Genomic DNA, 115343 nt, shown 5'->3' with positions numbered 1-115343 from the left:
AGGAACGTGCGGTGGGGTTGCGTGAGGTATTGGAACAGCGTGGCTATAAGCGCTCCGTTCTGGAAGAGCATCGCAGCAAAGTGGAGAGCATCGATTTTGATGAGCTGCGGTTGCGGGCAGAGCAGGGCGATGTGAATGCGCAGTACCAGCTGGGGGAGTCGTTTTGGCTGGGAGACGGCGTAGCGCTGGACTATGAGCAAGCGCATTACTGGCTGACGAAAGCGGTTGAACAGCAGCACGTCGATGCCAGTGTCCTGCTGGCGATCATCTATGAGCGCGGACACTTCGTGGTGCCGGATCCTGAGCGGGCGGCAGAGCTTTACTTTGAAGCCGCACAATTGGGGGATGACTGGGCACAGGCTCAGTTGGGGCGGCTGTATGTGGATGGTGAAGGCGTTCGTAAGGATGTTGCCTATGGACTGAAGATCCTGAAACAGCTTGCAGCTCTTGAGTATTATGTGGCGCTGGATTTTCTTGGTGACTTTGCCAAGGAGGGGATTCTGGATGGCTCTCCTAACTATGAAAAGGCTGCGGAGTATTACGAGCGTGGCCGGGAGGCCGGAAGTGATGTGGCAGCCTCCCGACTGGCTGAGTTAATCTATGACGGGCATCTGGGCGAGGTTGATATTGAGCGGGTGCTCAGCCTGCTGGAGGAAGAGCTCGGACATTCCTCTCCCGGCGCTGCGTCGGATTTGGCGGATATCTATCTGGAAGGGCGCGACGTTCCCAAGGATGTTGCCAAAGCCCTTGAGTATTTTGAGCTGGCAGCCGAGTGGGGCTCCTCTTACTCGCTGGTGAGGATTGGTGAGCTTTACGAGGAAGGCGCGCTCGGGGAGCCCGATTATGGAAAGGCCGCGGAGTACTATCAGTTGGCCCGTAAGCGGGGGAATGGAACGGCTTCTGGCTATCTTGCCTATCTCAAGAGGTATTTGACGCCTGAGGACAGCACACCTGAGGAAGTGATTGCGCTCTATGAGGAAAGCGTCCTGCGAGGTGCCCGGTCTGGTATGGTTGGGCTGGGGGATTGCTTCCGCGATGGTTACGGCGTTGAGACCGATCATGCCAAGGCGCGGGAGTATTATCTGCAAGCGGTGGAGGTGGGGTCTTCACTGGCGCTGGTGCGGCTGGGGAATGTTTATGATGAGGGCCTTGGCGTTGAGAAAGATTATCTGAAGGCTCGGCAGTACTATGAGGATGCGATTGCGGAGGGGTATACTAACGCGAATGCGGATCTGGCGTTTCTTTATCAGCAAGGGCTGGGTGTTGAGAAAGATGATCAGAAAGCTACAGAGCTTTATGAGTTGGCGCGAGAAGGAGGAAGCACCTTTGCTGCGTTCCGCCTTGGGCTGATCTCCTATTATGGGGATGGCGCAGAGCAGGATTACTCCCGCTCGCTAAAGATGTTCCACGAAGCAACGCGTGGTGGCAGCAAAAGCGCCTACGATTATCTTGGCTACCACTATCATTATGCGCTGGGCGTGAGGGCGGATTATATCGAGGCGCGCTATTGGTACGATGCAGCGCTTGCCGCCGGTATTGATGATGTGAAGATCGATCTGGCGTTTCTGGAAGAGGATGGTCTTGGTGGACCTCGGAACAAAGCCCGCGCCAAGCGTCTCTACAAAGAAAGTATCGAGATCAACTCAGAAGCACGCTTCCATCTTGTTCGAATGGAAGATGAAGCTGACATTCTGGACTTGAAACAGGATGAGCATGTTGCGGCCTATAAAGCTGCGATGGAAAAAGGCAGTCAAGCAGCCAAGCTTGAACTTGCGAGCATTTACTTGTTCTCATCGGACAAACACAAGGATGTTGAGGCGGCAAAGCAGTTGCTGCAGGAACTCGTGAAGGATGGCTACTCAGATGCCTACGTCTACATGGGGGCGTACTACGACGAGGTGAGCCCTGACCAGGACAATGCAGTGGAGCACGCCGTTAAGTGGTTTAGCAAAGCGGCGGACCTTGGGAGCCACTATGCTGCAAAGCGGCTGGTCTGGATCTTCGAGAACAATCCTCCTGATGGTGAGCGGCCAGATAAGTTGGCTCATTGGCGTCAGGTGCAAGGGCTGAATGGTGATGCTGTTGTGGCGCTGGAGGCTGCGAAGGATCTGGAGTACAGCCGGATTGATCAGGACTTAAAACTGCAGGAACGCCTATACACTGTTGCGGCAAATGCTGGTCTTTTACAGGCGCAACTGGACCTTGCCAGAAAGTACATCTATGGCTCTGAGTTCCCCGGCAACTATGAAAGAGGCGTTGAGATATTGCGGGAGGCAGTTGGCCTTCATGGTCCTGCGCAAGCCTACGAGATTACCCATCGGCTTTCCGGTGGGATGACGGTTGATGAGATGCTGAAGACGGATGGCATCAGCAGAGACTGGGACAGGAAACATCTGACTGCAGTGAACCTGCTTTATGGTCTAACAGTGCCGAAGAACGTTGATCTAGCAGAGAAACTGGTTCGCTCTAATCCGGATCGCTGGGTGTATTCTCCAGAAGCGCGGTATACCCTTGCCAATATTGTTTTTTCCAAACAAACACCTTCTCAGGCTGAAGTTGAGGAAGCCCTGCAGGCTTTGGAGATCTCCGCAAACAGTGGTTACATCAGTGCGCAAAGAAAGCTGGCGGAGCTTTATGAAGAAGGGCGCCATGTTGAGCAGAACTACCGCAAAGCGGGTATGTGGTATCGCATTGCTTCCTCCAAAATCCCGTCCCTTAAGATCCATGTAGCACGGCTGATCCTCAACGGAAAAGTGGACGCCAACTATGGTGAAGATGCCTTGGAGATTTTGACGAATGCGGCTGAGCAGCAAGACTTGCTGGCGATTGAATTGCTGATTGAGTATTGGGCAGACAAAGAGCCTGATGGCTATGAGCACAAGCGATGGATGCGCCGATATAAAGTGCTATTCAAGCCATTTTCCTAGCCTCGTTTAATAATGCCTTTTAATAGCTCCGTTAGATTGCTTCATTGTAGCACTCCCATCGATAGATTATTTAAATGGTCTCTGTATTCTAGAGCTCGCGTTCCAAAAACACTTCTTGGGTAGATAGGGTATAGAACTATTATTTCATTTTTGTAGAAGTACAGCTTGAGATGTAATCAGTCAGAGATATGTACATCGCGTTTGCTAAGTCATTTCTCACCAAAAATGATCTATCCGGTGATAGAAGCCATTCTGCGCCTTCGCATGTACTTATCATTCGATATGAACGTAAAGGTGGGTAAAATTCAGATAGTATTTTCTCGTTTGATTTTTTTAGTTCGTATATTTGCTTGTCGTCGAATTCTTTTCTTGAAACTTCTTCTTTAAGTTTATCGAAAAGAAAAATCTGCTTCTCAGTTATATGCGCAAATAATGAGGTAGTCTCAGGTGCACTATTAAAGCTAATTCTTGTATAATCGTATAGTTTAGGCCTATTAATTTGCACTGACTCAACCCCTAAAAAATCACGAAGATCAATACGATTTTCTTCCAGACTGAATTGGCGGGTAGTGTCACATTTTTTCAATACTTTCTGTATGTTAATTGTACACGATTTTACTTCGACTTTCACATTATCGAACCTTGTAGGTTCGTAACTACTGCGTAGGGCGCGTTCGATTAATTGAGTATTTGCGCCTCTTGCTCCTGAACTATTGCTGCTAAGAAAAACAGATACTAAATCAAACTGAACGGGGCTTGATAACAATAGCAATGTACTAAGGGGTATGGCTGCTAATAATACGAATAGGAGCTTTTTGATCACACTTATTATCCCACGAGTCGAAACCACTCGATTAGATTAGGTGCTCGATGATATTGCAACTTTTAGTTTTAAATTGCCTTTTGGTAATATCTATCTGATCACGATCTTTAGCTCGTCGTCGCTCTTTAAGCCGTATCTCCATACAAAGTGGATCAAAGCTCTCGCCTTTCTGATTGAATACAAAAACGATGAGCTCATGAGCCTTTGTCCCTCATAGGAAAGATACAATTCTGCCGGCCTTCTATATGGTGCATATACAAAATGCACAGTCAGGCAATGATGTTAGCGATACAGAGAGATTAGAGCCTAGATACTGTTTCCAGTCCCATCAGCTCTTTGCCGGGTGGTTAGTATCCGGCAAGCAAAGACTGATTAATCGTGCGGACTGGTGCTTCTAGGAGGTCTGGTAGACCGTTTTGTTGTGGCGCTCCATCATTCGATCTGGTGTGCTCAATGATGTGAAGCCAAACTGTTTGTAAAGCTCATGTGCATCTGCTGTGGCCAACATGAAACGGCGTAGGCCTTGCAGGTCCGGGTGTGCGTCGATCGCTTTCATGAGCTTTTTGGAAATGCCTTTGCCACGCTGGGCCGGGGTGACGAAAACGTCCGCCAGATATGCAAAGGTGGCTTGATCAGTCACCACGCGGGCGAAGGCCACCTGTTCTCCGTTTTCCAGATAGACGCCAAAGCAGATGGAGTTGGGAATAGCTTTGTCAAACGTCTTTCTCGGCAGACCTTTGCTCCAATAGGCTTCCTCTGAAAGAAACTGGTAGATCTTATTCAGCTGTAGTTTGCTCTTATCGGTTGAGATTTCAATTTCAAGAATTTCATTCATTTCAATTACTTAGTTAGGAGGAAGTTTGCAGGCTGGTTTCCGGTTTGGGTGCACGGATCATCAGGAGGATGCCTGCAGAGAGGAGGGTGAGGAGAGCGGAAAACTGGATCGTGTTTCCGAAGGAGGTGATGCTGGCCACCGTTCCTGTGGTCATGTTGCCAATCAAGCCTCCGGCAAAGAGGGCATTGGTGTAGTAAGCCGTGGCGATGCCGGGTCTGTGCGGTGCGTAAGACTGGATGAAGGTGAGGCCAAGCCCAACGTTGATGCCATAATAGAGACCCTCCAGTGCACAGAGTAGATAGACCTGTGTTGGGTCAGTTGCCCGAACGATTAGCAGGAAGAAGAGTGTGCCGAGCATTGCTGAAAACAGCATGGCATTTCTCTGCCCGATCTTTTGAGCAGGTTTGACCACGAAGAAGATCGCAATCACCTCCACAAAGCACTTTACTGAAAAAGCCAGGCCTGGCGTTGCGGTTGGGAAGCCCATTTCCTCAATGAAGAAAACAGGTCCTGCCGACACAAAGGTGGTGTTGGCAGCGGTGAGCGCAAAGATTGGCAAACATGCAAAGATGAGCGCAAACGGCACGGGTTCGATACCACCGCCATTGCTGGCTTTTATCGGATGGTGTGTGGTGAAGCTTTTCGGAACGATCATGGCGCCCATGGCCAGCCACAGAATGCTGAGCACGCCAGCGGTTGGGAAAATGGAACTGACACCAAAGATGCCATAGAGCGTGAAGGCCAGCGGTGTGCCGATCATCCAACCTAAAGACATGGAAATGCGCAGATGGGAGTTGAACTTGGCAGGCTCCCGATTGGTTTGCTCTGCAAACAGGCGACCAAAAGAGAACATGGTGGAGAGCACTCCGCCGGAAACACCCATAAGCGGCACACCAAGCAGCAGTATCCAGTAGGACGGAATAGCGGACTGCAGGCCCATGTTGAGCATGTAAAGCGTGGTGCACAGGATCAGAATTGGCTTCAGGCGGGCGCCCGCATCAATGCGCGCGCCGAAGTAACGGTTCGAAAACAAGGTCACAATGGTGGAGCTGGCGATGTAAATGGCGAGCTTCCAGGCAGGTTCGCCCAGCTCTGTGACTACGTAGGAACTGTAAAGCGGAATAAGGCAGGCCACGGCCAGCGAGCCGATGAGCATGTACGCATGAATCAAAAAGGGAAAGCGATCCAGCATTGCCAGAGCAGCGGGAATAGAGCGCATGGGAAATCCACGGGTGATGGGAAAAGATTAACGAGAAACGAGGGGATGTACGTATTGATACATCTCCTTGCAGGAAATGCAAGCAGGGAGATGTTGGAGAGCTCTTTTGCGTGCGTGTTGGGTGCGGGTGTGAGCTTAAGAGGTTTGTGCGAGCTGCTCGCTTTGTGGTGGCTTGATCACCAGCAGGATCAGGGTGGCTAAGGCTGCGAGGACTACGCTGCTCAGGATCGTGTTCTGGAAGCTGGTGTAAGACGCGACGATACCGGTGAGGATGTTGCCGGCCAGCCCGCCAACGAAGATGGCGTTGACGAAGTACGAGGTTGCAATGCCGGGTTTGTGGCGAGCGTAGTTCTGGATGAACGTGATGCCAACGCTGGCACAAATGCCATAGTACATGCCCTCGATGATGCAAAGCATCAGAACCTGATTGATGGAGGTGGCGCTGGTGATGGTGGCGAAGAAGAGCAAGGCGCCCAAACCGGAAAGCAGCATCATGTTGCGCTCGCCAATGCGCTCTGTTGGTTTGATGGCGAAGTAGATGATGACGACTTCGAACAGGCTTTTGGTGGCAACTGCCCATCCGGGAACAGAGGCTGGCAAACCCATCTCTTTGATGAAATAGACTGGTCCGGCTGAGAAGAAGATGCTGTTGGCTGCTGATAAGGCAAACACAGGAACACAGGCGATCAGCAGCATGGCTGGGACTGTATCAGCAGTGTTGCTTTGCTGGGTTTGCTTTTTGATGTGTGTTTTGAGCGTTGCCGGAATGAACAGAAGACAGAGAGTGAGCCAGATGAAAGCAGAGGCAGCTGCAGCAAGGTGGATTTCTCTGAAGCCATAGGTGCCGTAGAGCAGGAAGGCTACTGGTGGACCGAACACCCAGCCCAATGACAGGCAGATGCGCATGTGGAGGTTGAAGGTGCCCGGATGGCGCCCGGTCTGTTCTGCAAACAAGCGGCCCGTGGAGTACATGGTCGACAATGCGCCAGCGCTGATACCGATGAGTGGGATGCCGAGAATGACGAGGGTTACATAAGACGGGGCTGCGATCTGGATGAGCGCATGGAGCGTGAAGGCGCAGATGTTGATGAGGAGCAGCGGCTTGACCCGATTGCCGGCATCAATGAGCCCACCAAAGATGCGGTTGGTGACGAGAGACACCAAAGAAAAGCCGCCGATGACCAGCGCAAGGTTGAACGCTGGTTCTTCCAATTCCTCAATGATGTAAGTGCTCAGCAACGGGATTACGAAGGCAATCGAAAATGCGCCAAAGAACATCACTGCAAAGAATAAAATCGGAAACTTATCAAGTCTTTGTAAGGGACCGCTAATAGGATTCAAGAAAAACTCCACGCCCTGACCTTGCAAATATTGGTTTCGGGCTAATTGCTCTAATACTACGTAAATTACCTGATGGGCTATGCGTGTAAAGTGAGCAATTTTAAGCACAAAAAAACCCGGTTCTGGACCGGGTTTTTCTGGATATCGCGTATATCTAAGCCTCTGGAAGATTATTGATTATTGCTGACTTAGTATAGCTGAGCTGGATTAAGGTTGCATTCCGTAGGGTTGACTTGGAAGGCCGCCTTTGGGCCAGCTCAACCTCGAAGCAGCTTGATTTGCTTGTGCATTCAGACCGCTTCGAGTTTTGCTTTTCGCGTTGTCTTATCCGGGAACTGCTGAGCAGTTCTGTCGGATAGTGCTTAGTTCTTGGACTTGTCGACCAGCTGACCAGCGGAGATCCAAGGCATCATGCCGCGGAGCTTTGCGCCAACTTCTTCGATTGGGTGCTCGTCGTTCAGGCGGCGGGTTGCTTTGAACTTCGCGCCACCAGCCTTGTATTCCTGGATCCACTCAGAGGTGAAGGTACCGTTCTGGATTTCTTCCAGGACGCGCTTCATTTCTGCTTTGGTCTCGGAGGTCACGATGCGTGGACCGGTCTGGTACTCACCCCACTCAGCGGTGTTGGAGATGGAGTAGTTCATGTTCGCGATGCCACCTTCGTAGATCAGGTCTACGATGAGCTTCACTTCGTGCAGACACTCGAAGTATGCCATTTCTGGTGCGTAACCAGCTTCGGTCAGGGTCTCAAAGCCTGCGCGGATCAGCTCAACCAGACCACCGCAGAGAACTGCCTGCTCACCGAACAGATCGGTTTCACACTCTTCACGGAAGGAAGTTTCGATGATGCCGGAGCGACCGCCGCCAACGCCGGAAGCATATGCCAGACCGAGGTCTTTTGCATTGCCGGTTGCGTCCTGATGAACAGCGATCAGGCAAGGTACGCCGCCGCCCTTCTGGTATTCACCACGTACGGTGTGGCCTGGGCCTTTTGGTGCAACCATCAGAACGTCGATGGAAGCTTTTGGCTCGATTAGACCGAAGTGTACGTTCAGGCCGTGTGCGAATGCGATTGCAGCGCCGTCACGGATGTTGCCAGCGATTTCGTCTTTCCAGATGTCTGCCTGAAGCTCATCAGGAGTTGCCATCATCATCAGGTCAGCGTCTTTTGCAGCTTCTGCAACGGTCTTACAGGTGAAGCCGTCTGCTTCTGCTTTCAGACGCGTGGTGGAACCTTCGCGCAGAGCGATGGTGATGTCGGTCAGGCCACTGTCTTTCAGGTTCATTGCGTGTGCACGGCCCTGGGAACCGTAGCCAATGATGGTGACTTTCTTGTTTTTGATCAGGTTCAGATCGCAATCGCGGTCGTAATAAACGCGCATGGTATTACCCCTTGTTTCTCACATGCCTTTCCCAAAGCATGTGTCATCAGTTTTTAATTCCGTGCTCCGTAGAGCTGTATGAACTGTTTGACTGCTGTTTGGGCAGCCAATTCCAAGTCTTTTGCTAATGCCTGAGCTGTACCGCCCAGAAGCATGCGAATGTGCTGGTCGCGAACAACCAGCCCGTAAAGTGTGCTGTAGGCTTCCTGCGGGTCTTCGCAGTGCAGGTAGCCAAGTGTGCATCCCTTTTCCAGCAAAGCTGTGGTCTGTCTGCCAATGCGGGCGCGGCCACTCTTTTCGAGGATGGCGCCGAGACCGGTTTCAGATTTGCTGGCTTGCCCGATGGCAAGTCTGTTCAGGGCCAGAGAAACGTCACCGGAGATTGTCTCCAGCAGGTTTCTGGCAAATTCTTCTAATGCGGCGCGCAGGCCGTCTTCGCTCATGTTGGCTGCGGGGTCAGCACCCGGAATAACCTTGGAGGCTTGACGGGTGACGATTGCGGCCAGCAATCCATCGCGATCTCCAAACCACTTGTAGAGGCTCTCTTTGGAGCATCCCGCAGCACGGGCGATAGCAGCTGTTGTCAGCGCTTTTTCGCCACCTTCCACGAGCAGCTCCAAAGCTTTGTCCAGCACCGCGCGCTGGCGGTCTGTAAAGTCTGGTTGTTCTGGCTCAGTGGACATATGCGGTTCTAATTCCAGCGGTTTGGCTTGTTTGATTTTCTGTACCGTACGGTACGGTTCGGTTATGGCGCAGAATCGAAATGGATGCAACAGGAAAGTGAGGGGAAATGCAGAGTTGACGCAATAAAATTAGGTGTCTTTAGGTGAGCTTGGTTTGATCCTTTCAAAACCGCGCAAAAAAATGCCCCGAAGGTCTGTGCTCCTTCGGGGCATTGCTGATCTGAACCAAAGTCAGTTCAGTTGGGGGCTCTTAAGTTAAGCATGCGCCGCGTTTGAGTTGACGGATGCCTCCTTGTTCTGATCCATGCCGCGAGCCACTTTCCATGGGCGATACATTTCCAGTGCGATCATGACGACGACGAGGGCTGCTGCGGTGATGAGGCCAAGCATCCAGAAGGGCAGGGATGGGAACAGATCAGCGTAGGTGATCTTGCCGAAGCTGCCCATGTCCAGCACGCCGTCGATGAGGGATTTGTTGTAGCCATAAAACGCTGCGCCCATGATGCCGCCGACGACGGTGAGCCATGCGTCTTTGTAGCCGCGGCCAATCTGGGCGAAGACTGTGCCCGGGCAAGCACCAGCGATGGCGATGCCAACGCCTAGGATGGTGCCGCCGACGATGATGTTTCCGACAACGAAGCTCTTTGGATGCAGCTCAGCAAGGCCGAGTGCCGTCAGGCCAGAGAGGGCGACAAGGCCGGTGGCTGTGGCTGCGAGGAACATCTTGAGCATGGTGTAGTCTTTAAAGAGGAACTGGCCAATGAGAACGCCGGGTTCCATGACACGAGACTTTTCCAGTGCGACGCCGAAGATGATGCCCATGGTGAGGCCGAGGATAACAAGCCAGAAGATTTCCATGTGACCTCTCCTTAGGATGCGCGTTTGTAAAGAAGGTTGGCTGCGACGATGCCGCCGGCGAACATGGCTGCGACAGCGACACTTGAGCCGACGCCAAGCTGTGCGAGGCCGGAGATGCCGTGACCTGATGTGCAGCCGCCTGCGATGCGGGCACCGACCAGCAGAACGAAGCCGCCGATGAAGCCTTGCAGAAGCCGGATGACTGGTGCTGAACTTGCGCCGATGGTCTTCCAGCTTGGAGAAGAGAAGCTGGCTTTCCGACCGCTGGCTTTATAAGAAATCAGCGCTCCCAGAGCGATGCCGATGACCAGTGCGCTTTGCCAGAAGTATTTGTCCTTGGACATGTACTTGGCGAAGTACTTGATCTCCGTGATGCTGGAATCGAAGAGTGAAAAGATGAAACCGGTGCCGGTGATGAAAGACGATGAAGCGCCCAGTGCGGTATCAACCAGCAGGAAAGCCGGGATTTGCAGGAGCCCAATAATTATGCCCGCCAGATAGGGGGACCAAACGTTTTGCCTGAGAAGATCCAATTGATTGCCCTCCGATCTCTCTTTAATTTAGAATATTAATATATACTAATAAACTAAAATACAAGAGGAGTTTGCAAGAAATTGTGGCTTCGCTCGGACAGCTGAACTTATCGTTTTCGCAAGATTTTCCAGCCTTTGCTCAATGCAATCAAATGCGTTGGTTAGGTTGTTTGATGTGCAGGTGATGAAGTTCTCTAGTGATTTTAAATATTGGAAATATGAAATTCATACTCCGAGTATTGGTTATTGTGGGACCTGCGTTTTCCTTCAGGATGTAGCTGCTTTGCATTTGGGAGGGATAATGTCTTTATTTGAGTATAAGGGAAATGATGCTCGGCAACTTATGTCTGATGCTTTGGACTTGATGCTTTATAGCTATCATGGGTTGGATGATGCGCTTGGGAGTGCGTATCAGGCCAATGGCTTTTCGCTGGCAACGTTGGTTGGAACCCTTTGGGGGACTGAAGATCAGGCAGGCTTGCTGAGCGGGGAGAGTGAGCAAGCGGCACGTGACCGGATTGAGGAGAAGGGGTGGACGGTCCTTTCTGCTGAAGATCTTGGTTACGAGAGTGCTCTCGTTGATCACAATGGGACGTTTCAGGGTGAGACGTTCAAGTTCAAGGATGCGCAGGCCGACGTGCTGGCCAAGTATGATGAGCATGGCAATATTACTCAGGTGGCCTTGGCGTTTCGTGGAACGACGGGAACTTTGGACAACATTGTTACCGACACCATTGGCGATGTGATTGACTATCTGGAGTTCTTCAAGGATGAGCCGCATTACGTGGAAGAGGCGTTTGGTGGGCTGCTTGCTGCGCTTAAAGACTTCATGGTGGGACACGGTCTGGATGGCAGTGACCTGATCGTCACCGGGCATTCTCTGGGGGGCGGTGCTGTTGCCAACATGGCAGAGCGTAGCAACGACTGGCTGGATGGGTTTTTCGTGAATGCCAATTACATGGCGTTTGCCAGCCATTATGCGCCAGAGGATGGTGCTGCGGTGTTGAGCAGCGGAGCTGAGCTCTTCAGTTTCGATCTGGAGAATGATCCGGTGCCTTCGGTGATTTCCTCGGATGGTCTGGATCTGACCGGAAACGACACAGACTATGGCTATGACACCAGCAATATCGTCATTTTCAATGATTGGTATGATACGCCGCTGTTCTGGGATGGTGGCGGTTTGCTCAATCTGCCAAGCTGGTCAGCGCATTTGCCGTTCAACTACAGCACAGCGTTTAACGCCATCAATGCCTCTGAGTTTTACAGCGAGATGAACCGGGACAGTGTGGTGATCATCTCCGGACTTTCTGATCAGGAGCGCGATGATACGTGGGTTGAGGATATTCAGATCCCGCTGGATCCAACCGGACACCATGGGCAGGACGCCTATATTCTTGGGTCTGCCTCCAGCGACTTGTTGCGTGGCAATGATGGTGATGATGCGCTGGAAGGTTTTGCCGGGAATGATCATCTGCGCGGCGAGGATGGCAACGATCGTTTGCTGGGTGGTGCTGGTGATGATGTTCTGGAAGGCGGGGACGGTAATGACGTCCTCCATGATGGAGCTGGCCTTGACTTCCTTGTTGGGGGGGATGGTGCAGATACATTCTGCTTTGCGGATGATGGTGTGAAGGATGTGATTGACGACTTCAAGGTTGGCGAAGATACCATCGATCTTTCCGCAGCCGGGGTAAGCTCGTTCTCACAGCTCGACATCGATGAGAGTCTGCTCGGTGGCTGGATCACGATCTCCTACGGCAATGATGTGCTTGAGGTGGATACGGGGTGGCTGTTCACCTACAGTCTGAGTGCTGAAGACTTTGTGTTTGTCTGATCAACAACAGGCTTCTCTCGCTGTTTGGTGAGGGGAGCCTAACTGACGGTCGCAGAGGCGCGTGTCTGAGCGCGATAGGCTCGTTCGTTCTTCAGTAACTGAGGAGCGTCGAGGGTGCTGATGGGGACGGATTTGTCCTTCGGGATGTCATCGGTCACCTGCAATGAGAGATAGCGAAGGCAGCACACGCGCAGGAAGCTGGTGAAGTTGCCGAGGTCATGTCCGGCTTCAATGGACTCATTGTGCAAGCGCGTCAGGAGCTGGCCGACGGACATGTCATCTCGCCGGGCGATTTCTTCCAGAATGGTCCAGAAGTAGGTTTCAAGTCGCACACTGGTGACCATACGGTCTATGCGAAGGGAGCGTGTGGTGCTCTCCCACAGATCAGAATCTGCCTTGATGAACAGCTCGCACATGGTCCCCTCCGCTTTATCCCGTGCTATGCCTCAAGCATAGGCAGGCTGGTTGAGCAGGGCAAGGAACTGCTTGAGCCATGCTGGGTGAGCTGGCCATGCAGGGGCTGTCACCAGATTGCCGTCTGTGACTGCATCGGCCACATCGATATCGGCAAACTTGCCGCCGGACATGGTGACCTCAGGTGCGCAGGCTGGGTAAGCGGAGCAGGTTCTGCCTTCCAGAACGCCAGCCGCAGACAGAAGCTGTGCGCCATGGCAGATAGCGGCGACTGGTTTGTTTTCAGAGAAGAAGTGGCGGACCATGTCCAGCACTGCCGGGTTCAGGCGCAGGTACTCAGGGGCACGGCCGCCCGGAATGACGAGGGCGTCATAGTCTGCTGGATTGATGTCGCTGAAGGTGGCGTTGAGAGTGAAGTTGTGACCGCGTTTTTCGGTGTAGGTCTGGTCACCTTCAAAATCATGGATGGATGTTGCGACGGTGTCGCCTGCGCTTTTGCCCGGGCAGACGGCGTGAACATCATGACCAACGGCGCCTAGTGTTTGAAATGGCACCATGGTTTCGTAATCCTCGGTGAAGTCACCGGTGATCATAAGAACTTTCTTTGTGGACATGTTTCCCTCCCAGATGTCGCTGTGAGGGAAACCTAGCAAGGGATGGGACTGAGCGGGTAATAGCGTATTACTACATAGCTCAGTCACATTTTGAGGTCTTAGTCGACTTCGTTGGTGGAGAGTGAATTCCAGCGCTTCAGCTCTGGCAGATCAGAGCCAGCAGCGGTGCGGTCGTTTTCCTGCAAGGTGGATGTGCCGAACTGGAAGAACGCGCCAAAGCGGAACTCATGGACGACTGGTTCGTCGGACTCATCCCCTTTGATCTGGAAGTCATGACCGTTGTAGGACGCGCTGAGGCCAACAGGTAGTGCGGTGAAGTTCTGCTTGAACTCGGCACCCCAGCTGAAGATGTTGACTTCACCGTCACGTGCATCGCTCGGGTTTGGACGGTTGTAACGATCACCATTGACGTAAGACAAAGAGCCGGTCAGCTTGGTGTTTGGCGTGAAGTAGTAGCTTGCGCCACCGCGTGCGAACAGGCCGTTGTCGATGGTTTCGTACTGATCATCGTCGCCATCGAGGAAGCCAGCCTGACTGAACAGGGTGATGTCCTGAATGTAGTATTGACCTTCAAGACCGATGAACTGGAAGGTTTTGTTGGAGTCGTCGTCGCCACCGTCAACAGTTGCACCGCCACCTGCGAAGACGCCAAACAGGCCTTGCTGTGGGTCTTTGTAGGAAAAGTGAACTGCTCCCAGACCGTCACGCAGGGTGTTGTCGCCGTCTTTGGTGTCGAACTGATAAAATTCGATATCACCATCTACCTGCAGGCTGAAATGCTGGAAGAGTGGGATGGCGTAGGAGCCGTAAAACCCGAGGGTTTCTGGCTGGTGATCCTTGGTGTCAACCTGATCAGCCTCAAGATATGTGCGGCCAACATTGATGCCGACGAAGCCTCCAGCCTGCAACTCTGTTGGTGCTGAGGTCTGTGGAGCGGCTTCCTGCGCACTGAGGGGATGTGCGGCGAGGGCAAATGGCAAAGCTACGAGATACAAATGACGCATGGTTCTATTATTCTTGATGGGGGTATCCTTAGGGAATGTCTAACTTAGCAGAAATCCCTTCCTCGGCAATTTGAGGGCAATAAACTATTAGTTATCGTTACGGAGTGTTGCCAATTTGCACGGCGTGTTCAGGCGCCATTATTTTCATTGTTTCATAGGGTTGATGTGGTTTTGGTCGATAATCTCTGATTTTCTGTCTGTGTATGAAAGTTACTGTCTAGGTAGTCTTGGTGTGTTCTTTGCAACCTATGCGGAGCGGGTGATTTAGTTCAAAGGTCGCTGATTTCCTCTACGGTTTGCACTCTGCGTTGGCTTTAAGGTGCTTGGTACATCTTGGAGTAGATCAGACATGACGCAGTTTTCTCAGATGCAGTCTGCCTCAAAAGACGCGCTGGCCAAGCAGATCGGGCAGCTGAAGCAGCGGGGCGTACATTCGGTCATCACGCAGGTGCCGGATATGAATGGACTGCTTCGGTGTCGGCTTCAACCGCTGGATGGGCTGGAGAAGGGCTGCTCCACCAACTCCTCGCTCTATCTCATCCCTCATGGTGACGGGCAGCCCGCGGGGGAGTTGATCTACGAGTCTCCGCATGTCTGGTATCACACCGGCTTTGGCAATCTGCACAGTCTGGCGGACAGCAACACGCTGTTCCAGTTGGGCTGGCGTCCCGGGATCAGTGAGGTCTTGCTCAATTGCTTTAACCGGGATGGGACGCGCTTTGTGCTGGATGTGCGTCGGCCTCTGGAAATGCTGGAGGAGCGGCTTGCTGAGATGAAGCTGACCATGAAGGTTGGTCTGGAGTTTGAACTTGGGATTTTCCATTTTGACCGCGCGCTGGTAGAGGCTGGAGAACATCACAAGCTGAAGCCATTCGGGCATTCCTTGCAGTATGATTCAGTAAATCGTGATCCCGACTACATGGACCTGATGGACGCCTTCCGGGAGCGGATGGAAGGGCTTGGGATTGGTGTATCCTCCATGGAGAGTGAGATTGGCTGGGGGATGTATGAGGTGGCTCTTGAACCCGTTACTCCGTTGCAAGCCGCTGACAATGCAGTGCGGGCGCGGCATCACCTGAAGGAGCTGTGCCGGGAGCGGGGGCTGATTGCCACCTTCATGGCGCGCTATCAGCCGATGGGGCAGGATTCTGCGTGTGGAACTCACGTGCACATCAGCCTCTACGATGAGATGGGGCACAACATCTTTTATGACAAAGACGCTGTGTTGAGTCAGCAGGGCCGGCATTTCGTGGCGGGTCTTCTGGCGCAGATGAAGGCGTCGCATCTGGCATTTCGGCCAACCATCAACTCCTACCGACGGCTCTCGCGGTTCACAGGATGCCCTGAAGAAGTGTGTTGGGGGGAAGAGCACCGGGTGAGTGCGGTGCGGGTGATCTCCAGTCCTGATCCTCAGGCGATCCGGTTGGAACATCGATGCTCAGGTGCTGATACGCATCCCTACATCATTCTTTCACTGATCGGCGCGGCTGGGCTGGATGGCCTGCAGCAGCGGGAAGAACCGCCAGCGATGCTGATTGGGGATCCGGGCAAAGATGAGGATCTTGAGAAACTGCCGCGATCTTTGGAGGAGTCGCTTGAGCTCTTCCGGGAAAGTGAATTTGTACAACAGGCGCTTGGGGTGGCCTTGGCAGATCAGTACGCGCGGAGCCGGGAGAATGAGCTGAAGGCGTTCCGGGCGTGGATTGAGAAGGACATCACCAGCTTTGAGTTCCTGCGATATTTCGAAGGTGTTTGAGGCTGGGTTCCAGGTACAAAAAAAGCCTGCGATGCGGGGCACGGCAGGCTTCTTTTGAAACGTGATAGGCTCTTATAGCTCGACTGGCTCACCAAGCGCTTTGCGGAAGCGGCGGACGCTTTGGGTGAAGCCGTGTTCCAGGGCATCGGCGGTGAAACCGTGGCCGATGGAAACCTCTGAGATGTATGGCACGCGCTCGATCAGGGCTGGCAGGTTTTCAACGGTGAGGTCGTGGCCTGCGTTGACCATGAGGCCAGCGGCTTTTGCTGCTTCTGCGGTTGCGACCACTTTCTCCAGCTCAACCTTTTCAGCTTCTTTGTCAGAATGGCAAGCGCCGTAAGGGCCGGTGTAGATTTCAATCCGCTCTGCACCTGCTTCAGCTGCGAGCGGTGGCTGGCTTGGCTCTGGGTCAACGAAGAGAGATGTGCGTACACCCCAGGATTTCGCAGTGCTGATGACGTCTTTCAGGAGATCCATGTTCTCGGAAAAGTCCCAACCATGGTCTGAGGTCTGCTGGGATGGATCGTCCGGTACGAACAGAACTTGTGTTGGGCGGACTTCTTTCACCAGTTCCATGAAGCGCTCATCCGGATAGCCTTCGAGGCACAGCTCCTTGCCGTGCAGTTCCTCGCGCAGCATCTTGGAGATGTCTTCAACATCCGTGCGGCGGATGTGGCGCTCGTCCGGGCGTGGGTGCACGGTGATGCCTTTGGCTCCTGCGTTGAGGGCGAGGGCTGCCAGATGCGTCACGCTTGGCCACGGAACGTCGCGGCGATTTCGCAGAACAGCTACAGCGTTTACGTTGACGGATAAGCGACTTGGCGTCTTCATGGGGGCTACTCTTTATTGAGTTTGTATTTTAAAATAAAACGGCGTCTTCACAGACTTGCAAAAGACGCCGCTTAATATCAATAGGACAAAATTGTCCTCTAACTGTTAAATTTCGTCGTGAAGATCTTTGAGACCCTGACCACCACGTGCAAGTGCGGCAACACCCGTACGCGAAACCTCTACGAGGCCCAGTGGAGTGAGGATTTCAATGAACTGATCGATTTTATTTGTACGGCCAGTGATCTCGAAAACGAAGTGATCAATGGTTGCGTCAATAACAGTTGCCTTGAATGCTTCTGATAGGCGCAGTGCTTCCAGACGCTTTTCACCTTCACCGCGAACCTTAATTAAGGCCAGCTCACGTTCAAGCGGCTTTTCCTGATTGGAGTTCTTTGCAGCCACTGTCAGGTCGCGCACGATGTGAACCGGTACCAGGCGGTCCAGCTGGTGGCGGATCTGCTCAATCACCTGCGGGGTACCTGTGGTGACGATGGTGATGCGGGACACGTGCTTTTCGTGTTCTGTTTCAGACACGCTGAGGCTGTCAATGTTGTAGCCACGGCCAGAAAACAGGCCGATCACACGGGCAAGAACGCCCGGCTCGTTATCTACAATGATTGATAGAGTATGTGTTTCCAAAACATCGCTGGTCTCAGCTAGGAAGTAAGCTGATAGTGCGTCAGTTTTTTGTGCGTTCATAATGAATCTCCCAGCTTTATCCTATACCAATGACTTGCCTGCGGTGTCGATGGCATTTGCAACGGCTTCATCAGTTGCTTCGTCCGGCAACAACATTTCGTTGTGGGCTTTGCCTGACGGGATCATTGGGAAGCAGTTGGTCAGCTGAGCGACGCAGCAATCGAAGAGGACTGGTTCAGGAGATTCAATCATTTCCTGAATAGCATCATCCAGTTCACCCGGCTTAGTTACGCGGATGCCTTTTGCACCATAGGCTTCTGCCAGTTTTACAAAGTCAGGCAGACTGTCGGTGTAGGAGTGGGAGAGGCGGTTGCCATGCAGCAGCTGCTGCCACTGACGAACCATTCCCATGTAAGAGTTGTTCAGGATGAACGTTTTAGGCGCCAGACCGTGCTGAACAGCGGTCGACATTTCCTGAATGTTCATCAGGATGGAAGCATCCCCTGCAACGTTGATGCACAATGCGCCCGGATGAGCGACCTGAGCACCGATGGCTGCTGGCAGGCCGTAGCCCATGGTGCCAAAGCCACCAGAGGTCAGCCAATGGTTTGGAGATTCAAAGCCCAGGTACTGAGCAGCCCACATCTGGTGCTGTCCAACCTCAGTTGAGATGTAAACGTCTTTGCGGCCTTTGATGGCTTCGTTCAGGCGCTGCAAAGCGTACTGAGGCATGATGACGTCATCGCTGTGGCGATAGGACAGACAATCCCGGGCGCGCCATTTGGCAATCTGCGTCTGCCATCCCTTCAGCTCTGGCTGGGAATGGAAGCTGGACGCGCGCCAGATGCGAACCATGTCTTCCAGAACGTGAGCAACATCGCCAACGATTGGCAGATCAACGTGCACGATTTTGTTGATGGACGATGGGTCGATGTCCACGTGGATCTTGGTTGAATTCGGAGAGAAGGCGTCCAGACGGCCTGTAATACGGTCATCAAAGCGGGCACCGATACAGATCATCAGATCACAGTCGTGCATCGCCATGTTGGCTTCGTAGGTGCCGTGCATGCCCAGCATGCCAAGCCACTGTTCGCCAGATGCCGGATAAGCACCCAGACCCATCAGGGTTGAGGTGATCGGGAAGCCAGTCAGATCTACCAGTTCACGCAGCAGCTGGCTTGCGGCCGCGCCGGAGTTGATGACGCCGCCGCCGGTGTAGAACACCGGGCGTTTGGCTTTGGACATCAGCTCAACAGCCGCGCGAATGGCGTTCATGTCGCCTTTCAGCTGTGGGCGGTAGCTCTTGTGGTTGCTTGGGTTTGCCTGAGGGCCTTCATAGGTGCCGGTTGCAAACTGAACATCCTTTGGAATGTCAACAACAACAGGGCCCGGACGACCGGACTGAGCAACGTAGAAGGCTTCATGCAGAATGCGTGGCAGATCATTAACGTCCTTCACCAGCCAGTTGTGCTTGGTGCAAGGGCGGGTGATGCCAACGGTGTCACATTCCTGAAAGGCGTCGGAGCCAACCAGATTGGTTGGAACCTGACCGGTGATGCAAACCATCGGGATGGAGTCGAGCATCGCGTCTGTCAGCGCGGTGACCATGTTGGTTGCGCCCGGACCAGAGGTTACCAGAGCAACACCGGCTTTACCGGTGGAGCGTGCATAGCCTTCAGCAGCGTGGCCTGCACCTTGCTCATGACGGACGAGGATGTGCTGGATCGAGTCCTGCTGGATCAGCTCATCATAAATGGGTAGGACTGCACCACCAGGGTATCCAAATACATGTTCCACCCCGTTGTCCTTCAGCGCCTGGAGAACCATTTCAGCGCCTGTCATCTCCCGTTGCATCATCAAGTCCTTGTTGCCTGTATCTGCTCGTTTCGCCCGATTGAAGGGTGTGCAATCAATCCAGCTGTTTGTTTTGCAGAGCTGCTCTTTTAAACATCTCTGCGAATTAGCCATAAAAAAAGGAGCCGTTTGGCTCCTTGTGCGCGTCTAACCGTTCCGAGTGAGCTAGCTCACTCCGGCGACGCGCTTCCCACCACGATAAGAAGAATTGAAGTTTGCATTCTGGTATTGGGAGCCTCAGGGCTCCACTCTCCCTTAACATAATTCCAACCGTGTAAGAGATTACCGCGCTTCACCATTGAATCGCTCAGGTAAACTCTAAAATTCGGGGTGAGATTAGGCTTAGATACGTAAAAGCGTCAAGTGGCTTCTTCTTAATGTTGCGCCGCAATGACCTCTTGTTTTCTTGAGTTATCTGCAAGTGTCGGGGTACTTTGCGAAAGTTGCGCAACGTCAGAACATGCTCGTCGTGTTTGCATCAGGTTCTGCCGGTGCATTTGGTGCGCTTTGGAGAACCCGCAGAATTGTGCGATTTTGCAGTGCGGTGGCGTCTTATGTCTTTCGGTTGCAGTGCGATGTTCTACCTCTCCTGTTTGCAGGTGTAGGAGGGAGCAGCACAATTTTGGCGTGGAGTGGGTGTTGGACTAATTACTAACAGGGCTAACAACCTCAAATTGGATTGTTTTTTCGCGTTTCACACTCTGGAATTGTATTTGTGCTGCCAAAATTCGTAGATTTGCATAGGTTAGTCTGGGATAAGTTTACTTTACACAAGACATTTTTGAAAAGTTGCAGTTAGGCCCTTGCGCTCTCGCAAAAGGCTTTATATACACCCGCCATCGCTTCGGCGGGAAACGTTTGGGTGTATAGCTCAGTTGGTAGAGCATCTGACTCTTAATCAGACGGTCCCGGGTTCGAATCCCTGTGCACCCACCAAGCGTATCACGTCATGTGAGCCCGTAGCTCAGCTGGTAGAGCAACTGACTTTTAATCAGTAGGTCCACGGTTCGAACCCGTGCGGGCTCACCATTTTCTCCCCGAAAATTGGTGACTGTTTCACAAAGGCTTATAAGCCTGTGATGCTTGTGCGTAGCTTGTTTCCGATGCTCGCTTCTTTCTCTTAGATTTCCTTGTTTGAATTTTGCTGATTGTGTCTTAGCGAGGTCTCATGCCGCGTTTTGTCATCACCGGTGCGTCTGGTGCCGGAAAATCTACATTGCTGAGCTCATTAAAGCTGCTTGGGTACGACTGCCGGGAGGAGGTTGGACGGCAGGTGGTGCGTGAGCAGCTTGCATCAGGTGGGTTAGCTCTTCCTGATAGGGATGCGATTGCTTTTCGGGATTTGCTGTTTGAGCGATCAATCGCTGCTTTTGATGTTGCTCCAAGTTCGCCAGATGCTGTGGTGTTTCATGATCGCAGCTTTCTTGAAGCCATCGCGTATAGCAGGATCATCGGAGCTCCTGTCTCAGAGGAGATGATTGCAGCTGCGCGAGCGAGGCGGTTTGCGGATCCGGTGTTTGTTTGTGCACCATGGGAACAGATCTTTGAGAGTGACGCAGAGCGGACGCATGATTTTGAGTTCGCTTGTCGTGACTATGAAGCGAATGTTGCAGTCTATCGGGCGTTTGGATACGAGCTGACTGAAGTGCCGCAGATGACAGTTGAAGAGCGCGCCCGGTTTGTGATTGAGCAGGCCGAAAGGTCGCTCCAGATTTAATTTCCAGAATCGGCCATGTCACAAAAAGAGAGTTGGGCTGTCTATTAAGGGCAGGGTGAAACTCGGTCTATGAGATTGGCCTTATGCCTTTTCCGGGTTGTGTGAGGTTTGGAATTACACCCTATAGGTTGTTAACAGGCGAGCATCGTGTTTCAGGTTGTGTTGTAAATCTGCAAAGTGTGTAGGGCGAAGTGGCGTAAGTATCTGGATCATATCAAACTTTTTTAGTTGCTTTGAGTGTATTTACTGAAGGTTGTAAGCATCAAATTATACAACCCATAAAATTGCGATGGTTTTCCAAAAACAAGAATATCCGTAGCGTCAATCGTATCGAAACGGACAATTTCTCTCGAATTAAAGTTGATATCAGAGCGCTGGGGCGATGTTGCTGTTCCTGCTGTGATGTCCTGCTGAAATTATCTGGAGGTTTGTCTGTAATACATTGAGGTGTGGCGGATGTATTACAAGAATACACGACTTGAACATCTTGATGGGCGTCAGGATCTAACGCCTGTTTGGAAATACTGGAACGAGCATAGAAAAAAGATTTTTGGCAGGGCGTTTCACCTTACGGGTGGTGACATGGATGCTGCCGAGGAGTTGATGTCAGCAACCATCATCAAGGTGGCGTCTCATTTTGAACAGCGCCCCCTGAATATGCGGGAGCCGATTGCGTTCTTCATGTATGCGCTCAAGAACGAGTTCATCAGCCAGTATCGCAAGAAGCGCTATGAGTACCAGTTCAGGGATGGCGAAAAGGATGTTTACGATGAGCATCTTGCCAACGCTGAGGTGGAAGCGGCGCCGCAAGAAGTTCTTTTGGCGCAAAAGGAAGAGCTTGCATTGATTGGCAAAACGCTGGAGCGGTTGCCTGTCATCTACCAGCAGATTTTTTCTCTCAAGTTTGCCGAGGATCGCAGCTACAGCGACATCTCGGAGGAGCTGAACATCTCCCAGGCACTGGCGCGTAAGCGGGTGCAGTTCCTGCGTGAAAAGCTGCGGGATGCGCGCAAGAAGAAGCGCAGACGGTTCAGTTGATCAGATTGTGTTCACAGGAGGGATGTGAGTGCGTCTTTCCGAATAGTTAACGATTTCAGACTGCGAGGGCACTAGCATGGCGGAAGAGACTGTAAATGCTCAGGTGACGGATGCCGTTACCCAGACAAATGTGAAGGTGGTGGGCGAGGCGCCCTCTCAGGCAATCGCTAATTTGTATCAGGTGGTTAGCAATGCAACGGGGCTCTCGGTGCAGAATGCGACCCATGCTCAGCAATCCATGAACCAGATCTCGACAGCCGTAGTTTCCAAGGGCGTGCAGCTCATTATGGAGATCGGTCCGACGTCTGGCTCTGAATCTACCCCATCAGGTGGCTAGTTTGAGGGAATTTGATGGTGAGGGAGAGAGGTGAGAGTACAGCTTCTCAAGAGTATGAGAATGCGATCACGCGTCGTCGGCGCATGATCTCTCTGCTCCAAGGGCCTGTGAGTGATAATAGTTTGCGTTCCTCAGCTCAGGCCACTGCTGCATCCAGAACACAGGATGTGAAGCAATCCTCCCCGGCAGTCAAAATGTCCTCACAGGCGGAACAGCAAGCCGTCAACCCAGCAAGTGAGAGCAATAGTCAATCCGGAGCGCAACAAACCATGATCATGGATAGTGAAAAGGGACCTGCTGGCGGTGCTGGCTTTGAGGCTGCCATTGGTTCTGGCGGTACAGGCGGTCAGTCTCAAGGCGTAGAAGCCAGCAAGGGATCGGAAAAATCGTCAGGCCCGTCCTATCCTCCGTTGCCAACCTCAGCGCCCGCGACACCTGCTTTGAATGATCAGATCACTCAGGCTGTCCAGTTCACGAACTTCCAGAACTTTCAGGGTCTGGAGACCATGATCTCGGTGCCTGAAGACGTGATGACCAAGCAATCCAGCGGGCATGCCTCGCAGGATGCAGAGACCTACATGAATGGGGTGATGCAGATCTCCATGGCAGCGCAGGCAATTGTGGCGGCGAAGATTGCGCAGGATCCGGCACTTGCGGCAACGCCGGCGCTGACTGAGCTCAACACCATGGTGACCAACGCGATCTCTGCCTTTCAAGAGGTGAGTGAGTGATCTGCCGGGAGAAGGATGGATGAGCGCTCGTGCTGAACGGCCCCGTTATGGCTTTGAAGCTGCTGCAGATGTTCGGTCTGAACCGGATGATGTGGAGGTGGATGAACTGGCGGAGTTGGTTCGGGAGGTCACACGGTTGTTTCAACGAGACTACATTTTGCTTGCGACTTTTCTTCGGGCTCTGACGCGATAGACAGACCCCTGTCAGCTCAAAAGGTGAGATATGGAACGGGACGTTACATACATTCGAGAGGAATTGGAGGAGGTGATCCTCAATCAGTTGCGCCGCTGGGAAGGAGTTATCGAGCAGGAAGAAGTGCGAACATTGTCCCGGTCTGGCGTTGAGGGGTTACCGGGGATGCTGTGCCACCTGAGCCTGGCGCGGGATGCTTTGGTGAAGGCTGAAGGGATGCTTGGCAGTGAGGGTGAGATTTCGGCGGCGGATCTGGTGCTTGGGTTCCGGGATGAGCGGCTTCAGGAAGAGGCAGATCGGTATGACGACCGGGATGATGAAGAGCGGTTGGTGCAGGACGGGGTTGAAGAGGAACTCCTTGCCCGGTTTACCTCGACTGGTGACATCGAGTTTGAAGAGCGGAGCGAGGAGCGCAGGCCGGACCGGAACTCTGACTACAACTGGTAAGACAGGACGTGAGGAGTGGGGCGATGAGTACAGCCGTGAATGGAACGCAAGACGCTGGTCCGCAGAAGGTGACGGCGACACCGGGGCCGGAGCTCAACTCTGCGCTGGATGATGCTGTGGTGCAGCTCACCAAGGTGAAGGAGAATGTGGATCAGGCCGCCAGCGAGTTCGCGCAGCTGCGCCAGGGTATTCCCAACTACAACGAGGTGGTGGCGGAGATCCGGCAGCAGCAGGCGCAGATCAACAGGGCCTGTGAGGATGCCACTACATCTGCTCAGAGCATTGTGTCAGAGGTGGAGCAGGCAGCGGCCAAGTTGTGTACCTCCATTGATGAAGAGATCAATACAATTAAGAGCGTGATTGGGACCGGGAGTGACCAGGCGGAGGTGCAAACACCGCAGACGCCTCCGGTCCAGCCGCCACCGCAACTGGCGCCGGGGCAGGGTGTGCCTCCGCCTCAGGCTGGGGCCGGGATGGCTCAGTTTCCGATGACTGGGCAGCCGGTTCAGGGCGGTGTTGCTAATCAGGAAATGATGGCCGTGCAGGTGGCGGAAGCCTTGAGGGATTATCTAAAGAAGGAGATCAACTCGGAGATTTCCAAGCAGATTGGGCCGCTTAACGACAAGCTCTCAGAGCTTCTGATCGGATATCTGCAGCAGCGGTCTCGTGATCGTTGAGGGATGTGTGAAAGAAACCTTAGCGAAGGCTGAGGCTCTTAGGGAAGAGTTCACAAATGAGAAGGAGCGGCGTCAATAGTCTGTAAATGGCAATAATAACAAGCATATTGGAGAAAAAATGCCAAAGACTATTGAGGAACAATGTGGCTCAACAAAACCCTCCGATGGCGGAGCCGTTGATGCTGATATCATTGCCCTTCTGGGAGTTGCGCCAGCGTTTGCTCTGGGGCTGACCTTTCTGACAGCGGCGCAATCAACAGGGGTGCTTTTTGAGAATTCTGTCGCGAATGCACAGCGCCAGAACATCATTGCACAGACGGCGTTGAGCCAGGGAATTTTGCATACTTATTCTGTTGGTTCCATGGCTGCTGCAAACAGCATTTCGCATATGGATCCGCAAGAGATCGAGCAGGTGAATGAGAGTTTGCTTGAAACATTGCGTCGGTACTTTTCGCGTTAAGGCGTATTGAGAGGTCTCTCCCACATTTCGGGAAGGCTTTTCCAGTTTTCTAAATCATTGAGAGTTTGCCTCTGGTCAGAGCACTGCCTGTGCCTGATCAGGGGTGAAGCAGGGCTGCGTTTTACCGAACTGCTCTTGAGTTCGGCTGTTTAGAGCATGTCGCGTTCATTCGCATTCACGCATCATGCTCAAACATTGTTAGTTGAGCGAATTCTTGTCGTTTGATTGAACTCAATCAAACGGAACGCGCTCTAGGTGGGAGTGACTTTATGGCGGATCTACCCGGGATTGGTCCCGTAATACCAGAGGATGGCATGGTGACGGATGCTGTGACGCAAACCAATGTGTCTGTGATTGGGGCTGCGCCCGCTATTGCAATGGGGAACCTTTACACATCTCTCGCTCATTCGACGGGCATACTCTTTCAAAACTCCGTTGCGGCGGCTTCTCAATTTTCAACTCTTGCGCAGGCGACGACCAATCAGGGCGTCATGCAAATCTACTCAGTCAATACAATGGCCGGAGCATCGGCCACGGAAAAGGTTGCTCAGATCGGGACATCTGATCAGCTGACCACGCTGCTGACTACCTTGCGTAGTTTCAATCAATAACCGGAACTTTCGAGCTTCGCTTTCTGGTGCAAGGCCAGAGCGATGAGAATGGTTCTGATGCATCCTTTCAGTTGTAGTAGTGCGTACTCCTTTGGAGCCAGTTCAAGGAAAAGCAGAACCGGATTTTGACCAGAACTGTATGAAAGAGGACTATTAGAATGCCAACTACTGTTAGCCCAATGATCACTGACGCTGTTACCCAGTCCAACGTAAAGGTGGTTGGTGAAGCCCCTGCAATGGCAATGGGCAGCGTCTATCAGACAATGGCTCATTCCACCGGAATTCTCTTTGAGAACTATGTTTCTGCAGCACAGCAGCAGAACATTCTTTCTCAGGCTGCAGCTAACCAGGGAGTTATGCAGATCTACTCCATGGATACGATGGCTGGTGCTGGTGCTACCGAAAAAGTTGCTCAGAGCGGCACACCAGATCAGCTGAACACGCTGCTGACAATTCTGCGCGTATTCAACCCGACCTAATAGGTTCTGGCGTCGCCGTCCGGCGGCGTTTTCTCAAACTGCTGTTTAATGGTGTCCGGTTGGTTTTCAGTTGGGCATGCCCTTGGTGGTTCTCTGCAAGGCCACCGGACACGACCTCTCTCTTTTGTATTGAAGGATGATGACTATGCCAGATACGGTTAGTCCAATGATCACAGACGCTGTGACCCAGGCGAATGTGAAGGTGGTTGCAGAAGCACCTGCCATGGCAATGGGGTCGCTGTTTCAGACTATGGCGCATTCCACCGGTATTCTCTTTGAGAATAACGTAGCTGCCTCTCAGCAGCAGAATACGCTGGCACAGGCTGCAACCAACCAGGGTGTCATGCAGATCTACTCCATGGACACCATGGCTGCAGCTGGGGCAACGGAAAAGGTTGCTCAGTCTGGTACGCCAGATCAGTTGCAAACTCTGCTCACGATCCTGGAAGCTTTCCGTCCGCGGTAATCTCCGCATTTCGGAAATTCCGGAGTTCGATGACACACTGGGCGGTTTGTCCCGGAACCTTCCCTGCCTCGGTAGGGGAGGTTTTGTCGTTTTGGGAGAGTCTCTCTTGCTGACAGACAGGGGGGAAATGAGTATAGGTATTCTCACGAATAATGCCAAAAGGCTGAGAATGACACCTACACTGACCCCCATTTTGGTCTGTGCGCTCTATAAGTTTGTTGAGTTTGCAGACTACGAAGACATGCGCGAACCGCTGCTTGCTTTCTGTAAGGAGCGAGGCATTCGCGGCAGTCTTCTTATTGCCCGTGAGGGCATCAACGGCACCATCGCTGGTGAAGAGCAGCAGATGCGTGAAGTGATTGCGTACTTGCGCAATGATCCACGTTTTGACGATATCATCGTCAAGGAAAGCTGGGCGAAGAAGCTTCCGTTCAAGCGCATGAAGGTGCGGTTGAAGAAAGCCATCGTGAACATGGGCCTCAATCATATTGATCCGAATGATCTTGTTGGCACCTATGTGAAGCCAGAGGACTGGAATGCGCTGATCTCCGACCCAGAGACGGTCGTGATTGACACGCGCAATGATTATGAGTTTGCGCTGGGCACGTTTGAGGGTGCTCTTGATCCTGAAACGGAAACGTTCAACGAGTTTCCTGAATGGGTCAAACGCAATGACAACTCTCTGCGCGCCAAGAAGAAAGTTGCCATGTTCTGTACTGGCGGCATTCGCTGTGAGCGGGCAACAGGCCTGATGCTGGAGCAGGGGTTTGATGAGGTTTATCACCTTGAAGGTGGCATTCTGAACTATCTGGAGAAAGTGCCTGAAGAGGACAGTCTCTGGAAAGGTGAGTGCTTTGTGTTTGATGACCGCGTGTCTGTCGATCACAAACTGGATGCAGGCTGGGGGAAGAACCTGCCTGAAAAGACCAAGAAGGTTCTTGCGCCTTATCAGATTGACGATAAGTCGTCTGAGCCAAGTGAAGGCTGAAGCTGAGAGTTTTGAGGGGCAGTTTGACTGCCCCTTTTTCTTTCCGGCTGCAGAAAAACTTATCCCCGCTGCCAGCGCATGGTCCATACTTAACTCATGTCCACGTAAACGGGCAGCTGGCGGACCGACCGTCAGTGCGGCGTGGGCTGGGCGGGGCTACCGGGTGAAGTAACGCATCCTCCGGCGGGTCCGTTGAAACACCCCTTGAAAGTCTTTAGTGCAGGGACCAAGCGGAAGCTGGTCACCTGATGGGCGTCTACACTGGCAGCTGCAGCTGTCACGGACAGGTCAAACTGTTCCGGATAGCAACTGCTCAGAGGGAGAGGTTCTGATTAAAGCCTTGTGCTTTGTGAGGGCTGATCCTGATGGGTAGGCACCTGCTCCCAATGCCTTTCGGTGGAGATCTTGTTTCATACAAAAACGCCCGGGCGAGGCGAGCAGCCAATGCCGAAGAAACTTATTTAATTACAATGCGCAGGCACTGCCTGCTCGCCTTGCTCACCCCGTAGCTGGGACCAAACGAAAACACCGCCAGCCATGAGCCAGCGGTGCTAAAAGTGTTTGTATCTTCGTGCCAATCTGCCTTTCGGCAGGATGCTTTATCCAAAGCGGTAGGTTGGCAGGCCTTTGTGTTCCACGTCCATTGCGAAGATGCCGCCGGACTTAGGGAACTCTTTGAGGAGTTCGTCATCGCCATGCGGGCGCAGGCTGGCAACAACAAGCGTATTGAGGTTTGGACCTGCAAAGCACGGGATTGTTGGGCGCGGCACTGGCATTGCGATGGACTGCAGCAGTTGGCCATCTGGTGCAAAGCAGTTGACGTTGCCTGCGGAAACGCCTGCAGACCAGTAGTTGCCATCTGTGTCAGTGGTTGCGCCGTCCGGTCTGCCAACGGTGTTGTCCAGCTGGGCGAACTTGCGCTGGTTGGTGACTGCACCGAAATCGCGGTCAAAGTCATAAGCGAAGACTTCACCAGAGCCGGTGTCGGAGTGGTACATAGTCTTGGTATCCGGGGACCATGCCAGACCGTTGGATGTGCGGATCTCTGTGGCGATCTGGGTGACGTTGCCATCTGGTGCGACGCGGTAAAGGCTGGCGATTGGGGTTCTTGGGCTGATGTCATCCATAGTGCCCACCCAGAACGCACCGTCTGGTCCAACCTTGCCGTCGTTGAGACGGGTACGTGGATTGTCCGGCTCAATCTTTGCGATGACCTCGTAGATTTTGGTCACGGTGTTGAACAGGATGATCTCGTCCTTCATTGCCACAATGAGGCGGCCATCCTTGCAGAGGCCGAAGGAGCCGACGACTTTCGGGAAGTCCCATGTGGTGACTTCTTTGGTATCCCAATGCATTGCGTGGATCTGTTTTCCAAGGATGTCGCAGAAGAACAGGTGTTTTGTCAGTTCATCCCAGAGGAGACCTTCGGCCAGCTCGTAGCGACCGTCCAGCAAGCAAGTGATAATTGGGGTCAAAGTCGTGCTCCATACTCATGCAGCCCGGGAGAGCCGCAGGCAATATACAATTGAGCGTTGTTATAGTGTGGTTTGGCAGAAGCGTCGAGTATGCCTGTGAGAAAAACGCAAGGTTTATGAAGGCGGTTTAGCCTTCCGAGATAGGCAGAGCGCTGCCTTGTTTGGTGGAGCGAATTGCGAAGGAGGAACGCATGCGAACAACGCCGGGCAGGCGGGTAAGGTGGTCACGGTGGATGCGCTCAAAATCGACCGGATCATCTGCCATGACACGCAGGATGTAATCTGCATCGCCGCCCATCAGATGGCACTCCATGATCTCGGCGGAGCGGTCCACGGCCTTCTCAAATGTGGAGAGGGCTTCTTCTGATTGGGAACCAAGGGAGATCTCGACAAAGACACTCATACGCTTGCCGAGCTTCTTGGGATTGAGCAGAGCGACGTACTTCTCGATAACGCCTTCTGACTCCAGTGTGCGGACACGGCGCAGGCAGGCAGAGGCGGAAAGGCCCACATGATCTGCCAGGTCAGAATTGGAAATACGGCCATTGTCCTGCAGAGCGCGAAGGATCTTTTTATCAAGCTTGTCGAGTTTCATAGCTTTGCCGTTTTCGCAGATTATTGTGTCTAGATGATGTTTATTCGTAGAAGTTTGCTAAAATGTACCGTTTAGAGCGCACATTGCAAGCATCTGCCGCAGAGATTTCCATAAGCTATGTAGAAACACAGGTCCGAAGCTGATTGGGAGAAAAACATGCTTGTAGGTGTTCCTAAGGAGATTAAGAACCACGAATACCGCGTTGGTCTGACACCAGACAGCGTGCGTGAAGTTGTTGCTCACGGCCACGAAGTGGTTGTTGAAACCAATGCTGGCGTTGGCATTGGCGCGAGCGATGCTGACTATGAAGCAGCAGGTGCATCCATCCTGCCAACCGCTGCTGATGTCTTCGCAAAAGCAGAAATGATTGTGAAGGTGAAAGAGCCTCAGGCTGTTGAGCGCAAGATGCTCCGTCCTGACCACCTGCTGTTCACCTACCTGCACCTGGCTCCGGACCCAGAACAAACTGCTGACCTTGTTGCATCCGGCGCGGTCTGCATCGCTTATGAAACAGTGACTGACCAAAAAGGTCGCCTTCCCCTTCTTGCGCCTATGTCTCAGGTTGCTGGTCGTCTTTCCATTCAGGCTGGTGCAACTGCTCTGCAGAAAGCAAATGGCGGTGCTGGCGTTCTTCTCGGCGGCGTACCAGGTGTAGCGCCTGCGAAAACCGTTGTGATCGGCGGCGGCGTTGTTGGTGCCCACGCAATTGAAATGGCAATCGGCCTTGGTTCCGACGTGACCGTTCTGGACAGAAACGTTGATGTGCTCGACGCTCTTTCCGCTCGCTTCGGTTCCCGTCTGAAGACAGTGTTCTCCAACCGTGCAGCGCTTGAAAAAGAAGTTCTGGCAGCTGATCTGGTTGTTGGTGCTGTTCTGGTTGCGGGTGCAGCTGCACCGAAGCTGGTGACCAAAGAACACATCAAGGCTATGAAGCCGGGTTCTGTAGTGGTTGACGTTGCAATCGATCAGGGCGGTTGTTTTGAGACTTCCCGCGCAACAACTCACCAGGATCCAACTTACATCGTTGATGAAGTGGTTCACTACTGCGTGGCTAATATGCCAGGTGCTGTTGCACGCACTTCAACCTACGCCCTGAACAACGCAACACTGCCTTACGTTCTGGCGCTGGCTGACAAAGGCTATGCCGCTGCTCTGCGCGACATTCCAGGCTTCATGCCAGGTCTGAACGTGTACAAAGGTCAAGTGACTGTTGCTGAAGTGGCTGAAAACCTGGGTTACACCTACGTGTCTCCAGAAGCAGCGCTGGCTCAGGAAACTGAAGCTGCCTGAAAGTCCAACTGGACGTGATGAGTTTTGAGAGCGGGGGCCTTCGGGCTCCCGTTTTTCGTCGGTAAAGGTTCTGTTTACCCTGTCTCGGGTTTGCCGCAGTGTTAATGAGTTTGCAGGCCTGACTTCGATATACTGGTCAAAATTTACTAGTATTTTTCGGGTTGGGCGGCGTCATGTATCATGATTTGGAATTGGTTCTTCAGCATGATTTGATTGTTGAATGGAAAGAGCACTACAAAGAGGTGTTCGGCAAGCATACGCTGCTGCTGAAAAACCGATTGCACGAATTACCAGTCTTTTTGCCGGAAAATCTGTCGCGTTTGATTGAGGCAACTCCCTCTGAGCATTATGACTTTGTGCGTCCCGGTGCGATTGGCACCAAGAAATCGCAATGGCTTCAGGGCAGCATTGAAGGTGCTAAAGGCGAGGATGTACTTCGTGCTGTAGAAGAGGGACGCTTCTGGCTTTCCCTGCGTGCATTGCAGGAATGGGATGAAGGTTTCCGGCAGATTACCTCGAAAATCTTTGATGAGCTTGAGGTGAAGGTACCGGGCTTTGAAACCTTCAAGCACAAAACAGGGATGCTAATCTCTTCCCCCGGTGCTCAGGTGTACTATCATGCTGATGTACCCGGTCAGTCTCTTTGGCAAGTGAAGGGCCATAAGGACGTTTACATCTACGAGAACACTGGCCCATTTCTTTCTGATGAGCAGCTGGAAGGGATCTTCCTTGGAACGACTGAAGAAGAGATCCGTTTTGAGCCCTGGTATGATGAGTTCGCAACAAAGGTGACGCTGAGCCCGGGCGAGATGGCTCACTGGCCGCTCAACAATCCGCACCGGGTGGAGAACCATGATGAGGTGAACATCTCGGTGACGACTGAGCACTTCACCAAGGAGATCCGGGACTTTTATGCGATCGTTTATGCCAATGGTTTGCTGAGAGCTGCCGGGATCTCGGGTAGTCGGCACAGCCTCGGGGCTATGAAGTACGCCAAGATGGCTTTGGCGGCTGCGCATAAGATGATCTACAAGAAGATGGTGCGACAGAGTTCAAGCGCCAAGAGTCCGCGCAGCTTCAAACTGGATATGGCTGCACCGGACTTTATGTCTGATCTTTAGAGCCGATTGCCGTCAGCAGCGATAGTAATAGGGGCGACCATACGCATCGTATCCAACACAGCGGCGCGGTGTGGTTGCTACGCCGATCAAACCGCCTGCCAGAGCACCGATACCAGCGCCTGCAAATGCGGCCCCAACATCACCCGTTGCTGCGCCGATGGCAGCACCAGTTGCAGCGCCCAGGCCACCACCAACGAGGGCGCGGTCAGTTCTGTTGTACTCACTGCAAGCACCGAGTGTGAGCAGGGTGGCTGTTATTATTATTGTTTTTCTCACGGTCCTACCCATGGTCTGATTGTTTGAAACCCACGGTAGTACCGGATCTGTTGCGGATGAATGAATGCAGCTGATGAGATGGGAGCGTGGTTAAGCGGAAGCTTTTTGTCTGTTGCAACTTGTAGGTATGCAACAAAAAAGGCCCTGCGGGTGCAGGGCCTTTGGAATGGTAGAACCAAATCTTTTTGCGAGGCTTATGGGCACTTCACGCGGTAAGGACGGCCATACTGATCGTAGGCTGTACAGTTCTTCGGTGTGGTGACGTTACCGATGATACCGCCAGCAACGCCGCCGATTGCAGCGCCTGCGAGTGCATCTCCTACACCACCGCCTGTGGCAGCACCGATAGCTGCGCCTGTTGCGGCACCAAGGCCACCGCCTACGAGCGTACGGTCTGTGCTTGAAGTTGAGTTACAGCCAGCCAGAGCCAGTAGACCTACACTTACGCCCACGAGAGCAAGTTTCTTCATTTTCCAGTCTCCTTTTGCTGCCAATCCCAATTTGACCGGACCCCGATACCTCCTGGCAGCTCGTGTTTTGTGAGAACGAGCTAACAAAAAGAACATGGTTAAAGTTTGTTAAAAATTAGAGGTTCCGTGCCTTCTTTAGGTATTTCAACAAACCTTGGGTCGAACTGTCCTTGTTCGCTGCGGATTGACTGCCTTCAACCATTGGTAAAAGTTGAGTCGCGAGTTCTTTTCCTAGTTCAACACCCCACTGGTCGTAGGAGTTGATGTTCCAAATTGCGCCTTCAACAAAGACGCGATGCTCATAGGACGCGATCAATCTACCCAGTGTGAATGGATCGAGACGATCATAGATGAGGGTGGTTGAAGGCCGGTTACCCGGGAACACCTTTTGTGGAGCTAGTTTGGCAATCTCTTCTTCAGACTTGCCATCTTTACGAAACTTGTCTTCAACCTCTTCCAAAGAGCGACCGCGGAGCAGGGCTTCACTCTGGGCAAGGCAGTTGGCAAGCAGGAGGTTGTGGTGGTTCTGCAGGTCGTCTTCGTGACTGTTGGCAGCAACGAGGAACTCGCAGGGGATGATGCTCGTTCCCTGGTGGATCAGCTGGTAAAATGCGTGCTGACCGTTGGTGCCAGGCTCGCCCCAGACGATTGGACCGGTTTCAGTTTCAACAGCAGTGCCGTCTTTGGTGACGCTCTTGCCGTTGGATTCCATATCCAGCTGCTGCAGGTAAGCAGGGAAGCGGGAGAGGCGCTGATCGTATGGCAGTACTGCGCGGGTGTCGTGACCCAACACGTTGCGATGCCAAACGCCGACAAGGCCCATCAGGAACGGGATGTTGTCTTCGATCGGTGCGGTGCGGAAGTGATTGTCCATGGCATGTGCACCGCCGAGGAAGTCGGAGAATGCATCCGGACCAATGGCGATCATGAGTGGCAGGCCGATGGCTGACCAGATGGAGTAGCGACCGCCAACCCAGTCCCAGAATCCGAAGACGCGTTCTTCGGAGATGCCGAAAGCTGCGACTTTGTCCAGAGCGGTGGAGACTGCTGCAAAGTGTGCACCAACTGCTTCTTCACCGCAGTGCTTTGCGATCCATTTGCGTGCGGTTGCCGCATTGGTCATGGTCTCAATCGTGGTGAAGGTCTTGCTGGCGATGATGAACAGCGTGGTTGCCGGGTTCAGCTTCGCCAGTGTGTCAGCGATATGAGCGCCATCGACGTTGGAGACGTAATGCAGGTTCGGACCGTCGTGATAAGGAGCCAGAGCCAATGTGGTCATAACAGGACCGAGGTCGGAACCGCCGATGCCGATGTTGACCACATCGGTGAACTTCTCGCCGGAATAGCTGGTGATCTCGCCAGAGCGAATGCCTTCTGCGAAGTCACCCATGTTGACGAGCACTTCGTTGATGTCCGGCATGACGTCTTTGCCGTCGACCAGAACAGGGTTCTCGGACTGATTGCGCAAAGCAGTGTGCAGAACAGCGCGGTCTTCAGTGGTGTTGATGTGCTCACCTGCGAACATGGCATCGCGCTTTGCTTCCACGTTGGCAGCGCGTGCAAGCTCAAGCAGGAGCTCGAGGGTTTCTTCGGTTAGCTTGTTCTTGGAGAAATCGAAGAGCAGGTCATCAGCAGAACGGGAGAACTTGTCGAAACGAGAAGGATCTGCAGCGAAGAGATCAGTAATCTTGGTGGAATGAATGGCCTGAGCGTGCTCTTCAAGGCGCTTAAAGATATCTTTTGGATTTGCGGTCGGCATCAAAGCCTCCATTTATTCTTGTAATAGCTTCTGGCTGGCAGCGAGTATCGCGCCTTGCCAATTTACCCAAAAGCAGCCTGCGCGCTTAGTAAGGCGTGCAAACTGCTTTAAAGCTTTGTTTTTATGCGTACTCTTACCCGATAGCCGGTGTCTGCTTATCGAGAATGTCGGCAGGTCTTTGATGTAAGACCCCGGGTAAGATATTCAATGCAATCAATCGTGATGGTTCGCGATCAAACAGTCAATGCAGCTGCTTCGCGTGCCCGCTTTTCAATGCCTGCCCAGTCTTCAGATTCAATTGCTTTTGCATCTGCAATCCAGGAGCCACCAACGCAGAGAACGTTTGGCAGCGCGAGGAAGTCACGTGCATTGCCAAGGTTGATACCACCAGTTGGGCAGAATTTAGCCGCTGCCAGTGGAGAAGACAGACCTTTCAACATGGGAGTGCCACCGGCTGGTACTGCTGGGAAGAACTTGAGGCGCTCGTAGCCAGCTTCCAGAAGCTTCATCACTTCGGAAGCTGTCCCCGCGCCCGGCAGAAGAGGTGCCTGCGGGAAGTCTTCTGCTGCCGCGATCAGATTGTCTGTTGCGCCCGGTGAAACAACAAAGGTGGAGCCCGCTTTGACTGAGGCTTCGTACTGCTGATGATTGAGGACAGTGCCTGCACCAACGAGTGCGCCTTCCACATTGTCAGCCACTGCTTTGATGCAATCCAGTGCGTTTGGAGTGCGAAGCGTGATCTCAATGCCCGGAATACCGCCACGAACGAGCGCTTCTGCCATTGGAACTGCTTTTTTAGGGTCATTCACAATGAGAACTGCGATCACCGGGGCGGCGGTCATGATTGCTTCTACACGCTCGATATTCTGAGCCATTACACTGTCTCCATTGCGCTGACCACGTCAGCATTCCTTTGGGTTTTGATAGTCTGCTCCAGATTGAAAACGCGTGCGCCAGTATCGGCAGAGCTCACGTTTGCTCTGAAGCTTGCGAATAATTCTCGTCCCGTTCCACTCTGGCAGCTTTGCAGGTCTGCCAGGGTGATTTCACGTAGGGCTAATTCTTCAGCTGGAACAAGCAGTTCCAGAGTGCCGTTAACTGCATCGAGGCGTAGCAGGTCGCCGTCTTTCACTTTGGCAATCAGGCCTCCGTCTTTTGCTTCGGGAGTAACATGGATTGCAGCTGGAATCTTGCCACTTGCGCCGGACATGCGGCCATCGGTTACAAGTGCGACTTTATAGCCTCGGTTCTGCACAACACTGAGTGGTGGTGTCAGTTTATGAGCCTCTGGCATGCCGCAGGCTTGCGGGCCCATGTAGCGCAGCACAACAACCACATCTTTGTTGAGCTCGCCTGCTTTGAAAGCTGCTTCAACACCTTCCTGCGTATGGAAGACCTGAGCGGGAGCTTCGATGATGTGTCTGTCTGGAGCAACGGCGGAGCTTTTGATGATGGCCGCGCCAAGGTTGCCTTTGAGGACTTTAAGGCCACCGTCCTTATTAAATGGAGCGGACATTGGTGCGAGGATTGTCTCGTCCAGAGCTTTTGCTGGTGCAGGTTTGCGAAGAATACTGCCGTCATCATTCAGGAAGACGTTGACTGTGTAACCATCCAGCCCTGTGCCGTTGACGGTTTTGACGTCTTCATGCAGCAAGCCTGCGCTGAGCAGTTCGCGGATGAGGAAGCCCATACCGCCAGCAGCTTCAAAGTGGTTTACATCGCTCTTGCCGTTTGGATAGACGCGTGCCAGCAGCGGGATGATTTCTGAGAGGTCTGAAATATCCTGCCAAGTGAGCTGAATGCCAGCTGCTGCAGCTACCGCAACGAGGTGCATGGTGTGATTGGTTGAGCCGCCTGTTGCGTGCAGGCCGACAACACCGTTTACGATCGCACGCTCATCGATGATCTCATAGAGCGGCGTAGGGGTGCTGCGCTGTGCTGTAAGCTCAACAACCTGCGCAACGGCTTCTTCGACCAGTGCTTTGCGCAGTGGTGTCAGCGGATTGATGAAGGAGCTGCCTGGCATGTGCAGGCCCATTATCTCCATGAGCATCTGGTTGGAGTTTGCTGTGCCGTAGAAGGTACATGTGCCCGGAGAGTGGTAGGATGCACTCTCTGATGCCAACAGTTCTTCGCGCGTGGCTTTGCCTTCGGCAAACAGCTGGCGGATACGGGCTTTCTCATCATTGGCGATGCCGGAGGTCATTGGGCCAGCAGGGAGGAAAATTGCTGGCAGGTGACCGAAGGACAGTGCGCCGATCAGCAGACCGGGAACGATCTTATCGCAAACACCGAGGAATACGGCGGCGTCGAACATACCGTGGGACAGGCCAACAGCGACGGACATGGCGATCAGGTCACGAGAGAACAAGGACAAGTCCATGGCGGGCTGGCCTTGTGTGACGCCATCGCACATGGCTGGCACTCCACCTGCGACCTGGGCGGTTGCCTGAATTTTGCGGACTGTTTCGCGGATGATTTCCGGGTAGCTCTCGTAGGGCTGATGTGCTGAGAGCATGTCGTTGTAAGCGGTGATAATGCCGAGGTTTGGCTGCTTGTCTGTGGCGAGGTGCTGCTTATCTGCTGTCGGGCAGGCTGCAAAGCCGTGCGCGAGGTTGGTGCAGCCAAGGTTTGTGCGTTGTGGTGCGTTGGTGTGCTGCGCCTTCATGCGACGAAGATAGTCTTGTCTGCTTGTAGCGCTGCGCTCGATTATGCGATCTGTAATCTCTTTGAGGCGAGGATGAACCATGTCTTGTGCTCTGCCTTTTGTTCTTTGACTTTTCATCAGCCAAACCGAACGGCCCTTGGTGGGATTGGGAGGAGGAGAATCCCTGTATTTAGCCGTTTTAATCGATTTAAATTCTGAGCCTAATTTTTATTCTGACAACTCTGCCCATAGGCAACTTTGATTGTTTCGGGGATTGGCGCAAGTGGGAGAAATACTTGCTTGGGTGAAGAGGTGCCGGTGGACCGGCACCTGATGCTTAATCAGTAGGTTTCATCATGCCATGTACGGCCATCACGCTCGATGAGGGCGATGGAGGCTGATGGGCCCCAGGTGCCTGATGTGTAAGGCTTTGGAGCTTCTTTGACCTGGGACCAGTGCTCAAGGATCGGGTCAATCCACTTCCATGCAGCTTCCACTTCGTCGCGGCGCATGAACAAGGTCTGGTTGCCACGGATCATATCCATGATGAGACGCTCATATGCATCTGGATGACGGGAGCTGAAGGCTTCCGCAAAAGTCATGTCCAGCGGCACTTCACGCAAGCGCATGGAGCCTGGGCCCGGGTCTTTAATCATGACCTGCATCTTCACGCCTTCATCAGGCTGTAGACGGATGACCAGTTTGTTTGCTGCGATCCGGCCTGCGTCTGGCAGGAAGATGGAGTGCGGCAGGTCTTTGAACTGGATGGTGATTTCAGAAACACGAGCAGCAAGACGCTTACCGGTGCGCAGGTAGAATGGAACGTTGGCCCAACGCCAGTTCTCTATATCCACCTTTGCTGCTACGAACGTTTCGGTGCTTGAATCGTCGCGGCCCAGCTCTTCCAGATAGCCCTTTACAGCACCACCTGCGGAAGCGCCAGCTCGGTACTGACCGCGCACGGTGTTGCGTTCCACCATTTCAGCGCTCATTGGGCGCAGGGCTTTGAGAACCTTCAGTTTTTCATCGCGAACACTGTCTGGTGCCATGGACTCAGGTGGTTCCATTGCAACGAGACAGAGGAGCTGGAGCAGGTGGTTCTGCACCATATCGCGCAGAGCGCCCGCGGTGTCGTAATAGCCAGCGCGGCTTTCGACACCCAGCGTTTCAGCCACGGTGATCTGAACGTGATCGATGTGAGCTGCATTCCAGAGCGGTTCGAACAGTACGTTGGCGAAGCGCAGAGCCATGAGGTTCTGTACGGTTTCTTTGCCGAGGTAGTGGTCGATACGGAAGATCTGGTGTTCTTTGAAGACAGAACCGATGGTTTCGTTGACTTCGTGTGCAGACTTGCCGTTTTTGCCGATTGGCTTTTCGATGGTCACGCGGGACTTTTCTGTCACCAGATCGTGCTCACCGAGAGCGGAACAGATTGGGCCAAAGAAATCAGGAGAAACAGAGAGGTAGAAGGCACGGACAACGTCTTCGCGGCCAGAGAGCTTTTCTTCCAGCGCTTCCCAACCGGTGTTCTGTGCAACGTCTACTGCAACGTACTGGATACGAGCGAGGAAGCGTTCCAGTGCTTCCTGATCTACTTCAGCCACATGCTCGCAAATGGCTTTGCGGGCCCAGTCGCGGTATTCGGTGTCGCTGAGCTGACGGCGGGAGACGGCGATGATGCGGGCGTCCTCACCCAGATGACCGACTGGTTCGCGGTGATAGAGAGCCGGGAGTAGCTTGCGGTGTGCAAGGTCGCCGGTGCCTCCAAATACAACGAGATCAAATGGGTCTGATTGAGTTGGACGGTTCGCCATGGAGTTCCCTTAGTCGTGAGCCGGTATCGGATATCCGACTTCAATTGCTTGGCATGCGTTTTTCAGTTGGAGAAATTGCAGGAGCAAGCCCGCAGGCCAACTGAATTAAATTTGATTGTAGAGTTGCGAGAGGCGCGGATCTGAGGCCGCAAGCTCGGCAGCTGGGCTGCTCTTATGTGCGTCAAAACTCATACAAAGGTTGCATTTATGAAATTGCACCTCTGTTTGATGCGGGTTTCATCAAATTGCAAGCAAAAATACGAATGTGCCTAGAAAGTAGGCAAATCAGACTGCCGAAAGGAGATCTGGAGACCAAAAAAATCTTGTTTCTGTGGGTTTTGTTTTCTCACTGACATGATTTGTACAATTCCAACAAGCATTTGTATTGGCGGCATTGGGGAGCTCGCAATCTTTTGCTAGGCTTGCCCCTAGGGAAATAGAAATGAGGGAGCAACCCAAGTGCTTCCTCTGGGAGGACATCACATGGGATCTCGCCAGCAGAAGATTGCCGGTTTAAAAACACTCATCGATCAAGGGCAAGGCAATGCGCCTGCTGATCTTGTGCTGAAAAATGTTGAGCTGTTCAGTGTAATCGATGGCAGTCTGACGAAGACCGATATTGCAATCTCAGGCGAGAAGATTGTTGGCACCTATGACACGTATGAGGGTGTCGAAGAGATAGATTGCAGCGGTAAGATCGCTGTTCCCGGCTTCATCGATACTCATCTGCACGTGGAATCATCTTTGGTCACTCCTTTTGAATTTGACCGGTGTGTGCTGCCCCATGGTGTGACGACAGCGATTTGTGACCCGCATGAGATTGCGAATGTGACTGGTGCGGCAGGTATCAAGTATTTCCTCGATAGCTCGTTGGAAACCATTCTGGATTTGCGGGTAAACCTTTCTTCCTGTGTGCCTGCGACCCAGTTTGAAACAGCAGGCGCACGGCTGGAGATTGATGACCTAATGCCGTTCAAAGATCACCCGAGTGTCATTGGTCTTGCAGAGTTCATGAACTTTCCGGGTGTTCTGGCAGGTGATCCTGATGCCTTGGCAAAGATTGCGGAGTTTGAAGGCGAGCACATTGATGGCCATGCTCCGCTGGTGCGCGGCAAGGCGCTGAATGGGTATCTTGCTGCGGGTATTCGTACAGATCATGAGGCGACGACAGCAGAAGAGGCGCTAGAGAAAATCTCCAAGGGGATGACAATCCTAATCCGTGAAGGGTCTGTTTCCAAGGATCTGGATGCGCTGGCTCCGGTGCTTACCCCTGAACGGGCAAGCTTTGTGGCACTGTGTACGGATGACCGGAACCCGCTGGATATTGCGGAAGAGGGACATCTGGACAGTCTCATCAAGCGTTTGATTGCGCATGGATGTGCGCCGCGTGATGTCTATCGGGCTGCGAGTTGGTCTGCGGCCAATGCGTTTGGGCTTCGTGATCGTGGCTTGCTCGCGCCGGGATGGCGTGCAGATATCGTGCTGCTGAATGATCTGGAAAGCTGCGATGTCAATCAGGTGATTAGTGGTGGCCGCGTTGTCACCAACGCGTTGTTTGCAGGCCGTAAGCTGGTTGAACCGGAAGGATTGCTGGATAGCTGCCATGCTGAACCGGTGCATGCTGAGAGCTTCCGCGTACCTGCGCAACGGGAAACCTCTGTGATTGGGGTGAAGCCAGGGCTCATCATCACTGAGCACTTAAAGATGGATCTGCCGGTTGAGCATAACTTCTCCCAGATCGATCTGGGACAGGATGCTATCAAAGTGGCGGTTGTGGAGCGTCACGGCAAGACAGGCAACATCGCGACCGGTTTCGTGAATGGCTTTGGCATGACAGCCGGGGCAATTGCATCTTCTGTTGGGCATGATAGTCACAACATCTGTGTGGTGGGTGCTGACGAAGAAGCGATGGCGACGGCGGTGAACCGATGCATTGCACTGCGTGGTGGCTTTGTTGTTGCAGATGGTGATCAGGTGCTGGCGGAGATGGAATTGCCGCTTGCAGGGTTGATGAGTCTGGAGCGATTTGAGGTGGTCAAAGAGCGTTTGGAAGAGCTGCGTGCTGCCGCAAAATCGCTCAATTGTGTGCTGCCGGAGCCGTTTTTGCAGGTCGCATTCTTGCCTCTTCCGGTTATTCCCCACCTTAAAATTACAGATTTTGGCTTGTTTGATGTGTCGAGTTTTCAGCTCATACAATAGAGCAGGGCGTTGATATCTCTGAGTTTCTCTAGAAAAAATCAGTGGAATGGAAGAAAGTGTCGCATTGAAGTTCAATCGTATGTCTGGGTTGACGTAATGGTCAGCCTGTCCCAAATTCCACGCAAAGCATGATGAAATAAGGTTTTTCTGATATGTTGCGCACATGAACCTTGGCGCTCAGCTTCGGTTTCCTGTCAACTTCGTCTGAAGAACTATAATAATTCGGGGAGGAGATCTGCGCATGGCGACAGGTCGTGAGGGACAAGTGGAATTTCCAATTCGTACTATCGATAGCTATCTGGATGATACCGTAAAGAACTATGCGCATCGTCCTGCTATCTACTTCATGGGCAAAACAACAAGCTACGGCGAATTGGGAGATTTCGTTGAGCGTGCTGCGGGTGCCCTGCAAGCGATGGGCGTAAAGAAGGGCGACAAGGTTGGCCTTTGTCTGCCAAACACGCCGTACTACACCATCTTCTATTTCGCGATTATGAAAGTTGGCGGCGTCGTCGTGAACTTCAACCCGCTTTATGTTGAGCGTGAAATTGCGTTCCAGGCGCGGGATTCTGGTGCACGCATCATGGTGACTATGGATCTTTCCGTGATCTATGACCGTGTTGAAGCTGTTCGTCAGGAAGGCGCGCTGGACAACATCATCGTCTGTCCAATGGCTGACATCTTGCCTCAGCCTAAGAAGCTGCTGTTCCAACTGTTTAGACGTAAAGACGTTTCCAACATTCCTGCTGACAGTGCTCATATCCGCTTCAAGGATTTCCTTGCGAAGTCCAAAGGCGTAACGCCGGTTGCGATTGAGCCTAAGGAAGATGTTGCGATCCTGCAGTACACCGGTGGTACGACCGGTGTGCCGAAGGGTGCGATGCTGACGCATTACAACATCACCTCAAACATGGAGATGTTGGAGAGCCACTACGGTGGCTTGAAGCGCGGTTACGAGAAAACGCTCTGCGTGCTGCCGTTCTTCCATGTGTTTGCGATGACCGTGCTGCAGAACCTTTCTATCCTTGGTGCTGCAGAAATGCTGCTGATGCCGCGGTTTGATCTGAAAGATCTGCTGGATCTGGCTGCCAAGAAGAAGCCGACACTGTTTGCTGCGGTGCCAACGCTCTACACTGCGATCAACAACAGTGAGCTGACCAAGAACTACGATCTGACTTCAATCCGCTATTGTATGTCTGGTGGTGCGCCGCTTCCTGTGGAAGTGAAGCAGAAGTTTGAAGCGCTGACCGGCTGTGTTCTGGTGGAAGGCTATGGCCTGACCGAGAGTTCTCCTGTGGCCTCTGCGAACCCGATGGACGGAACAGGTAAAGACGGCTCTATCGGCGTTGTGATGCCGGGTACAACTGTTGAGTTCCGCGATCTGGATGAGCCTGAAAAGGTTGTTGCTCCGGGTGAGAAGGGTGAGCTTTGCATTATTGGCCCCCAAGTGATGAAGGGCTACTGGAACCGTCCTGATGAGACTGCCAAGACGCTGGAAGGCGGCCGTGTGCTGCATACCGGTGATGTTGGTTACATGGATGAGGACGGGTTCATCTTCCTCGTGGACCGCATCAAAGACCTGATCATCTGCTCCGGTTACAACGTGTATCCGCGAGTGATTGAGGAAGCGCTTTATCAGCATGCGGCTGTGGCTGAAGTGATCGTGATTGCGATCCCTGATGGATATCGCGGTCAGGCGCCGAAGGCCTTTGTGAAGCTGAAGGATGGTCAGAGCGCGACTGAAGATGAACTCAAAGAGTTCCTGAAGGGGCATATCTCCAAGATCGAGATGCCTAAAGCGATTGAGTTCCGTGATGAGCTGCCAAAGACCATGGTTGGCAAACTCTCCAAGAAAGAGCTGGTTGAAGAAGAAGCTGCCAAGACGCGTGCAGCTGAAACGGCGACCTGATGTTCTGCTAATAGACAAAGAAAAAGCCCTCGCAGTTTGCGAGGGCTTTTTTGTTGGAGAGGTAGATCTGCTCTAGTGCGTTTTAGACGGGGCTGTTCCGGTTGCCACTTTCTTGCCCAGCACTGTTTCACGGTGCAGGGTGTATAGGGAGGCTGCAACGATGATTGCGCCGCCGAGGTAAGTGGTCCAGAGCGGCCAGACACCAAAGATCACGACCGAGATAATCGCTGCGTAGACGAGGCGAATATAGTCGAATGGTGCAATTGCCGAAGCTTCGCCAAACTTGAGGGCCTGAATGTTGCTCATCTGAGCACCCCAGCTGACGCCAGCCAGACAGAGCAGCAGGATTGCGTCGTTCAGGTCAATGGAAACCCAGTTGTAGATGCCGAACGGAGCCATGATCAGGCCGACGAAGGTTGCCTGAAAGGTCAGGATCGTGATGGGCTGGTCTACCTGAGTGACCTTGCGCAGGATGATGCCGACCAGTGCAGCACATGCTGAGGCGAGGATCGCCATGAAGCTGTAGATGCTCATTTCCGCGCCGGTACCGGGCTGAACGATGATCATCACACCTAGGAACCCTAGGATAGTTGCGGATATACGGTGAACGCCGATGACTTCTTTCAGAAAGAAGACGGCGAAGATCGTGATGAAAAATGTGCGCGCAAACCCAATCACTGTGCTTTCAGCAAGTGGCAGGTGAATGACGGCTGTGAACCCGAAGTACATTGCTGAGGAAGCAAGCAGGATGCGTCCCAGATGAAGCAGTGGAGCCTGTGTTTTGAGTGAGCCCGGAAAACCTCTGATGATGACCGGTGCTGAGATCACCAGCATGAAAAACTGGCGAAGCATAAGGATTTGAGTAACGTGTAGACGGTCGCCGAGCAGCTTAATGATTGTGCTCATAACGGCCATAAGAAATGTTGCCAGAAGGGCCCAGCAGATGCCGCGTGTATTGTTAGACAGGCTTTGCCATTTTTCGGAAAACCTTGTTTTTAACGCAGCAGGTGATGAGCTGCCTTCAGGCTCTGCTGAAGGAACAGGCATGTAACTGCTTTCGAAGCTGCCTTGTTACCGGCAAAAGGACCAGACCCGATGTCCGGTGCAAAATGGTGCGCACCTGTGCGGCGTGCAAATGTAACAAGGATCAGATGGGTGTATGACTTAAATAACCTAATGTTCGCGGTTTGGTCAAATTCTAAAACAAATTTTAGATTGAGAGTTTCGACAGAGAGCGCGAAGCTCCTGACAACTTAGAGCTACAAATATCTCTCCGCATTTTGCTCCAGATGATGTGTTAGTGACGTTAAGTTACTCTGGAAACAACACCTCTGTGGTGCACCAGAAAACACTTGCAGGTTGAGAAAACCACTGTACGTTCTCTGCTGATACGTAAAAAGCTGTATTGGGAGGTGCGGTGTTGGGTCGCTCTCCAGATTTTTGAGGTTTTCATGAATCAGGTTGCTACACCGAAGTTTGGAGTTGGTGCTCCCGTTCGCCGTAAAGAAGATGCCGCTTTTATCTCCGGGAAGGGTCATTATACGGATGACCTGAAAGTGGAAGGTGCGGCGCATGCCGTTGTTTTGCGGTCTTCTTTGGCGTTTGCAAAGTTCACTCTGGGAGGATTGGATGATGCGCGGGCGATGGATGGTGTGCAGCTGGTTCTGACTGCGGCGGACATTGAGGGGACGAACTCTATTCCGTGTAAAGCAGTGCTTCGGCAGCTGGATGGCACGAAGCACTGGGTGCCTCATCGTGAAGTTCTTTGTTCTGATACAGCTCGGTTTGTTGGTGATGCGCTGGCCTTTGTTGTGGCCGATACGGTGGAACAGGCGCGTGCGGCCATGGAGATGATTGAGGTAGACTATGAAGATGTCGATCCTGCAATCGGAACCGAGGCTGCGCTAGAGGATGGTGCGCCGCTGGTGTGGCCAGAGCATGGGTCCAATGAAGCCTTCAATATTGGGATGGGTAACAAGGATGCGATGGAAGAGGCCTTCCAGAATGCGCACCATGTTACCAAGATCAAGGTGGTCAATAACCGTCTGGTCTCCAATGCGGTGGAGCCGCGGGCCTGTATTGGTGAGTTTGATGGCGACAGTGGACGTTACACACTGACCACCGGAACGCAGGGCGGACATGCCATGCGTGACCTGATTGCCAAGAACATACTCAACGTTGACCCAAAAGATATCCGCGTTGTGACGCCGGATGTGGGCGGTGGCTTTGGAACCAAGATGTTCACCTATCTTGAGTATCCGCTGTGTCTGATCGCTGCGAAACGTCTTGGCCGTCCGGTGAAGTGGCTTCAGGAACGGACTGAGCACTTCATGTCTGATGCGCATGGCCGGGATAATGTATCCACGGCTGAGCTTGCGCTCGACGAGAACGGCAAGATGATTGGCCTCAAGGTGCATGTGCTTGCAAACATGGGTGCTTATCTGCACGAGTTTGGTCCGGGCATCCCTCAAGTCGGCATCACGATGACCTCTGGTCTTTATGATATCCCCGCCACATGGGTGGAAGCGACTGGTGTTTACACCAACACGGTGCCAGTGGATGCTTTCCGCGGAGCAGGGCGTCCTGAGGCGCTTTATCTGATGGAGCGGCTCGCTGATAAGGCTGCGCATGAGATGGGTATGGATCCGGCTGAGTTCCGTCGTAAGAGCTTTATCCCCGATGAGGCCTTACCTTATACAACAGCGCTCGGACGCATGTATGATACTGGTTCCTTCGGTGCTCATCTGACAAAGGCGTTGGACGAGATCCATTACGGCACTTTTGCGGAACGAGAAGCAGAGAGCAAAGCCAAGGGTTTGTACCGTGGTATCGGTCTGTCAACCTATGTGGAGGCCTGTGCCTTTGCGGGTGGTGAAGAGGCCAAGCTCGAGCTGAACAAGAACGGCAGTGTGACATTGCTGATCGGTACGCAGAGTAACGGTCAGGGCCATGCGACAGCTTATGGTCAGGTGATTACTGAGTATCTTGGTTTGCAGCTTGATCAGGTTGAGATGGTGCAGGGGGATACGGACCGTGTGGCGACCGGTGGTGGCACTGGCGGATCCCGATCGATCCCGATTGGATTGCCTTCTGTGAAAGCAGCCTCTGAGACGCTGGTTAAAAAGATCAAGGAGATCGCCAGTGAAAAGCTGGAGGTTGGTGCAGTGGATCTGACGCTTGAAGATGGGCAGGTGCGTGTGGTTGGAACCGACCAGCAGATCAGCCTTGCTGATGTGGCGGGATCTCAGCCAGATACCTTGAGCGCTGCGGAAAAAGTCATGCAGGATGAGTGTACTTATCCGAATGGCACGCATGTGTGTGAGGTGGAGATTGATCCGGAAACTGGGAAGACGGACGTGGTCAACTATGTGATCGTGGACGACTTCGGTGTGACGGTGAACCCAATGCTTCTTGCTGGTCAGGTACATGGCGGTGCCGGGCAGGCGATCTCTCAGGCGCTGTGTGAGAACACGGTTTATGATGAAACCGGACAGCTGCTTTCAGCATCCTTCATGGACTATCATGTTGCGCGTGCTGATGATTTGCCGAGTTTCGACTTCTCGACAAGCAACGTTCCTTCCACGACAAATGCGATGGGCATTAAAGGGGCTGGTGAGGCTGGTTCTATTGGGGCGGCGCCGGCGGTGATGAATGCTGTGCAGTATGCGCTGCGCAAGAATGCTGGGGTTGAGCATATAGATATGCCCGCGACGCCGGTTGCTGTGTGGAGCGCTATTCAGGACGCTCAGGGCTGAGCGAAGCAGCTCGCAGACATTGACGTGAGATTGTGCAGGCGGGCTGGTGTCCCGCCTGTTTTCGTAGGTATCAGAATGCTTTGAAGGTAATGATAGTTCTGGTGTCCTGGATGCCTTCGAAGACCTGTACCTTGTTGGCAACGAAGTGTCCGATGTCTTCATCGTCGTTGATATAGAACTTGGCCAGCAGATCGAAATCCCCGGAAGTGGAGTAGATCTCGGAGGCGACTTCCGCGTCTGCGATGGCGTTGGCAACCTGATAGGTTTTTCCGAGCTGGCATTTGATCTGTACAAAGAACGGAATCATTAATCTGCTATCCTTCTGTCCCGTAAGCCTGTTTTGTCTTTCCGGGTGCGCTCAAAATTGAGTTTGCGTTGTTTTGTGAGCATTTTGCGTTGAAGCTGCGTTTTTTTGCAAGCTTTTGCGTTTTTTAAGCGAAATCTACCCCCAGTTGCCTATTGTCGCGGCCTCTCGTTTCCCCTTGCAGTTCGCCCGTGGGTTTGCTAGCAAAAAATTCTAACCAATGGGGGTGCTCGGTAGTGACTGCCGGGCTGAGAGGCAGAAGGCCAACTCCTAGAACCTGATCCGGGTCGTGCCGGCGGAGGGAATTGGGATGAGTACCAAGGTAATCGTTCCCGCCGTAATCAATAGGGGAGCGAAAAAAATGTCCTACAAAGCTGAAGATCTCTGGCAAGTGTTTGAGAACCTGCGTGAGCGTGGTGTGCGGGTTCATTGCCTGACGAACTCTGTTGCGCAGAGCATTACCGCGAACATTATGTTGGCCTGTAACATTGTACCGTCCATGACAGCCGCTCATGATGAAATTCCTGCATTCGTTCAGGGTGTCGATGGGTTGCTGGTCAACCTTGGGACGTTGGATGGTAAGCGCCGGCATGGGATCCGGTTGGGGCTGGAGAATGCTGCAAAGAAATCTATCCCCGTGGTGCTGGACCCGGTTAAAGTGGATCGTACTGACATTCGCATGGAGTTTGCGAAGGACATTTTGCAGGACAACATCTCCATCCTGAAAGCGAACATGACTGAGAGCGCCGGGCTGAGCGGTGCGGTTCGTGAGGATACGCTGCTTGTGCGCACCGGAAATGAAGATGCCGTGTTTGGCCGGGAGGCAACCTACACCATCGGCAACGGTCATGCCTATATGGACAAGGTGACCGGTATCGGCTGTGCATTGGGGGGAGTACTGGCGGGTTTTGCTGCTGTTGAGCCGGATCAGGAACTTGCCGTGGTTGCGGCGCTGGCTGTCTATGGTGTATGCGGCGAGATTGCCGCAGAGCAGGCAAATGGGCCGGGAAGCTTCACTCCAGCTTTCATCGATACCCTCTATGGCTTGAAGGCTGACCAATTCAACGAGCGCCTCAAGCTCGAAACAATGAATAATAAAGGTGGGGTATTGGCCTAATGAGTGCGATTGCAGTCACAATTGCGGGCTCGGATTCAGGCGGTGGTGCTGGCGTTCAGGCAGACCTGAAAGCCTTTTCGGCTCGCGGTGTTTATGGGGCCAGTGTGATCACTGCACTGACGGCCCAAAATACCAAAGGTGTGACAGCCATTCATGATGTGCCGCCAGCATTCGTGGCGGACCAGATGGATGCTGTTTTCTCTGACCTGAAGGTGGATGCCGTGAAAATCGGCATGCTTTCACAGCCAGAGATTATCGATGTTATTGCCACAAAGCTGGCGGAATATGATGTTAAGCGCGTCATCCTTGACCCGGTGATGGTTGCAACTTCTGGTGATGTTTTGTTGCAAACCTCAGCCGTTGCGGTCCTGAAGCAGAAGCTGTTTCCCATGGCGGCGTTGATTACGCCGAATATGCAGGAAGCGGCCTTTTTGCTGGACCAGCCGGTGGCCGGATCCCGTGAAGACATGCACAGCCAAGCTTCGCTTCTGCTGGACATGGGTGCGAATGGGGTTCTGCTGAAAGGCGGACACGGATCTGATGATACCTGTGATGACCTCTTCCTCTCCCGCGATGTGGAGAGGTGGTTCACGGCGCCAAGACATAAAACGCAGAACACACATGGGACTGGCTGTACCCTGTCTTCTGCGATTGCGGCGGAACTGGCCAAGGGGCTGGCGCTGCAAGACGCCATTGGCGAAGCGAAAGAATATATTAGTCAGGCGATTAAAGCTGCAGATACGCTTGACGTAGGCGAGGGACATGGGCCTGTGCACCATTTCCACGAATTCTGGTCTGAATAAAAGGCGGAGATAATGACCAAGAACAAAGATAATAATCTGACCCGCCGACAGGCGCTGGGGCTAACTGCTGGGGCAGTTGCCGGTAGCGCTGCACTTGCTGCACCTGCTCTGGCTCAGGATGCTGAACCGGTGATCGAATGGCGCATGGTGACCAGCTGGCCGAAGAACCTGCCGGGCCCAGGAATGTCTGCGCAACGCATTTGTGATCGCATCAACATCATGAGTAATGGTCGGATGCGTGTGCGCCTGTTTGCTGCAGGTGAGCTGGTTCCGGCTTTTGAGGTGTTTGACGCTGTTTCAAGCAGCACTGCACAGATGGGCCATTCCGTTGCTTTGTACTGGGCTGGCAAGATGCCGGGCTCAGTGTTTTTTACGACCGTTCCTTTCGGTCTGCTGCCTCAGGAGCATACTGCCTGGGTGGATCAGATGGGTGGTCAGGAACTTTGGGATGAGCTTTACGCGCCGTTTGGCGTGAAGCCGTTTATGGCCGGTAATGCCGGTCCTACCATGGCGGGCTGGTATCGTGAGCCTGTTGAGACACTTGATGACCTGAAAGGTCGCAAACTGCGCATGGTTGGCCTCGGTGGTGAGATCCTGCGCAAACTTGGTGTTACCCCGGTCAACATTCCAGCTGCCGAAATCTTCACCAGCTTGCAGACCCATGTGGTGGATGGCGTTGAGTTTCTCGGACCCTGGACTGACAGTGCGCTGGGCTTCCATAAACTGGTCAAGTACTACTACGGTCCGGGCTTTAACAAGCCAAACGGTACTGGCGAAGCGATTGTGAATGCGGTTGCGCTGGAAGGTCTTTCTCCTGAGCTTCAGGCGGTGGTTGAAGAGGCTTGCCGTGTGGAGGCTGACTTGGCGCTTTCTGAAGCCAATGCACAGAATGCAGCGAGCCTGAAGGTGCTGCAGGAAGAGCATGGTGTGGAGGTGCGCGAATTCCCTGAAGAGGTTCTTACTGCCTTGAAGGAGACCAGCATTGAGGTGCTGGATATCTATACCCAGAAAGACAAAATGGCTCGCAAGATTTATGAGAGTTACATAGAAGCGCAGGGGCTTCTTGCGGATTGGAGTGCCCTTTCGCTGGGCAAAAACATCGCTGCAAGAAGCTAACCGGCTCATCAAACTACGTTTAAAAGACCCTCCACTCGGAGGGTCTTTTGTTATGTGGAAGTTTTGCCACAGAAAATGTTTCAGTTTACTTGCACGAAATACGCATAACTAAATGCATGGAGCATCTACTGCCATTGATGTTTTGTGAAGGTGGGCGGGTAAACCTTTAAAACTACCAGTGCAAGAATTTGATAATATTTGGAATTCTAGTTGTAAGAGCCGAATCAATAAGTAACTCGTAACTTGATCATGGCGCTGCTTGATTGTTTTCTTGAGAACAGAAAGTACCGTGCATGTCCAGATATCTGCCCATTACGATCGCCAGTCTCTCCACGCTGCTGATTGCCTCTGATGCCTTCGCCGGTGCTTTTGCTGTTCGTGAGCAATCTGCCTGGTTCCAAGGCCTTTCCTTTGCCGGAAATGCGACAGTCTCAAAAAGCCTTTCCAGTATGTACTGGAACCCAGCAACGATGACAGGACATGACGGCATACAGGTGGAAACCTCCCAGACCGTTGTGTTTCCTCGTGCCACGATTGATCTGGATACGGCGACCATTGATGCGCTGAATATTCCAGTCAGTGGAGTGCCTTACTCCTCAGGTGATATTGGCGTGGATGCTTGGGTGCCTGCAGGATATGGCACCTGGAAAGTGGATGAGCGCCTCACCCTTGGTGTCAGTTCCAATGCACCTTATGGTTTTGAAACCAAACCTCAAATTGAGTGGGCGGGGCAGGTCTATGCGCGGTCCTCCCGTGTGCTTTCTGTCAATATTACGCCGATGGCAGCTTATGAGCTTACCGAGAAGTTCTCCGTTGGGGTTGGTTGGCAGCTTCAATATTTGCAGGTGAGGCTGAAGTCAGCGACGGGTGTTCCACCAATTGCTGCTAACTCCCCTACAGCGGAACTGCGGGGTGAAGACTACAACCTCGGATTTGGTGCAACTGTTGGGGCTCTTTTCAAGCCGTGGGAAGGTACACAGCTTGGTATTGGCTATCGCTCGCCCATTGAACACAACCTCAAAGGTCGGCTTGTGGTCGGCGGTAATGCGCCAACACCCATTCGCGCAAACATCATCATGCCGGAGACGGTGACGGTTTCCTTCCAGCAAGAGCTGAATGAGCGCTGGCGTGGGATGGGTACGTTTGAGTGGACGCACTGGTCACGGTTTGGCACCTTCCCGGTGTTCAACCTGCAGGATCAGGTGGTTTCTGAGCTGCCGTTCCAATACAACGACGGTTACTTCATCTCGCTTGGCACGGAGTATGATTTTACCGAGAACTTCACGGGTCGGTTTGGATTGGCTTACGAGTGGTCACCGATTGATGAAGCCAACCGGACGCCTCGTCTGCCGGATGCGAACCGGTTCTGGATCAGTGCCGGGCTGAGTTATTTCTATGAGGACTGGCTGGAAGTGGATATTGGTTACTCGCACCTGTTCCCGGAAAGCGAGAGTATCAACATCAACCCGGATCATCCATTCTATGAAGGGATTACCATTCAGGGGCCGGTGAATGACACCAACGTGGATATTGTTAGTCTGGGTGCTCGTCTGAAGTTCTAAGAGCTTTGTTCGCTCATCTGGCCGCCTCCCCAGAGTGATACTTTGGGGAGGCGGTTTTGTTTTAGAATGCGCTTGGGTAGAGGCCGCCGTCGAGCAGCAGGTTCTGGCCGGTGATGTAACCAGCATGGGCGGAACACATGAAGGCGCAGGCTTTGCCGAACTCTTCAGGATTGCCGAGGCGCTTGGCTGGGATCTCTTCTGAAGACAGGCGCTTTGCTTCCTCAATGGAGATGCCGGTCTGTTCTGCCTGACGTTCAAAGCCCCCTTTCAGGCGGTCGGTGTCGAATTTGCCGGGCAGGACGTTGTTGATGGTGACGTTGTGCTGTGCGTATTGACGGCAGACGCCTGCCAGGAATGCGGTGAGGCCAGCGCGGGCGCCACTGGAAAGATCGAGGCCCTCAATCGGCATCTTCACAGACATGGAGGTGATGTTGACGATGCGGCCAAATTTGCGCTCTGCCATGCCATCAATGACGGCTTTGATCAGCTCAATCGGGGTGATCATGTTCTGGATAACACCATCCTGAATGGACTGGCGATCCAGTTCCTTGAAGTCTCGGCGCGGTGGGCCACCGTTGTTGTTGACGAGGATATCCGGGTTTGGGCAGGCGTTGAGGACGGCTTGCTGGCCTGCTGGAGAGGAGATGTCAGCAGCAACCGGAGTGACAGAGATGGAGTGCTTTGCAGACAGATCCTTGGAGATCTGATCGAGTAGTTGCTCGTTGCGTGCATTGATCACCAGATCACATCCGGCTTCTGCCAGCGCTTTTGCTGTACCCAATCCCAGGCCACGGCTGGATGCGCAGACGATGGCTTTGCGCCCCTCAATTCCCAAGTTCATTTGAATATCCCACTGAATCAATGCGTTCTGGCAGGCAGCTTACTGGCTCTGAGGAATTTGAGCCAGTGACCTTCAAGCTTAGCAAGCGAATAGAATAATCACTTGAATTGCATGGACTTGCTTTTCTATCCCCTAATAAACGGGGAGTAATGTTGCTTGAGGTTCAAGCAAGAAACTGCAAAGTTCGAGTAAATGTATCCTGTCATATTTGTTTCTTGTGAATCAATTTAAAGGAAAGAAGGTTTTCTTATTCCGGAGGCTTTGTGGTGACCGGGGATTCTACTAGCAAAAAGTACAGAAGCTTGTTTCTGTCTGATGTACATCTGGGCACGCGCGGATGTCAGGCAGATTTACTGCTGGACTTTTTAAAGCATAACGATGCTGACACGGTTTATCTTGTTGGAGATATCATCGACGGGTGGCGTCTGAAACGGTCTTGGTACTGGCCTCAACTTCACAATGACGTGGTGCAGAAGCTGTTGCGCAAAGGGCGCAAGGGCGCACGCATTGTCTACATTCCCGGCAATCATGATGAGTTCCTGCGGGACTTCTTTGGCATCCACTTTGGCGGGGTGGAGGTCGTGGATCAGTTCATCCACGAAGGAGCCAACGGCAAGAAATATTTGGTTATTCATGGCGATCAGTTTGACGTGGTGGTGCGTCACGCCAAGTGGCTCGCATTCCTTGGGGACTGGGCCTATGTGACAGCGTTGAACCTGAACACGGTGCTGAATTACTGTCGCCGCAAGCTGGGGCTGACATATTGGAGTTTGTCTGCCTGGGCGAAGCTGAAGGTGAAGAATGCGGTCAACTTCATCGGCAAGTTTGAGGAGACGCTGGTTTCCGAAGCACAGCGGCAGAAGGTGGATGGGGTGATCTGTGGTCACATTCACCATGCGGCGGATCACGAGACCAACGGCATTCATTACATCAATACGGGTGACTGGGTGGAAAGCTGCACCGCTGTTGCCGAGAACTTTGACGGAACCTTTGAGTTGATCCGTTGGGGGGATGGCAAGCGGGCTGCTACTGAGCCTTCGAGGGAGAGTTCCGGCAGTCGGGTGGCGGCATGAGTTCGATCCTGATTGTCACCGATGCGTGGAAGCCTCAGATCAACGGTGTTGTGCGGACGCTGGAGCGGTTGGCTGTTGAGTTGCGGCGCATGGGAATTCGCGTTGAGTTTCTGACACCGCAGTCGTTTCACAGTGTGCCGATGCCATCTTACGGCGAGATCCGGCTGAGCCTGACGCTGCCTCATATCGTGCGTGGGTTTATCGAGAAGTACGACTGCGATCATCTGCATATCGCGACTGAGGGGCCGCTTGGGTTGATGGCACGGCAGGTGGCGAAGCGGGATGGGCGGGTTTTTACCACGAGCTATCACACGCGTTTTCCTGAGTATTTGCAGGCGCGCTATCCGGTGCCGTTGTCCTTCAGCTACTCGTGGCTGCGCCGGTTCCACAACAGTGGGCAGGGATGCATGGTGGCGACGGGGACGTTGGAAGCAGATTTGCGGATGCGGGGATTTGAGAACCTGCTGCGGTGGTCGCGTGGGGTGGATCATCAGCGGTTCCGGCCTTTACGGACCGCGCGGCTGGATCATCTGCCAGGGCCGCGGTTTCTTTATGTGGGACGTGTGGCGGTTGAGAAGAATATTGAGGCGTTTCTTCAACTGGCTTTGCCGGGCACCAAGGTGGTTGTTGGTGGCGGGCCGCAGCTGGAGGAGTTGAGGCTGGCGTATCCTGAGGTGCTGTTTACAGGGCCTGTTGAGGGGGATGAGCTGGTTGAGTATTACGCCAATGCGGATGTGTTTGTGTTCCCCAGCCTGACGGATACGTTTGGCAATGTGTTGCTGGAGGCGATTGCCTGTGGGACGCCGGTTGCGGCGTTTCCTGTGATGGGGCCGATTGACGTGATCGGGAACAGCGGGGCCGGGGTGCTGAAGAATGATCTTCAGGCAGCGGCATTAGAGGCGCTGGAGATTTCCCGTGACCACTGCCGGGATGTTGCTCTGCGGTTTACATGGCGAGCGAGTGCTGAGCAGTTTCTCGCCAATGCTGAGCATGCGTATGATCCGGCGATGCCTGCCGGGTTTCGGCAGGGTGCTGGAGCAGGTCAGGGATCTGTCGGAAATCACCTGAATGGTTGAGCGGATCTCCTTGGGGGTGTTTCAGATTAAGATCAGCCTGCGTAATTTTGCGTGTTATAGATAGCCTCATATTGCAGTTATCGAGGTTCTTATGGTTTTAGATGTTTCCAGTCCCGTTGAACTCACCGTTTCCGAAATTGAAAAAGCTAAAACACGGCTGCAGGGCTATGCCAGTCTGACACCGCTTTTGAACTTTCCGGTGTTGGATGAGCGGGTGAATGGCCGCGTTTTCATCAAAGCGGAAAACCTGCAAAGAACCGGAAGCTTCAAGTTTCGTGGAGCGTTCAATCGGCTTTCTCTTATTCCGGAGGATAAGCGGCCTGCGGGTGTTGTGGCCTGTTCTTCCGGCAACCATGCACAAGGTGTGGCTGCTGCGGCCAAGATCCTGGGTTTCCCGGCCACTATCGTGATGCCGAAAGATGCGCCGGAACTGAAGATCCAGCGCACCAAGGCGCTTGGGGCTGAGGTGGTGCTTTATGATCGGGAAATGGAAGATCGTGAGGCGATTGCCCAAGGCATTTGTGAGGAGCGTGGTGCGACGTTCATTCATCCTTACAACGACAGCGGCGTGATTGTTGGGCAAGGGACCACGGGTCTTGAGATTGCCGAGCAGTGTGAAGTGCTGGGCGTGACGCCTGATCTGGTGATCAGCTGTACGGGTGGCGGTGGCCTCACCAGCGGTATTGCGTTGGCGTTGGAGGAGAAGCTGCCTGAGGTTCAGATCTATACAGCGGAGCCAGACGGGTTTGATGATTACGCACGCTCTTTAGAGGCTGGTGAGCGGGTGAGTAATCCGGCGCTGGGTGGCTCTGTATGTGATGCGGTGCTGACTGAAACGCCGGGTGATAAAGGCTTTTCCGTTTTGAGCCGACGTCATGCCAAAGGTTTGAGCGTGAGCGATGAGGAAGCGCTGAATGCGGTTGCCTTTGCTTACTTTGAGCTGAAGCTGGTTGTGGAGCCGGGTGCTGCTGTTGCGCTTGCCTCTGTGCTTTCCAAGAAGATTGATATTACCGGGAAGACCGCGGTCATCACCATTTCCGGCGGTAATGTAGACCCTGCTGTTTTTGCAACTGCACTGAAGCAGTATTCTGCTGAGACAGTTCCGGCCTAAGAAAAAAGCCGTTTGCGCGGGATAAGGCGCAAACGGCTTTTAAAAACTTCGGTGTCTCGTTTCTGATCAGGAGAACAGGGCGAGGCGCTCACCTGTTGAGAGGTGGTGCAGCGGGTCTGAGTTGCTGCTGCGCGGTGCTGTCAGAGGCGGAGACTCTCCCTCGATCTCAATCGGGTTCTCTTCCTCTTCCACCTTTGCTTCTGCTGCCAGTGGTGCACTGTCATTTGCTGGCACTGTGCTTTCAGTCGCGATCAGATCATCTTCTTCTTCATCATCAAGAACCGCGACTTCAGAAGTTTCGACCACTTCCGGCTCGTCTGCCATATCGTCGAGCTCAACAACTTCAGCCGCTTCCTCTTCCAGCTCAGCTTTGGCTTCCTGAAAGGGGGCTTCTGCGCGTGCCTCGGTGGCAAACTGGACGACATTCTCATTGAGAGATTCTTCAGAGGAGGCCGGTGTTGTGTCGAACATGGCATCGATGTCTGCCTGATCCACGCCTTCGCCATCCATCTGAGGGCCGTTGAGCAGGTGCGCATCCGGGCGTTTGTCGATGTGACGGTCGTCTTCGTCATGCGGATCATCAAGGTTGATGTTCGGACGCTCTTCGTCTGTCAGGTCTACACCCCAGATGCGGATCATCTTGCTGATGCGGCCTTCAAGGTAATGAAGGGCTTTGACCACTTTGTTGATGCGCTGGCCGGTGAGGTCCTGGAAGGAACAGGCCATGAGAATTTCCATGGCCATTTCTTCAATGGCATCGCATGGCGCATCTTCAGCGCCGGATGCGCGCAGTTTGTCCACCAGATCCTGAATCGCTTCAGATGATTCCAGAATGACCTGGGTTGCGCTTTCCGTGGATGTGACGATTGCATCCAGCTCGTCAGAGGCTGCTGAAAAGCGGTTATTGTCGGCGTTCTCAAGCTTGATCTTGGAGATCTCGTCTTTGGTCCGCTCGATCGCCTCATACATTTCATAGGTGTGCAGGCGATAGCTTTCCATCTCTGATGGAAGTTCGCGCTCAACCAATGTTTTCTCAAGTCTTCTCACAGCTTCCAGAAGGTCTGCTGTCTCGACTGATCTGTTTAAGGTGAGGTGATCGTGAAGGAAAGCGCGACCTCTTTCTGTCTCAGAGAGTGCGCTTTTGATGGCATCAAATTCCTCGGGGCTCAAAAGGACCTTTCGGTTGTTGCCAGCCATAAGTGGCTCCTTCATAACTAACTAAGAATATACTACAAGTTTATATAACAGATCCTACGGCTAATAATTGGTTTACATTGATTTGGATAGTCCCTATTAGCACAAGTAATAGGAGTATCCCTTCCCATCCTTATTTGTGGGTACTCTCCACCCCCATTTGTAGTGTTTTCCAATGACTATGCCCAGAAGCAGTTCCCCTTTAGGGAAAGCCCATAATCTATTCTGGATCGCCACAGGCGTTAGTGGTCTGTTTGCGGCGTTCAATTTTGCGAACGCATTCTTTCTTGCGTACTTTCCTCTTTTTCTCGAGGATATTAACTTCACTCCTGTGCAGATCGCATTTGCGATTGCCTTGCCGAACATCGTCCGGATTTTTGCAACTCCGGTGATGACGAGCATCTCTGACCGGGCGGGCCGCAGACGTCATTCCATGGCGCTGTTCAGCGTGATTGCGCTGATCTCGTTCTGGGTCATGATCTACTCCAGTGACTACTGGGTGGTCATCGGCCTCGTAATTTTCCTTTCCATTTTCTACACGCCTATTCAGCCGTTGCAGGATGCATACGCATATGAAACCGTGCACACGCTTGGCCTCAATTACGGGCCGATGCGGTCGTGGGGCTCCATTGCGTTTGTGGTCGCCACGCTGATTGGTGGTTGGTATCTGTCCTTTGGTGAGCCTGCAGAGCTGTTGTTCCTGACTGTCGGCGCGCTTGGCGTGCTGGCGTTGACATCTGTTTTGCTGCCGGGCATGCCATCTGAAAGCCGCAGCTCCACCAAGGAAAGCATCTGGAAAGCGGAAGAGCTTCGTGATCCGCAGTTTCTATTGGTGGTGCTGGCTGGTGGTTTGTTACTGGGCAGCTTCTCGGCGCTTTATGCCTTTGCCAGTATCTTCTGGCTGTCCGTTGGCATTAGCGATGCCATGGTCGGCGGCTTGTGGGCGCTTGGTACGCTGGCAGAGATTGGTATCTTCGTGTGGGGCTCGTTCTTCATGCGCCACCTTGGTGCGTGGGGCCTGATGGTGACGGGTGGTGTGGCGAGCATCATTCGCTGGTTGCTGTTCCCGTATGCCACTGAAACCTGGTCTGCCGTGCTGTTGCAGCTGCTGCATGCTGGAAGCTTCGGCATGGTGTTCCTGGGGCTTGTTGCCTACACGTCCAAGCTGGTTTCCAGCAAACGCCTTGGCACTGCGCAAGGGCTTTCTCAGACTGCCTTTGGTGTGGTGATGGGCGTGAGCGGCATTGCCAGTGGCTGGCTCTACGAGATTGAGCAGGCCTACGCCTTCTATCTGATGGCAAGTATCTGTGTTGCCGGTGTGGTGACACTGATGTTTGTGACAAAGCGCGTATAAATGAAAAAGGCGGCCTCTGAGAGAGCCGCCTTTTCTTGTTCTTAACCCCAGAGCTGCGGGGAAGGAGGGTGCATCAGGTTGCCCTCAAACTGGATCGCATGATCGCGGTCCTTTGCGAGCAGCAGTGGTCCATCCAGATCTACAAAGTCAGCGTTTTGCGCCAGCAGCATGGCTGGTGCCATGGCGAGAGACGTGGCGAGCATGCAGCCAACCATGATGACGTAGTCCATCTCTTCTGCCTTGCGCAGCAGCTTCAGGCCTTCTGTCAGGCCGCCAGTCTTGTCGATCTTGATATTGATCGCCGAGTAGCGATCGCGCAGACTTTCCAGATCTTTTGAGGTGTGTAGGCTTTCATCTGCACAGATTGGGATGAGATGTTCCACCTCTGCCAGAACAGCGTCTTTGCCTGCGGGTAGCGGTTGTTCCACCAGACCAACACCAGCCTGCTGACAGGCTTTGATGTTGGCTTCCAGATTGCTTTCCGACCAGCCTTCGTTGGCGTCCACAATGAGCTTGCTGTTTGGCGCTGCCTGTCTGACAGCTGCGATGCGTTCCACATCCCCATCACCAGCAAGCTTGACCTTGAGGAGCGGGCGGCATGCTGCTTTTGCTGCATCCTCTGCCATCTTCTCAGGTGTGCCAACGGAGATGGTGTAGGCGGTTTCCAGAATGTGCTGAGACTTGATGCCGACCAGTTCAGCTACAGTGGTGCTCTGGCGCTTCGCTGTCAGATCCCAGAGGGCGCAATCCACTGCGTTGCGGGCAGCGCCTGCCGGGATGAGGCTTTGCAGCTCTTCGATGGAGACGCCAGCTTCAATAGCAGCGCGGGCGGCCTCAATCTGCGCGGTGACGCTTTCAACGCTCTCGCCATAACGGGGATATGGTACGCACTCGCCACGTCCGGTGAGGCCATCCTGAGTGAGGCTGGCGGTGACAACGTTCACCTCGGTTCGGGAACCGCGGGCAATGGTAAAGCTTCCCGCAATTGGGAATGTTTCAGCTTCAATAGATAGGCGACAGGTCAAACCAGTTTAAACTCCGCGCAAATATGATCAATGATTGGATCGGTCCCGAAGCGGACAGGATCAGTTGCGGGCAGTTTATGCTCTTCACTCAGCTCTTCAATCAGGTTTTTTGCATGATTCTCAGAAAGCATCATGGTGTTGATGGCAAGGCCGACACAGCGGATGTCCGGGTTTGTCAGGCGGCCAAACTGTACGTTCAGGTCGATGATTTTCTGAATGGATGGGATTGGTGTTGAGACGCCGCGCATGGTGGAGCGGGTTGGCTCATGGCAAACCACAAAGGCATCTGGCTGAGAACCGTGGAGCAGACCCAGAGAGACGCCTGCAAAGGATGGATGTAACAGGGAGCCCTGACCTTCGATCACATCCCAGTGGTCGTCTTTGGTGGCTGGGCTGATGTATTCCGCGGCGCCAGAGATGAAGTCTGAAATAACAGAGTCGATGGCGATGCCGCGCTCGGCGATGAGGATGCCGGTCTGGCCGGTGGCGCAGAAGTCTGAGCTGACGTTGCGTTCTGCCAGGCCACGCTGGAGGGCGATTGCGCTGTATTTTTTGCCAACAGAACAGTCTGTACCAACGGTGAGCAAACGTTTGCCAGATCGCTTCTCGCCTTTGCCAGTTGGGAAGGTGAGGTCGGTGAAGCGCAGATCATGGAGTTTGCGGTTGTTCTTTGCGGCGGCTTCGGCAATGGCCGGGATGCTTCCGAGCTGAATATGCAGGCCTGCTGCAATGTCGAGGCCATTGTTGAGCGCATCAACGATGGTGGCGATCCAATGATCTGGCAGAACACCGCCTGCATTCACGCAGCCAATCACCATGGTTTTGGCGCCAGCTTCAGATGCTTCGGTCAGGCTCATTTCAGGAAGGCTGGTGTGGGCTTTGCAGCCGGGAAGTGTAATTTGACCCAGACACCACTCCGGTCGCCAATCAAGTACGCCATGCGCAGTTTTTGCTGCGAGCTCGTCTTTTACGTCCCCAAGAAATAATAGATATGGCTTAGAAATAGACATTATTTTATCCGTTGTACTTGTGGCTGAATGAGGATTACTAGACGACACACTACAGAAACCTGTATAGGATCAATAGGATTTTTGGATTATAGGGCGCAGGGTCCCGAGATGAAGCTGAGTGATAAATTTGATGCGCCGGACCTGGTAACTGCTGAAGACGGGGCGTTACTTTTGCTTACGGCTTCCGGTGCCTGGGGCATCCGGCAAGGGGCCACTTGCGAAAATCTCATCAATCAGGTGGCGGCGTCTCTCACTCACTCTGTAATTTGCGTGGATTTAAAGGCGGTTAGTTTTCTCGATACCGCTGGTGCCTGGCTGCTGCAGCGGTTCCAGATGGAGCAGGCGGAGCAGGGTCGGGAGGTCAAGTTCCTTTATGAAGACGAGCGGTTCGACATCCTGCTGAAAGAGGTTGACCGGCAAGAAGTCGACAATCCAACCGAAGAACACTCTGGTAACTCTTTCCTCAATTACCTCGAAGCTGTGGGCGAAGCGACTCGCCAGCTGGGGCGTGATACGCGCGATATTCTGGCCATGCTTGGTAGCCTGACAGCGACGATTACGGCTGCTGCGACCCATCCAAGCCGGTTGCGGCCTATCTCCATCGGCGTGCAGTTTCAGCGCTCCTGTATGGGAGCGGTTCCAATTGTGTGCCTGATGAGCTTTCTGATCGGTGGCATCATCGCGCAGCAGGGCGGGTTTTATCTGAAGCAGTTTGGGGCAGAGATCTTTGTGGTGGATCTCTCCGGTATTCTGGTGCTGCGTGAGATTGGCGTTATTCTGACGGCGATCATGGTGGCTGGCCGGTCTGGTTCTGCTTATACGGCTGAGCTGGGGTCCATGAAGATGCAGGAAGAGATTGATGCGCTTCAGGTGACCGGTTTGCGGGTGACGGAAGTACTGATCCTGCCGCGTCTGGTGGCGTTGATGATTGCTCTGCCGATCCTTGTGTTTCTGGCGAATATCGCGGCTTTGTTCGGTGCCGGGCTGACTTGCTGGTGGTATCTGGGCATTGTGCCTCATTCCTTTATTGCACAACTGCAGGCTGCTGTTACTGTTGATACACTGATGGTCGGCATTGTGAAGGCGCCTTTTATGGCGCTGATCATCGGGCTTATTGCGTGCATGGAAGGTATGAAGGTTGAGGGCTCATCGGAGTCGCTTGGGCGTCATACGACTGTTTCTGTTGTGAAATCTATTTTTATGGTCATCGTGGTGGATGGAGTTTTTGCTGTGTTCTTCGCGTCTATTGGGTTTTAACCAGTATGGGACAAGGGCAAACAGGGCCGATGAACGGATCAGGCTCGGGTCACCAAGCTGCTGATGATCGGGAAGTGCTGCTTCGGGTTCGGGATATTACCGTTGGCTTTGGCAATAAGCTTATTCTGGAGAACCTGAATCTTGATGTGTACCGCGGCGAAGTGCTTGGCTTTGTTGGCGCGTCCGGTATGGGTAAGTCTGTGCTCATGCGTGCTGTGCTGGGGCTGACACGGCGGCGGTCCGGTACCATTGAGGTGTTTGGGCAGGACTTTGATGAAGCTACGGATTCCATGCGCCGCGAAATTGAGCAGCGCTGGGGGGTGTTGTTTCAGCAGGGGGCGTTGTTTTCCTCGCTGACGGTGAAGCAGAACGTGCAGGTGCCGATGCGTGAGCATCTGAAGCTTTCTCCGCGGCTGCGGGATGAGCTGGCACTGCTGAAGATTGAGATGGTTGGGTTGCCTCTGGATGCGGCAGACAAGCTGCCTTCCGAGCTTTCCGGCGGTATGATCAAGAGGGCTGCGCTGGCGCGATCGCTGTCGCTGGATCCTGATCTTTTGTTTTTAGATGAGCCCACTTCCGGTCTGGATCCGATCGGGGCGGCTGATTTTGATGATCTTATTGTAAAACTGAAAGAAACTCTGGGACTTACGGTTTACATGGTCACCCATGATCTGGATAGTCTTCATAGTATTTGTGATCGTATTGCCGTGCTGGGTGAACGCAGGGTTTTGGTTGAAGGAACCATTGAGGATATGATGCAGGTGGAGCACCCTTGGGTTAAGTCCTATTTCCGTGGGGCGCGTGCCCTCAATCGGGTGTGAGGAGGATGCATGGAAACCCGCGCAAATAATATCGCTATCGGTGCATTCGTTCTAACTGTTGTTGGCATCGCCTTTCTGTTTACATTCTGGCTCTTGAGCGCGGGTGATCGCTCGAGCCGTCGTGACATCAAGATTATCTTTCCCGGTGCTGTGACTGGCCTGCCGATTGGTGGTCAGGTGCTGTTTAACGGTATCAAAATCGGTGACGTGAGTGCGCTCACGTATGATGCTGAAAACCCGAAGCTTGTTGTGGCGACTGTGCGTGTTGATGCCAATGCTCCGCTGCGCCGCGACACGGTTGCTTCTCTTGGGTTTACGGGTTTGACGGGCGTTGCCTATGTGGATCTTTCCGGCGGGTCATCGGAGTCTCCGCCGCTGTTCTCCAAAGCGACTGATACTGTTCCGGTGATGTATGCGCGCAGGTCTCAGTTTGAGGATTTGCTGGAAGGGGCCAAAGACATCATGCGTAAGGCGGATTCCACGCTGACGCATATTGATGAGCTGGTGATGAATGCCCAACCGGATGTGCAGAAAACCATTCAGAACGTTGAGGTCTTTACGCAGGCGCTGGCCAACAATGCCAAGGGCGTGGATGACTTCCTTTCTGGCGTGACTGAGACCAGTAAGGCGCTGACCAGGCTTTCTGGCAAGATCGGTAATCTGGTGGACCGTGGGGATGACCTGCTGGCGAATGTGCCGCCGGACAAGCTGGGCCAGATCGTCACCAATGTGGAGAGCATGACCAACAAGCTGTCAGCTTCTACAGATGGTGTTGGTGAGATCATCGCTAATGGCAAGCTGGCCTCTGATCAGCTGGTGAACTTCACCACAGAGCTGAATGATGAGCTTGAGCAGCTGGAGAAGGTAATTGCTGCGGTCAAGCCTGAGGAAGTCGGGCGCATTTTGAAAGGCGCCTCGGATCTGGGCGGTGTGCTGACGGAGCGTCGTGGGGACATTAACACCATGCTGTCCTCTGCTTCTGTTGTTGCTGAGAATGCGCGTGAGCTGACTGTTGAGCTGACCAAGAACAAGGAAGCGATCGACCGCATTGTGAAGAATGCAGAGACAGCTTCTAACGAGATTGTGCTGACCACTCAAAACGCCAACCGTATTTTGAGCATGGTGAAGTCTGATCAGGTCAGCAACATTGTGACCTCGGTTGAGAAGGTGACCAAGACACTTTCTGACAAGGATCAGGTGATCGCGAAAGCCATTGAGGATGCGGGTGCTGCAACGGCCAACATTCGTGAGGTGAGCAACACCATTGCCGGGCGCAACAAAGAGATCGACAGCGTGATTGTTTCTGCGCGCGAGGTTGGAACCAACCTGAGTGCCGCGTCTGATCAGCTGAGCGAAACCATGGACAACGCCAATACGCTGATCTCCAACACCAATGGTATTGTGGAAGCGATTGATCCGGCCAAGGTCTCCAACATTGTGGCTTCGGCTGACAAGGTTGCGACGACACTGGCTGAAAAGACACCAGAGCTTTCCAAGGCGATTGATGAGATCGGCAATGCTGCCAAGTCCGTCAACGACATGACAACGGAACTGAAGAAGAAGGTTCCTGACGTTGATAAGGTGATTGATCAGGCGAAGAACATTGCCACAAATCTGAATGCAGCTTCTGTGCGCGTGAACACCATTTTGGAGAAAGTGGACGGCATGGTTTCTGCTGATGGACAGGGCTTCATCAAGGAGGCAACTGATGCAGCGGCTTCCATTCGCAAGGTTGCAGACGCTTTTGCTAAGCGGGCAGAGCCAATTTCGCTGGCCCTGTTGAAATTGAGCCAGCAAGGCGGACAGGACTTTACTGCGGCAATGCAGCAGTTAAACCAGACACTTATTGAAATTCGACGGGCCGTGAATAATTTTGACCGCAACCCAAATCGTGTGATTTTTGGCGGATCGGACACACCTGTATTTAATGGGGCGCAGCGGCGTTGAGTTTTTGGAAATGTTTGACAAAACTATAGGGAAGCGACTCGAAAACCCACGGGTTGCCTATGGCAGTAAGCTGGAGCTCGGCGTGTTCGGTTCGACACTTAAAAAATTGGTTGTTGGTGCCGTTCTGTTGGGTGGTCTGGCAGGGTGTGGGGCAAGTGGCCCAGAAGCCCTGTATGGTTTGACTGCGCCGCGCGATGTTCCTGTCAAAGTGAGAGCTTCCGACTATCAGGTGCTTGTTGCAACGCCGGTTGCTTTGCAGGCGCTGGATACGAGCAATATTGCGGTGACACAGGGCGGTGGTCCGATTTACTCGTACTTCCCGAAAGTGGCGTGGACTGACACGCTGCCTCGCGTCTTCCAGGCAAAGCTTGTTGAGACGCTGGAGAACACTGGCAAGCTGCGTGGTGTTTCCCAACCGGGGCAGGGCCTTCTGATCGACTACCAGCTGCAAACCACTCTGCGGGCTTTTGAGCTGCAGGTAGACGGTGGTGACAAGGCGTATGTGGAAGTGGCCGCTCGCATCGTGGATGATCGTGACGGACGGTCCATCGGCATGCGCGTGTTCGCAGCAAGTGTTCCGACAACGGATGATACCGTTACTGATGCCATTCCGGCGCTGAATGCGGCCTCAGATAATGTGCTTTCTCAGATCGCCAGCTGGTCCGTTAACACCGTTGGACGCATTCCTCGCTCCAAGGCGGCTGCCAAGCGTGCTGAGCTGAATACTCAGGAAACCGCTGGCAACAGACAGGTTGCTGCTGTTGCACCAGCGATGACTGAGGCAGCGAAGGGCAACTAAGTGGAGTTTTGAATGTAGTAGTCCTAAAACTCTTCTATAGGTGGACCGCCAGCGATCAGTAGCCACTTCTCGTCAGTTGTTTTTTGGTAAAGTTGTGCTTTCCCCCAACCTATTTGGGGTGAATACTTTAGAGCGCAAGTTATGCATAAATTGCCCCATGGAGCGTTAGATGAAAAGGTTGCGGGGCCATCAATCATGTAAATCTCATCCTGCATTGGCCGGGAGCACACATCACAGTTTTCAATATCTCCACACCAATGGATGTTCGGCCACTTGTGCTCCTCGGACTGAGCAATCGCCTCATAGTGTTGCTTGGCTCTGAAGTAGGTAGTCATTACAGTTAAGGCCTGTCGTCTGGTGCGCCTAGAAAAAGCGGAGATGCAATTGCGATTTTATTGATATCATCAACGCTCTTTATGTTTAGTATTCCAGCAGTTTTTATCGTTCCGCTACTAAGCATCGAAAATGAAGTCGATGTTGTTATCCATCTTGGGTTGATTAAGCAAACAAGTTTCCAGCCATCATATTTTCGATATATGATACTTTCTTCTTTACTCCATGAATCTTCAGGATCAAGATCTCTAGATATCTTTTTACTTCTAAAAATAACTTCTGATGAATACCAGTATGAACCAACTTCTAGCTCCTCAAATTTGGTTGTAGAGCGCAAAATATTTGCATACAAAGCTTCGTCATTAAGAACTTTTGTGTATGTAGACATTAAGCGTCCTGCTTGGAAGCCTAAATCCCGGAATGATTGAGCATTGCTAAGTTCGATTTGAGGTAAATAGATTGAGTTTACAACGGCGTACATATCTACACGTGGTACATTAATGTACGATAAGTAATGAAATTTTGGTCGTTGAGCTAGTACCTTTCCCAATGATGCTTCAATCCAAGCATAGTGTCGTTCGCGCAGTTGTAAAAGATACTCTTCTGTAAATTTACGAGGTTGTTGATCTACCTCTGAATGGCATGTCTTGCACAAAAGAATTAGGTTTGTAGCTTTTGCAAGTGCTTTGTCTTCGCTCCCTGACTGTCCTCTTGGGCCTAAGGGTGATGCGGCAATTATATGGGCATCGTCTCCTAATCGCGCCCTCTCGTAAAATTCGTTTTCGGCAAAAATCTCACAGCGACATTTGTTACAGCGTCCGCCTGACTTTCCTATAATAAATCTTCGATCGGCTTCTGAGGTTCTTTTTCTGGATCTCTCCATATTATACAATCCTTGATTGCTTTTTTGGTAAGTTGAATATTTCGATTAAAATATCTAGTAGTAACCGTGATTAATATTATAATAATAAATTTATTCTCAAAATTGATACTTAAATAAGGAGCTATATTACATTGATGAAATTTTATTAACTTATTTAATGTTAATGCATGTAAAATATGTATGCTAGAGAGTTGTTACAATTTTTGAGGAAACTCGTAAAAGATCTATATTGTCTAGAGCTAGGTGAAGATGAGATGTACGTGAGGCAAGTTCACGGAAGTAGGTATTCTGTTTTCGTTATGGCTTTTCCTTTTTCCGCTACCTAGACTTGTTTAAAGACCAGTATCGACGAAGAGGGCATAGAGCCAGCGCGTGGCTGGCTGGGTGTCAGCTTACTATGCGGAGGTTTCTTCCTTCTTGGTTTGCCCGGACAGAACGAACTGCAAAACCAGATCATCCCGTCGTTTGGCAAGGTCTTGCATGGTTGTGTTTTCCAGCGAGGTTTTCACGCCATCTTCGAGGGTGTCGACCACTTCTGGCGTGATCTGCGGGGTGCCAAGGTCATCCCACCAGCTTTGGAATGGCCCACCAAGATGATCGCAGAAGGAACGGATACCGCCTTCACCTCCACCGAGATGTAAGAGCGTGTTTGGCCCCATCGCTGCCCAACGGAGGCCAGGGCCGTACGCAACGGCTTTGTCGATGTCCTCAACGCTGGCAACGCCTTCCATTGCCAGATGGATGGTCTCACGCCAGATTGCGGCTTGCAGGCGGTTTGCGATGTGTCCGGGGACTTCTTTGTTGAGGCGGACGCAGACTTTGCCAATGCTCTCGTAGAAGTCTTTAGCTGACTGGAGCACGTCTGCATCTGTCTTCTCGTTGTCCATCAGCTCCACTAATGGAATGAGGTGTGGTGGGTTGAAGGGGTGGGCGAGGATAAAGCGTGCTGGGTTGTTAAACCCTGCCTGCATATCGGAGAGCTTCAAGCCTGAAGTTGAGCTGCCTATGATGACCTCTGGCTTCAGGTGCGGTTCAATCTGCTGGTAGAGCCCGTGTTTGATCTCAAGACGCTCTGGTACGCTTTCCTGAATGAAGTCAGCATCTGACACAGCTGCTACCGGATCGTTCGTAAACTTCAGCTTAGACGTATCGCCTGCATGTTCCCATCCAAGGGCAGCGAGCGTTTCTGAAGCGTTCTTTATCAGAGTGGTGACCCGGTCTTCCGTTTCCGGAGAGGGATCGTAAACGGTGACCTGCCGACCCGTGGCCGCGAACAGCGCTGCCCAGCTCATTCCAATTGTTCCGGCCCCGAGAATTGCAATGTTTGGGTACTTCATGTCAGCTTTTCCTGTTGTTGCCCGAATTGAATGAGCTGCTCAGTCTGGCGCAGAGATTGCACTACACACCAGTGCAGGTAAGCAGAACTACTATGATGTTGTTTTCTGGGTCAATTTGGCAATTTGGAGGAAGGTTACGAGCAGCTCTCCGAACAGCAAAGTTGAAGGCAAACGACACTGCCAGCAAAAAAGGCTCCTGAGAGTTTCAGGAACCTTTTTAGATTTCTAAGGCTTGCTTGCAGATCGACTTCCAACGTACAGGTCAAAAAAGATGGTGATGTGATCGGTGGAACGGTAAAGACGGCAGAAGTTACCTCCGTACTGCCTAGACTGCTTTGTTATCACTCTCACATTCGCTGGTTTTAATCATCTAATCTTATCAGTGACGCAGTACTGGTTGCCTTTTAGTTCCGCGTTGTATGTGCGTAGACTTTCTGGTGCTTCAACCTCGATACAAAGCTGGAACTGCTTAGCAGAGAGCTTTTTATAAATGACTTGAGATGCATATCCTGTGAGCAAATTAGGATTACGTGCGCAGCTCATAGGATCTAACTCTTCTGGAAGGTCTTTATTGCGGGTGGCCTTGCAAAACGTGATACCCTTTTGAAGCTGATTGATATCAGAGATACGTAGTTGATCTCTGCGTTCCAATTGCCCTTGCATTGGTCCGCCAACGGTCCAGAATGATAAGGCCAGCACAAGTGTTGCCAGCCCACTTGGTATCCAAGTTGCAAATAAGCTGCCTAGTCTGCTGATATTTTCCTGAAGTTGTCGACCCTGATAAAAGTACTGGATGACTACGAGTGAGAGGAGTGCGACTGCGCTAGATTTAGCAATAAAGCGGGCTGTCAGATCTCCATCAAGGAAACGGTAGATCAGATAAATGGCGTCGCAGAGTAGTGTCATTGCAGCTGCAAAAATCGCAATGGCGGTGAGCCAGCGTCTGACACTGCTATACTTGCTTGCTGGATTTGCGCTGCTGTCACGCTCATCTTTGAGATGGAGCCAGAGGAAAACTGGAGTAAAAATAATCAATGCAGCCATAGACCAGCGAAGGCTGCGTAGGCCACTGCGGGAAAAACTATCTCCAACCTCTGGTATCCAGAGAGTAATCAGCCCAAGCAGCAAAATCAAAGTGTTGCCAATGACCATCCCAAAGGCTGCGAAGAGAAGCGCGTAGAAGACTGCATCCCATGCTGAAGTAGAGCGCTGTGGTTGAGGAACTGCCCCAATCGTTTCATCATAGGACCAGCTTTTCAGAGCTGTGTCTATCTCAATAGCAGTCCAGTCTGACGGGCTCAGGCTTGTACGGATGTCTTCCTTGGAGAAGCCCTTGTTTAGCGCATCACGCACGAACTCGGAGAGTGAAGCGGGGATTTGCATCTGAAAATCCTTTGAAAATCAATAGTAAAGTAGGCGTGTGCCTGAGTTTGGAATTTTCAATTTTGTCTGGGTAATACGCCTTCTCATTTTACATGTGCATGTCTTTTCATGCTGTTCAAGGTTCTCCGGGCCTAAACTTGTTGCTGACTCCGATAGTTCACAGCGGAGATGCAATAACTTATGCGACCGGCCCAACAAAAAAGGCTCCTGAAAATCTCAGGAGCCTTTTTTGATTTCTAGTGCTTGCTTGCAGCTTAGTCGAAGCGACCGCTGGCGTGGGCGAGCATGGTGTAGACCTTGCCGGTATCAGAGGTCAGGTAAGTCTGACCGAGCTGATTGTCGCTGTCGCTTCTGGAGACTTGAGACAGAAGCTGCTCGAAGTCCTGAATGTAACGCTCTACAGCGCTGCGGAATTCAGGATCACGACCGTACTTCTGGCGGATCTCGTCGAAGGTCTGCTGACCTTGCAGGGTGTACAGGCGACGGGTGAAGACATCGCGCTCGCCGCGCTTGTAACGTTCCCACAGGTCCACAAAGGTTTCATGGTCAACTGCACGAGCAATGTCCATGCTCAGGGAGTTGAGGGATTCAACCATGTGCTGTGGGGTGCGTGCGTTTGCTGTGTCGTGTGCGTGTCCGCCCATGCCGTCTTCATCGTCGGAAGCGCGGCGGAGCAGGTCGCTGATCCAGCCTTTGGATGTGCCGTTTCCCTGTTGTACTGCTGCCGGAGTTGCCTGCGGACGCTTAGCGCGTGGGGCAGGGGCTTCCATGCGGCGTGGAGACGGGGACATACGTGCTGGCTTTGCACCGGTTGCAGCAACCTGCTGCAGGGTTGGTGCTTCAGCTGCTGCGTACTGGCCGGCTGCTGCCACAGCTGCAGGAGCAGCGTTGACTGCGCGTGCTGGCTCAGCTGGTGTGGACACATCGAACTGAGAGGACTGGCGAGATACGATGCCGGAGAGTTCCTCCAGTGCCTTGACCTGTTCACTCACGATGCGACGCAGTGCAGAGGTGGATGCTTCTGCTTCATCCGGCAGAGCCAGAATACCTGCGTTGAGCTCAGAGCGGGTTGCTTCCAGTTCCTGATGAACAGAGCGGGCCACATCGCGCATGCGAGCTGTTGCGTCGGTGAAGCGCTCAGATGCCTCGGTGACGGTGGACTTCATGTCATGGAGGATTTCGTCATGAGCTGCGCGAACTGCATCACGTGCCTTCTGACCTTCCATGCCAGCAGTCATGCGCATGCTTTCGAACTGCTCAGTCACAGACTTGGTCGCAGCTTCAGCAGCAGCGCGGAGCATGCCGGAAACTTCACGCGCCTTATCGTCAGCAACTTCAAGCGTGTCACCAAGGGTGTTGGTGTAGTTCGCCATGAGCACTTCGACATCCTGAGTTTTCTTGATCAGGGTGTCTGCGACCATCTCGATTGCCATGCGGCGATCGGAGAAGCGGCTGTCCACGTGGGTGTTGGTTGCTTCCAGATCTGCAATTGCCTGACCGAGAAGCTGGTTCTGGTCTTCCATGCGGCCTGCGATCTTCGCAGCGTCAGCAAGCACGGTGTGTGTTGTGTTGCGGAGCTGGCCGACCTGGGCTTCGATGGTGGCGTTTGCAGCTTCGGTTTCGGTGACTGCGCGATCGATCGCGGTTCTGAACTCACCTGCGCGGTTTGCCAGGTTGGTTTCAACTTCAGACAGGTTCTCGCTTGCAGAAGCAAGGATCTGACGGAGGCTGCCGTTGGATGCGTTCAGGCGTGTCAGGATCTCGGAGACGTCTGTTTCAAGACGCTCTTTGGTGCCTGTCATCACGTTCACAGCCATGCGGGTGCGATCTTCGATGGTGTTGCCGATGCCGTCGATGGTTTGTGTCAGCGCCTCGGTTGCCACTGCGCCCTGACGGGTCACGGTGTCTGCAACTTCCTGACCCTTCGTGGAGACTGCGTTGAGCAGGACGTTCATGTCGGCCTGCATGCGCTCGCGGCTATCATCCATACGGGTGGTTGCGATGGTGCTGCGCTCGTCGATTGCGGTGACGATCTTCTCACCAGCTTCAACCAGCTCACGGGTTGCCTGCAGACCGTTCTGTGCGAAGCGGTCGGAGACTTCACGGCCCTTCACGGTCACTGCATCCAGAATTGCGTTCTGAACTTCGTTGACGCGTGTGGTGAGGTCGTGGGCCCGGTTTTCGATAGCGAGGATAAGTTCGCTGCCATCCTTGCCAATGATTTCGGAGAGCTCGGAGGAGCGGCTGCCGAAGGCATCGTTGAGGTTTTCAGCTTTAACCAGCAGCTCGTCTGCCACGGACTTGACGCGGGTGGACAGGGTGCCAGCTGCTTCTTCGATGGTGGTGAAGACGCGGGCACGAACTTCGTCGGTTTCGCCTGCCAGAAGCTTGCGGACGTCTTCTGCAGATTCTGCAAGGATCGTCTTGGAACGCTCGCTTTCTGCGGAGAGACGGCCAGTCACCAGCTCGATGGTCTGGGACAGGTCGCCACGGACCTTGTCGCTTTCGCCGGTGAGGGCGCCAGACATTTCGGCGAGGGTTGCGGTGTACATGGCGCGGGCGTTTTCGCTTTCCACGGCCAGTGCATTTGCTGCCTGTGCCACGGTTGCCAGAACGCGCTGTGCGACCTCGTCACCTTCCTTGGTCAGCGTACCGCGGACGTTCGCCATCGCATCGGAAACAGCTGCTGCTGCTTTCTCGCCTTCGCCTTCCAGAGAATTGCGGGCTTCGCCGATGGAGTTGGAAACGATTTCCTGAAGGCGCTCGCCTTCTTTGCTCAGGGTACCGGAGAGCTGCTCTACAGAGCTGACAACCTTCTCGGTTGTGAGGTCTCGTTCCTGAGCAAGGCGATCGGATGCCTGACCAACGACTTCGAGGATAAGGTCGCGAACACGGGTGCTTTCGGAGCCAAGGGAAGAGGTAGCTTCTGCCATTGCTGTTGTAAGCGTGCTTGCTGCCTTCTCGCTCTCGTCGCCCATTGTAGTGGTGATAGCTTCGAGGCGATCGGTGAGGATCGTTTCGAGAGCTTTGGAGCGACTGTCGAGGGTTTCTGCAACTTCGAAGACCTTGGAACCGAGAGAGACGTTGATCTCTGCCACCTGCTCGGAGAGAGCGTCGGTGAGGTTCTTGGACTGCTGAACGATGATGCTGCCAGCTTCTTCCAGACGGCTGTCGAGTGCTTCGTTGATCTCTGTCTGACCGTCGTGGAATGCCTTTGCAATCTCACGGGTACGGGAAACCAGAGTCTCAGAAATCTGCTTGGCGCGTGCGTCCAGAGCCTGATCAATGCGCTCGGTACCGGAGGACAGGGACTCGGAGAGATGCTCTGCGCGGTCGGTGATGACTGTCGCAGCTGCCTCGACCTTGTCGCCCACAGCCTGATCGAAGGTGGACAGGCTGTTGGAGATGGTTTCTTCGATTGCTTCGGAGCGCTGAGCGAGGATCTCGCCGATCTTCTCTGCACGGTTGGAGAGAGACACGCCAACCTGCTCCACGCGCTCGGAAAGATTGACCGCGATGATGTCGGTGCGATCTTCGAGGATCTTGGAGATGGACTGGGTTTTCTCTTCCAGAGTGCTTGCGATGATGCCGGTGCCCTGTTCCACAGCGTCGGCCAGCCTGGTGGTGCGGCTTTCGATGGTTTCGGTAAGGGCTGCTGCGCGGGTATCGAAGCTCTGTTCGAAGGTAGAGGTGCGTTCTTCCAGTTTCGCGTCGAGGGACTCGATGCGGCTGTCGAAGGATGCGCCGATGTTCTGGCTGCGCAGGTCGATGGACTGAACGAGATCGGAACCGCTTTCGGTAACAACCTGCTCCAGTTCTGCCAGCTTGCTTGCCAGACCGTCGTTGAGGGCGCGGCCACGGATATCGAGGGTTTCGGTAATGCGATCGCCGATTTCGGTCAGATCAGCTGTTACACGCTCACCACGAGAACCGATGAGGTACGCCAGCTGTGTACCTGTGTCAGCCAGTTTGTCAGCCAGTTCCTCAGTGCGCAGGCCAAGTGCGCCGGTGATGTCGGATGTTGTGCTTTCAAGAGCGGTCTTGAAGGCGGAAGTCTGCTTGCTGATGGTGTCAGCCACTTCTGCGCCACGCTCTGCCAGACGCTGGTCCAGCTCAGCACCGTTGATGGTGATGCTTTCGTAGATCTGAGTGCTGACGTTACCAAGACGATCAGCCAGCTCGCCGCCGCTGACAGTGATGGTGGTGCCGAGTGTGTTTGCAGTCTCGTCCAGACGGGTTGCGATGTCGCCACCACGCAGGGAGAGGTCAGCAATGATGCTTTCACCTGCACCGCGCAACACTTCGGAAACCTCGGTGGAGCGGTTGGACAGGGTGTCGATGAAGTCGGTGCACTGAACTGCGATTGCTTCGTTGATCTCGCGACCACGGTTTGCAATGCCTTCTGCTGCCTGTTCGCCGGTTGCGCGCAGGGCAGTGTCCAGGTTGGTCACACGCTCGTCGACAACGCCCATCATCTCTTCGGTGCGGCCAGTGATCGTGTCGATCAGGCGGCCACTTGTAAGAGACAGGTTGGCATTGATTTCTTCGCCGCGTGTAAGGATCTCGTCGGAGAGGCGAGTGCTTGCAGAGGAGAAGTGCTCGGTGATACCGGAAATGGATGTTTCCAGAGTCTCATGCAGCTGTGCGTTTGCGCTGCCGAACTGATCGGAAACGGTTGTGACGGTCAGGTTCAGCGTATCGGTCAGCTGAGTGTTGGCCGTGTTGACGGTCTCGTTCAGGCTGCTGACGCCAGTGTCCATGATCGTGGAGATCTGGGAGCTTGCAGAACCGACAGTTTCGTTGAGGCTGCCAACACCAGCGTCCAGAGTTTCGGACATGATGGTGTTTGCAGTCTTGACGGCATCTGTCAGGCTGCCAACGCCGCTGTCCATGACAGTGGAGATCTGGGAGCCAGCTGCATTGACTGTTTCGCTGAGCGTAACAACGCCGCCGTCCAGAGTTTCGGAGATCTGCTCTTTTGCACCAGAAACAGTTCTGCTGAGGCTGGAAACGCCGTCTTCCAGAGCGTCTGTGATGTTGGCGGTTGCGCCGGAAACAGAAGCTGTGAAGTTGGATGCGCTTGCGTCCAGAGTTTCTGTCAGCTGTGCAGAAGCACCGTAAACGCTCTCGTTGAGATTGGTTACGCCGCTTTCCATTGTTTCTGCAATGGCAGCTGTGCTGTTGGTGACAGTCTGAGAAAGAAGCTCAACGCCGCTGTCCAGAGACTGGGAGAGTTCGCCGCTGACGCCATCAACTGTGCGGGTGATGGTGTCGACGCTGCCCTTCAGGGTCTCGGTCAGGTTGTCGTTTGCTGTTGTGATCTTCTCGGTGACTTCGTTGGAAGCGGTGAGAAGTGTTGTTGTCAGCTCAGAACCTGCGGTTTCGACGCTCTGGTTGATGGAAACAACGCCAAGGTTCATTGTTTCGGTCAGAGTATCGTTTGCGCTGTTAATCTGGTCTGTAACAGTAGAGGTAGTCGCTGCCAGAGCTTCGGAGAGCTCGGTGCTTGCACTTGTTACGCTTGTGGTCAGCTCGGTTACGCCGTTGGAAAGAACGGTGCTGACCTGAGAGCTTGCGCCTTCTGCTGCGGAGCTGATGGACTGTACAGAAACATTGAGGGTTTCTGTGAGGGTCGCATTTGCTTCGGTGAGCTGCTCGCTGACAGTAGATGTGGTGATGACCAGAGTTTGCGCCAGCTCGGAGCTGGTTTCGGAAACGCTGGTGGTGAACTCGGACAGACCATTGGTGAGTGTGGAGTTCAGCTCTGTGTTTGCAGCGCTGATCTGGCCAACAACTTCGCCGGATGTGGTGACCAGAGTTTCGGTGAGCTCGGAACTTGCACCCACGAACTGAGCAGTCACGGAAGAGACAGTCTCTTCAATGGATGCGGTCAGTTCAGTACCCTGAGCCTGCAGTACGCCTTTCATGGCTTCTGTCTGGTCAGTGATGGTTGCAGACAGTTCTGCGCCAGCTGCGCCGAGTGTTGCGTTCAGTGCGTCGCCGCGTTCTGCCAGCAGGTCACTGATTTCGTTGCCGCGTGCAGAGAGGCCTTCAACGATCTCGGTACCAGTGGTGGATAGGGTTGCGGTGATTTCATCGCTGCGGCTTGCCAGGTTATTGACAAGTTCCTCAGATGTCTCAGAGAGACGGCTGTTCAGATCAGAACCACGCTCGGTGAGGTTATCGATGAAGGAGTTCGCAGTTGAGGAGAACTCTTCATTAATAGAAGAGCCACGCTCATGAAGTGTTTCAGAGAGCTTGGAACCGGTTTCAGAAAGAGTTTCAACCAGTTCGGAACCGGTTGATGTGAGACGCTCGACATAATCATCGGAACGGATGGTCAGCGAGGAGACCATTTCGCTTCCGGCTTCCGTGAAGCTGTCGGTGACTTCTGAGACGCGGGTTTCCAGCTTGCTGTTCATCTGCTCAAGCATAGAGTCGATCGAACCGGTGAGGCGTTCCCGGGCGCGATCAACGGAGGAGGCGAAATCCTCTGAAGTGTTTGCGAGCTGTGAAGCAAGGTTTTCGTGGGAGCCGGAGATGGTTTCACGCACCAGTTCCGCGTTGGCCTGAATGGCTTCACGCTGGCTGACGAGTTCTTCCACCAAACGGCGAATTTTCAGTTCGTTGTCATTATATGAGTTCTCAAGGGAAGACACTTCCTTATGGATGAGAACTTCCAGCTCACTGGCACGGGCAATTGCGCGTTCAATACCGTCGCCCATGGCAGCGGCTTCGCGGCGGATCGCCTGACCAACGTTGAGGATGCTTTCTTTTGCAACATCTTCCGGCTCAGCCAGACGAAGCGCAACTTCTGTCATGCCCCGTGCGACGTTGCGCATTTCCTGCGCGCGCCAGAACATGAGGGCCATAACCCAGACAAAAGCGATTGGAACAACAATAAAGACGGAAACGAGAACCAGTGTCGGGTTTTCGAATACGCCTGCGAATGAAGATGATTTTTCGAGCTGCTCAGCAAATGCGCCCCAGGACATTGCAAGGCCGAGGCTGGCCCAGACAACGGAGACTGCAAATGCGAACCAGAACGGAGCTGCAGACGGCTTGCGCTGCAGAGCAAACATCAAAGAGCCAATGGACTGGCGATCATCATTGCTTGCTGTTGGCGGGCGGCCACCACGGCCACGCTTGCGAACCTGTCTCGGTGCCTGATTTTCTTCTACAAGCTGAGCCAGTTTTTTGTCAGTTGAAGGCGCAGTGGTTGCAGCCTCCTTTGCAGGGCTAGCCGACATCTGCGGTGTGTCCGCACTCGTGCTTTCCTGTTCGCTGGATAACATTGACTCCTGTGGAGCGCCAAAATCAGCCTGAAGGGCTTCTTCTACCGCTGACAGAGCCACTTCCGATGGAGCTTTCGCCTTCGGGGTGTTCGCCATATCTCGCCTCGCGTCCGTACTCTCTACTTGCCGGTCGTCAGCACATCATTTCGCCTTTTGTGCCGGCGCCGTCACCACAAGGTGTCTGCCTTACGCGAAAAGCGCTCCTCCCAAACAGAAACGCATTTCAGACAACAATGGGTTTGGCCCCATACAATCCGACAGCTCTGAATTGAGAGCACCGCCGAACTTCTAGGGCCAAAAACAGGGAGTTTTCAGAATCAAAGCGGACCGTTAATGTTAACGGTGCATTAAGATTTAGATTTCCCCACCTTGCAGCTACCCTTAACCTAATGGCACAATCCGGTGGACTGTACAACAGAAGTTGCCGGGATTTTTAGGTGCCCTACGATAAGTCACAGGCAGCATTTTTGGGGGGAACTCACTATGGCTAATCGCGAAAATTCTCCAGTCAGTTCTAAAGGTCCCAATCGGCCGAGTCCTACACAACTCAAATGGTTAAGGCGAGGTCTTAACGAAGCAGGTGGAAAGTTGCCGCTGTTTGACGAGAGCGGTCGACAAGTGCCAGCTGCAACTGTGCGGGCGTGTGTTGCGGCAGGGTGGGCGGAGCCTTGGTTTTCCAACCCATTGAAGCCCGATTGGCTCATATGCAAGCTGACCGACAAGGGACGCGAGATGCTGGAGCGGGATGGTAATTCGAAAAATCTTGTTAACCATCTTTAACAGAGCACCTTGTCAATTTTAACGTGTGATGGCAGTGAAGGCTGGTGGCGGGGCTCCGAGTCTAGATTTGAATCTGGGCAGTAGGATGTTGTTAACCATAAAATAAAAACCTGTGTTTTCTTTTGGGGAATAGATTCCGTTGCCTATGGGAAATGAGGGGTAGAGTCACTGCAGAGTCATAGCGGTGGCGGGTTTTGAGTCACTCAAGCGAATCAACTTTCCGAATAACTTGATAACTTTGAGTCACTTGGCTGTGTTTGGAGGCGTGGCGTCAACTTGGCACTGGAACTACATAAAACTACAAGTGCGATATGCAGGGATCACTTCTCTTCTGTGACGTTTGATGATCCGGATTTGCAAGGTCAGATCCTGGAGATGTTTGAGGAGCAGATCGATGAGTTCCGTCGGGGCTTGCAAGGCTCGTCAAGCGCTGAGGTGCTGAAAGCTGTGCTGCATCGCTTCAAAGGATCAGCGCGCGGCGTTGGTGCCTTTGCTCTGGGCGATGCGCTGGAACATGCTGAGCATGAGGCTGCTGGAGGGCAGGTGCCGGCGCTAGCAACTGTAGAGGCTTGCCTTGATGCTGTGTCTGCTGAGCTTCAGGTGCTGCGTAAATCGTGACGTGAAACTGGCTGCGCGGGTTTGACCATAAGGTCTGGCTCAGAAGTTCTTGAATAGCAGGGCGCCTGCATGTATCTGAAGACAACAGAATAAGCCAATCAGGGTCGGGACGACTTTAAATATGCCAAAGATTACTTTCATCACCTCATCAGGTGAAAGCCATGAGGTGGATGCTGCTGCCGGTTCTACCGTTATGGAGAACGCGATCAAGAACATGGTTCCTGGAATTGAAGCGGAATGTGGTGGTGCCTGCGCCTGCGCGACCTGTCACGTGTACGTGGATCCAGCGTGGAATGACAAGACTGGCGAGCCTGAGCCAATGGAAGAAGATATGCTCGACTTTGCTCAGGATGTTCGTGATACTTCCCGTCTTTCCTGTCAGATCCGTGTAACTGACGAGATGGATGGTCTGGTGGTTCATATCCCTGAGAGCCAGAGCTAAGCTGCAGCTTCAGAGTTTAAATGAAAAAGGCTGGTCCGATTGGGCCAGCCTTTTTTGTTGCGTGTCGTGAAGGGCTTACTCGGCGCCGACGGCCTGTGGTTGGCGGCCTGAGACCCACACGGTTTCCATACCCGGCTCCGGATGACGAGGGATCATGCGGCTCAGGATCAGGCTGATGGCAGCCATGGATGCGCCTGCGATGAACACCAGAGCAGGCGAGAACAGCCAGATGGTGCCGAAGACAACCGGGATCACCACTGCAGCGATATGGTTGATGGTGAAGTCCACGGCGGACGTTGGTGCAATGTCTGCCGGATCTGCGATCTTCTGGAAGTAAGTCTTCATGGCGATGGCCATTGCGAAGAATGCATGGTCGATCACGTAGAGCGCGCCTGCAACCCAGACGTTGGTGACGAAGGCATAAGACAGGAACACGATGATCAGGCCGATGTACTCGCAGGTCAGCGCAGTTCGTTCGCCGACGCGACCGATAAAGGTGCCGATCTTGGGAGCGAGGAACATATTGATGGCGCCGTTCAGCAAGAACAGGGCTGCAACTTCATGCACTTCGTAGCCAAAGCGTTCCACCATCAGGAAGCCTGCGAAGACCGTGAAGATCTGACGGCGTGCACCACTCATGAAAGTGAGGGCGTAGTACAGCCAGTAGCGTTTGCGCAGGATCAGCTTTTTGTGCTGCTCAACGTGTGCTTTGTATTTTGGGAAGGCAACTGCTGCGAAGATGGTCAGCGCCATGCCTGCAATTCCAGCCCAGAGGAAGACTTGCTCATAGGCCAGGTCAAAGGTCTTCCAACTGAGCATGATCGTGCCGTAGATGCACAGGGAGACCAGAGACGAGACGGCGATGATCTTGCCGAGCAGGGCTGGCGCATCCTTCTTCGGCAACCACTGCAAAGACAGAGACTGCTTGAGCGTCTCGTAGTAATGGAAGCCGAAGGACATGATGAGCGTGGTGGCATAAAAGCCGATTGCGGATGGGAAATAGCCTGTAATCGCAATGCCGAAGCCCATCAGGCCCAGTGAGATCAGCGTGAAGGTCTGCTCTTTGAAGATGAGCAGCATGAAGATAACGGTGAACGCCAACAGGCCCGGGATCTCGCGGATGGATTGCTGAATACCAATTTCCTGACCGGTGAAGCCGAGCGTGTTCACTGCGAAGTTGTTGATGAGGTTCCACCACACAGAAAATGAAAGCTGTGAAGCGACGGTGAGAACCAGCAAAAATACAAAGGGTGAGCGCCAGTCGGCTCTGATGTCTTTAATGATATTCAACATGGTGCTTCGTTCTTATGAAAAGGTTTTGCAATTAAGTAAGCGAAAAGTTTGTTTACGTGATAGCACTAGTTTGCCAAAAAATGTTTTGGAGTCGCCAAGAGGTGTTCGATGCCAATTCACGCTGATGTTTACATGGATCCGCATGAAGTGGACCGCCCGCAACCCATTGTTGCTTATGCGGTAGATATGCCCATTGGAGGGCAGGGGCAGCCGCACTCACATGCGCGCGGTCAATTGGTGCACATCATGCAAGGGGCGACCACGGTGTTCACTGAGGAGGGTACGTTTGTTGTGCCGCCGGAGCGGGCAGTGTGGGTTCCGGGTGGGATGATGCATCGAACGGTCTACCCTGTCAAAACCCAGTTCCGCAGTCTGTACCTGCGCGAGGATTGGTCTGCGCGGCTCTCTGATAAACCAGTGGTGGTGCAGGTAACACCGCTGCTGCGTGAGTTAATACAGGAGCTCATGGCAGCGCCCAGGGATTATGCGCTTGATGGACCAGTTGCGCGGATTGCGCAGGTGATTGTTGATCAGCTGAAGAGTTTGCCGGATGCGCCGTTGCAACTGCCTATGCCGGTCAATCATGCGTTATTGAAAGAGCTTTGTCAGTCAATCTTGTCATGCCCGGCGCATTTGCCAAGTCTGGCTGATGCAGCGGAGCGGACATGCATGTCTCAGCGGACGTTTGAACGGCGGTTCTTTGATGAGACGGGCTGGAGTTATCGGAAGTGGTGCGGGCAGGCGAAGTTGTTTCGTGCGCTGGAGTTGCTCTCAACAGGGCGAAGCGTGGGTGATGTGGCCTTCAAGCTTGGCTATGAGGGGCCAAGTCCGTTTATCTCACAGTTTCGCAAGGCGTTTGGTACGACGCCGGGCAAGTACTTCAAGCCGCAGTAGTTGTTACTTGCCGCCGCTGCAGGAGCGGATAAAGTCACGAACTGGCTTTGCGCTGCCTTTGAGGCTGACGTTGTAAGTCGCGTAACCGCCCAGGTTGACCTTGAGCTCGTTGTCACGCGCCATCCGGTTCCAGAGTGAGGAGCCATTGCTTAGGGTGAGAAGCGGTAGGGAAACCCCGGCTTCCGGATCCAGTGCACTGCCGACGCCGACATAGCTTTCCTTGAAGCGTTTGGTGCTTAGTGAGATCAGGATGCTATCGCCCGGCTTTAGTGCAGGAACTGTTGACTGGAACATGATTTCAATATCGCCACTACCAGCTATGCAACGGGCATAAAAATCAGTGTCGTCGGTTTCTGGTACACCATGAACAAGCACTTTGTTGTTATCACCTGTTGGCAGTCCGGATACCCAAACATACGCGCCGTCAAAGCCATTCAGCGGTGCTTTCTCATTCAGGAACTTGTCCGGATTTGGCAGTAGGTCTTGCGTAATGAGGTCGGTGTTTTGCTCGTGGAAGACAAAGTGCTGAGCGGTTCTGCCGCTGCTGTTGAGTGCGCAGGAGAAGTTGAAGGGCACATACATGCCCTGACTTTGATAAACACCGCGGCCCGCCAGTTTATCGCCCGTGCGTACCAGCACAGGTTTCTGGTTCAGCTGGTCATTTGTGAAAGTACCAAGGCCCAGATAGATGGGCGGTAACTCTGAAAGGGAGTTTTTGGTGGCAATGATTTTGCTGCCAAGCTTGGAGCAGGCGCGGCGGGCGTTCCAAAGAGGTTCTGCCACGCTGATCACAAGATCATCTTCAGGAGCGATCTCGCTGTTTTCCAGCGGTGGCAGGTCTTGTGTTACGACCTGTGTTGGAGGTGCGGCTTGCGGAGAGCTGCTGTCCCGCTTCAGCTTATAGTAACAGGCTTTTCGAGCTGCCGGATCCGGATCTCCAAAAAAGTCAGTTCGGCAGTGAACATCGCCCTCAGCGGTTTTTTCATAGAATGCGCCGGGTCTGCCAAAGCGAACAGTTGTCGGGTATGGCAGCTCGCAGACCTGAAACTCCAGTGCGCACTTGCGCCAGCCATCTTTAGTAAACTCGGGAAGCTGCGGGATCGGGGTGATCACACCGCCAGAGCTTGCTGACTTTACTGGCGTTCTGAGCGCAGATGATGTTGCACTGACTGTGTTCACGCTTTTGCGGGAATATGGTTTGTTGCCCACATAGAAGATGCCCGCACAGCCTTTGTCTGTCCAAAGGTGTGATGGGACAACGCCCCAGCTCTCGTTGAGCTTACACAGCGCATTGGATGTCTGGCGCAGAAGCTGGACGTAGTTGCGGTTGGCGTTTGAGATTCTGCATTTGGTGTAAGCAGCGTTCTTAGAGGCGCAGACAACGACGTTGGTTCCGTCTAGGCGGTCTGGCGTGTTGGCAATGTGGTTTGCCGTTGATGGCCGATGTGTTGGATCGCTGCGATGAACATTCTCCCCATCATGTTGCTGGGTGAGTGTATTGGTCAGGCAGTCGATAAACTCCGGGCTATCCAGCGATGCATCTGTTTTATCGAGGCAGCTTTCAATGATCAGTGCCGGGATGAGTGAGTTGATCGGCGGGATAGTTGTTGCGTTGGCATTGGCTACAAGAAAGGGTGCAATGAGGGCGAGAGTGCCCGCAGATTTCCTTGTGAACAGTTGCCACATATTAGATTTGCTCACAGCATAGCCTCTCTTAGCTCGTCTGGTGCACTTGTTGCCTAACGCAATCAGCTTGCGCCCAGCTTAAAGCTTTGCGTCTCGACTTCTCCAAAATGGCAAGGAAACGCGCTGTGGCTGAGCACATGGTGCTGTCTAAATCTCAAAGCTATTCGCAGTCTAGTTGTAAAAGTACAAAAGAGGGAAGTTAAATACGCAGTGTTGTTAGCGTACAAGTTCCTTCATGGCAGAATCCAGCCCTTCCAGCGTCAGAGGATACATGCGCTGATCAAACAGTTCTTTCATCATGCCGATGGAATGGGTGTAATCCCAATGCTGCTCGCGCACCGGATTGAGCCAGACGGCCTTTTGATAAAGGTCGGTGACACGCTTGATCCATGTGTGACCGGCTTCTTCGTTCCAGTGCTCAACAGAACCGCCCGGATATGTGATCTCATAGGGGCTCATAGATGCGTCGCCGATGAAAATGACCTTGTAATCACTTGGGTATTTGTGGAGCACATCCATAGTGTTGATGCGCTCAGTATGGCGACGGCGGTTGTTCTTCCAGACGAACTCATAGAGGCAATTGTGGAAGTAGAAGTACTCCATCACCTTAAATTCGGTTTTGGCGGCAGAGAACAGCTCCTCGCAGACGCGGATGTGGTCATCCATTGAGCCGCCGATATCAAAAAACAACAGCACCTTGACTGCATTGCGTCGTTCCGGGCGCATGTGGATGTCGAGCAGGCCTTTGTGAGCCGTGGACTTGATGGTGTTGTCCAGATCCAGCTCATCCGCTGCACCGGTTCTAGCGAACTTGCGTAGGCGCTTTAGGGCGACTTTGATATTGCGTGTGCCCAGTTCAACGGTATCATCCAGATCTTTGAACTCACGCTTGTCCCAGACTTTGACTGCGCGTCGGTGGCGGCTGCCATCCTGTCCAATGCGGATGCCTTCAGGGTTGTAGCCATAGGCGCCGAACGGGGATGTGCCGCCTGTTCCGATCCACTTGTTGCCGCCCTGGTGGCGTTCTTTCTGTTCTTCAAGCCGCTTTTGCAGCGTTTCCATGAGCTTTTCAAAGCCGCCCATGGACTCAATGAGTTTCTTTTCTTCTTCGCTCAGGTGTTTTTCGGTGAGTTTGCGCAGCCATTCCTCGGGGATTTCCGTGGTTGGCACTTCGCTCATCAGATCAAGGCCGTTGAACGTGTGTCCGAAGACCCGGTCAAACTTGTCCAGATTGGCTTCGTCTTTGACCAGCGTGGCACGAGCGAGGAAGTAGAAATCCTCGACGCGCTTGTAGGCAAGGTCAGCGTCCAGCGCTTCCATAAGCGTTAGATACTCGCGTACGGAGACGGGCAGGCCAGCGGATTTGAGCTCTTCGAAAAACTGAATAAACATGGGGTTACACTATGCGATAGGGCTGTGTGGTGTCGAGAGTGCATTTGACACCTTAGGCAAAAGCATAGGGATCAGTAAGAGCCTCTGGCCCAATCGATTGCTTTGGCCAGATGGAGCTCCACGAAGTCGCTTTTGCCTTCACGGTATCCGACTACATCACCGTTGACGTCTTGTGCTGTTTTCTTCTTCAAGTGCGCATACTTTTCACGCACTTCCGGGTGGGCTTTCAGGTAGTCACGAAAGGCGAGATGGCGATAGACGTGCGGATCGCCGGTTTTGAAGGCGTGGAGGTGATGTGTGCGGTCGTCTCCACCTTTCTCAAAATAGCGACGACCTTCGATGCCGTGTTCGCCCTTAGCTACATAGCCGATGTTGATGAGCTTTGCGGACTGAGCTTCAAGCGCTTCAATATCCGAGACTTCTAAGAGGATGTCGATGATCGGTTTGGCCGCAAGGTCTGGCACGGAAGTGCTGCCTATGTGGTGGATGCCTTCGACGATGTCTCCGAGAAGATCGTGCAGGATCTCCTGTTCTTGTTGAAAATCCTCTGCCCACTTGGCCTGTGCATCTACCACTTTGACTTTGCGTGTGATCATCGCTCTGCCTGTCGTTGTTGTGCCTTGTGAGCCCTCAGCATAGCAAGTGCCTAGGAGATGTGCAGGGTTCTGTCAGATCCTCGTTAATCTTGGTCTACAACCTCATCTGGGGCAGATTTTGTTATCTCGCTCATTAGTTCTGTCAGAGAAGGGCCCTTTGTTGCGATGAACGGAGCCGGGCGGCAGGTCTGAATGGCAGCTACACCAATGCGGGCGGTGAGGAAGCCGTTGACCAAACCTTCGCCCAAACGGGCGGAAAGTTTTGCCGCCAGACCCTGTCCGATGAACTGTTCCAACAGACTGTCACCAGCAGCCATGCCGCCTGTGACGGCTAGATGGGCGGCGACATCTCGTGCCAGTCTCCAGAAGCCCAAAGCGCCGGGGCGGGCACCGTAGAGGCGGGAAACGCGTCGTACGATGCGCAGGTTTTCGTAGAGCACGATCAGAATGTCGACAAGTGCGCGCGGGGACAGAGCAGTCACCACAGATACACGCTTTGCACTTTCCATAACGATCAGGCGAGCGCGGGCATCCAATGGGGCCATCAGATCGCGTTCTGCGAGTTTAACGAGGTCTCTGCCGTCGATGATCTCCTGCATATGTCCTTTCAACTGAGTGCGGCCATGGGCTGTTTCAGGCCTATCGGCATAAAGTGCCATCAGTTTTTGTAGGGCTGCGCGGGCTTCTTTATCGCTGTCGTTGTCGGCTGCGGTTTGCAGATCGTCGCGGATATGATCGATCTGTTCCAGCCGCGAAAGTGCCCGCCACTCTTTGAAAAACAGGCCGATCAAGCCGAGGAATGCCAGCGCTGTCAGGCCAACGGCCGTCCAGCCTAGCCAGTCATAGCGGGCAAACAGGTCTCTGATGAGGCTGTCGACAGCAAGACCAACGGCAAGGGAGGCGAGGCCGCCGCCGCCAATTGCGATGATCTTGCTCCAGCGGCTCTTTGCTGGTTTGGGCTCCGGTGCAATGGCGCTTTGCGGCAGTGCCAGCGCGCTTTCACTTTCCTCTGAGATTACAGCTTCAGAAGAGAGTGGCTCATGGGCGAACTCTCCTTCCAGCCGGACGGAGCTGTCATCCAGTTTGAACGCTTTGGGCGCACGGCGGGCCTGTGGCTTGTGCTGGTGTGTCTTCTTGTTGGTCATGCGAGTTTGTCTCCCAGCAAGAACTCCATAGCGCTGTCCAAGCGGATGTGAGGGAGTGATAATGTTAGTCCTTCTGCAGTTCGCTCCAGCTTGGGAGGGCGGAAACGAACATACTTCAGTGCGGTCTGATCTTCTGGTTTGTCCTGGTCTTGTTCTGCCGTGAAAAGGTCGCTCAGGTCATCTGGTAAGTCACCAGGGAAGATTGCGGCTTCTTCATCGCCGTCAAACTTCATGGAGCCGATAGTCTCGTTAGGCATTGGCGTGCCGAGTAGCGCAGGTGTTTCGACGCCGTCGTGATGGACGGTTGCTTGCCGCGTTGCCCTGACAGAGGCGAGAGCAAGGGTCTCGACGGATGCGCCGGAGAACTCTGCCCGGTTGATTGCTTTTTCGACCAGCTGTTTCAGAAGCATTTCAAGATGATCGTGATCTTCTCGGCGCAAGTGATCTGCTTTGGTTGCTGCAAACAAGATGCGATCGATCTTGCGCGACAGGATCGAGAACAGCCAGCTGGACTTGCCGGGTCTGAAGGCGCCCATGATTTCCGTAAGTGCGCGGCTCAGATCGTCTAGGGCTTCTGGCCCGGCATTGATGGCGGTCAGGGCATCCACGAGCACAATCTGCCGATCCAGACGGGCAAAGTGGTTCTTAAAGAATGGTCTGACGACGTGCTTTCGGTAGGCTTCATAGCGGCGCTCCATGATGGCCAGGAGCGTGCCTGCTTTGGGCTTAACCTGCGTGTTGCCCAGATCCAGCGGAGCAAATGTAAGAGCTGGTGTTTCTTTCATGTCGCCAGGCATGAGAAAGCGTCCGGGAGGCAGCATGGAGAGCGCGTTCTCATCATCGCGGCAGCGGCTCAGATATGTTGTGAATGTGCTGGCCAGCTCTTTGGCGACTTCCTCAGAGAGCTCGTCATGGAGTTTATCCTGATAGCGAGCAAGCGTTTCCAGAAACTCCTTGGAAAGATCTGGTCTTGCCTTGGCGCGGCGGAGCGCTTCCTCTGAGAAACGGCGGAAATCCTGCCTCAGTAGAGCAAGGTCCAGAAGCCATTCGCCGGGGTAATCGACAATGTCGAGATGCAGTTTACCACCGCCCAGACGGCGGTTCAGGAATGTGGCTGACTCGTATTCGATTGTCAGGCGCAGCTCTGAGATCTGGTGCGTGGATTCCGGCCAGAGGCGATCTTTTGTAAGCGTTTCGACATGCTGCTCATAGTTGAAGCGTGGCACGTCGTCATCAGGCTGCGGCTGGAGATAAGCGCGGGCTAGTCTTCCTGTGCCTGCAGCATCCAGCAGGGGCAAGCGGCCGCCTGCGATGAGGTTATGGACGAGGGCAGAGATGAAGACGGTTTTACCGGATCGTGCCAAACCAGTGACGCCCAGACGTACGGTTGGGACTGTCAGATCAATTGCTGAATCCGACAGATTGTCCAATGCGGTTTGCGCATCGTTCAGGGCCAGCTTCGCGTTTTTAAATAATGAATTCAGTGGGCTCACAGATCATCCTCCAAGGAACGATGTGGTGCGTTCTTTGGAGGAATGCAATCGCAAATGCCCCAATAATTGTAGAGTAAAGCAAAATTTTCCTAGCTAGGAGCCTGAGACAGCCTGCAAGTGTCGCGGCTGGAAGAAGGATACAATCCGGCCTTGTTTGCGTTCTACCTCTGACCAGCGATGTGCTTCGAAGTCTATGACAGCCAATGCGCCGGTTGGGTATTTGGCCTCCATCTGATGGATATACTCTGGGTTGCCTTTGCCGACCAGTTCAAGAGCCGTGTCCTGAATGGCTGTGTTATGCCCGACAAGGAGAATGGTGTCGAACCCACCGCCGTAAGCCCGGATGGCATCGGTGTAGTCGCCTTCGCTGGAGTTGTAGAGATCTCGCAGTAACTGGATACGGGTATCGCAGCGCAGGTAAGGCATCACTTCCATGAGTGTTTGCCGGGTGCGCAAGGCGGTTGAACATAGAATGAGCTTAGGATGCAGTTGATGCTGGTGGATGTGAGCTCCGACCCGTGCTGCGGCTTTCCAGCCACTGGAGTTTAGAGCGCGGTCATGATCGTGGACGCCTGCGTCACTCCAGTCGGATTTTGCGTGTCGCAACAGCATTAGGCGAAGCATATGTTACCCTCCAGTTATACGTTATTACTTTATGTTCCTAAGAGGTAGAAACATTCTAAGTTGTATTTATGCTGCTGTGCGATATTGCGGTGCAGCAATATTGGATGGACTTATTTGTTTATTACTTGCTTTGTCTCTGTTTGAAACCTACATGCTTTTTTTGTGATTTGGAAGTCGATAGTATTCCCCTAATAGTATGGGGTTTTTATCTCATAATTACTGAAATATTTATTGGTGATGCATGCATTATTAAATGCAGCATTTTCATCTTTTAAATGAGAATGTAGATGCTTGCCTGAAGCTTTGCTTCGGCGCTTCAGTGCGTTGGCGTGAAGGGTGAGCGATGTGTGATCTGCATTGTATAAACTCCCCACACGATTTGAGGGAGATTAGTTGCGCTGCTGCTCTTTCTCAATGCGGACTGCCAGCTGCTTAAACAGGGCTCTGATTTTCTCAAGCTCGCTCACAGGCAGATCGTCGGAGATGGATGTCCAGACGGTATAATCTGCACTTGGGGCTGTGTAGGCGACAAAGCTCTCAACACGTCCCATATTCATTGTTGTCTCGGTTCTGAAAGCGACCTCGTTCTGCGGTGTCTTCAGGTTCAGCGGTTTGAAGTGACTTTGGCGATAGCCGCTTTTGAAGTTATTGATGAGTGTGGAGGCCGTTTCTTTCTTGTGACGACGAAAGATAACTTTGATCTCGCCGTTCTCTGTCTCATACACGCAACCGGTTCCCAGTTCTTTCAAATCCGGCACCAAAGCAGATCTGGAGAGCCGACTGATATAGTCAGGGCAAAACATGCCGGTGAAGTGGGTCAGCGCATCAACGTCTTTCCGCCAACCATTGTGCAGTGTGTGTGGCTGGTAGAGGAGGCTTTCAGAGATAGTGCTGTTCGCTTGAGCTGTTGTTGTGAATGAGCTGCTTAGTAGGACCGCGCAGCCTATCAGTGTCGCCAGAGGTGTGCGCATGCGTGCTGCGAGGCTCAAAAATCTTGCGTTCTTTTGTTTTTTCATTTTCAAGCCAAGCAATCGATGTCAACGGCGGTTCATGAAAGCAAGGCGCTCAAATAAGTGAACGTCCTGCTCGTTTTTTAGAAGGGCACCATGCAGAGGTGGAATAATCTTCCGGCTTTCGGTTTCGCGCAGTGTCTCTGGATCAATGTCTTCGTTAAGGAGCAGTTTGATCCAGTCCAGCAGTTCGGAGGTCGAAGGCTTCTTCTTCAGGCCCGGCAGGTCTCTGAGGTTATAGAAGGCGTTCAGTGCTTCTTTGAGCAGGCGATCTTTGATCTGACCAAAGTGAACGTTGACGATCTCGCTCATGGTCTCTGCATCAGGGAACTTGATGAAGTGAAAGAAGCAGCGGCGCAGGAAGGCGTCCGGCAAGTCTTTCTCATTGTTGGAGGTGATGATCACGATTGGGCGCTGCTTAGCCTTTATGGTTTCACCGGTCTCATAAACGAAGAACTCCATGCGATCCAGTTCCTGAAGTAGATCGTTCGGGAACTCGATATCAGCCTTATCAATCTCATCGATCAGCAGAACCGGGCGTTCGTCCATCTCAAAGGCAGTCCAGAGTTTGCCTTTGCGAATGTAGTTGCGGATGTCCTTTACGCGCTCATCGCCGAGCTGGCTGTCGCGCAGGCGGGAAACCGCATCGTACTCATACAGGCCTTGCTGTGCTTTTGTCGTTGATTTCACGTTCCATTCAAGAAATGGAACGCCAAGGCTTTGCGCGATTTCCTGAGCTAGGACAGTTTTGCCGGTTCCCGGTTCGCCTTTTACAAGCAGGGGGCGTTTAAGGGTAATTGCTGCGTTGACTGCGATCCGAAGATCTTCTGTGGCAACGTATTGGGAAGTCCCTTCAAATTTCATTGCTAAATCCTGCTTGAACATCGTGATTTGGCGAAAACACTAATCTCTCGATAGGCAATGGGCAATCCCTGCAGGGTTGCGCCATTGGGCTTATCTAGTGGTTTCGGTTCTGAGTGGGCTTCTTTTGTGTCTATGGGAATTATGTGCCGGGTGTGGCGAGTTAATTGCCGGGTTTAGATGGGAATTTTTATGTTTAACAATAAGTTAAAATTGTAAATTGCTGAAATGGCTGAATAAATTAAGTTTTTTAAATTGGCATGCAAGTTGCATTGAGTGTTCAAAAATCTGCGCAAGTTTGAGCGAATTTGAATTTTAGGTGGGCTCGATGAGTATTTATGGTGCAATCAACTCTGCAACGACCGGTCTGGACGCACAGTCCAAGGCGTTGGAGAATATTTCCGGTAACGTGGCGAACTCCTCGACCACCGGCTACAAACGCCTCGACACAAGTTTCTCTGATCTCGTTGCCAGCACTGGCAGTCGTCAAAGTGAGCAGGTATCAGGCACAGTGCTCGCGACGTCCCGTGCGACGAACTACTTGTCTGGTGATATCACATCTGCTGATCGCAATACTTACATGGCGATCAATGGTCCTGGGTACTTTCTTGTGACGAACCGTGATGGTCTTACACAGCAGACACCAGAAAATTTCTACACACGTGCAGGTGATTTTGAGCTGGATACCGAGCGTAATCTAGTCAACTCTGCTGGGTATTTCTTGCAGGGTTACCCGATCAATCCTGCAACAGGCGCTGTTAGCGATCGCCCGGAACCCATTCAGGTTTCCGATGCGCCGATGCCTGCCAAGCCATCAACTCAGATTGATTATCAAGCAAACTTGCCGTCTACGCCTACCACAGGCAACTATGATACAACTGATGGTGCGCCAAACTCCCAGTATGTGGATCTGAGTGTGTTCTCGACACCGGATACGCAGACTACTCCAGCTTTGGTGGATGCCGGCCCAACAGCATTGACGGAAACGAGTAAGCTCACTGACTCTACGCAATTTGATGCGGGTGACACTCTTACGTTGACAGTAGGTGGACACGCACCTGAAGTTTTCACTGTTGGGGCTGACACAACTGTTCAAGACTTGCTGGACAAGTTGAATGGTATGCACGGTGTTACAGCTGAAATTCTGGCTTCTGGTGAAATTAGCATTTCCTCCTTTGAGGACATGACTGTTGTTGAAACCGGTGGTACGACCCCAATCAATATGACCTTGTCAGCACAGCCAATCGCGCCAGCTACTTCGGTTGATCGCTCAGTTGTAACCGGCGACAAAGCTGATGACTTCATCAAATCATCAATCGCTGGCGGTCAGGAGACTGTGTATGACGAAAACGGTACTCCAGTTAACGTAGAGCTGCGTTGGGCTCTGAACGCTGAAAACAAGTGGTCACTGTTTTACAACACGAACACCAAAGCAACTGGTGATGAAGTGGCTTGGAAAAAAGTCAGTGACATGACTTTTGATGCTGCAGGCCGTCTGACTTCTCCGGCTTCTGGTTTGGTCGACATTCCTGATCTTGAAGTAAATGGTGTTGGCATGGGCGACATTACATTCAAGTTCGGCCAAGAAAACCTGACACAGTATGAAGACACAATTGGTAATGCGACCAGCATCGATTTGTCTCAGGATGGTTTCCCTTCCGGCACATTGCAGGATGTTTCCATCGATGCTGAAGGCAATGTGATTGGTAAGTACTCCAACGACAAGTCACAGAAGCTCTTTAAAATTCCTGTAGCGACCTTTGCTGCTGAACAAGAATTGCAGCGCGTGGATGGTGCGGCTTTCTCTGAAACGTCGACTTCTGGTGAGCCAGACTTCCGTAATGGTGGAACTATTCGAGCGAAGGCGCTTGAAAGTTCGAACGCTGACATTGCGAAAGAGTTTTCAAAGCTGATCATTACTCAGCAGGCGTACTCAGCAAACTCTAAGGTTCTTTCGACTGCAAACCAGATGCTGGATTCGGTCCTTAATATTGTTCGATAGTTTGGTGTTGAGGTAGGCAACTGCCTACCTCTCATTGCTTTAAGGAGTTTGGAATATGACACTCGGTGCGGCTCTTAATGCAGCGATGTCGGGTTTGTCGCTCACAAAAGCTCAGCTCGCGGTTACGTCTAAGAACGTTGCGAATGCAAATGTTGAGGGTTACACGCTCAAGACTATTGTTGGGACTGAGGTTCATAACACCTCGACGTCCTCATCGTCCGTGCTGACCAATCAAGTTAAGCGACAAGTCAATACTGAACTTCAATCTGCTTACTGGGAAAGCTTGAGCGATTCAGCTTACTCGACCCAATATAACGAGTACATCAAACAGCTTGATCAGATGTTCGGGAAAGTCGGAGATCCTAACTCTATCCCGAGCTTGATGAACAACTTCACAAATGCGCTAACGTCACTGGCAACAGACCCAAGTTCTCAAAGTGCGCAGGAAGTTGCTGTAAATGCTGCGGAAGAGCTGTCTAGGAGTATTAACAGTTCTGCCGAGCAAGTGCAGGAAATGCGTCGTGATACGGATGCTGCAATTGCAGATGACGTTGATCAGGTTAATGCAATCCTCAAAGAAATTGAGAGCCTGGAAGATAGCATTATTGTTGAGCGCTCTGCTGGGCGTGAGACAGCTCATTTGCAGGACCAGATGGATCGCCAGCTGGAAGCTCTCACAGAGAAGATGGATGTTGAGATTGATCAGGGCAATGACGGATTGCTCCGTATTTCAACGCAATCTGGTATTACTCTATACAACGATCGAGCCTCAGAGCTTCAGTTTACGCCCAAGCCTACTCTTGGGGTTGGCGTTGAAGGAAACCCGATTGAGGTGAAGTCTCGCTCCGGTGCTGTGATGGAGCTCTCCAGCCATGACCTGAAAAGCGGTAGTATGGGAGCTCTTGTCGAGCTGCGGGACAATACTCTTCCAGAAACGCAAGCCCGGTTGGATGAGCTGGCTAGTCAAATGGCACTTTCATTGTCTCAACAGACATCTGAGGGCGTAGCAGCGGATGATGGTGGCGCACCTCCTGCTGCGACTGGTTTAAGTGTTGATACGTCTAATCTCAATTCTTCTGGCGACACTATTGAGCTTGAGTTCAATGTTAATGGTGAGAGCCGGAAAGTCACGTTTGTAGCTGTTACTGATCCGAGCTTATTGCCGCTTTCTCCAGATGTGACGGCTGATTCAAACGACATCGTTCATGGACTTGTTATTCCTGCGACGTCTGCATCTCTCCAAAGCCAAATATCCAGTGCTCTTGGGGGTGGGTTTGACGTTTCGGTAGATGCCGGTGGGGAGCTGAAGGTTTTGGCTCCAACGAGCCCTGGGACTATTGAAGTTACTGGGCTTACTGCGAAAAATACACGAACAGTTACAGCCGCGGATGGGGCTGAGATTCCTCTTTTTGTAGACTCAAATGATGGTGGTGTTCCATATACAGGGGCCCTTGAAGAGGGTGGGCAGAAGACCGGTTTTGCGCAACGGATTACAGTAAATGAGGCGGTTCTGGATGATCCTGGCCTGTTGGCTGGCGAAACAGACAAGCAAAGCTCTGAGCGCGCAAATCTTCTGAAAGATCGGCTGACTAAGACCGAGTATACGTTTTCTCCAAGCTCAGGCGTGGGTGCGAAAAATGCGCCTTATGTGGGTACGATTTCTGACTTTGGCATTGAAACGGTCGTAAAGCAGAGTCAGATTGCGAGTGCTGCAACTTCGGCTGAAAGCAACTCCAAGGCTGTCACGAGCATTGCTAAAAATGCTTATGAGAACAGCTATAAGGTTGATGTAGATGAAGAGCTGGTTAAGCTGACTGAATTACAGAATGCCTATGCCGCCAATGCGCGCGTTTTGTCAGCTATCGATGAGCTTTACGATACTCTATTCAGTATCAGATAATGTTGCTTTAGGAATTGGATATTCAAATGAATACAATTGGTTATTCCAAATCACATAGTTATATGGTCGATCTCCTAATGCAGCAGAAAACGCAGCTGGAGAATAAGTCCATTCAGCTGAGCTCAGGATTGAAGTCTCAGACTTACGGAGGGATTAGCTCCGATTCCCGTATGGCTTTGGAGTTACGTCGTGAGATCTCGAATATTGGGATCTACGAGGGTTCAAATGCTATTGCGAGTATTCAGCTGGATTTGATGGGCAAATCTCTTGAGCACATGGAGAAGATGCGTGCTGAGAGTGTGAGCGCTATCGATGACAATAACTATACGCTGACGACTGATGGCCAAACCACAAGCCAGCAGGCGACTGAAATCATGCTGCATGAGACGATCTCGCAGCTAAACTCAGAAGTGAATGGTTACTATCTGTTTGGTGGCAAGGATGCGACTGAGCCTCCTGTAGCGTCGCTTGACGCAATTATGGATGGGCAAGGTGGCAAGCTTGGCCTCAAAGAGTTGATGAAGCGCTATGAAAACGCGCATATCGGCGCTTCTGAAAATGGACGAGTTGAGACCAGTGTGACCAGTCCTGCTGGTGTGCCGACACTTACCCTTCAACAAGACAATGTTGAGGGATTTGGTTTTCAGATCAACTCCGTCACTGCATCCTCTGCTGATGTGACTACCGCTGTTGTGCCAGAAGATGTTTCTGATCCACTCAACCTTCAGGGTAAGCAAGGGACGTTCGCTTTTAATGATACGCCTGCTGTTGGTGATACGATTGAAGTTGAGCTTGAACTTCCTGATGGTAGCACATCAGTAGTTAAACTCACTGCAACAGATGATCCGGATGCGGGTGAGGGGACTTTTCTGATCGGTACAGGTGCCAACCCTACTCTTGAAAGTGCCCAGAATGCTCAAGTTGCTTTTGATAAGGCTATTAGCGGAATAGCTAAGACAGAGCTTCGAGCGGTTGCTGATGTTCAGGCTGGTGAAGAGTTTTTTGGTAACCATGGACGTCCTGATCCAACTCCAAAAGTGCCGAAAGCAGATGGTTCTGGCTATGAGACTGGAACGGATCTTCTGGTGGATTGGTATACTGGCACCGAGAATGATGATGATCCGCGTGCTGATAAGGTCGTTCAGATTGATGACAATGTACGGGTAGAGTACGGTGCTCGTGCAAACGAGAATGCCTTCTCCGAACAGCTGCAGAATCTAGCTGTGTTCGTCGCTGCGGACTTTACTGCTGAAACGCCTGACGATGAGGCGAGTGAGGCTGTGGCTAAGTCTTATTATGCGTCACTTGCGCAGAAAAGTGATGATGCACTCTCCGTGGCCGGAAATCGCAACTCTGGAATTCAAAGTGTCGCTTCTGAGATGTCAGTTGTTAATACGACTGTAAAGCGAACTGCTGAGCGGCAGAAGCAAGAGTTGCTGACCTATCAGAATACGCTGACAGGTATAGAGAACGTCGACAAGACTGAAGTTGGTACAGAGATAGCTGTTTTGAGCACTGATCTGGAAGCCTCTTATCAGGCGACGTCAATGCTTCTTAATCTGAGTATTACTAACTTTTTGAGATAGCAAAAAGCCTCCTGAAAACGGAGGCTTTTTTACTTTAGATGTTTGCTTTTTGCCCTCTGAGGCCAGCCGCCAGAGACTTGTTGATGCTGATCATGGTCTCTAGTGCTTCAGGCTCTGCACCACCCATCATTTCCATAGTTCTGTTGAACATAAACAGAGCTAGATTTGCAATGTTGTTTTGGAGCTCAAGCGGTAACTCGCTGTGGCTTGCTGTTGCCTCAGTAACAAAGATTGTCCAAAGCGTGCGATTGAATATGAGTGTTTCATTGCGCTCTTCGCGCGAAACTGTATCCCACTCACGTTGCAGCACAGAAAGGCGTGCGGCAGCTTTCATCAGAGCTTCAGCTTCCAGAGCTCTCGGATCCGCTGAGGCCGAGGTGTTCGCGGACTGCTGATATGCCTGAGTTGCTTGTTGATACATGACTTATCAAAGTCCTTTCATATTCAATCAGTTTCTTCGCGAGCTTCAGGGCGCGATAGAGCTCTTCCTGCAATATTGCTTGGCTGATATCACTGATAAGGTCGCGTGTGCTTGGTGCGGCCTGCAAGATCTTTCCAATAACGTCGAAGTACTCTTTCTGAGTAACCGTTATGTCTTGTTTCAAATACATAACCTGGACTGCAAGGTAGACCTGTTGCGCCATCGTGCTGGCGTCCTCAGGTAGCAGAATATCTTTCTCGCGGAGGATCGGTGCGTCGCCTTGTATAAAAAAACGTGCACGCTGCTTGTCGTTGGTGATAAGTGTTTCACCAACAATCAATTTTTCTCCGGGTTTTAGTTCTACCTTTAGTGCCATGCAGCCTCCTTCAAAGCACTCTTAACTATGATGGCAACCAAAAGGTTAATCTAGTTAATTCTTACGAGTTATTCAGCGATTTATTTCGAATTTTGATCAAGTTTAGAGCGTTTCTGAATTGAATTTCCTGAACCGGACTTGATGCATGACAGATTGAGTTGTTTGCGAGGTTTATCAAAGTGCTGACCCAAGAAATATGCACAGACAATATTGGCGTGATGTCTACAATAGTCTCTGAGTTATCTAGCTGAATTAATTGAGTAAAATTTTCATTTTTAAGATGTGCGCTATGATCACCACTACAATCCCTGATTTATTAAGTGCTTGTTAACACGTTCCCCCTTTACTCGCAGGACGGGTAATTGTACCCAATTAAAACTCAGTAATTATTTGCTGCGTTTGTGACCCAGAAAGGGTCATTCATTATCCTAGAAGGGAATTATAAAATGGCTGATATTACACTCACCGCAGCAGTGCGCACGAACCTGAACACACTTCAGAGCACGGCTTCTTTGATCAGCGATACTCAAGAGCGTCTTTCCACTGGTAAGAAAGTTAACTCTGCTCTTGATAACCCGAATTCTTTCTTCACCGCGTCTTCTCTGAACTCCCGCGCATCTGATCTGAGCAACCTTCAGGACGATATTGGGCAGTCTGTTTCTACGCTAGAAGCTGCAGACAAAGGTATCGAGGCAATTGATAAGCTTTTGGACGCTGCGAAAGGTAAAGCGAACCAAGCGTTGCAGACGCAGGACATTGAAGAGCGCGCTCAATATGCAGCCGAGTTTAACGAGCTTCGTACTCAAATCGAAGATATCGCGAAAGACTCTGGCTACAAAGGTAAAAACCTGCTCGGTGGCGATGGTAACGATCTTCTGGTGAAGTTTAACGAAGATGGCTCATCCAATTTGAATATTGGTGCAGTAGACTATACTGACCTCGACTCCTCAGAAACACCATTTAAACTCAATAAAATCGAGGAAACTGTAGAATCACAAGAAGCTGTCGATTTCGCAAACAACGAAGTTGCACTTGCTTTTGGTGTGAACGGCGGTAAGTATGAAGGTACTATCGATCTCGGTGGAGTTGGTAACGACAGTTCAACTGCCTTGAACACCCTCAATGGTTTTACTGATGGTGATAACATCAGTTATGACTTTAATAGTGCTGGCGCTGTCGATTTCGTGATTGGTAGTGGTCCAGGTCAAATCGAAACCATTGGCGATCTGGCTGCTGCTTTAGATGATGTTGCAGGGATTTCCACTACCCTCAATGCTGATGGTACAATTGACTTTGTTTCTGATGAAACGCTAACATTCACTGAAACTGATAATGACTCCAGTGGTGCGCCAGGTGGTGCGGTATCGGGTACGACCGCTACGCTGCAAACGCTAGATGGGACCACAAATCTGTCCAGCTTGAAGAATTTCTCTGTAGGCGATTCCATCACTTATAAAGTTGGTGATTCCGCTGAGAAAACTTTTGAGATCGGGTCAACAACTACTCTTCAGAATTTCGCTGATGTTCTTGGTAGTGACGATAACATCAATGTGAGAATTGAAAACAATACTCTGGTAGTCGATTCAAACATTGATGATATTCAGCTTGGCTTTATTGCTGGTACCGATAATCCGACAACCGGTGCAGAGTTCGGTGCATCCGGTGGTGTTTCAGTAGAAAAAGACACTCAGGCTCAGGCTCGCATCGCTGGTAATGGTTGGGGTGATGATTCCTTCATTGAGAACTCGCTCGATCAGGTCCGTGAAGCTCAGCTTTCTTTGCGTGCACAGGCTTCTACCTTCGGTACAAACCTGTCTGTTGTGACCAACCGTCAGGACTTTACAGCTGATCTGATCAACACGCTGGAAGTTGGTGCTGGTAAGTTGACGCTTGCTGATTCCAACCTGGAAGGTGCAAATCTGGCGGCTCTGAACACTCAGAACCAGATTGCTACTTCTACTTTGTCTCTGGCAACTCAGGCTGGTCAGTCTGTTCTGCAGCTTATCCGATAAGCTTCGTTTCAGATTTAGATTTTGGGAGAACGCGCTCATTTTGGGCGCGTTTTTCTTTTGCGTTGGTGTGTGCGTTGCTTTGCGTTTTTTGGGTGAGGGGGCTTGTGCCACCGCACACAAAAAAAGAGCCGTGCAGCGGGGGCGGCAGGGCTCTTAGATTAAGTCATTTTGAGGCGTAGAACGCGTTCAGCTTAAGCGGCGTGCTCTTGCTGTGCGGCTGCTTGCTTCACTTCGTAGGCTGTTGGCTCGATAGCTTTTGCTTCACCACCCAGATTACGCTTTTCCTGTGCTTGTAGTACTTCATCCAGGAAGGCCTGAATGCGGCGAGCAGTTTTAGAGGGAAGTTCATAAATGACTTCGCCTTCTGGCTGCTGTGTCATCGCATAGATCAGCTCTTCGGATTCCTCATCGTAATTGTACCCGCGTTCGACTCGGCTCTCTTCACCCTTTGGTTTGCTCGGGATGATGCCCAGGCGCGAGTCTGAGAGGTATGATTTCTCGGAGGCGGTTGAGTTTTCGGAGGATTCTGAGGAAGCGGTGACGGCTTGGGCGCCGGCGAGTTCAGTTTTGACCTGTTCGGTATCCGACTTCACAGGTGCAGCCTGTGTTGTTAGTGCTTGATGTAAGAGTGTTGGTCTTTGTGCGACTATTTCCATAATGTCCCCCACGTTTTCATTCTCGAACAACTTTATGGGGAATGTTCTTAAATAAGATTAATCTTAACACTCGAAATTTACTAAATATTTATAGAAATAGTACTGAAAACCGCCAAATCCTCTTATTTTTCAGGGAGCGTTTGAGCGGTCTTCAGGGTATTTCGTTAATATGCACGCTTAATATGGCGTGGATCAGAGGGTTTGGTTAACGGCTATGCCCTGGGCTGATCTTTGAGGTGCGCTCATCATGCCGTTGGCGCCATAACCTCTTGTTTTCATTTGTGATCCGACAGCCTTGGCAACGGTTTCAATAACGTTGTCAGTGACCGAGCGTGCCGTTGAGACAACTTGCAGGTTGGTTTGCAGAATTGGTCTCAGATTGCCGTGGCGTTCTCGCATACGTTGAATGGACTGAGGAGCCAGATTGCCCAATGCAATTGCATTGGCGCTCGCGACGCGGATGCCGGAGAGATAAGACTCGATCGCGGCGTGCTTCTTGGGGGCAACTGTTGGAAGCTCTGAGATCTGTCCGTCGCGCAGCAGTTCTGTTTCTGCTTCGATGATGGTGACCAGATTGTCCATTGCGGTTTCAAAGTTTTCGCAGAAGACCTCAGCCTGCAGCCGGGTTTGGATCGGTTCTTCTTCAAACGATACTGTACTCTGAACAGTTTCAGCCTCGTAGTGATTGGTCATACTGCGGTCTCTTGAAGTTGAAGTAATTGCGAATGAACTGAAGCTGCAATACCAATGCCACCAGATTGAGACATTGTGTTGGCATACTCATTGATCAGCATGGATTTCCACGCATCTGAGCCTTCTTCGGTGCCGAATGTTCCGCCTTCATCCAGGCCGGTGAACATGTTTTGCAGCATCTCATTTAGAAACACAGACTCAAACTCCTTGGCCTTTTCCCAAAGAGGATCTTTGCCTGCAGGTGCGTTGCCATTTGCTTTGGCGCCGCTGATCAGCTCTGCTGAGCTTGCCAGAGCAGGTGAGGGGAGTTGTGCTTGTTGCAGCATTTAGAGAACCTCAATTTCTGCCTGAAGGGCGCCAGCGGCTTTGATTGCCTGTAGGATGGAGATCAGATCTCTTGGACCGATGCCCAGAGCGTTCAGTCCATCTACAAGCTGCTGAAGTGTGATTGTTTCATTGACCAGTGCGAGCTGGCGGTTGTCTTCGGTCACCTGAACGTCTGAGCGCGGTACAGCAGCTGTATCCCCTTGGGCGAATGGCAGGGGCTGAACGATCTCAGGAGATTCTGCGATTGTTACGGTCAGATTGCCTTGTGCGACAGCGACAGTGGAGACTTTTACCTGCTGTCCCATGACGATGATGCCGGAGCTTTCGTCGATGACGATTTTTGCTGGCAGGTCCGGCTCTACGATGAGCTGTTCAATGTCGGTGATGAGATCGACAATGTTACCATCAAATTGCTTCGGCAATGTCAGGTGAACCGTTGCCGGATCCAGTGGTTCTGCTGTTGGCAGGCCAATCAGCTCATTGATTGCGATAGCGATGCGGCGGGATGTGGTCAGGTCCGGGTTGCGCAAAGCGAGGCGAATGGAGCTGAGAGAAGAGAGTTTGAACTCAACTTCACGCTCAACAAGTGCGCCGTTTGGAATGCGGCCTGATGTTGGAACTCCGCGAACGACCGAGGCGGCTTCGCCCTGTGCTGCAAAGCCAGCAATCGCCAGCGGACCCTGTGCGATGGCGTAGGCTTCGCCGTCAGCGCCCATCAGAGGGGTTACCAGTAGTGTGCCGCCCTGCAGGTTCTTAGCGTCCCCCAATGCACTCACTGTGACATCAATGCGGGTACCTTGTGTCGAGAACGCGGGAAGGTTGGCTGTTACCATAACGGCGGCGGTGTTTTTGGTGTTCAGGTCAGCTTCGTTGGTGTTGACGCCCAAGCGCTCCAACATGGCCTGCAAAGATTGCCGGGTGAACGGTGAGGCGTTCAACGAGTCACCTGTGCCCTGAAGGCCGACGACAAGGCCGTACCCAATCAACTGGTTGTCTCGGATGCCTTCAAAATCGGCAATGTCCTTGATCCTGGAGGCGGCATTTGCCTGTAAGGTCGCGCCAAAAAGGATCAGCAATGCCGTTGCGGCGATTCTACGTAAACTTGCGAAAGAGCGCATTGGTACCCGGCTATACAATTCACACTTGCCGCAATTATGCGAATATTGTGCCAGTTGCGGGGCGTTGTTTGCTAATTTTTAACCTGCTGAATTTACTGGGTATTTTTAGTAGGGGGTGGATAAAAGTTAAAGCACTGCAAATTTTAATGCGGCAATTGTTGCCTGCTTGGTAAAGTTTTTGCGTGATCAGCTCGGCAAATGCGTTCGGGTTTAGCTTGTTGTCCAATAATAAAGCTCTGAGGGTAAGGTTTTGCTTGTACGCAGCACTCCAGTTTCTGGTTTGAACTCCACGAGTAAAGTGGGCACAAAACGTCGTAAGGGTTCTGAAGGCGAGCAGGCGGGTGCGTTTGCTATCGAAGAAGAAACCACGACTGTTGCGCAGTCTCAGGCTGGTGTCCCAACCCCTTCACTTCAGGGTGTTGATTCCCTTCTCGCGCTTCAGCAGATGGATGTGCAGGTTGATGACAAGCGTCGTGCTGTTCAGCATGGAAACAAGTTGCTTGATCAGTTGGATGCGCTGCGGATTGATTTGCTGCAGGGTAAGGTGCAACCAGAACGTCTGGAACGGCTTGTTGGTAACTTGTCCATGCAGGTGAAGAGCGGCAATCCTGGCCTCGACAAGGTTGTCGAAGATATTGAATTGCGTGCAAGAATCGAGCTCGCAAAGCTTGGTCACTACGTAGAATAGCCTATCTAGTTACGGTAGTTATGAAGGTTTCCAACCGCATAAGTTGCTGAATACACTGAATAATTGTGTTCTTAGACAATTTCATCTTTTTAGTAGATTGTTGTTTCAGGTTCCTCTCGTTATATTCCAGCCGCCAATATAAATAGGCGGAGTTTCAGATGGCAGTTGATGTCGCAATTGATTATCGTCCATCTCCGGATGAACCATTCATGAACGACCAACAGCGCGAGTACTTTCGTAGAAAGCTGCTTGCGTGGAAGGAAGATATTCTGAAAGAGAGCAAGGAGACCCTTGCTGCGCTTCAAGAAGAGAGCACAAATCATCCAGATCTGGCTGACCGTGCTTCTTCTGAAACCGATCGGTCGATTGAGTTACGTGCGCGCGACCGGCAGAGAAAGTTGATTTCCAAAATTGACGCTGCTCTTGCTCGCATCGAAGACGGATCCTACGGCTATTGTGAAGAGACTGGCGAGCCAATCTCTGTACGCCGACTGGATGCGCGACCTATCGCTACGCTCTCTATCGAGGCCCAGGAAGCCCACGAGCGTCGCGAGAAAATCTATCGGGATGACTGATCCTCTGGGAGACAGGATATCGCCTTTCAAGCTGTGGTCCTAATATTGTAGGCACTATTACTTGAAGTATGACTTTACGAGGGAAGCATGGCTCTGCTGTGCTTCCCTTGTTTCGTTTTGGGTGTGTAGGATGGTGCCTTCAAAAGAAAACGAGCCCGGCATGCTGGGGAGCATTTTGCCGAGCTCGCTTTATGTACCGCTCAAGCCGGGGAGCTTATTGAGCGGCGTTGGGTTCTTTGAACTTTAGAATGGAAGAACGATGTCGAGCACCTGGCTGCCATAGCGTGGTTGCTGCGCGACAGAAATCTGCCCGCGGCCACCGTAACCGATGCGTGCTTCAGCGATCTTTGTGCTCTCAACTGTGTTGTCTGATGCAATGTCTTGCGGGCGGATGACGCCTGCGACGATCAACTCGCGTACTTCATGGTTCACGCGGACTTCCTGACGGCCTTCGATGACGAGGTTTGAGTTTGGCAGAACCTGTGTCACCACAGCGGCGACTGTCGTCTTCAAGCTCTCCGTGCGGTCGATTGAGCCGCTGCCCTGAAACGTGTCAGAGCTGTTGATGGAGGCGAGGGCATCAGCAGATGCGCTGGCAGGAAGGGCCAGTGTGTTGATGGCCGCGCCCAGTGCGCCGCCAGCACCGGAGTTCTTTGCATCACTGCGGGAGCTTCTGGAGGAGTTCTCGAAAGCTGCTTCGTCAGAGATTGTGACGTTGACTGTTACGATGTCGCCAATGCGCTTTGCGCGCTGATCCTGAAAGAATGCACGATTGCCTGTGCGCCAGAGTGAGTTGGCGTTGTAGCGTTCCGTTTCCTTCACTGGCATCGGCATCTGAACAGGGCGATAGCCCGGCTGGGTGCGTGGATCCTGAATTGCAGTCAACGCAGGTTCCTGACCGACCTTGGAAAGCTTGTCAGCTGTTTCGCAGCCGGCAAGAGCCAAGAGGCCAATCGCAATTGCAGCGTATTGTTTGAGTTTGTGTGCTGAAGAAGTTCTGGACATCAACGGTTCCCCAGTACAGCTGCGACTTGCGTGTTGGAGGTGGTTACGACGGCAATGTTTTTGCCAATCACCTCTGCAAGGATTGTTTTCTTTGAGGTTGGGTTCAGGATCTCGATCAGGTCGTTTTTGCCGCCTTCGGATTTGGCTTTACCCTGCGTGGAGATGTTCATGCCCGGGATCTTGTAGAGCACAGTCACCTTCGCGCCACGTTTTACCAGAACAGGTGTGCTGACGTCACGTGGCGTGATTGTAGAGCCGGAGCGCATGTTGCGGCGCACTTCCATGCCGATGAGATCTGCGGCAGCAAGAAACTCACGTCCTGCATATCGAGATGCTGGTTTGCGTTCCTGGCGAACATCCTTCGCAGTGATGATCGCGCCGCGATCCAGATTGCGAGCGAGTGTCGTGATGGAAACCATTTGAGAAGCGTTGCCAATAACGGAAATCGGCTTGCTCTGGCCTTCCTGCACGACGTTCAGAATCGCTTTGAAGCGTGCTGTGCGTGGTGTCCAGTTGATGTGGCCGATGGTCAGCGGTGAAATAGCGTTTGCGTCTGCTTGCAGGTTCACCGGAAGTGGTGAGCTGAAGGAGATCTCTATTTCATCCGGCTGCACGCTGGCGCGCTCAGCAAATGCATTGCGCAGAATGTCTGTGATCAGCACTTGATCGACCGGAATGGACAGGCGGTGTACGCTTACGGTGGTGAGGCCGTTGGTGTCTGCCTGAATAAAGCCGGCCGCTTGTGCCTGCTGTGCGATGATCAGCGCTGAAACGTTACCTGTGGTTCCCAGATCTGGGCTGCGGAAGATTGGTGTTTGGGCCAAGTCTCCAGCTTCGGTGTAAAAATCACCAATGGTCACGACTGGGCCTGTGACGTTCACTGTTGGGCGCAGGGTTGGGGCGGCGATTGCACTGCCAGCTGCCAGTGCGATCAGACCTGCAAAGAATGTAGTTGCCAGCTTTCTCATCAGATCAACCCCTTAGCGAAGGTTCGTTGTCGTGGAGTACATCTCATCGGCTGCCTTGATGATCTTGGAGTTCATCTCATAGGCGCGCTGAGCGGAGATCAGGCTGGAAAGCTCGGTCACAGCATCAACGTTTGATGATTCCAGGTGACGCTGCAAAATGTTGCCGAAGCCTGCGGTACCTGGGTTATTCAGCTGTGGTGGGCCGCTTGCTGGTGTTTCGAGGAACAGGTTATCGCCGATTGCCTCAAGGCCTGCCTGGTTAGTGAAGCGGGCGGTTTCTAGCTGGCCGAGGTTCAGAACCTGATCATTGTCGTCCATAGCCTGCACGAGGCCCTGAACGTTGATGGTTACATCGCGGGCATTGTCTGGAATGGTGATGCCCGGCTGAACTGGATAACCGTCTTTTGTCACCAGCTGTCCGGTCTGAGAGCGGGCGAAGGAGCCGTCTCGGGTGTAGCCGATTGTTCCGTCCGGACGCTGGATCTGGAAGAAGCCTTCACCGCGGATGGTTACATCGTACTCGTTGCCGGTCTGGGTGACTGAACCTGGAGACATGATGCGGGTTGTTGCTGCAGTGCGCACACCAGAGCCGATCTGTACACCGTTTGGAACGATGGTGCCGGCATCAGAAGTTTCGGTGCCCATGCGGCGTTGGTTTTCGTAGAGCAGATCCTGAAAGTCTGCGCGCTGGCGTTTGTAGCCAGTGGTGCGCATGTTAGCCACGTTGTTTGAAATGACTTCGACGTTTAGTTCCTGAGCTTTCATGCCGGTTGCGGCGATGTGTAGGGCTTTCATGGTCCTGCTCCTTAAGCTTCAACCGATCCAAGTTCGCGGATGGAGCGCTGACGGAGTTCGTTGCGCTGCGACATCATCTTGGACACGCTTTGATATTGACGGGTGATTTCGATCATGCGGGAGATTTCGCGAACGCCTTCTACGTTGGAGCCTTCAAGAGCCCCCTGAATGACGGTCGGGTTGTTTGCTGGGATCGGGTTCAAGCCGGAAAACAGGTTCACGCCAACGTGCTTGAGTTCTTGGCGGTTGTCGAAGGTGTAAACATCCAGGCGGCCAATTTCGCCTTGGCCCGTGGAGATAACACCTTCTTTGGTGATGGTGATTTCACCATCTTCAAGATTGATTTGGATTGGAGCGCCATCAGCCAGAACTGGCAGGCCGCCGTCCGTCACGAGTGTGCCTTCAGGGTCAATCGCGAGGCTACCGGCGCGTGTATAGAACTGTTCGCCCTCGGCGCCAGTTACAGCAAGATAGCCGTCACCTTCAATTGCAACGTCCAGCGGATTGCCGGTCAGTTGAATTGAGCCCTGAGTCAGAACTGTTGCCGTGCCTACATCCTGCGTAAAGGAAAGAGGGCGGTCCGGGCGCTGAAACTCAGTCGCCTGCGCGGTTGGCATCAGGTACTCCTCAAAGATGAGCCTTTGAGCCTTGTAGCCAGTCGTATTGATGTTAGCCAGATTGTTGGCCACCACATCCAAGTTCCGACGAAGGGCACTTTGACGTGACAAGCCGATCAGCTGTGCGTTTTCCATTTTATGCTCCCCAGCATTGCGACAGGTCTCCCCAGACCCGCAGCGCCAAGGTTCTTGCAGGAGTTGTGCCAGTTTGAGACTTTGGCTGAATTCTGCTGTTTTGATGGAGTAGGAGGCAAAATATCTGTTAAGTATCTGATAAAATATGCCTACTTTAATTTCCTAGTGGGCAAAAATTGCTTAGTAATGACGTATTAACCATTTGGTAATCTTTGTTAACCAATTAGGTTATATTAACAATTGTTAAACCTTTGATTGCGATTCACCGGGACGCAAAAATGGCAGATGCAGAACTGCAAAATACCGAGGATGAGGGTAAGTCCGGCAAGCGCAAGATCGTGATCGGTGCGATTGCAGGCGTTTTGCTGTTAACCCTTGGTGTGGGCGGTGCATATGTAATGGACTGGATCAATCTGGGTGACACTGCAACCGTCAAACGAGCTGATGGTACGGTGGAGCAGATTGAAACCAAGCCTGTCGTTTTCTACGACCTGCCAGAAATGACGGTGAACCTTTCTACTCAAGGCCGCACAACCTATCTGAAAGTCCGCATCGCTCTTGAAGTTGAGAGCGACAGCATGGTTTCTCAAGTGGAGCCTTATCTTCCTCGCATTCTTGATGCTTTTCAGATTTACCTTCGCGAACTGCGCCCTGCTGATCTTGAGGGGTCTGCTGGTCTGTTCCGCTTGAAGGAGCAACTTCTGCGCCGCATCAACTCTGCAATCTATCCAGCCAAAGTCGAAGGGGTTCTCTTTAAAGAGATCCTGATCCAGTAGGGGAGCGGCATATGTCAGATACCGATAGCCTCCCTGAAAACGAAAACATGGACGACGCCTGGGACGCTGCCCTTTCTGAAGGTGGCAGCGGTGATAGCGACGAAGACCTGGCGGCTGCCTGGGGTGCTGCACTTCAGGAACAAGGTGTAGAAGGCGGCGAAGAGGCTGCAGCTCAATGGGCTGCAATGATCGACGACAGCGAGCCGGACCTGGAAAGTGCGTCTCGTGGTGCGGACCGTATCCTCAATCAGGAAGAGATCGACAACCTTCTGGGCTTTACGCTGGATGGTTCTCTGACCGGTGATGAAGGCGGTATTCGCGCGCTGATCAACTCGGCGATGGTGTCCTATGAGCGCCTGCCGATGCTTGAGATTGTCTTTGACCGTCTTGTGCGTCTGACAACGACTTCTCTGCGCAACTTCACTTCGGACAATGTTGAAGTCTCTTTGGACTCCATGACCAACGTGCGTTTTGGTGACTATCTGAACTCCATTCCACTTCCTGCGATCCTTGGTGTGTTCAAGGCGAGGGAATGGGACGGGTTTGGGCTTGTTACCGTTGAAAGCTCTCTGATCTATTCCATCATTGACGTGTTGCTTGGCGGTGGTCGTGGGTCTTCGCCAACACGTGTTGAAGGTCGTCCTTATACGACGATTGAGAGCAATCTGGTTCGCCGGATGATCGAGATCATCTTGCTGGATGCAGAGCAGGCTTTTGGGCCGCTCTCACCGGTAAGCTTCCCGCTTGAGCGTCTTGAGACGAACCCACGCTTTGCTGCTATCTCCCGTCCGGCAAACGCTGCTATTATGGTTGAGCTGCGTATCGACATGGAAGATCGCGGCGGCAAGGTTGAGATTGTTCTGCCTTATGCGACCCTTGAACCTATCCGTGACCTGCTTCTGCAGATGTTCATGGGTGAGAAGTTCGGGCGTGATCCTATTTGGGAAGAGCACCTTGCAACGGAGGTTTACTCCTCTGAAGTGCAGGTTGATGCCGTCCTTTATGAAAACACAATCCCGCTCCAGCGGGTCCTTAATCTGGAAGTTGGTCAGACATTGCTGTTTGATACCGGCCCTCGCGATCCCGTTCAGGTGAAATGCGGTGGAGTACAGTTGACAGAAGGCCTCATGGGCCACGTTGATGACCGAATTTCTATCGAAATTTCAAAGAAGCTGAAGCAGCCGAAAATGACGCTCGCCGCTTTTGAGAAGTCCCTGCAAAGCGAACTGGAGACAAACTAGTCATGTCCCTAGGTCTTATCATTGAATGCATTGTTGCTGTTCTTCTGGTGATCACCATTGGCTACTGCTGGACGCTTAACCGACGTCTCAGCCGTCTGCGGTCTGATGAAGAGTCCCTGCGTGCCACGATTTCTGAGCTGATTACAGCAACAGAGATTGCAGAGCGTGCGATCCTGGGTCTCAAGTCTACTGCCGGCAACGCAGACCGTACTCTGGGTGCGCGTCTTGGTGAGGCTGAGGCTGTTTCCCGTAAGCTGACTGATCAGCTGGGTGCTGGTGAGGATGTTCTGGACCGTATCGGCGGCGTTGCTGATCGTGCACTGGCAGATCGTGATACGCGTGTCGCAGCGCCTGCTGCTCATGCTGCTCCTGCCTCCCGCACTTATGAGACCGCAGCTGAGGGACTTGCTGCCGGGATCATTGCGGATCAGGAGTTTGCCCAGCCGGTTGAACCCCGCAGTGCGCCAGCTCCGAAAGCTCCGGCACGTTCTGTGACCCGCGATATTCGTGAGGCTGCAAACGAATCTGCTGCGCGTCTTGAGCGCTTTCGCAGGCAAGCTCAGGATCGCGTAGCATGAAACTAAGACTTCTTCCGATCGTCGTTTTTGCTGGTAGCTCCCTCCTTGTTCTGAAGCTGCTTGGGTTCTTTCTCGGTGACACTTATCCGATCGGTGCTGTTCGTGTTGCGGATGCTCAGCAGTCCGCACCTGCTGTGGCTGAGACGGAGGCTGCACCAGACCCAAGCGTGTTGCCAAATCCTTCTGGTGCCAGGAAAATTCAGGTTGCTCAGAATGCTGAAGGCGTGAAGAACAGTGGTGTTCCGACCAACTCTGTGTCTGAACTTGCTGTTCTGAATAGTCTTGGTAATCGCCGTGATGCGCTGAACCAGCGTGAGAAAGATCTGGAGCTTCGTGCGCAGGTTCTTGCGGCGGCTGAAGCGCGTTTGAACAAGCGTTTTCAGGAGCTGAAAGCGCTGGAAGCGAAGATCGATTCTGAAGTTGAGCGCAAAGAAAAACAGGCTGCGGAAGAGATCATGGATCTGGTGAAGATCTATGAGAGCATGAAGGCCAAAAATGCTGCGCGTATCTTCAATCGTCTGGATCTGGACATCATGCTGAAAGTGGTGAAGCAGATGCAGCCGCGTAAGATGGCGGATGTGCTTTCTGAGATGGATCCGGAGATGGCTGAGCAGCTCACTATTGCTCTGGCAGCTGGTGAAAGCCGCAATGTGAAGACCACTTCCACAATTCTCCCGAAGATTCAGGGGAATTAACGGAACCAATTGGCGGTTTTTCGCTCCTGATGCTGGAGTCTGTAAGCTTGCGTTAATAGCCAATTGTTACAGATACCTAATTAATTTTAGGGAGTAAGAATCGGGCATGCGCGACTTTGGGGGCGACAATGGGGATAGGCAGAAGCGTTCCTTTCTGCGCGCCACTTTACCATACCTGCCGCGTCGTGCCTTGCATGGAGCACGCATTGTGAAGGTCAAAGGCAAAGCCTGGCTTGTCTCACTGATGCTTGCCACCACTGCGCTGGGAAGCAGCGTTTTGAGTGCGTGGGCCGAGCCTGCTCCGGCTATTGTTGAGGTTGAAGACACCGGCACCTTTGCGCGGATGGTGATTACATTCCCAGACCGCTCGCTCTTGCCCCCCTATGAAGCTTCCATTTCCACCAGCGTTCTGCGGATCTCTTTCCCTGAAGGGATTGAGGCAGATGTTGATGATGTGCCGGAAGCGCTGATGGATTACATCTCCATTGCCCGTACTGATCCTGATGGTGCGGCGCTGCGTTTTGCTTTGCGCCAGCCGCTGAACATCAACAGCATGGAAGCGGGTGAGAAGCTGTTTATTGATCTTCTGCCTTCCAGCTATGAAGGGCGCCCGCCTTCGTTGCCACAGGATGTGGTGGATGAGCTGGCGCGCCGGGCTGCAGAAGCGCTTGAGCGTGTTCGGGTGCTGGAAGAAGCGAACGCACTTGAAGATCAGGAAATTAAAGTCAAATTGCGGATTGGCGAACACCCGACGTTTACGCGTCTGATCTTTGATTGGAATGTGAACGTTGGCAGCTCGTTTGAGCGCAATGGAAACAACATTCGCGTCAAGTTTGATCAGGCTGCTGATCTGGACCTCTCGCAGTTTAAAGCCAGTTTGCCGCGAACGGTGCTGGATGTGGCTTCCAAGACACGTGACAATGATCTCATCTTCAACATGATCGTTGATCCGCGTGTGGATGTGCGCTCGTTTCAGGAAGGCAAGCAGCTGATTGTGGATGTGACGCCTGAGGATATCGGGCAGTTGGATCCACGTGTTGCTGAAGTCCGTGACGAGTTGTTTGGCAATGGTGACGTTCCTCAGGGAGCGGCCAATGTGATCAATACGTTGGGTGATAAGAACGCGTCTGCTCCAGCGCCAGTGGCTGCTCAACAGCCTGCAAATGCGCCGGGCAGTTTGATGCCTGCACCGCAGCAGGTGCAACAGCCTCAGCCTCGTGAAGAGGCGGAAGGGCTTGAGTTCGCGCAGATGCCATTGCCTGTCGCCAAGCCTGAGCTTGAGCGGATTGGTGAGCCTGTCGACCGACTGACTCCTTCTGATATTCCGCAGTCGAAGCCATCGGAAGAAGACCTTCGTGCTGCAGCTGAGCGTGCGCCAGAGGCTGCTGAGCCGGAAGTTGTGGTTGAAACTACTGCGCCGGAGGCTGCTCCAGCGCCTGCTACTCAGGAAACCGCTGAGGTGCCTGCAGCCGAAGTAATTCCGGAAACGGACCTGATTGCTGAAGTTGTCAATGCGGGTGGGCAGACGTCTATTCCACTGGCGCTTGATGATGAAGTTGCGAAGCAGAGTGAGCCTGTGATTGCGACGACTCCTGTGGTGACAGATGTTGCCGAGGATTTGCCGATTGCGCGCCGGGCTTCTGCAGAGAGCATCGTTCAGGAAGAGAATGATGCTGCTGGGCAGGTTGTTGGCGTTGAAACATATCGCATCGGCGATACTGTGCGTCTCGTCTTCCCATTTGAAGGGGAAGTGGGAGCTGCTGTTTTCCGCCGAAATGACAAGGTCTGGGCTGTTTTTGATAGCACTGAGCATCTTGATGGGCGCGGTATTCCTGCTGTTTTGAGTGATCTGGCCCGTAACGTTGAGCTTGAAGAAGTTGATGCGGCGCAGGTGCTGCGGTTTGATCTGAAGCGGACCACGCTGATTTCCATCGAGTATCAGGATGAAGCATGGGCGATTACTCTGGGGCCTTCCATCTCGACAAAGACCGAACCGGTCGATGTGGAGCGGAACGTTCAGGGCGATGGCTCCAATGTTCTGCGTTTGCCGTTTGGTGAGAGTGGGCGTCTTCATGTGTTGACGGACAAGAGCGTTGGTGACCGCATTTATGTGGTCAGTGGAGCTGCGCCTGTTCGCGGTATTTTGAAATCGCATCGGTTCCCTCAGGTTCAGATCCTGCGGAGCTCGCAGGGGCTTGCTGTTGTTCCGAGTGCGGATGGCATTGATGTTGAGCTTTCCGGTGAGGATCTGGTGATCTCCCGCCCTGATGGGTTGAAGATCTCCAATCGTGGTCTTTCCAAGGGGACGACCATTGGCGCTCATGTGAAAGATCCGACCCAACCGGGATTGATTGAGTTTTCTCAGCTGCACCAGCAGAAGCCTGAGGATTACATGCGCAACCTTCGTGCTCACGAAGAGGCGATTGCGCGGGCTGATCCTGAAGAGCTGAGCGGTCCGCGGCTGGATATGGCGCGTTTTTTTCTCTCTAGCGGATTTGCTCAGGAAGCCATTGGCACCTTGCGGATCATGGAAGAAGACGATCCGCTTATCGAGAAAGATGCCACGTTTAACGTGATGATGGGTGCTGCACAGATGTTGGCAGCACGTCCGGGAACAGCGTTGGAGTATCTGGCTGCGCCAGAACTGGCGAGCAGTCCTGATGCTGCGGTCTGGCGGACCTTTGCGCATTCTTCGCTGGGGGACTGGCAGGGGGCGCACGCCAATCTGGGGCGTGGGCTTGCTGTAATGGCGAACTACCCGGTGATGCTGCAGGTGTATTTCAACCTTGCTGCTGCGAAGACGCATCTGGCGCTTGGTAACTACGGCAAGGCGCTTGGGGCCCTCTCTCAGATTGAGCCGTCTGATGTGAACGAAGAGCAGGCGATCCAATACGACTTGCTGCGTGGCCGGATTGCGGATGCTTCTGGTCGTTCTCAGGAAGCGCTGGACGTTTATGATCTGGTGGTGCGCTCCAGTGATGGGCCGGAGGCGGCTGAAGCGAAGTTTCTGAGTGTGAAGCTGCGCTATCGTGATGGTTTGATTGATGCGGATGAGGCTCTCTCTGAACTGGAAGGTCTGGCCGCTTCCTGGCGTGGTGATGAGACTGAGCTGAAGACGCTCCGATTGATGGCTCAGCTGCATGCGCAGGAAGGCAATTATCGCCGGGCGTTTGAGGCGATGTCTCAGGCAGTGCAGTCTGATGCAGGTGCTGAGATTACCTCGAACATTCAGCAGGAAATGGGCTCTGTCTTTGCAACTCTGTTCCTTGAGGGCAAAGCGCAGGCTTTGGAGCCTGTGAAGGCGCTTGCGTTGTTCTATGACTTCCGTGAGCTGGTGCCTGCTGGTCGTCAGGGTGATGAGATGGCCCGGATGTTGGCCAGCCGGTTGATCGACATGGATCTGCTGGATCAGGCGGCGTCTGTGTTGCGGCATCAGATCGACAAGCGCCTGAAGGGTGCTGCCCGTGCGCAGATCGCGGCTGATCTTGCCGTTGTTTACTTGCTTAACCGGAAGCCGGAGGAGGCGCTTCGTGTGCTTTCGCAAACCCGTCAGGGGCAGTTGCCAGCCGCGTTGCAGCGTCAGCGGAACATTGTTGAGGCGCGTGCTCTGAGTGAGAGTGGCCGGCCTGACCTTGCGCTGGAACTGGTCCGCAACATGTCTGGATCTGACGTGGATCGTTTGCGTGCTGATACGCTTTGGTCTGCACGGTCCTGGCAGAAGGCGGGTGAGCAACTGGAGCAGATGAATGGCAGCCGCTGGTCTGATGAAGTGCCGCTGGCCGATCATGAACGTGTTGATGTGATCCGGGCGGCGATCGCCTACACACTGGCTGAGGACAGTCTGGGGCTTGAACGTTTGCGCCAGAAGTACTCTCAGAAGATGAGTCAGTCTCCTCAGGCTGAGACGTTTGAGGTTGTGACGCGGCCGATTGAAGACCGTGGCGTTGAGTTCCTCAATGTGGCCAAGTCAATCGGGGGCGGGGATAGTCTGGTGTCCTTCCTTGAAGAGTACAGACGTCAGTACCTGTCAGCGACGCCGATTGTTCCGACGGAAGAGGCTTCGCTCTATCCCAATGACAAAAGTGAGGGGGCGGCTTAAGCCGGTTTTTCCTGAAATGATTTTAGCACCGCTGGGCAATCCCGGCGGTGTTTGTGTTTGAGGACCCCGTTTCAACGGGTGGAGCAAGGCGAACAGGCTCTGCCTGCGCTACTTGTTAGATATGTTTCTTCGGCATTGGCTGTTCGCCTCGCCCGGGCCTTTTATCATGAACACGCGGGCTCCCCCTCGGACAGACGCGACAGGCACGTTTGCGCATCATAGATGCGCTTCATGCCTTTGACAGTTTCCTGTCACCACCGGACGCCCTCCGGAACGACCCCAAGCTCCCTACTACCACTGTGGTCTCAATAGGGTATGGCGCTTCACCGGACCTCCCGACACGATACGTTACCTCATGCCGGTAGCCCAACCCCGCCCACGCCACGGAGCGGACGGTCCACTCCTGCCCGAATGCGTGGGCACGAGAGATAGGATAGGGCGGATTTTGGGAAGGGGGGATAAGTTTTGTGAGGGTGTCGCCAGAGCTTAGTGAAATGCTGCCAAGCCCTGACGTACTTTCTGTGATTAGAGCGGCGCTAACCGCCGAAACTTCGGACCAGACTGCCTGCGATCAGTTGCCAGCCGTCGACAAGCACAAAGAAGATGAGCTTGAAGGGCAGGGAGATTACGATTGGTGGCAGCATCATCATACCCATGGACATGAGAACGGATGCGATCACGAGGTCGATGATCAGGAACGGGAGATACAGCAGGAAGCCGATCTCGAAGGCGCGGCGTAGTTCGCTGATCATGAAGGCAGGTACGAGTACGCGCAGGCTTAAGTCTTCAGGTGTTTCTGGTGTCGGTGCCTTGGCGAGTTCCTGAAAGAGCAGCAGATCAGATTCACGCACCTGCTGACGCATGAACTGATGGAATGGCTCGGAGGCGCGCTCAAACGCTTCCTGCGGCTCAATGGTTCCTTCAATCATCGGCTTTGCGCCCAGATCCCATGCGGTTTCAAAGGCAGGCATCATGACGAATGCTGTCAGGAACAAGGCAAGGGATAGCATGACTGCGTTTGGCGGGGCAGTCTGCAAGCCGATGGCTGAGCGGAGTAGGGAGAGCACCACAACGATACGTGTGAAGCTCGTCACCATGATCAGGATGCTTGGTGCAAGAGAAAGCACCGTTAACAGCATGACCAGCTGAACGGCGCGCTCTGTTACGGAATCGCCTTCACCACCGCCGAAGTCTATTGAGATGCTTTGTGCAGCGGCAGGACCAAACCAGAAAAGCAAGAGAGCGAAAACCAAAAGGCCAATTTGCCCTTTGTTTCCGCCCAACTTTGCTTTCACCAATCCCGCAAAATTATTTAGTGTTGGCCTCAATGTCATCTAGCAGGTCTGCCATTTCCTTTGCGATGCCATCCATGGCTTCTTGCGGGTCTTCTTTAGGTGGTGTTTTGTCTGTTTTCTTCGCAGCTGGCTTTGAGGCTTTTGGCTTCTCTTCCTGTTTTGGCTGCTTGGCAGGCTCTTTAGCTTTTTCCGCTTTTGCAGGCTTCTTCGCTTCAGACTTCTCTGCAGGCTTTTCTTCTGTCTTTGCAGGTGCCGGCTTCTGGCCCTCAGCTTTCGCAGGCTTTTGATCTGCTGCTGGAGCCGCTTCTGCTTCCGTCTTGGCTGCAGGTTCTTTTGGCTGTTCGGCAGGTTTTGCCTCAGCTGCTTTTTCCGGCGTTGCTGCTGGTTTCTCAGCGGCCTGCTTTTCCGGAGTTGCAGCAGGCTTATCTGCTGGAGCTGCTTCCGGCTTCAGCTCTTCCTTCTTTTCGTCCTGTGCTTTGGCTGGAGCTTCGTTGACACGTGGACGCATGAAGGCGCTGGCTGCCTTTGCTGCCGGGCCATTCATTGGTGGCCGCATTGCAGCTTTTGGAATTGGCTTGTTGGATGGCGCTGTCTCAACCTTTGGCTCTTCTGCTTTTGCAGCAGGCTTTGGCTGGTTGAAGCCAACATTACGAGCAGGTGCCGGACGTGCGGAGATCGGACGGGCTGCTACCTTCTGAACGCCACGGGCGCCGCCAATAGTTGGCGTTTGAAGCGCTGTTGGCTTGTTTGCTGTAGCCGCTGGAGCAGGAGCTGCCGCCATCGGCTTTGCAGCGCGTAGTGGTGCAGTCTGCGGTGCTGCGATGACCTTCTCGCGCTGAGGTGCGGCAACCGTTGGTGCTGGCGCTGCTGCTGGCTGAACAGGTGCCTTGGCTTCTGGCGTCTGTTTTGGATCAGGGCGGGTAACCGGTGCTGGCTTAGGTTCTGCCGGAGCAGGAGCCGGGGTTGGCGCTGGAGCTGCCTCTTCCCCCCAGTTCAGGCGAGCGGTTGGTTCGCCCGTTCCCTGAGCCTGCTCAACGGCTGCCGGTGCTGCACCGGTCTGGCCGTTACCTGCGTACATCTGTCCGCGTGGCGGGGTGGAAACCGGCATGCCGCGGATGATGCCCTGTTCGACCACAACATCATTTGCACCACCAATCATGATGAGGTGCTCGACATTATCTCTGCGCACGAGGAGAAGTCTGCGCCGCGCATCAATATCGGTTGCATCCATGATGGCCAGACGAGGCTGGCGACTTCGCGAACCTTTGTAGCTGGTTCGGGCAAAGCGTTTCAAAAGCGGAATGCAAAC

The 115343-nt window shown here is 52.8% G+C and carries 99 protein-coding genes, 2 tRNA genes and 1 riboswitch (2 of these 102 running past the window's edge); of the genes, 48 read left to right on the top strand and 53 right to left on the bottom strand.

Annotation, left to right across the window (positions count from 1 at the left end; all coding sequences use genetic code 11):
• A protein-coding gene (locus AC3CB2_RS13975) for a tetratricopeptide repeat protein (RefSeq protein ID WP_352933440.1) crosses the window boundary here: on the top strand, positions 1-2927 show its 3' portion. It extends 88 nt beyond the left edge of the window; 2927 of the gene's 3015 nt are visible here — the last part of the coding sequence; its start codon lies beyond the left edge, outside the window; it ends in the stop codon at positions 2925-2927.
• A gap of 139 nt (positions 2928-3066) precedes the next feature.
• Here the strand turns inward: AC3CB2_RS13975 and AC3CB2_RS13970 are convergent, their stop codons facing one another.
• The 8 genes from AC3CB2_RS13970 to AC3CB2_RS13935 all read right to left on the bottom strand — a co-directional run bounded on the left by AC3CB2_RS13970 (position 3067) and on the right by AC3CB2_RS13935 (position 10601).
• A complete protein-coding gene (locus AC3CB2_RS13970; protein WP_352933437.1) occupies positions 3067-3750 on the bottom strand; it encodes a hypothetical protein in 684 nt (227 codons plus the stop codon).
• A gap of 394 nt (positions 3751-4144) precedes the next feature.
• A complete protein-coding gene (locus AC3CB2_RS13965; protein ID WP_352933434.1) occupies positions 4145-4585 on the bottom strand; it encodes a GNAT family N-acetyltransferase in 441 nt (146 codons plus the stop codon).
• A gap of 13 nt (positions 4586-4598) precedes the next feature.
• The gene (locus tag AC3CB2_RS13960) at positions 4599-5804 is read right to left on the bottom strand and encodes an MFS transporter (protein WP_352933431.1); all 1206 of its coding nucleotides are present in this window, start codon (positions 5802-5804) and stop codon (positions 4599-4601) included.
• 135 nt (positions 5805-5939) lie between these two features.
• A complete protein-coding gene (locus tag AC3CB2_RS13955; protein ID WP_352933428.1) occupies positions 5940-7145 on the bottom strand; it encodes an MFS transporter in 1206 nt (401 codons plus the stop codon).
• Between the two features lie 362 nt (positions 7146-7507).
• Entirely contained in the window at positions 7508-8527 is a 1020-nt protein-coding gene (ilvC, locus tag AC3CB2_RS13950; RefSeq protein ID WP_008548157.1) for a ketol-acid reductoisomerase, read from the bottom strand.
• Positions 8528-8580: 53 nt separating this feature from the next.
• Positions 8581-9210, bottom strand: coding sequence for a TetR/AcrR family transcriptional regulator (locus AC3CB2_RS13945; protein WP_352933425.1), 630 nt, complete (start codon positions 9208-9210; stop codon positions 8581-8583).
• A gap of 255 nt (positions 9211-9465) precedes the next feature.
• On the bottom strand, positions 9466-10068 hold the full coding sequence (locus AC3CB2_RS13940) for a YeeE/YedE thiosulfate transporter family protein (protein ID WP_352933422.1): 603 nt from the start codon (positions 10066-10068) through the stop codon (positions 9466-9468).
• Between the two features lie 11 nt (positions 10069-10079).
• Entirely contained in the window at positions 10080-10601 is a 522-nt protein-coding gene (locus AC3CB2_RS13935) for a YeeE/YedE thiosulfate transporter family protein (RefSeq protein WP_352933420.1), read from the bottom strand.
• A gap of 301 nt (positions 10602-10902) precedes the next feature.
• On the opposite strand from AC3CB2_RS13935, the gene AC3CB2_RS13930 reads away from it, so the two are divergent.
• Entirely contained in the window at positions 10903-12435 is a 1533-nt protein-coding gene (locus AC3CB2_RS13930; protein ID WP_352933417.1) for a triacylglycerol lipase, read from the top strand.
• A 38-nt stretch (positions 12436-12473) separates the two neighbouring features.
• Here AC3CB2_RS13930 and AC3CB2_RS13925 read toward each other — a convergent pair whose 3' ends face one another.
• The 3 genes from AC3CB2_RS13925 to AC3CB2_RS13915 form a co-directional block, all read right to left on the bottom strand.
• Entirely contained in the window at positions 12474-12851 is a 378-nt protein-coding gene (locus tag AC3CB2_RS13925) for a ribbon-helix-helix domain-containing protein (RefSeq protein ID WP_352933414.1), read from the bottom strand.
• A 30-nt stretch (positions 12852-12881) separates the two neighbouring features.
• A complete protein-coding gene (locus AC3CB2_RS13920) occupies positions 12882-13463 on the bottom strand; it encodes a DJ-1/PfpI family protein (RefSeq protein ID WP_352933412.1) in 582 nt (193 codons plus the stop codon).
• 98 nt (positions 13464-13561) lie between these two features.
• Positions 13562-14467, bottom strand: coding sequence for a hypothetical protein (locus AC3CB2_RS13915; RefSeq protein ID WP_352933409.1), 906 nt, complete (start codon positions 14465-14467; stop codon positions 13562-13564).
• Positions 14468-14816: 349 nt separating this feature from the next.
• Between AC3CB2_RS13915 and AC3CB2_RS13910 the strand changes: the two genes are divergently transcribed.
• Complete coding sequence (locus AC3CB2_RS13910) at positions 14817-16223, top strand: glutamine synthetase family protein (protein WP_352933406.1); 1407 nt, start codon at positions 14817-14819, stop codon at positions 16221-16223.
• Positions 16224-16295: 72 nt separating this feature from the next.
• Here AC3CB2_RS13910 and AC3CB2_RS13905 read toward each other — a convergent pair whose 3' ends face one another.
• From AC3CB2_RS13905 to AC3CB2_RS13895, 3 genes are all read right to left on the bottom strand, one after another.
• Entirely contained in the window at positions 16296-17054 is a 759-nt protein-coding gene (locus AC3CB2_RS13905; RefSeq protein WP_352933403.1) for a pyridoxine 5'-phosphate synthase, read from the bottom strand.
• Positions 17055-17159: 105 nt separating this feature from the next.
• Complete coding sequence (gene ilvN / locus AC3CB2_RS13900) at positions 17160-17753, bottom strand: acetolactate synthase small subunit (RefSeq protein WP_008547637.1); 594 nt, start codon at positions 17751-17753, stop codon at positions 17160-17162.
• 21 nt (positions 17754-17774) lie between these two features.
• A complete protein-coding gene (locus AC3CB2_RS13895; protein WP_037036273.1) occupies positions 17775-19547 on the bottom strand; it encodes an acetolactate synthase 3 large subunit in 1773 nt (590 codons plus the stop codon).
• Between the two features lie 860 nt (positions 19548-20407).
• On the opposite strand from AC3CB2_RS13895, the gene AC3CB2_RS13890 reads away from it, so the two are divergent.
• The 14 genes from AC3CB2_RS13890 (at position 20408) to trhO (ending at position 27691) form a co-directional block, all read left to right on the top strand.
• A tRNA-Lys gene (locus AC3CB2_RS13890) sits at positions 20408-20483 on the top strand.
• Positions 20484-20500: 17 nt separating this feature from the next.
• Positions 20501-20576 (top strand) — tRNA-Lys (locus AC3CB2_RS13885).
• A gap of 139 nt (positions 20577-20715) precedes the next feature.
• The gene (locus AC3CB2_RS13880) at positions 20716-21264 is read left to right on the top strand and encodes an AAA family ATPase (RefSeq protein WP_352933399.1); all 549 of its coding nucleotides are present in this window, start codon (positions 20716-20718) and stop codon (positions 21262-21264) included.
• Positions 21265-21720: 456 nt separating this feature from the next.
• Positions 21721-22302, top strand: coding sequence for an RNA polymerase sigma factor (locus AC3CB2_RS13875; protein ID WP_352933396.1), 582 nt, complete (start codon positions 21721-21723; stop codon positions 22300-22302).
• Between the two features lie 76 nt (positions 22303-22378).
• Positions 22379-22639, top strand: coding sequence for a RebB family R body protein (locus AC3CB2_RS13870; protein WP_008547676.1), 261 nt, complete (start codon positions 22379-22381; stop codon positions 22637-22639).
• Between the two features lie 14 nt (positions 22640-22653).
• A complete protein-coding gene (locus AC3CB2_RS13865; RefSeq protein WP_352933393.1) occupies positions 22654-23370 on the top strand; it encodes a hypothetical protein in 717 nt (238 codons plus the stop codon).
• A gap of 19 nt (positions 23371-23389) precedes the next feature.
• Positions 23390-23563 carry a hypothetical protein gene (locus AC3CB2_RS13860; protein WP_008547374.1) on the top strand — a complete coding sequence of 58 codons (174 nt, stop codon included), beginning with the start codon at positions 23390-23392 and terminating at the stop codon, positions 23561-23563.
• Positions 23564-23593: 30 nt separating this feature from the next.
• Positions 23594-24010 carry a hypothetical protein gene (locus AC3CB2_RS13855; RefSeq protein ID WP_352933387.1) on the top strand — a complete coding sequence of 139 codons (417 nt, stop codon included), beginning with the start codon at positions 23594-23596 and terminating at the stop codon, positions 24008-24010.
• Between the two features lie 23 nt (positions 24011-24033).
• Entirely contained in the window at positions 24034-24687 is a 654-nt protein-coding gene (locus tag AC3CB2_RS13850) for a hypothetical protein (protein ID WP_352933385.1), read from the top strand.
• Between the two features lie 118 nt (positions 24688-24805).
• Entirely contained in the window at positions 24806-25147 is a 342-nt protein-coding gene (locus AC3CB2_RS13845; RefSeq protein ID WP_014286521.1) for a RebB family R body protein, read from the top strand.
• 314 nt (positions 25148-25461) lie between these two features.
• Positions 25462-25758, top strand: coding sequence for a RebB family R body protein (locus AC3CB2_RS13840; protein ID WP_352934168.1), 297 nt, complete (start codon positions 25462-25464; stop codon positions 25756-25758).
• Positions 25759-25916: 158 nt separating this feature from the next.
• The gene (locus AC3CB2_RS13835; RefSeq protein ID WP_008547907.1) at positions 25917-26237 is read left to right on the top strand and encodes a RebB family R body protein; all 321 of its coding nucleotides are present in this window, start codon (positions 25917-25919) and stop codon (positions 26235-26237) included.
• A gap of 139 nt (positions 26238-26376) precedes the next feature.
• Positions 26377-26703: a RebB family R body protein gene (locus AC3CB2_RS13830; RefSeq protein WP_037036168.1), complete on the top strand. Its 327-nt coding sequence runs from the start codon at positions 26377-26379 to the stop codon at positions 26701-26703.
• Positions 26704-26872: 169 nt separating this feature from the next.
• Positions 26873-27691, top strand: a complete 819-nt coding sequence (gene trhO, locus AC3CB2_RS13825; protein WP_083416676.1) for an oxygen-dependent tRNA uridine(34) hydroxylase TrhO — start codon at positions 26873-26875, stop codon at positions 27689-27691.
• A 599-nt stretch (positions 27692-28290) separates the two neighbouring features.
• Here trhO and AC3CB2_RS13820 read toward each other — a convergent pair.
• Positions 28291-29166: an SMP-30/gluconolactonase/LRE family protein gene (locus tag AC3CB2_RS13820; protein WP_352933381.1), complete on the bottom strand. Its 876-nt coding sequence runs from the start codon at positions 29164-29166 to the stop codon at positions 28291-28293.
• Between the two features lie 127 nt (positions 29167-29293).
• Positions 29294-29761 (bottom strand): Lrp/AsnC family transcriptional regulator, encoded by a 468-nt coding sequence (locus tag AC3CB2_RS13815; protein WP_008547557.1) that lies wholly within the window; start codon positions 29759-29761, stop codon positions 29294-29296.
• Positions 29762-29917: 156 nt separating this feature from the next.
• Here AC3CB2_RS13815 and ald point away from each other — a divergent pair, with 156 nt between their 5' ends.
• Positions 29918-31051: an alanine dehydrogenase gene (gene ald, locus AC3CB2_RS13810; RefSeq protein ID WP_352933379.1), complete on the top strand. Its 1134-nt coding sequence runs from the start codon at positions 29918-29920 to the stop codon at positions 31049-31051.
• 173 nt (positions 31052-31224) lie between these two features.
• The gene (locus AC3CB2_RS13805) at positions 31225-32172 is read left to right on the top strand and encodes a transcriptional regulator (protein ID WP_352933377.1); all 948 of its coding nucleotides are present in this window, start codon (positions 31225-31227) and stop codon (positions 32170-32172) included.
• Between the two features lie 12 nt (positions 32173-32184).
• Here AC3CB2_RS13805 and AC3CB2_RS13800 read toward each other — a convergent pair whose 3' ends face one another.
• From AC3CB2_RS13800 to zwf, 6 genes are all read right to left on the bottom strand, one after another.
• A complete protein-coding gene (locus AC3CB2_RS13800) occupies positions 32185-32448 on the bottom strand; it encodes a YMGG-like glycine zipper-containing protein (RefSeq protein WP_008547901.1) in 264 nt (87 codons plus the stop codon).
• 194 nt (positions 32449-32642) lie between these two features.
• Positions 32643-32918, bottom strand: coding sequence for a YMGG-like glycine zipper-containing protein (locus AC3CB2_RS13795; protein ID WP_037036170.1), 276 nt, complete (start codon positions 32916-32918; stop codon positions 32643-32645).
• 115 nt (positions 32919-33033) lie between these two features.
• Positions 33034-34677, bottom strand: a complete 1644-nt coding sequence (pgi, locus tag AC3CB2_RS13790; RefSeq protein WP_352933374.1) for a glucose-6-phosphate isomerase — start codon at positions 34675-34677, stop codon at positions 33034-33036.
• Positions 34678-34910: 233 nt separating this feature from the next.
• Complete coding sequence (gene eda, locus AC3CB2_RS13785; RefSeq protein ID WP_054782722.1) at positions 34911-35552, bottom strand: bifunctional 4-hydroxy-2-oxoglutarate aldolase/2-dehydro-3-deoxy-phosphogluconate aldolase; 642 nt, start codon at positions 35550-35552, stop codon at positions 34911-34913.
• The gene (gene edd, locus AC3CB2_RS13780) at positions 35552-37426 is read right to left on the bottom strand and encodes a phosphogluconate dehydratase (RefSeq protein WP_352933372.1); all 1875 of its coding nucleotides are present in this window, start codon (positions 37424-37426) and stop codon (positions 35552-35554) included. The genes eda and edd overlap by 1 nt, the downstream gene beginning before the upstream one ends.
• 239 nt (positions 37427-37665) lie before the next feature.
• Entirely contained in the window at positions 37666-39138 is a 1473-nt protein-coding gene (gene zwf, locus AC3CB2_RS13775; RefSeq protein WP_352933370.1) for a glucose-6-phosphate dehydrogenase, read from the bottom strand.
• A gap of 483 nt (positions 39139-39621) precedes the next feature.
• Here zwf and ade point away from each other — a divergent pair, with 483 nt between their 5' ends.
• Together ade and AC3CB2_RS13765 are read left to right on the top strand one after the other, a co-directional pair.
• Entirely contained in the window at positions 39622-41337 is a 1716-nt protein-coding gene (gene ade, locus AC3CB2_RS13770; RefSeq protein ID WP_352933367.1) for an adenine deaminase, read from the top strand.
• A gap of 241 nt (positions 41338-41578) precedes the next feature.
• Positions 41579-43246: a long-chain-fatty-acid--CoA ligase gene (locus tag AC3CB2_RS13765; protein WP_352933365.1), complete on the top strand. Its 1668-nt coding sequence runs from the start codon at positions 41579-41581 to the stop codon at positions 43244-43246.
• A gap of 72 nt (positions 43247-43318) precedes the next feature.
• On the opposite strand, the gene AC3CB2_RS13760 is transcribed toward AC3CB2_RS13765, so the two are convergent.
• Positions 43319-44293: a DMT family transporter gene (locus tag AC3CB2_RS13760; RefSeq protein ID WP_008547450.1), complete on the bottom strand. Its 975-nt coding sequence runs from the start codon at positions 44291-44293 to the stop codon at positions 43319-43321.
• A 404-nt stretch (positions 44294-44697) separates the two neighbouring features.
• Between AC3CB2_RS13760 and AC3CB2_RS13755 the strand changes: the two genes are divergently transcribed.
• Positions 44698-47001, top strand: a complete 2304-nt coding sequence (locus AC3CB2_RS13755; RefSeq protein WP_352933363.1) for a xanthine dehydrogenase family protein molybdopterin-binding subunit — start codon at positions 44698-44700, stop codon at positions 46999-47001.
• A gap of 70 nt (positions 47002-47071) precedes the next feature.
• On the opposite strand, the gene AC3CB2_RS13750 is transcribed toward AC3CB2_RS13755, so the two are convergent.
• Positions 47072-47308 (bottom strand): Lrp/AsnC ligand binding domain-containing protein, encoded by a 237-nt coding sequence (locus AC3CB2_RS13750; protein ID WP_008547452.1) that lies wholly within the window; start codon positions 47306-47308, stop codon positions 47072-47074.
• 209 nt (positions 47309-47517) lie between these two features.
• Positions 47518-47626, top strand: a riboswitch (TPP riboswitch).
• A gap of 40 nt (positions 47627-47666) precedes the next feature.
• Here AC3CB2_RS13750 and AC3CB2_RS13745 point away from each other — a divergent pair.
• The 4 genes from AC3CB2_RS13745 (at position 47667) to AC3CB2_RS13730 (ending at position 51903) form a co-directional block, all read left to right on the top strand.
• Positions 47667-48422, top strand: coding sequence for a hydroxyethylthiazole kinase (locus AC3CB2_RS13745; protein WP_008547425.1), 756 nt, complete (start codon positions 47667-47669; stop codon positions 48420-48422).
• Positions 48422-49225, top strand: coding sequence for a bifunctional hydroxymethylpyrimidine kinase/phosphomethylpyrimidine kinase (gene thiD / locus AC3CB2_RS13740; protein WP_352933359.1), 804 nt, complete (start codon positions 48422-48424; stop codon positions 49223-49225). Before AC3CB2_RS13745 ends, thiD begins: the two co-directional genes overlap by 1 nt.
• A 12-nt stretch (positions 49226-49237) precedes the next feature.
• A complete protein-coding gene (locus tag AC3CB2_RS13735; RefSeq protein WP_352933357.1) occupies positions 49238-50341 on the top strand; it encodes a TRAP transporter substrate-binding protein in 1104 nt (367 codons plus the stop codon).
• A 293-nt stretch (positions 50342-50634) separates the two neighbouring features.
• Positions 50635-51903 (top strand): OmpP1/FadL family transporter, encoded by a 1269-nt coding sequence (locus tag AC3CB2_RS13730; protein ID WP_352933355.1) that lies wholly within the window; start codon positions 50635-50637, stop codon positions 51901-51903.
• Positions 51904-51964: 61 nt separating this feature from the next.
• Here the strand turns inward: AC3CB2_RS13730 and AC3CB2_RS13725 are convergent, their stop codons facing one another.
• Entirely contained in the window at positions 51965-52744 is a 780-nt protein-coding gene (locus AC3CB2_RS13725) for an SDR family oxidoreductase (protein ID WP_352933353.1), read from the bottom strand.
• Between the two features lie 266 nt (positions 52745-53010).
• Here AC3CB2_RS13725 and AC3CB2_RS13720 point away from each other — a divergent pair, with 266 nt between their 5' ends.
• The 3 genes from AC3CB2_RS13720 to AC3CB2_RS13710 all read left to right on the top strand — a co-directional run bounded on the left by AC3CB2_RS13720 (position 53011) and on the right by AC3CB2_RS13710 (position 56004).
• Positions 53011-53817: a UDP-2,3-diacylglucosamine diphosphatase gene (locus AC3CB2_RS13720; RefSeq protein ID WP_164845249.1), complete on the top strand. Its 807-nt coding sequence runs from the start codon at positions 53011-53013 to the stop codon at positions 53815-53817.
• A complete protein-coding gene (locus AC3CB2_RS13715; RefSeq protein WP_352933351.1) occupies positions 53814-54893 on the top strand; it encodes a glycosyltransferase family 4 protein in 1080 nt (359 codons plus the stop codon). The genes AC3CB2_RS13720 and AC3CB2_RS13715 overlap by 4 nt, the downstream gene beginning before the upstream one ends.
• A gap of 91 nt (positions 54894-54984) precedes the next feature.
• Complete coding sequence (locus AC3CB2_RS13710) at positions 54985-56004, top strand: threonine ammonia-lyase (protein ID WP_352933349.1); 1020 nt, start codon at positions 54985-54987, stop codon at positions 56002-56004.
• A 66-nt stretch (positions 56005-56070) separates the two neighbouring features.
• On the opposite strand, the gene AC3CB2_RS13705 is transcribed toward AC3CB2_RS13710, so the two are convergent.
• Positions 56071-57201, bottom strand: coding sequence for a protein phosphatase CheZ (locus AC3CB2_RS13705; protein WP_352933346.1), 1131 nt, complete (start codon positions 57199-57201; stop codon positions 56071-56073).
• 172 nt (positions 57202-57373) lie between these two features.
• Between AC3CB2_RS13705 and AC3CB2_RS13700 the strand changes: the two genes are divergently transcribed.
• Positions 57374-58552 carry an MFS transporter gene (locus AC3CB2_RS13700; protein WP_208608817.1) on the top strand — a complete coding sequence of 393 codons (1179 nt, stop codon included), beginning with the start codon at positions 57374-57376 and terminating at the stop codon, positions 58550-58552.
• 41 nt (positions 58553-58593) lie between these two features.
• On the opposite strand, the gene dgcA is transcribed toward AC3CB2_RS13700, so the two are convergent.
• Positions 58594-59577 (bottom strand): N-acetyl-D-Glu racemase DgcA, encoded by a 984-nt coding sequence (dgcA, locus tag AC3CB2_RS13695; protein WP_352933344.1) that lies wholly within the window; start codon positions 59575-59577, stop codon positions 58594-58596.
• Entirely contained in the window at positions 59574-60587 is a 1014-nt protein-coding gene (gene dgcN / locus AC3CB2_RS13690) for an N-acetyltransferase DgcN (RefSeq protein WP_352933341.1), read from the bottom strand. Before dgcN ends, dgcA begins: the two co-directional genes overlap by 4 nt.
• Positions 60588-60695: 108 nt before the next feature.
• On the opposite strand from dgcN, the gene AC3CB2_RS13685 reads away from it, so the two are divergent.
• Genes AC3CB2_RS13685 through AC3CB2_RS13670 form a run of 4 tightly spaced genes read left to right on the top strand, consistent with a single transcriptional unit; the run spans position 60696 to position 65411 of the window.
• Positions 60696-61844, top strand: coding sequence for an ABC transporter permease (locus tag AC3CB2_RS13685; RefSeq protein WP_008547818.1), 1149 nt, complete (start codon positions 60696-60698; stop codon positions 61842-61844).
• A 29-nt stretch (positions 61845-61873) separates the two neighbouring features.
• The gene (locus AC3CB2_RS13680; protein WP_008547435.1) at positions 61874-62665 is read left to right on the top strand and encodes an ABC transporter ATP-binding protein; all 792 of its coding nucleotides are present in this window, start codon (positions 61874-61876) and stop codon (positions 62663-62665) included.
• Positions 62666-62674: 9 nt separating this feature from the next.
• Positions 62675-64612, top strand: coding sequence for an MlaD family protein (locus AC3CB2_RS13675; protein WP_352933338.1), 1938 nt, complete (start codon positions 62675-62677; stop codon positions 64610-64612).
• 10 nt (positions 64613-64622) lie between these two features.
• Complete coding sequence (locus tag AC3CB2_RS13670; RefSeq protein ID WP_352933336.1) at positions 64623-65411, top strand: ABC-type transport auxiliary lipoprotein family protein; 789 nt, start codon at positions 64623-64625, stop codon at positions 65409-65411.
• Positions 65412-65751: 340 nt separating this feature from the next.
• On the opposite strand, the gene AC3CB2_RS13665 is transcribed toward AC3CB2_RS13670, so the two are convergent.
• The 4 genes from AC3CB2_RS13665 to AC3CB2_RS13650 form a co-directional block, all read right to left on the bottom strand.
• On the bottom strand, positions 65752-66627 hold the full coding sequence (locus AC3CB2_RS13665) for an HNH endonuclease (RefSeq protein WP_352933333.1): 876 nt from the start codon (positions 66625-66627) through the stop codon (positions 65752-65754).
• A gap of 395 nt (positions 66628-67022) precedes the next feature.
• Complete coding sequence (locus AC3CB2_RS13660) at positions 67023-67964, bottom strand: 3-hydroxyacyl-CoA dehydrogenase family protein (protein ID WP_352933331.1); 942 nt, start codon at positions 67962-67964, stop codon at positions 67023-67025.
• 366 nt (positions 67965-68330) lie between these two features.
• Positions 68331-69347 carry a DUF5671 domain-containing protein gene (locus AC3CB2_RS13655; protein ID WP_352933329.1) on the bottom strand — a complete coding sequence of 339 codons (1017 nt, stop codon included), beginning with the start codon at positions 69345-69347 and terminating at the stop codon, positions 68331-68333.
• Between the two features lie 254 nt (positions 69348-69601).
• Positions 69602-76738, bottom strand: a complete 7137-nt coding sequence (locus AC3CB2_RS13650) for an apolipoprotein A-IV repeat region-like domain-containing protein (RefSeq protein WP_352933327.1) — start codon at positions 76736-76738, stop codon at positions 69602-69604.
• A 1017-nt stretch (positions 76739-77755) separates the two neighbouring features.
• Here AC3CB2_RS13650 and AC3CB2_RS13645 point away from each other — a divergent pair.
• Positions 77756-78040 carry an Hpt domain-containing protein gene (locus AC3CB2_RS13645; protein ID WP_352933325.1) on the top strand — a complete coding sequence of 95 codons (285 nt, stop codon included), beginning with the start codon at positions 77756-77758 and terminating at the stop codon, positions 78038-78040.
• Positions 78041-78161: 121 nt separating this feature from the next.
• Positions 78162-78482, top strand: a complete 321-nt coding sequence (locus AC3CB2_RS13640) for a 2Fe-2S iron-sulfur cluster-binding protein (protein WP_008547474.1) — start codon at positions 78162-78164, stop codon at positions 78480-78482.
• A 75-nt stretch (positions 78483-78557) separates the two neighbouring features.
• On the opposite strand, the gene AC3CB2_RS13635 is transcribed toward AC3CB2_RS13640, so the two are convergent.
• Complete coding sequence (locus AC3CB2_RS13635) at positions 78558-79775, bottom strand: MFS transporter (protein ID WP_352933323.1); 1218 nt, start codon at positions 79773-79775, stop codon at positions 78558-78560.
• A gap of 108 nt (positions 79776-79883) precedes the next feature.
• On the opposite strand from AC3CB2_RS13635, the gene AC3CB2_RS13630 reads away from it, so the two are divergent.
• The gene (locus AC3CB2_RS13630; RefSeq protein ID WP_352933320.1) at positions 79884-80669 is read left to right on the top strand and encodes an AraC family transcriptional regulator; all 786 of its coding nucleotides are present in this window, start codon (positions 79884-79886) and stop codon (positions 80667-80669) included.
• Between the two features lie 3 nt (positions 80670-80672).
• Here AC3CB2_RS13630 and AC3CB2_RS13625 read toward each other — a convergent pair whose 3' ends face one another.
• From AC3CB2_RS13625 to AC3CB2_RS13590, 8 genes are all read right to left on the bottom strand, one after another.
• Positions 80673-82370 (bottom strand): DUF3011 domain-containing protein, encoded by a 1698-nt coding sequence (locus tag AC3CB2_RS13625; protein WP_352933317.1) that lies wholly within the window; start codon positions 82368-82370, stop codon positions 80673-80675.
• Positions 82371-82571: 201 nt separating this feature from the next.
• The gene (locus AC3CB2_RS13620; RefSeq protein ID WP_352933315.1) at positions 82572-83747 is read right to left on the bottom strand and encodes a vWA domain-containing protein; all 1176 of its coding nucleotides are present in this window, start codon (positions 83745-83747) and stop codon (positions 82572-82574) included.
• Between the two features lie 71 nt (positions 83748-83818).
• On the bottom strand, positions 83819-84343 hold the full coding sequence (locus AC3CB2_RS13615; protein WP_352933313.1) for a GrpB family protein: 525 nt from the start codon (positions 84341-84343) through the stop codon (positions 83819-83821).
• Positions 84344-84426: 83 nt separating this feature from the next.
• The gene (locus AC3CB2_RS13610) at positions 84427-85488 is read right to left on the bottom strand and encodes a YcjF family protein (protein ID WP_352933311.1); all 1062 of its coding nucleotides are present in this window, start codon (positions 85486-85488) and stop codon (positions 84427-84429) included.
• A complete protein-coding gene (locus AC3CB2_RS13605) occupies positions 85485-86981 on the bottom strand; it encodes a YcjX family GTP-binding protein (protein WP_352933309.1) in 1497 nt (498 codons plus the stop codon). Before AC3CB2_RS13605 ends, AC3CB2_RS13610 begins: the two co-directional genes overlap by 4 nt.
• 93 nt (positions 86982-87074) lie before the next feature.
• On the bottom strand, positions 87075-87605 hold the full coding sequence (locus AC3CB2_RS13600; RefSeq protein ID WP_352933308.1) for a SixA phosphatase family protein: 531 nt from the start codon (positions 87603-87605) through the stop codon (positions 87075-87077).
• Positions 87606-87994: 389 nt separating this feature from the next.
• The gene (locus AC3CB2_RS13595) at positions 87995-88621 is read right to left on the bottom strand and encodes a hypothetical protein (RefSeq protein WP_352933307.1); all 627 of its coding nucleotides are present in this window, start codon (positions 88619-88621) and stop codon (positions 87995-87997) included.
• A 21-nt stretch (positions 88622-88642) separates the two neighbouring features.
• Positions 88643-89479, bottom strand: a complete 837-nt coding sequence (locus tag AC3CB2_RS13590; RefSeq protein ID WP_352933304.1) for an AAA family ATPase — start codon at positions 89477-89479, stop codon at positions 88643-88645.
• A 325-nt stretch (positions 89480-89804) separates the two neighbouring features.
• Here AC3CB2_RS13590 and AC3CB2_RS13585 point away from each other — a divergent pair, with 325 nt between their 5' ends.
• The 3 genes from AC3CB2_RS13585 to AC3CB2_RS13575 are packed head-to-tail and all read left to right on the top strand — an operon-like array spanning position 89805 to position 94964.
• Positions 89805-91478 (top strand): flagellar hook protein FlgE, encoded by a 1674-nt coding sequence (locus AC3CB2_RS13585; protein WP_352933301.1) that lies wholly within the window; start codon positions 89805-89807, stop codon positions 91476-91478.
• 55 nt (positions 91479-91533) lie between these two features.
• Positions 91534-93378: a flagellar hook-associated protein FlgK gene (gene flgK / locus AC3CB2_RS13580; RefSeq protein ID WP_352933299.1), complete on the top strand. Its 1845-nt coding sequence runs from the start codon at positions 91534-91536 to the stop codon at positions 93376-93378.
• A 26-nt stretch (positions 93379-93404) separates the two neighbouring features.
• Positions 93405-94964, top strand: a complete 1560-nt coding sequence (locus AC3CB2_RS13575) for a hypothetical protein (protein ID WP_488389892.1) — start codon at positions 93405-93407, stop codon at positions 94962-94964.
• 34 nt (positions 94965-94998) lie between these two features.
• Here AC3CB2_RS13575 and AC3CB2_RS13570 read toward each other — a convergent pair whose 3' ends face one another.
• Both AC3CB2_RS13570 and AC3CB2_RS13565 read right to left on the bottom strand, forming a co-directional pair.
• The gene (locus AC3CB2_RS13570) at positions 94999-95385 is read right to left on the bottom strand and encodes a flagellar biosynthesis regulator FlaF (RefSeq protein ID WP_075701820.1); all 387 of its coding nucleotides are present in this window, start codon (positions 95383-95385) and stop codon (positions 94999-95001) included.
• Positions 95306-95761 (bottom strand): flagellar biosynthesis repressor FlbT, encoded by a 456-nt coding sequence (locus tag AC3CB2_RS13565; protein WP_352933294.1) that lies wholly within the window; start codon positions 95759-95761, stop codon positions 95306-95308. The genes AC3CB2_RS13570 and AC3CB2_RS13565 overlap by 80 nt, the downstream gene beginning before the upstream one ends.
• Before the next feature lie 446 nt (positions 95762-96207).
• On the opposite strand from AC3CB2_RS13565, the gene AC3CB2_RS13560 reads away from it, so the two are divergent.
• Positions 96208-97773 (top strand): flagellin N-terminal helical domain-containing protein, encoded by a 1566-nt coding sequence (locus AC3CB2_RS13560; protein ID WP_352933291.1) that lies wholly within the window; start codon positions 96208-96210, stop codon positions 97771-97773.
• A gap of 191 nt (positions 97774-97964) precedes the next feature.
• Here the strand turns inward: AC3CB2_RS13560 and AC3CB2_RS13555 are convergent, their stop codons facing one another.
• The 4 genes from AC3CB2_RS13555 to AC3CB2_RS13540 form a co-directional block, all read right to left on the bottom strand.
• Complete coding sequence (locus AC3CB2_RS13555; protein WP_352933289.1) at positions 97965-98429, bottom strand: hypothetical protein; 465 nt, start codon at positions 98427-98429, stop codon at positions 97965-97967.
• 192 nt (positions 98430-98621) lie between these two features.
• Complete coding sequence (locus AC3CB2_RS13550) at positions 98622-99122, bottom strand: hypothetical protein (RefSeq protein ID WP_014286466.1); 501 nt, start codon at positions 99120-99122, stop codon at positions 98622-98624.
• Positions 99119-99448: a rod-binding protein gene (locus AC3CB2_RS13545; protein WP_352933286.1), complete on the bottom strand. Its 330-nt coding sequence runs from the start codon at positions 99446-99448 to the stop codon at positions 99119-99121. Before AC3CB2_RS13545 ends, AC3CB2_RS13550 begins: the two co-directional genes overlap by 4 nt.
• Positions 99449-100567 (bottom strand): flagellar basal body P-ring protein FlgI, encoded by a 1119-nt coding sequence (locus AC3CB2_RS13540; protein WP_352933284.1) that lies wholly within the window; start codon positions 100565-100567, stop codon positions 99449-99451.
• A gap of 250 nt (positions 100568-100817) precedes the next feature.
• Here AC3CB2_RS13540 and AC3CB2_RS13535 point away from each other — a divergent pair, with 250 nt between their 5' ends.
• Together AC3CB2_RS13535 and dksA are read left to right on the top strand one after the other, a co-directional pair.
• On the top strand, positions 100818-101255 hold the full coding sequence (locus AC3CB2_RS13535) for a flagellar assembly protein FliX (RefSeq protein WP_008548082.1): 438 nt from the start codon (positions 100818-100820) through the stop codon (positions 101253-101255).
• 158 nt (positions 101256-101413) lie between these two features.
• Positions 101414-101830 (top strand): RNA polymerase-binding protein DksA, encoded by a 417-nt coding sequence (gene dksA, locus AC3CB2_RS13530; protein ID WP_008548072.1) that lies wholly within the window; start codon positions 101414-101416, stop codon positions 101828-101830.
• 243 nt (positions 101831-102073) lie between these two features.
• Here the strand turns inward: dksA and flgH are convergent, their stop codons facing one another.
• The 4 genes from flgH to flgF are packed head-to-tail and all read right to left on the bottom strand — an operon-like array spanning position 102074 to position 105350.
• The gene (gene flgH, locus AC3CB2_RS13525; protein ID WP_352933279.1) at positions 102074-102835 is read right to left on the bottom strand and encodes a flagellar basal body L-ring protein FlgH; all 762 of its coding nucleotides are present in this window, start codon (positions 102833-102835) and stop codon (positions 102074-102076) included.
• Positions 102835-103803 carry a flagellar basal body P-ring formation chaperone FlgA gene (gene flgA / locus AC3CB2_RS13520; protein ID WP_352933276.1) on the bottom strand — a complete coding sequence of 323 codons (969 nt, stop codon included), beginning with the start codon at positions 103801-103803 and terminating at the stop codon, positions 102835-102837. The genes flgH and flgA overlap by 1 nt, the downstream gene beginning before the upstream one ends.
• A gap of 12 nt (positions 103804-103815) precedes the next feature.
• The gene (gene flgG / locus AC3CB2_RS13515; RefSeq protein ID WP_008547920.1) at positions 103816-104598 is read right to left on the bottom strand and encodes a flagellar basal-body rod protein FlgG; all 783 of its coding nucleotides are present in this window, start codon (positions 104596-104598) and stop codon (positions 103816-103818) included.
• An 11-nt stretch (positions 104599-104609) separates the two neighbouring features.
• Positions 104610-105350 (bottom strand): flagellar basal-body rod protein FlgF, encoded by a 741-nt coding sequence (flgF, locus tag AC3CB2_RS13510; RefSeq protein WP_054782754.1) that lies wholly within the window; start codon positions 105348-105350, stop codon positions 104610-104612.
• 278 nt (positions 105351-105628) lie between these two features.
• Here flgF and AC3CB2_RS13505 point away from each other — a divergent pair, with 278 nt between their 5' ends.
• The 5 genes from AC3CB2_RS13505 to AC3CB2_RS13485 all read left to right on the top strand — a co-directional run bounded on the left by AC3CB2_RS13505 (position 105629) and on the right by AC3CB2_RS13485 (position 112739).
• On the top strand, positions 105629-106126 hold the full coding sequence (locus AC3CB2_RS13505; RefSeq protein ID WP_008547501.1) for a flagellar basal body-associated FliL family protein: 498 nt from the start codon (positions 105629-105631) through the stop codon (positions 106124-106126).
• A gap of 11 nt (positions 106127-106137) precedes the next feature.
• A complete protein-coding gene (gene fliM, locus AC3CB2_RS13500; protein ID WP_352933272.1) occupies positions 106138-107367 on the top strand; it encodes a flagellar motor switch protein FliM in 1230 nt (409 codons plus the stop codon).
• A gap of 2 nt (positions 107368-107369) precedes the next feature.
• Complete coding sequence (locus AC3CB2_RS13495) at positions 107370-107945, top strand: DUF6468 domain-containing protein (protein WP_008548127.1); 576 nt, start codon at positions 107370-107372, stop codon at positions 107943-107945.
• Positions 107942-108640 (top strand): MotE family protein, encoded by a 699-nt coding sequence (locus AC3CB2_RS13490; RefSeq protein WP_008547598.1) that lies wholly within the window; start codon positions 107942-107944, stop codon positions 108638-108640. Before AC3CB2_RS13495 ends, AC3CB2_RS13490 begins: the two co-directional genes overlap by 4 nt.
• A gap of 106 nt (positions 108641-108746) precedes the next feature.
• Complete coding sequence (locus AC3CB2_RS13485; RefSeq protein WP_352933268.1) at positions 108747-112739, top strand: tetratricopeptide repeat protein; 3993 nt, start codon at positions 108747-108749, stop codon at positions 112737-112739.
• A gap of 536 nt (positions 112740-113275) precedes the next feature.
• Here AC3CB2_RS13485 and fliP read toward each other — a convergent pair.
• Entirely contained in the window at positions 113276-114034 is a 759-nt protein-coding gene (fliP, locus tag AC3CB2_RS13480; protein WP_352933265.1) for a flagellar type III secretion system pore protein FliP, read from the bottom strand.
• Between the two features lie 13 nt (positions 114035-114047).
• Positions 114048-115343: the 3' portion of a hypothetical protein gene (locus AC3CB2_RS13475; RefSeq protein ID WP_352933262.1), read on the bottom strand. 99 nt of this gene lie beyond the right edge of the window; only the last 1296 of its 1395 coding nucleotides appear in the window; the start codon falls outside the window, past its right edge; its stop codon occupies positions 114048-114050.

The organism is Pseudovibrio sp. SCP20 (assembly GCF_057774105.1).
Note: the sequence above shows the minus strand (reverse complement) of the source record. Positions and strands in the feature narration are given on the sequence as shown.

What these genes read in the sequence shown, in the direction of transcription:
- AC3CB2_RS13965 (WP_352933434.1), bottom strand. Translation starts at nt 4,585, where the DNA reads ATGAATGAAATTCTTGAAATTGAAATCTCAACCGATAAGAGCAAACTA.
- AC3CB2_RS13960 (WP_352933431.1), bottom strand. Translation starts at nt 5,804, where the DNA reads ATGCGCTCTATTCCCGCTGCTCTGGCAATGCTGGATCGCTTTCCCTTT.
- ilvC (WP_008548157.1), bottom strand. Translation starts at nt 8,527, where the DNA reads ATGCGCGTTTATTACGACCGCGATTGCGATCTGAACCTGATCAAAAAC.
- AC3CB2_RS13945 (WP_352933425.1), bottom strand. Translation starts at nt 9,210, where the DNA reads ATGTCCACTGAGCCAGAACAACCAGACTTTACAGACCGCCAGCGCGCG.
- AC3CB2_RS13940 (WP_352933422.1), bottom strand. Translation starts at nt 10,068, where the DNA reads ATGGAAATCTTCTGGCTTGTTATCCTCGGCCTCACCATGGGCATCATC.
- AC3CB2_RS13930 (WP_352933417.1), top strand. Translation starts at nt 10,903, where the DNA reads ATGTCTTTATTTGAGTATAAGGGAAATGATGCTCGGCAACTTATGTCT.
- AC3CB2_RS13925 (WP_352933414.1), bottom strand. Translation starts at nt 12,851, where the DNA reads ATGTGCGAGCTGTTCATCAAGGCAGATTCTGATCTGTGGGAGAGCACC.
- AC3CB2_RS13920 (WP_352933412.1), bottom strand. Translation starts at nt 13,463, where the DNA reads ATGTCCACAAAGAAAGTTCTTATGATCACCGGTGACTTCACCGAGGAT.
- AC3CB2_RS13915 (WP_352933409.1), bottom strand. Translation starts at nt 14,467, where the DNA reads ATGCGTCATTTGTATCTCGTAGCTTTGCCATTTGCCCTCGCCGCACAT.
- AC3CB2_RS13910 (WP_352933406.1), top strand. Translation starts at nt 14,817, where the DNA reads ATGACGCAGTTTTCTCAGATGCAGTCTGCCTCAAAAGACGCGCTGGCC.
- AC3CB2_RS13905 (WP_352933403.1), bottom strand. Translation starts at nt 17,054, where the DNA reads ATGAAGACGCCAAGTCGCTTATCCGTCAACGTAAACGCTGTAGCTGTT.
- ilvN (WP_008547637.1), bottom strand. Translation starts at nt 17,753, where the DNA reads ATGAACGCACAAAAAACTGACGCACTATCAGCTTACTTCCTAGCTGAG.
- AC3CB2_RS13895 (WP_037036273.1), bottom strand. Translation starts at nt 19,547, where the DNA reads ATGCAACGGGAGATGACAGGCGCTGAAATGGTTCTCCAGGCGCTGAAG.
- AC3CB2_RS13880 (WP_352933399.1), top strand. Translation starts at nt 20,716, where the DNA reads ATGCCGCGTTTTGTCATCACCGGTGCGTCTGGTGCCGGAAAATCTACA.
- AC3CB2_RS13875 (WP_352933396.1), top strand. Translation starts at nt 21,721, where the DNA reads ATGTATTACAAGAATACACGACTTGAACATCTTGATGGGCGTCAGGAT.
- AC3CB2_RS13870 (WP_008547676.1), top strand. Translation starts at nt 22,379, where the DNA reads ATGGCGGAAGAGACTGTAAATGCTCAGGTGACGGATGCCGTTACCCAG.
- AC3CB2_RS13865 (WP_352933393.1), top strand. Translation starts at nt 22,654, where the DNA reads ATGGTGAGGGAGAGAGGTGAGAGTACAGCTTCTCAAGAGTATGAGAAT.
- AC3CB2_RS13860 (WP_008547374.1), top strand. Translation starts at nt 23,390, where the DNA reads ATGAGCGCTCGTGCTGAACGGCCCCGTTATGGCTTTGAAGCTGCTGCA.
- AC3CB2_RS13855 (WP_352933387.1), top strand. Translation starts at nt 23,594, where the DNA reads ATGGAACGGGACGTTACATACATTCGAGAGGAATTGGAGGAGGTGATC.
- AC3CB2_RS13850 (WP_352933385.1), top strand. Translation starts at nt 24,034, where the DNA reads ATGAGTACAGCCGTGAATGGAACGCAAGACGCTGGTCCGCAGAAGGTG.
- AC3CB2_RS13845 (WP_014286521.1), top strand. Translation starts at nt 24,806, where the DNA reads ATGCCAAAGACTATTGAGGAACAATGTGGCTCAACAAAACCCTCCGAT.
- AC3CB2_RS13840 (WP_352934168.1), top strand. Translation starts at nt 25,462, where the DNA reads ATGGTGACGGATGCTGTGACGCAAACCAATGTGTCTGTGATTGGGGCT.
- AC3CB2_RS13835 (WP_008547907.1), top strand. Translation starts at nt 25,917, where the DNA reads ATGCCAACTACTGTTAGCCCAATGATCACTGACGCTGTTACCCAGTCC.
- AC3CB2_RS13830 (WP_037036168.1), top strand. Translation starts at nt 26,377, where the DNA reads ATGACTATGCCAGATACGGTTAGTCCAATGATCACAGACGCTGTGACC.
- trhO (WP_083416676.1), top strand. Translation starts at nt 26,873, where the DNA reads ATGACACCTACACTGACCCCCATTTTGGTCTGTGCGCTCTATAAGTTT.
- AC3CB2_RS13815 (WP_008547557.1), bottom strand. Translation starts at nt 29,761, where the DNA reads ATGAAACTCGACAAGCTTGATAAAAAGATCCTTCGCGCTCTGCAGGAC.
- ald (WP_352933379.1), top strand. Translation starts at nt 29,918, where the DNA reads ATGCTTGTAGGTGTTCCTAAGGAGATTAAGAACCACGAATACCGCGTT.
- AC3CB2_RS13805 (WP_352933377.1), top strand. Translation starts at nt 31,225, where the DNA reads ATGTATCATGATTTGGAATTGGTTCTTCAGCATGATTTGATTGTTGAA.
- AC3CB2_RS13795 (WP_037036170.1), bottom strand. Translation starts at nt 32,918, where the DNA reads ATGAAGAAACTTGCTCTCGTGGGCGTAAGTGTAGGTCTACTGGCTCTG.
- pgi (WP_352933374.1), bottom strand. Translation starts at nt 34,677, where the DNA reads ATGCCGACCGCAAATCCAAAAGATATCTTTAAGCGCCTTGAAGAGCAC.
- eda (WP_054782722.1), bottom strand. Translation starts at nt 35,552, where the DNA reads ATGGCTCAGAATATCGAGCGTGTAGAAGCAATCATGACCGCCGCCCCG.
- edd (WP_352933372.1), bottom strand. Translation starts at nt 37,426, where the DNA reads ATGGTTCATCCTCGCCTCAAAGAGATTACAGATCGCATAATCGAGCGC.
- zwf (WP_352933370.1), bottom strand. Translation starts at nt 39,138, where the DNA reads ATGGCGAACCGTCCAACTCAATCAGACCCATTTGATCTCGTTGTATTT.
- ade (WP_352933367.1), top strand. Translation starts at nt 39,622, where the DNA reads ATGGGATCTCGCCAGCAGAAGATTGCCGGTTTAAAAACACTCATCGAT.
- AC3CB2_RS13765 (WP_352933365.1), top strand. Translation starts at nt 41,579, where the DNA reads ATGGCGACAGGTCGTGAGGGACAAGTGGAATTTCCAATTCGTACTATC.
- AC3CB2_RS13760 (WP_008547450.1), bottom strand. Translation starts at nt 44,293, where the DNA reads ATGCCTGTTCCTTCAGCAGAGCCTGAAGGCAGCTCATCACCTGCTGCG.
- AC3CB2_RS13755 (WP_352933363.1), top strand. Translation starts at nt 44,698, where the DNA reads ATGAATCAGGTTGCTACACCGAAGTTTGGAGTTGGTGCTCCCGTTCGC.
- AC3CB2_RS13750 (WP_008547452.1), bottom strand. Translation starts at nt 47,308, where the DNA reads ATGATTCCGTTCTTTGTACAGATCAAATGCCAGCTCGGAAAAACCTAT.
- AC3CB2_RS13745 (WP_008547425.1), top strand. Translation starts at nt 47,667, where the DNA reads ATGTCCTACAAAGCTGAAGATCTCTGGCAAGTGTTTGAGAACCTGCGT.
- thiD (WP_352933359.1), top strand. Translation starts at nt 48,422, where the DNA reads ATGAGTGCGATTGCAGTCACAATTGCGGGCTCGGATTCAGGCGGTGGT.
- AC3CB2_RS13735 (WP_352933357.1), top strand. Translation starts at nt 49,238, where the DNA reads ATGACCAAGAACAAAGATAATAATCTGACCCGCCGACAGGCGCTGGGG.
- AC3CB2_RS13730 (WP_352933355.1), top strand. Translation starts at nt 50,635, where the DNA reads ATGTCCAGATATCTGCCCATTACGATCGCCAGTCTCTCCACGCTGCTG.
- AC3CB2_RS13725 (WP_352933353.1), bottom strand. Translation starts at nt 52,744, where the DNA reads ATGAACTTGGGAATTGAGGGGCGCAAAGCCATCGTCTGCGCATCCAGC.
- AC3CB2_RS13715 (WP_352933351.1), top strand. Translation starts at nt 53,814, where the DNA reads ATGAGTTCGATCCTGATTGTCACCGATGCGTGGAAGCCTCAGATCAAC.
- AC3CB2_RS13710 (WP_352933349.1), top strand. Translation starts at nt 54,985, where the DNA reads ATGGTTTTAGATGTTTCCAGTCCCGTTGAACTCACCGTTTCCGAAATT.
- AC3CB2_RS13705 (WP_352933346.1), bottom strand. Translation starts at nt 57,201, where the DNA reads ATGGCTGGCAACAACCGAAAGGTCCTTTTGAGCCCCGAGGAATTTGAT.
- AC3CB2_RS13700 (WP_208608817.1), top strand. Translation starts at nt 57,374, where the DNA reads ATGACTATGCCCAGAAGCAGTTCCCCTTTAGGGAAAGCCCATAATCTA.
- dgcN (WP_352933341.1), bottom strand. Translation starts at nt 60,587, where the DNA reads ATGTCTATTTCTAAGCCATATCTATTATTTCTTGGGGACGTAAAAGAC.
- AC3CB2_RS13685 (WP_008547818.1), top strand. Translation starts at nt 60,696, where the DNA reads ATGAAGCTGAGTGATAAATTTGATGCGCCGGACCTGGTAACTGCTGAA.
- AC3CB2_RS13680 (WP_008547435.1), top strand. Translation starts at nt 61,874, where the DNA reads ATGAACGGATCAGGCTCGGGTCACCAAGCTGCTGATGATCGGGAAGTG.
- AC3CB2_RS13675 (WP_352933338.1), top strand. Translation starts at nt 62,675, where the DNA reads ATGGAAACCCGCGCAAATAATATCGCTATCGGTGCATTCGTTCTAACT.
- AC3CB2_RS13670 (WP_352933336.1), top strand. Translation starts at nt 64,623, where the DNA reads ATGTTTGACAAAACTATAGGGAAGCGACTCGAAAACCCACGGGTTGCC.
- AC3CB2_RS13665 (WP_352933333.1), bottom strand. Translation starts at nt 66,627, where the DNA reads ATGGAGAGATCCAGAAAAAGAACCTCAGAAGCCGATCGAAGATTTATT.
- AC3CB2_RS13660 (WP_352933331.1), bottom strand. Translation starts at nt 67,964, where the DNA reads ATGAAGTACCCAAACATTGCAATTCTCGGGGCCGGAACAATTGGAATG.
- AC3CB2_RS13655 (WP_352933329.1), bottom strand. Translation starts at nt 69,347, where the DNA reads ATGCAAATCCCCGCTTCACTCTCCGAGTTCGTGCGTGATGCGCTAAAC.
- AC3CB2_RS13650 (WP_352933327.1), bottom strand. Translation starts at nt 76,738, where the DNA reads ATGGCGAACACCCCGAAGGCGAAAGCTCCATCGGAAGTGGCTCTGTCA.
- AC3CB2_RS13640 (WP_008547474.1), top strand. Translation starts at nt 78,162, where the DNA reads ATGCCAAAGATTACTTTCATCACCTCATCAGGTGAAAGCCATGAGGTG.
- AC3CB2_RS13635 (WP_352933323.1), bottom strand. Translation starts at nt 79,775, where the DNA reads ATGTTGAATATCATTAAAGACATCAGAGCCGACTGGCGCTCACCCTTT.
- AC3CB2_RS13630 (WP_352933320.1), top strand. Translation starts at nt 79,884, where the DNA reads ATGCCAATTCACGCTGATGTTTACATGGATCCGCATGAAGTGGACCGC.
- AC3CB2_RS13620 (WP_352933315.1), bottom strand. Translation starts at nt 83,747, where the DNA reads ATGTTTATTCAGTTTTTCGAAGAGCTCAAATCCGCTGGCCTGCCCGTC.
- AC3CB2_RS13615 (WP_352933313.1), bottom strand. Translation starts at nt 84,343, where the DNA reads ATGATCACACGCAAAGTCAAAGTGGTAGATGCACAGGCCAAGTGGGCA.
- AC3CB2_RS13610 (WP_352933311.1), bottom strand. Translation starts at nt 85,488, where the DNA reads ATGACCAACAAGAAGACACACCAGCACAAGCCACAGGCCCGCCGTGCG.
- AC3CB2_RS13600 (WP_352933308.1), bottom strand. Translation starts at nt 87,605, where the DNA reads ATGCTTCGCCTAATGCTGTTGCGACACGCAAAATCCGACTGGAGTGAC.
- AC3CB2_RS13595 (WP_352933307.1), bottom strand. Translation starts at nt 88,621, where the DNA reads ATGAAAAAACAAAAGAACGCAAGATTTTTGAGCCTCGCAGCACGCATG.
- AC3CB2_RS13590 (WP_352933304.1), bottom strand. Translation starts at nt 89,479, where the DNA reads ATGAAATTTGAAGGGACTTCCCAATACGTTGCCACAGAAGATCTTCGG.
- AC3CB2_RS13585 (WP_352933301.1), top strand. Translation starts at nt 89,805, where the DNA reads ATGAGTATTTATGGTGCAATCAACTCTGCAACGACCGGTCTGGACGCA.
- flgK (WP_352933299.1), top strand. Translation starts at nt 91,534, where the DNA reads ATGACACTCGGTGCGGCTCTTAATGCAGCGATGTCGGGTTTGTCGCTC.
- AC3CB2_RS13575 (WP_488389892.1), top strand. Translation starts at nt 93,405, where the DNA reads ATGAATACAATTGGTTATTCCAAATCACATAGTTATATGGTCGATCTC.
- AC3CB2_RS13570 (WP_075701820.1), bottom strand. Translation starts at nt 95,385, where the DNA reads ATGTATCAACAAGCAACTCAGGCATATCAGCAGTCCGCGAACACCTCG.
- AC3CB2_RS13565 (WP_352933294.1), bottom strand. Translation starts at nt 95,761, where the DNA reads ATGGCACTAAAGGTAGAACTAAAACCCGGAGAAAAATTGATTGTTGGT.
- AC3CB2_RS13560 (WP_352933291.1), top strand. Translation starts at nt 96,208, where the DNA reads ATGGCTGATATTACACTCACCGCAGCAGTGCGCACGAACCTGAACACA.
- AC3CB2_RS13555 (WP_352933289.1), bottom strand. Translation starts at nt 98,429, where the DNA reads ATGGAAATAGTCGCACAAAGACCAACACTCTTACATCAAGCACTAACA.
- AC3CB2_RS13550 (WP_014286466.1), bottom strand. Translation starts at nt 99,122, where the DNA reads ATGACCAATCACTACGAGGCTGAAACTGTTCAGAGTACAGTATCGTTT.
- AC3CB2_RS13545 (WP_352933286.1), bottom strand. Translation starts at nt 99,448, where the DNA reads ATGCTGCAACAAGCACAACTCCCCTCACCTGCTCTGGCAAGCTCAGCA.
- AC3CB2_RS13540 (WP_352933284.1), bottom strand. Translation starts at nt 100,567, where the DNA reads ATGCGCTCTTTCGCAAGTTTACGTAGAATCGCCGCAACGGCATTGCTG.
- dksA (WP_008548072.1), top strand. Translation starts at nt 101,414, where the DNA reads ATGGCAGTTGATGTCGCAATTGATTATCGTCCATCTCCGGATGAACCA.
- flgH (WP_352933279.1), bottom strand. Translation starts at nt 102,835, where the DNA reads ATGTCCAGAACTTCTTCAGCACACAAACTCAAACAATACGCTGCAATT.
- flgA (WP_352933276.1), bottom strand. Translation starts at nt 103,803, where the DNA reads ATGAGAAAGCTGGCAACTACATTCTTTGCAGGTCTGATCGCACTGGCA.
- flgG (WP_008547920.1), bottom strand. Translation starts at nt 104,598, where the DNA reads ATGAAAGCCCTACACATCGCCGCAACCGGCATGAAAGCTCAGGAACTA.
- flgF (WP_054782754.1), bottom strand. Translation starts at nt 105,350, where the DNA reads ATGGAAAACGCACAGCTGATCGGCTTGTCACGTCAAAGTGCCCTTCGT.
- AC3CB2_RS13505 (WP_008547501.1), top strand. Translation starts at nt 105,629, where the DNA reads ATGGCAGATGCAGAACTGCAAAATACCGAGGATGAGGGTAAGTCCGGC.
- fliM (WP_352933272.1), top strand. Translation starts at nt 106,138, where the DNA reads ATGTCAGATACCGATAGCCTCCCTGAAAACGAAAACATGGACGACGCC.
- AC3CB2_RS13495 (WP_008548127.1), top strand. Translation starts at nt 107,370, where the DNA reads ATGTCCCTAGGTCTTATCATTGAATGCATTGTTGCTGTTCTTCTGGTG.
- AC3CB2_RS13490 (WP_008547598.1), top strand. Translation starts at nt 107,942, where the DNA reads ATGAAACTAAGACTTCTTCCGATCGTCGTTTTTGCTGGTAGCTCCCTC.
- AC3CB2_RS13485 (WP_352933268.1), top strand. Translation starts at nt 108,747, where the DNA reads ATGCGCGACTTTGGGGGCGACAATGGGGATAGGCAGAAGCGTTCCTTT.